89 protein-coding genes, 5 tRNA genes, 1 rRNA gene and 1 pseudogene (1 of these 96 only partly in view) are annotated in these 115,343 nt (G+C 46.3%); 53 read left to right on the top strand and 43 right to left on the bottom strand.

The annotated features are described in order from the left end of the window. On the bottom strand, window positions 1-886 hold the 5' portion of the coding sequence (locus ANPL_RS03950; RefSeq protein WP_169193443.1) for a ribose-phosphate diphosphokinase. 77 nt of this gene lie to the left of the window's left edge; 886 of the gene's 963 nt are visible here — the first part of the coding sequence; its start codon is at window positions 884-886; its stop codon lies off the left edge, out of view. A gap of 112 nt (window positions 887-998) precedes the next feature. On the opposite strand from ANPL_RS03950, the gene ANPL_RS03945 reads away from it, so the two are divergent. Continuing rightward, the gene (locus ANPL_RS03945) at window positions 999-2,024 is read left to right on the top strand and encodes an Mrp/NBP35 family ATP-binding protein (protein WP_169193442.1); all 1,026 of its coding nucleotides are present in this window, start codon (window positions 999-1,001) and stop codon (window positions 2,022-2,024) included. Window positions 2,025-2,594: 570 nt separating this feature from the next. Here the strand turns inward: ANPL_RS03945 and ANPL_RS03940 are convergent. Next, window positions 2,595-3,788 (bottom strand): TolC family protein, encoded by a 1,194-nt coding sequence (locus tag ANPL_RS03940; RefSeq protein ID WP_236822808.1) that lies wholly within the window; start codon window positions 3,786-3,788, stop codon window positions 2,595-2,597. A 327-nt stretch (window positions 3,789-4,115) separates the two neighbouring features. On the opposite strand from ANPL_RS03940, the gene rplM reads away from it, so the two are divergent. From rplM to dnaN, 7 genes are all read left to right on the top strand, one after another. Then, window positions 4,116-4,592, top strand: coding sequence for a 50S ribosomal protein L13 (gene rplM, locus ANPL_RS03935; protein WP_169193440.1), 477 nt, complete (start codon window positions 4,116-4,118; stop codon window positions 4,590-4,592). Then, window positions 4,579-5,031, top strand: coding sequence for a 30S ribosomal protein S9 (gene rpsI / locus ANPL_RS03930; protein WP_169193439.1), 453 nt, complete (start codon window positions 4,579-4,581; stop codon window positions 5,029-5,031). Before rplM ends, rpsI begins: the two co-directional genes overlap by 14 nt. Window positions 5,032-5,146: 115 nt before the next feature. Beyond that, complete coding sequence (gene ppa / locus ANPL_RS03925; RefSeq protein WP_169193438.1) at window positions 5,147-5,668, top strand: inorganic diphosphatase; 522 nt, start codon at window positions 5,147-5,149, stop codon at window positions 5,666-5,668. Window positions 5,669-6,168: 500 nt separating this feature from the next. Continuing rightward, window positions 6,169-6,813, top strand: a complete 645-nt coding sequence (locus ANPL_RS03920; protein ID WP_169193437.1) for an ECH_1013 family putative transcriptional regulator — start codon at window positions 6,169-6,171, stop codon at window positions 6,811-6,813. A gap of 307 nt (window positions 6,814-7,120) precedes the next feature. Next, complete coding sequence (locus ANPL_RS03915; RefSeq protein WP_169193436.1) at window positions 7,121-7,957, top strand: response regulator transcription factor; 837 nt, start codon at window positions 7,121-7,123, stop codon at window positions 7,955-7,957. Between the two features lie 67 nt (window positions 7,958-8,024). Continuing rightward, the gene (locus tag ANPL_RS03910; protein ID WP_169193435.1) at window positions 8,025-8,639 is read left to right on the top strand and encodes a ribonuclease D; all 615 of its coding nucleotides are present in this window, start codon (window positions 8,025-8,027) and stop codon (window positions 8,637-8,639) included. Window positions 8,640-8,758: 119 nt separating this feature from the next. Then, window positions 8,759-9,889: a DNA polymerase III subunit beta gene (gene dnaN / locus ANPL_RS03905; RefSeq protein WP_169193434.1), complete on the top strand. Its 1,131-nt coding sequence runs from the start codon at window positions 8,759-8,761 to the stop codon at window positions 9,887-9,889. Window positions 9,890-11,127: 1,238 nt separating this feature from the next. On the opposite strand, the gene yajC is transcribed toward dnaN, so the two are convergent. After that, on the bottom strand, window positions 11,128-11,520 hold the full coding sequence (yajC, locus tag ANPL_RS03900; protein ID WP_169193433.1) for a preprotein translocase subunit YajC: 393 nt from the start codon (window positions 11,518-11,520) through the stop codon (window positions 11,128-11,130). A 289-nt stretch (window positions 11,521-11,809) separates the two neighbouring features. Continuing rightward, the gene (gene purD, locus ANPL_RS03895; protein ID WP_169193432.1) at window positions 11,810-13,072 is read right to left on the bottom strand and encodes a phosphoribosylamine--glycine ligase; all 1,263 of its coding nucleotides are present in this window, start codon (window positions 13,070-13,072) and stop codon (window positions 11,810-11,812) included. A gap of 215 nt (window positions 13,073-13,287) precedes the next feature. Between purD and bamD the strand changes: the two genes are divergently transcribed. Next, entirely contained in the window at window positions 13,288-14,022 is a 735-nt protein-coding gene (gene bamD, locus ANPL_RS03890; protein ID WP_169193431.1) for an outer membrane protein assembly factor BamD, read from the top strand. 28 nt (window positions 14,023-14,050) lie between these two features. Here the strand turns inward: bamD and ANPL_RS03885 are convergent, their stop codons facing one another. The 3 genes from ANPL_RS03885 to coxB form a co-directional block, all read right to left on the bottom strand. Next, window positions 14,051-14,941, bottom strand: a complete 891-nt coding sequence (locus tag ANPL_RS03885; RefSeq protein WP_169193430.1) for a heme o synthase — start codon at window positions 14,939-14,941, stop codon at window positions 14,051-14,053. Further along, on the bottom strand, window positions 14,941-16,512 hold the full coding sequence (gene ctaD, locus ANPL_RS03880; protein ID WP_169193429.1) for a cytochrome c oxidase subunit I: 1,572 nt from the start codon (window positions 16,510-16,512) through the stop codon (window positions 14,941-14,943). Before ctaD ends, ANPL_RS03885 begins: the two co-directional genes overlap by 1 nt. Before the next feature lie 123 nt (window positions 16,513-16,635). Further along, window positions 16,636-17,430: a cytochrome c oxidase subunit II gene (gene coxB, locus ANPL_RS03875; RefSeq protein WP_169193428.1), complete on the bottom strand. Its 795-nt coding sequence runs from the start codon at window positions 17,428-17,430 to the stop codon at window positions 16,636-16,638. Window positions 17,431-17,874: 444 nt separating this feature from the next. Between coxB and metG the strand changes: the two genes are divergently transcribed. Continuing rightward, complete coding sequence (gene metG / locus ANPL_RS03870) at window positions 17,875-19,401, top strand: methionine--tRNA ligase (protein WP_169193661.1); 1,527 nt, start codon at window positions 17,875-17,877, stop codon at window positions 19,399-19,401. A 464-nt stretch (window positions 19,402-19,865) separates the two neighbouring features. Here the strand turns inward: metG and ANPL_RS03865 are convergent, their stop codons facing one another. Genes ANPL_RS03865 through hslV form a run of 3 tightly spaced genes read right to left on the bottom strand, consistent with a single transcriptional unit; the run spans window position 19,866 to window position 22,611 of the window. Then, complete coding sequence (locus tag ANPL_RS03865) at window positions 19,866-20,561, bottom strand: class I SAM-dependent methyltransferase (RefSeq protein WP_169193427.1); 696 nt, start codon at window positions 20,559-20,561, stop codon at window positions 19,866-19,868. Window positions 20,562-20,568: 7 nt separating this feature from the next. Further along, window positions 20,569-22,038 carry an ATP-dependent protease ATPase subunit HslU gene (hslU, locus tag ANPL_RS03860; RefSeq protein ID WP_169193426.1) on the bottom strand — a complete coding sequence of 490 codons (1,470 nt, stop codon included), beginning with the start codon at window positions 22,036-22,038 and terminating at the stop codon, window positions 20,569-20,571. 3 nt (window positions 22,039-22,041) lie between these two features. Beyond that, window positions 22,042-22,611 carry an ATP-dependent protease subunit HslV gene (gene hslV, locus ANPL_RS03855; RefSeq protein WP_169193425.1) on the bottom strand — a complete coding sequence of 190 codons (570 nt, stop codon included), beginning with the start codon at window positions 22,609-22,611 and terminating at the stop codon, window positions 22,042-22,044. A gap of 853 nt (window positions 22,612-23,464) precedes the next feature. On the opposite strand from hslV, the gene rho reads away from it, so the two are divergent. After that, window positions 23,465-24,796 (top strand): transcription termination factor Rho, encoded by a 1,332-nt coding sequence (rho, locus tag ANPL_RS03850; protein ID WP_236822905.1) that lies wholly within the window; start codon window positions 23,465-23,467, stop codon window positions 24,794-24,796. Between the two features lie 122 nt (window positions 24,797-24,918). Here the strand turns inward: rho and lpdA are convergent, their stop codons facing one another. Then, window positions 24,919-26,325: a dihydrolipoyl dehydrogenase gene (lpdA, locus tag ANPL_RS03845; protein ID WP_169193659.1), complete on the bottom strand. Its 1,407-nt coding sequence runs from the start codon at window positions 26,323-26,325 to the stop codon at window positions 24,919-24,921. Between the two features lie 204 nt (window positions 26,326-26,529). Here lpdA and ANPL_RS03840 point away from each other — a divergent pair, with 204 nt between their 5' ends. From ANPL_RS03840 to ANPL_RS03820, 5 genes are all read left to right on the top strand, one after another. Further along, window positions 26,530-29,154: a hypothetical protein gene (locus tag ANPL_RS03840; protein ID WP_169193424.1), complete on the top strand. Its 2,625-nt coding sequence runs from the start codon at window positions 26,530-26,532 to the stop codon at window positions 29,152-29,154. An 87-nt stretch (window positions 29,155-29,241) separates the two neighbouring features. After that, window positions 29,242-30,687 (top strand): hypothetical protein, encoded by a 1,446-nt coding sequence (locus ANPL_RS03835; RefSeq protein ID WP_169193423.1) that lies wholly within the window; start codon window positions 29,242-29,244, stop codon window positions 30,685-30,687. An 11-nt stretch (window positions 30,688-30,698) separates the two neighbouring features. Continuing rightward, window positions 30,699-31,304, top strand: a complete 606-nt coding sequence (locus ANPL_RS03830; RefSeq protein WP_169193422.1) for a hypothetical protein — start codon at window positions 30,699-30,701, stop codon at window positions 31,302-31,304. Further along, entirely contained in the window at window positions 31,301-31,798 is a 498-nt protein-coding gene (locus ANPL_RS03825) for a hypothetical protein (RefSeq protein ID WP_236822807.1), read from the top strand. The genes ANPL_RS03830 and ANPL_RS03825 overlap by 4 nt, the downstream gene beginning before the upstream one ends. A gap of 130 nt (window positions 31,799-31,928) precedes the next feature. Continuing rightward, a complete protein-coding gene (locus ANPL_RS03820; protein WP_169193421.1) occupies window positions 31,929-32,720 on the top strand; it encodes an MBL fold metallo-hydrolase in 792 nt (263 codons plus the stop codon). A 12-nt stretch (window positions 32,721-32,732) separates the two neighbouring features. Here ANPL_RS03820 and ANPL_RS03815 read toward each other — a convergent pair whose 3' ends face one another. Continuing rightward, window positions 32,733-33,545 carry a type I glutamate--ammonia ligase gene (locus tag ANPL_RS03815; protein ID WP_169193420.1) on the bottom strand — a complete coding sequence of 271 codons (813 nt, stop codon included), beginning with the start codon at window positions 33,543-33,545 and terminating at the stop codon, window positions 32,733-32,735. Beyond that, window positions 33,538-34,437, bottom strand: a pseudogene (pstC, locus tag ANPL_RS03810) (phosphate ABC transporter permease subunit PstC); the annotation flags it as partial. The pseudogene pstC and the gene ANPL_RS03815, both read right to left, overlap by 8 nt. A gap of 306 nt (window positions 34,438-34,743) precedes the next feature. Here pstC and alaS point away from each other — a divergent pair. Beyond that, entirely contained in the window at window positions 34,744-37,392 is a 2,649-nt protein-coding gene (alaS, locus tag ANPL_RS03805; protein WP_169193418.1) for an alanine--tRNA ligase, read from the top strand. Between the two features lie 927 nt (window positions 37,393-38,319). Here the strand turns inward: alaS and sucD are convergent. The 6 genes from sucD to ANPL_RS03775 all read right to left on the bottom strand — a co-directional run bounded on the left by sucD (window position 38,320) and on the right by ANPL_RS03775 (window position 43,733). After that, on the bottom strand, window positions 38,320-39,201 hold the full coding sequence (sucD, locus tag ANPL_RS03800; RefSeq protein ID WP_169193417.1) for a succinate--CoA ligase subunit alpha: 882 nt from the start codon (window positions 39,199-39,201) through the stop codon (window positions 38,320-38,322). An 8-nt stretch (window positions 39,202-39,209) separates the two neighbouring features. After that, window positions 39,210-40,376: an ADP-forming succinate--CoA ligase subunit beta gene (sucC, locus tag ANPL_RS03795; RefSeq protein WP_169193416.1), complete on the bottom strand. Its 1,167-nt coding sequence runs from the start codon at window positions 40,374-40,376 to the stop codon at window positions 39,210-39,212. A 76-nt stretch (window positions 40,377-40,452) separates the two neighbouring features. Beyond that, window positions 40,453-40,719, bottom strand: a complete 267-nt coding sequence (gene rpsU, locus ANPL_RS03790) for a 30S ribosomal protein S21 (RefSeq protein ID WP_169193657.1) — start codon at window positions 40,717-40,719, stop codon at window positions 40,453-40,455. A 115-nt stretch (window positions 40,720-40,834) separates the two neighbouring features. After that, complete coding sequence (locus ANPL_RS03785) at window positions 40,835-41,866, bottom strand: substrate-binding domain-containing protein (protein WP_169193415.1); 1,032 nt, start codon at window positions 41,864-41,866, stop codon at window positions 40,835-40,837. Between the two features lie 44 nt (window positions 41,867-41,910). Further along, window positions 41,911-42,555 carry an SCO family protein gene (locus ANPL_RS03780; RefSeq protein ID WP_169193414.1) on the bottom strand — a complete coding sequence of 215 codons (645 nt, stop codon included), beginning with the start codon at window positions 42,553-42,555 and terminating at the stop codon, window positions 41,911-41,913. Window positions 42,556-42,719: 164 nt separating this feature from the next. Next, window positions 42,720-43,733 (bottom strand): NAD(P)H-dependent flavin oxidoreductase, encoded by a 1,014-nt coding sequence (locus tag ANPL_RS03775; RefSeq protein ID WP_169193413.1) that lies wholly within the window; start codon window positions 43,731-43,733, stop codon window positions 42,720-42,722. Window positions 43,734-44,472: 739 nt separating this feature from the next. On the opposite strand from ANPL_RS03775, the gene ANPL_RS03770 reads away from it, so the two are divergent. Next, window positions 44,473-46,098 carry an ABC transporter permease gene (locus tag ANPL_RS03770; RefSeq protein ID WP_169193656.1) on the top strand — a complete coding sequence of 542 codons (1,626 nt, stop codon included), beginning with the start codon at window positions 44,473-44,475 and terminating at the stop codon, window positions 46,096-46,098. Window positions 46,099-47,312: 1,214 nt separating this feature from the next. Here ANPL_RS03770 and ANPL_RS03765 read toward each other — a convergent pair. From ANPL_RS03765 to ANPL_RS03735, 7 genes are all read right to left on the bottom strand, one after another. Continuing rightward, entirely contained in the window at window positions 47,313-48,860 is a 1,548-nt protein-coding gene (locus ANPL_RS03765; RefSeq protein WP_410518191.1) for an HlyD family type I secretion periplasmic adaptor subunit, read from the bottom strand. Between the two features lie 83 nt (window positions 48,861-48,943). Continuing rightward, a complete protein-coding gene (locus ANPL_RS03760; protein WP_169193412.1) occupies window positions 48,944-49,618 on the bottom strand; it encodes a COQ9 family protein in 675 nt (224 codons plus the stop codon). 687 nt (window positions 49,619-50,305) lie between these two features. Then, window positions 50,306-51,586, bottom strand: a complete 1,281-nt coding sequence (locus ANPL_RS03755) for a PD40 domain-containing protein (protein ID WP_169193411.1) — start codon at window positions 51,584-51,586, stop codon at window positions 50,306-50,308. Window positions 51,587-51,614: 28 nt separating this feature from the next. Beyond that, window positions 51,615-53,246 carry a ribonuclease J gene (locus ANPL_RS03750; RefSeq protein ID WP_169193410.1) on the bottom strand — a complete coding sequence of 544 codons (1,632 nt, stop codon included), beginning with the start codon at window positions 53,244-53,246 and terminating at the stop codon, window positions 51,615-51,617. Between the two features lie 432 nt (window positions 53,247-53,678). After that, on the bottom strand, window positions 53,679-54,086 hold the full coding sequence (locus ANPL_RS03745) for a TrbC/VirB2 family protein (protein ID WP_169193409.1): 408 nt from the start codon (window positions 54,084-54,086) through the stop codon (window positions 53,679-53,681). 128 nt (window positions 54,087-54,214) lie between these two features. Beyond that, window positions 54,215-54,592, bottom strand: coding sequence for a TrbC/VirB2 family protein (locus ANPL_RS03740; RefSeq protein WP_169193408.1), 378 nt, complete (start codon window positions 54,590-54,592; stop codon window positions 54,215-54,217). A gap of 308 nt (window positions 54,593-54,900) precedes the next feature. Continuing rightward, a complete protein-coding gene (locus ANPL_RS03735) occupies window positions 54,901-55,284 on the bottom strand; it encodes a TrbC/VirB2 family protein (protein WP_169193407.1) in 384 nt (127 codons plus the stop codon). Between the two features lie 649 nt (window positions 55,285-55,933). On the opposite strand from ANPL_RS03735, the gene rpsL reads away from it, so the two are divergent. The 13 genes from rpsL to rpoC all read left to right on the top strand — a co-directional run bounded on the left by rpsL (window position 55,934) and on the right by rpoC (window position 71,649). Then, window positions 55,934-56,308, top strand: coding sequence for a 30S ribosomal protein S12 (gene rpsL / locus ANPL_RS03730; RefSeq protein WP_169193406.1), 375 nt, complete (start codon window positions 55,934-55,936; stop codon window positions 56,306-56,308). Between the two features lie 17 nt (window positions 56,309-56,325). Further along, window positions 56,326-56,808 carry a 30S ribosomal protein S7 gene (gene rpsG / locus ANPL_RS03725; protein ID WP_169193405.1) on the top strand — a complete coding sequence of 161 codons (483 nt, stop codon included), beginning with the start codon at window positions 56,326-56,328 and terminating at the stop codon, window positions 56,806-56,808. A gap of 36 nt (window positions 56,809-56,844) precedes the next feature. Continuing rightward, window positions 56,845-58,917, top strand: a complete 2,073-nt coding sequence (gene fusA, locus ANPL_RS03720) for an elongation factor G (protein WP_169193404.1) — start codon at window positions 56,845-56,847, stop codon at window positions 58,915-58,917. Between the two features lie 11 nt (window positions 58,918-58,928). Continuing rightward, the gene (gene tuf / locus ANPL_RS03715; RefSeq protein ID WP_169193403.1) at window positions 58,929-60,110 is read left to right on the top strand and encodes an elongation factor Tu; all 1,182 of its coding nucleotides are present in this window, start codon (window positions 58,929-58,931) and stop codon (window positions 60,108-60,110) included. Window positions 60,111-60,191: 81 nt separating this feature from the next. Beyond that, window positions 60,192-60,265: transfer RNA gene (locus tag ANPL_RS03710), tRNA-Trp, on the top strand. Window positions 60,266-60,286: 21 nt separating this feature from the next. Further along, a complete protein-coding gene (secE, locus tag ANPL_RS03705) occupies window positions 60,287-60,487 on the top strand; it encodes a preprotein translocase subunit SecE (protein ID WP_169193402.1) in 201 nt (66 codons plus the stop codon). After that, entirely contained in the window at window positions 60,477-61,037 is a 561-nt protein-coding gene (nusG, locus tag ANPL_RS03700) for a transcription termination/antitermination protein NusG (protein WP_169193401.1), read from the top strand. Before secE ends, nusG begins: the two co-directional genes overlap by 11 nt. 3 nt (window positions 61,038-61,040) lie before the next feature. Beyond that, entirely contained in the window at window positions 61,041-61,487 is a 447-nt protein-coding gene (gene rplK, locus ANPL_RS03695) for a 50S ribosomal protein L11 (RefSeq protein WP_169193400.1), read from the top strand. Window positions 61,488-61,499: 12 nt separating this feature from the next. After that, on the top strand, window positions 61,500-62,150 hold the full coding sequence (rplA, locus tag ANPL_RS03690; RefSeq protein WP_169193399.1) for a 50S ribosomal protein L1: 651 nt from the start codon (window positions 61,500-61,502) through the stop codon (window positions 62,148-62,150). A gap of 29 nt (window positions 62,151-62,179) precedes the next feature. After that, the gene (gene rplJ / locus ANPL_RS03685; RefSeq protein ID WP_410518185.1) at window positions 62,180-62,662 is read left to right on the top strand and encodes a 50S ribosomal protein L10; all 483 of its coding nucleotides are present in this window, start codon (window positions 62,180-62,182) and stop codon (window positions 62,660-62,662) included. Between the two features lie 158 nt (window positions 62,663-62,820). Continuing rightward, window positions 62,821-63,222: a 50S ribosomal protein L7/L12 gene (gene rplL / locus ANPL_RS03680; RefSeq protein ID WP_169193398.1), complete on the top strand. Its 402-nt coding sequence runs from the start codon at window positions 62,821-62,823 to the stop codon at window positions 63,220-63,222. A gap of 40 nt (window positions 63,223-63,262) precedes the next feature. Then, complete coding sequence (gene rpoB, locus ANPL_RS03675) at window positions 63,263-67,408, top strand: DNA-directed RNA polymerase subunit beta (protein ID WP_169193397.1); 4,146 nt, start codon at window positions 63,263-63,265, stop codon at window positions 67,406-67,408. Window positions 67,409-67,419: 11 nt separating this feature from the next. Then, entirely contained in the window at window positions 67,420-71,649 is a 4,230-nt protein-coding gene (gene rpoC, locus ANPL_RS03670; protein WP_169193396.1) for a DNA-directed RNA polymerase subunit beta', read from the top strand. 608 nt (window positions 71,650-72,257) lie between these two features. Here rpoC and ANPL_RS03665 read toward each other — a convergent pair. Continuing rightward, window positions 72,258-72,998, bottom strand: a complete 741-nt coding sequence (locus ANPL_RS03665) for a ribonuclease HII (RefSeq protein WP_169193395.1) — start codon at window positions 72,996-72,998, stop codon at window positions 72,258-72,260. 85 nt (window positions 72,999-73,083) lie between these two features. Between ANPL_RS03665 and ANPL_RS03660 the strand changes: the two genes are divergently transcribed. Both ANPL_RS03660 and ANPL_RS03655 read left to right on the top strand, forming a co-directional pair. After that, on the top strand, window positions 73,084-73,236 hold the full coding sequence (locus ANPL_RS03660) for a hypothetical protein (RefSeq protein ID WP_169193394.1): 153 nt from the start codon (window positions 73,084-73,086) through the stop codon (window positions 73,234-73,236). A 43-nt stretch (window positions 73,237-73,279) separates the two neighbouring features. Further along, the gene (locus tag ANPL_RS03655; protein ID WP_169193393.1) at window positions 73,280-76,429 is read left to right on the top strand and encodes a hypothetical protein; all 3,150 of its coding nucleotides are present in this window, start codon (window positions 73,280-73,282) and stop codon (window positions 76,427-76,429) included. Window positions 76,430-76,861: 432 nt separating this feature from the next. Here ANPL_RS03655 and ANPL_RS03650 read toward each other — a convergent pair whose 3' ends face one another. Continuing rightward, window positions 76,862-77,962 carry a 5-(carboxyamino)imidazole ribonucleotide synthase gene (locus ANPL_RS03650; RefSeq protein WP_169193392.1) on the bottom strand — a complete coding sequence of 367 codons (1,101 nt, stop codon included), beginning with the start codon at window positions 77,960-77,962 and terminating at the stop codon, window positions 76,862-76,864. Window positions 77,963-78,090: 128 nt separating this feature from the next. Here ANPL_RS03650 and apaG point away from each other — a divergent pair, with 128 nt between their 5' ends. Continuing rightward, window positions 78,091-78,498, top strand: coding sequence for a Co2+/Mg2+ efflux protein ApaG (gene apaG / locus ANPL_RS03645; RefSeq protein ID WP_169193391.1), 408 nt, complete (start codon window positions 78,091-78,093; stop codon window positions 78,496-78,498). A gap of 1,518 nt (window positions 78,499-80,016) precedes the next feature. On the opposite strand, the gene ANPL_RS03640 is transcribed toward apaG, so the two are convergent. From ANPL_RS03640 to ANPL_RS03630, 3 genes are all read right to left on the bottom strand, one after another. After that, window positions 80,017-80,089, bottom strand: a tRNA-Arg gene (locus ANPL_RS03640). Between the two features lie 472 nt (window positions 80,090-80,561). Next, entirely contained in the window at window positions 80,562-81,695 is a 1,134-nt protein-coding gene (locus ANPL_RS03635; protein WP_169193390.1) for an aminotransferase class I/II-fold pyridoxal phosphate-dependent enzyme, read from the bottom strand. Window positions 81,696-81,871: 176 nt separating this feature from the next. Beyond that, entirely contained in the window at window positions 81,872-82,048 is a 177-nt protein-coding gene (locus ANPL_RS03630; RefSeq protein ID WP_169193389.1) for a hypothetical protein, read from the bottom strand. Window positions 82,049-82,129: 81 nt separating this feature from the next. Here ANPL_RS03630 and ANPL_RS03625 point away from each other — a divergent pair, with 81 nt between their 5' ends. Beyond that, on the top strand, window positions 82,130-82,657 hold the full coding sequence (locus ANPL_RS03625; protein ID WP_169193388.1) for a Na+/H+ antiporter subunit E: 528 nt from the start codon (window positions 82,130-82,132) through the stop codon (window positions 82,655-82,657). Window positions 82,658-82,870: 213 nt separating this feature from the next. On the opposite strand, the gene ANPL_RS03620 is transcribed toward ANPL_RS03625, so the two are convergent. Then, on the bottom strand, window positions 82,871-83,686 hold the full coding sequence (locus ANPL_RS03620; RefSeq protein ID WP_169193387.1) for a type III pantothenate kinase: 816 nt from the start codon (window positions 83,684-83,686) through the stop codon (window positions 82,871-82,873). Between the two features lie 9 nt (window positions 83,687-83,695). Beyond that, window positions 83,696-84,748, bottom strand: a complete 1,053-nt coding sequence (locus ANPL_RS03615; protein WP_169193386.1) for a quinone-dependent dihydroorotate dehydrogenase — start codon at window positions 84,746-84,748, stop codon at window positions 83,696-83,698. Between the two features lie 379 nt (window positions 84,749-85,127). Between ANPL_RS03615 and ANPL_RS03610 the strand changes: the two genes are divergently transcribed. From ANPL_RS03610 to pdxH, 5 genes are all read left to right on the top strand, one after another. Then, entirely contained in the window at window positions 85,128-85,712 is a 585-nt protein-coding gene (locus ANPL_RS03610) for a peptide deformylase (protein WP_236822805.1), read from the top strand. 504 nt (window positions 85,713-86,216) lie between these two features. After that, window positions 86,217-86,354 carry a hypothetical protein gene (locus ANPL_RS03605; RefSeq protein ID WP_169193384.1) on the top strand — a complete coding sequence of 46 codons (138 nt, stop codon included), beginning with the start codon at window positions 86,217-86,219 and terminating at the stop codon, window positions 86,352-86,354. A gap of 1,628 nt (window positions 86,355-87,982) precedes the next feature. Then, the gene (locus ANPL_RS03600) at window positions 87,983-88,636 is read left to right on the top strand and encodes an alpha/beta hydrolase (protein WP_169193383.1); all 654 of its coding nucleotides are present in this window, start codon (window positions 87,983-87,985) and stop codon (window positions 88,634-88,636) included. A 266-nt stretch (window positions 88,637-88,902) separates the two neighbouring features. Next, complete coding sequence (locus ANPL_RS03595; protein WP_169193382.1) at window positions 88,903-89,847, top strand: patatin-like phospholipase family protein; 945 nt, start codon at window positions 88,903-88,905, stop codon at window positions 89,845-89,847. Between the two features lie 106 nt (window positions 89,848-89,953). Beyond that, window positions 89,954-90,547, top strand: a complete 594-nt coding sequence (gene pdxH, locus ANPL_RS03590; RefSeq protein ID WP_169193381.1) for a pyridoxamine 5'-phosphate oxidase — start codon at window positions 89,954-89,956, stop codon at window positions 90,545-90,547. Window positions 90,548-93,116: 2,569 nt separating this feature from the next. On the opposite strand, the gene ANPL_RS03585 is transcribed toward pdxH, so the two are convergent. Then, on the bottom strand, window positions 93,117-93,485 hold the full coding sequence (locus ANPL_RS03585) for a BolA family protein (RefSeq protein WP_169193380.1): 369 nt from the start codon (window positions 93,483-93,485) through the stop codon (window positions 93,117-93,119). Window positions 93,486-93,691: 206 nt separating this feature from the next. Here ANPL_RS03585 and dnaE point away from each other — a divergent pair, with 206 nt between their 5' ends. The 6 genes from dnaE to ANPL_RS03555 all read left to right on the top strand — a co-directional run bounded on the left by dnaE (window position 93,692) and on the right by ANPL_RS03555 (window position 102,817). After that, entirely contained in the window at window positions 93,692-97,078 is a 3,387-nt protein-coding gene (gene dnaE, locus ANPL_RS03580) for a DNA polymerase III subunit alpha (protein WP_174764269.1), read from the top strand. 190 nt (window positions 97,079-97,268) lie between these two features. Continuing rightward, the gene (locus tag ANPL_RS03575) at window positions 97,269-98,642 is read left to right on the top strand and encodes a 3-phosphoshikimate 1-carboxyvinyltransferase (RefSeq protein ID WP_169193379.1); all 1,374 of its coding nucleotides are present in this window, start codon (window positions 97,269-97,271) and stop codon (window positions 98,640-98,642) included. Between the two features lie 232 nt (window positions 98,643-98,874). Further along, a 16S ribosomal RNA gene (locus ANPL_RS03570) occupies window positions 98,875-100,378 on the top strand. A gap of 26 nt (window positions 100,379-100,404) precedes the next feature. Further along, window positions 100,405-100,848 (top strand): succinate dehydrogenase, cytochrome b556 subunit, encoded by a 444-nt coding sequence (gene sdhC, locus ANPL_RS04875; protein WP_410518184.1) that lies wholly within the window; start codon window positions 100,405-100,407, stop codon window positions 100,846-100,848. A 12-nt stretch (window positions 100,849-100,860) separates the two neighbouring features. Then, complete coding sequence (sdhD, locus tag ANPL_RS03560; RefSeq protein WP_169193377.1) at window positions 100,861-101,187, top strand: succinate dehydrogenase, hydrophobic membrane anchor protein; 327 nt, start codon at window positions 100,861-100,863, stop codon at window positions 101,185-101,187. A gap of 283 nt (window positions 101,188-101,470) precedes the next feature. Next, window positions 101,471-102,817: a hypothetical protein gene (locus ANPL_RS03555; RefSeq protein WP_169193376.1), complete on the top strand. Its 1,347-nt coding sequence runs from the start codon at window positions 101,471-101,473 to the stop codon at window positions 102,815-102,817. A gap of 715 nt (window positions 102,818-103,532) precedes the next feature. On the opposite strand, the gene thiD is transcribed toward ANPL_RS03555, so the two are convergent. The 5 genes from thiD to rpsD form a co-directional block, all read right to left on the bottom strand. Further along, window positions 103,533-104,384 carry a bifunctional hydroxymethylpyrimidine kinase/phosphomethylpyrimidine kinase gene (gene thiD, locus ANPL_RS03550; RefSeq protein WP_236822803.1) on the bottom strand — a complete coding sequence of 284 codons (852 nt, stop codon included), beginning with the start codon at window positions 104,382-104,384 and terminating at the stop codon, window positions 103,533-103,535. Next, entirely contained in the window at window positions 104,347-105,039 is a 693-nt protein-coding gene (locus ANPL_RS03545) for a P-loop NTPase family protein (protein WP_169193375.1), read from the bottom strand. The genes thiD and ANPL_RS03545 overlap by 38 nt, the downstream gene beginning before the upstream one ends. 3 nt (window positions 105,040-105,042) lie before the next feature. Then, window positions 105,043-106,146 carry an AI-2E family transporter gene (locus tag ANPL_RS03540; RefSeq protein ID WP_169193374.1) on the bottom strand — a complete coding sequence of 368 codons (1,104 nt, stop codon included), beginning with the start codon at window positions 106,144-106,146 and terminating at the stop codon, window positions 105,043-105,045. A gap of 605 nt (window positions 106,147-106,751) precedes the next feature. Continuing rightward, window positions 106,752-106,837 (bottom strand) — tRNA-Leu (locus ANPL_RS03535). Window positions 106,838-106,846: 9 nt separating this feature from the next. Further along, window positions 106,847-107,461 carry a 30S ribosomal protein S4 gene (gene rpsD, locus ANPL_RS03530; RefSeq protein WP_169193373.1) on the bottom strand — a complete coding sequence of 205 codons (615 nt, stop codon included), beginning with the start codon at window positions 107,459-107,461 and terminating at the stop codon, window positions 106,847-106,849. Between the two features lie 462 nt (window positions 107,462-107,923). Here rpsD and iscX point away from each other — a divergent pair, with 462 nt between their 5' ends. Then, window positions 107,924-108,124, top strand: a complete 201-nt coding sequence (gene iscX / locus ANPL_RS03525) for a Fe-S cluster assembly protein IscX (protein WP_169193372.1) — start codon at window positions 107,924-107,926, stop codon at window positions 108,122-108,124. Window positions 108,125-108,152: 28 nt separating this feature from the next. Here iscX and ANPL_RS03520 read toward each other — a convergent pair whose 3' ends face one another. From ANPL_RS03520 to ANPL_RS03505, 4 genes are all read right to left on the bottom strand, one after another. After that, window positions 108,153-109,316 carry a PAS domain-containing protein gene (locus tag ANPL_RS03520; RefSeq protein WP_169193371.1) on the bottom strand — a complete coding sequence of 388 codons (1,164 nt, stop codon included), beginning with the start codon at window positions 109,314-109,316 and terminating at the stop codon, window positions 108,153-108,155. Window positions 109,317-109,363: 47 nt separating this feature from the next. Beyond that, window positions 109,364-110,098, bottom strand: a complete 735-nt coding sequence (locus tag ANPL_RS03515; protein ID WP_236822802.1) for a GNAT family N-acetyltransferase — start codon at window positions 110,096-110,098, stop codon at window positions 109,364-109,366. A gap of 90 nt (window positions 110,099-110,188) precedes the next feature. Then, a complete protein-coding gene (locus tag ANPL_RS03510) occupies window positions 110,189-110,701 on the bottom strand; it encodes a phosphatidylglycerophosphatase A family protein (RefSeq protein ID WP_169193369.1) in 513 nt (170 codons plus the stop codon). Between the two features lie 61 nt (window positions 110,702-110,762). Continuing rightward, a complete protein-coding gene (locus ANPL_RS03505; RefSeq protein ID WP_169193368.1) occupies window positions 110,763-110,942 on the bottom strand; it encodes a hypothetical protein in 180 nt (59 codons plus the stop codon). A gap of 216 nt (window positions 110,943-111,158) precedes the next feature. Here ANPL_RS03505 and ANPL_RS03500 point away from each other — a divergent pair. From ANPL_RS03500 to ANPL_RS03475, 6 genes are all read left to right on the top strand, one after another. Beyond that, window positions 111,159-111,231 (top strand) — tRNA-Lys (locus tag ANPL_RS03500). A 136-nt stretch (window positions 111,232-111,367) separates the two neighbouring features. Beyond that, a tRNA-Leu gene (locus ANPL_RS03495) sits at window positions 111,368-111,450 on the top strand. A 33-nt stretch (window positions 111,451-111,483) separates the two neighbouring features. After that, the gene (gene tig, locus ANPL_RS03490) at window positions 111,484-112,803 is read left to right on the top strand and encodes a trigger factor (RefSeq protein ID WP_169193367.1); all 1,320 of its coding nucleotides are present in this window, start codon (window positions 111,484-111,486) and stop codon (window positions 112,801-112,803) included. A gap of 57 nt (window positions 112,804-112,860) precedes the next feature. Beyond that, window positions 112,861-113,457 carry an ATP-dependent Clp endopeptidase proteolytic subunit ClpP gene (gene clpP, locus ANPL_RS03485; RefSeq protein WP_169193366.1) on the top strand — a complete coding sequence of 199 codons (597 nt, stop codon included), beginning with the start codon at window positions 112,861-112,863 and terminating at the stop codon, window positions 113,455-113,457. A 12-nt stretch (window positions 113,458-113,469) separates the two neighbouring features. Then, window positions 113,470-114,690: an ATP-dependent Clp protease ATP-binding subunit ClpX gene (gene clpX / locus ANPL_RS03480; RefSeq protein ID WP_169193365.1), complete on the top strand. Its 1,221-nt coding sequence runs from the start codon at window positions 113,470-113,472 to the stop codon at window positions 114,688-114,690. 14 nt (window positions 114,691-114,704) lie between these two features. Continuing rightward, the coding region (locus ANPL_RS03475) for an LON peptidase substrate-binding domain-containing protein (RefSeq protein WP_174764268.1) at window positions 114,705-115,343 on the top strand (639 nt) is incomplete at its 3' end.

Below are 115,343 nucleotides of genomic sequence, written 5' to 3'. Positions count from 1 at the left end.
ACTGGCTTCTCTTTTCGTCGTAGATTGTATCAGTAACGACTAACTTATCTAACTCCGAGGCCTCAACCTTATCAACAGCTTGCCCAGACAGTACGCCGTGCGTTACAAATCCTTGAACACTTAAAGCTCCTCGTGTTTTTAGCGCAGCAGCCGCGTTACACAGAGTCCCAGCGGAATCTACAAGATCATCCAGCAGTATGCAGTGCCTATCTTTTACATTTCCTACTACATGCATCACTTCCGAAACACCAGGGCGTTCCCTGTACTTGTCAATCACGGCGACTTGTATTGAGTTTATCCCATATTTTGCACTCAAGGCTCCGACAAACGCTCTTACTCTGCCCAGAGCGCCGTAATCAGGTGCAACAACTGCAAGCTTTTCTAATACGTGACTGTCGGCAACATAGTCGACGAATACACTATAGGCAGAAATGTTGGCGATCTGTGTGTCAAAGAATCCAGCAGATTGTTCGGAATGAAGATCCACAGTTACTACCTTTTCGGCACCGGAAACACTCAAGATCTTTGCTATCACTTTGGCACTTAGCGATGATATAAAAGCCCCATCTGGAGATTGCTGCGCCATTACCCTATCCTGACGGGAGTAACACAAATACGGTACTACCAAAGTCATGCTTGTGGGAGAGAAAGCGCGCCTCGCAGAATCGGCGAGCAACATGAGCTCCACCAAATTGTCGCTTGATGGCGTAGGTAGAGATTGCAAAATCACCACACGCGCACACGAATCACCGGTTTTTTTCGGCATTTCCACGCTGATCTCCCCGTCAGCGAACCTCTTAACTCTCGGTTCTACAACAGAATTATCAAGTAGGGCAGACATACTAGCAGCTAGGGCCGAGGAGGCACTTCCGGGAACTATGACCATACTACAACACCACTCCAACCGTAAGGTATGATAATTTGGTGTGTGACAAAAGTAAACATGTTTTCCCAGAACTATGGTACCATTTAAGGTGTGTCTCAACTGGTAGTGTCAGATGATCACCGAGCGTAAAGTTACAGAGGCATTGGAGGGTGTAACTGATCCCGATTCCGGTGTCAAGATTTCGGCAATTGGCACGTTATCGGTCACTATAAACAAGGGTGACGTGGGAGTCATACTACGTGTCAATGCTCACAAAGGGTCTAAGTGGGAGCAACAATTAAAGCGTGACTGCCGTGATGTAATCACGAGTAGGCTTTCAGGGATTACAAATGTAACTGTAGCCTTGATTCAGGATAAAATCCCTCGGCCTCTTGAGAAAATCAAAGTTTCAGGAGTACGAGAGGTTCTGATGGTAGCTTCTGGCAAGGGAGGGGTGGGTAAGTCCACTGTTTCAGTCCAGTTAGCACTTACTCTCGCAGGTTGTGGCTATAAAGTGGCTCTGGTCGATGCTGATATCTATGGTCCGTCAGTTCCTCAGCTTTTGGGTACGCAATTACTGGCTGCAGTCGATGATGCGGGCTTCATAGTACCACTGGAGATGCGAGGAGTGAGTAGTATATCCATTGGAAATCTTGTTCAGGATGATACCCGTGCCATAGCTTGGCGTGGTCCTATGGTTACTAAGGCCATTAACAAACTGATCACCGGGACTAGGTGGCGTGACATTGACTATATGGTGATTGATACTCCCCCTGGGACAGGGGATGTGCATATCAGTTTGACTCGCAGCTACGAGATCACCGGGGGGATCATTGTAACAACGCCGCATGAGTTATCTGTGACGCATGCAATGAAGACATGCGACATGCTGAGGAGTATGCAAGTTAGACTTCTCGGGGTAGTGGAAAACATGAGCTACGTACTTGATCAGAAATCCGGGCAAAAAATGCGCATTTTTGGTAATAGTGGCGGGCGTGTAGTAGCCGAGAAGAACTCAGTTCCTCTTTTGGGAGAGGTAGGGATTTGTCCGGGGCTAACCCTGAATATTGAACACGGGCATGCTGGGCCGCCTGATTCGGGGTTTTCTGAAATATTCAAATCTATTGCTGGTGAAATTCTCGGAGGGCGGGGGTATTAGCCGGTAATTGATTTCTTTTGCGACCCTCCGTCCATGACTTGCATACGAGACCTATAACATGTTTTGCTCGGCAAAACCTGGAGTTTTTGTGCACAGCAAAAGCTTCCTCCGTAATAGGGTTATTGCTTTGAAGTGTTGTGTCAGTTGGCATCGCATCCAGTGGTCTAGGACCGTATCTTGAAGTTTCCCCTGAGCTTAGGAAGCTACGCATAATGTATGCGCTTCCATGAAATAGGCCAAGCACGTCTATCGTGTACCGGGTTTAGTACACTATGTATCATGCATTGCGGGAGGCGGCGCCGACCAGTTAGGCGATGAACATCCACTGCCCTATTTAGCCACAACACGCATACACAGTAGTTCATACAATACCAACAGCACTGCCCATAGTACCTGTTGCGAAACCCAACGTGAACTAGAACACAATCGTCAGTGAAACGCAGCACGCTGGAGAGTGCTCAGCACGGCTCGCAGGGAATAAATTACCTGGTCGCTACAGGAGCAGCGCAGAAGATGCGCCGCACTAAACAATTACTGTATGTGCAACGCGCGCTTCAGTAGGTTGCTCCACTAACTGTCAACCGAGAAAAGGCCTATCAAAGCAAGTAGGTTGTATTTATGTACGATAACCTTGCTCTTAGCATTCACTAACTTCACTTTCGCTTTAAGTAGGTCCTGCTCGATTTTTAAAACGTCCAAAGTAGTCTTCATGTTCAGACTTGCTTCTTGAGTGATCGCGTCACACACTATCTCGTTGTATCTCACAGCTTCTCGCGCAGACTTGAGGAATGACTCCGAGGTTTGCAGTGCTTCCCACGCATTTATTACAGACTCCTCTACCTCTCTCGCAGCTTCGTGCAGGGAGTACATATAGTGCTGACGAGTTTTGTTAGCCTTGTCTATATCCATAAGTCCCAAAACACCTCTCTCGAAGATTGGCAGACTTAGCGTTAGATCGAACCTGTGAGATATGCGATCAAAACTACCTCCCGGCGAAGTTCTAGCTGATGCAGCAATGGTCAGGGATGGCAAGAACTTAGTAGCAACAGCCATAGCAGCATCACGCTTTGATGCCTGGTACACATTACGTGACAGAAGAAGAGACAGGTTACTTCTCTGCGCTATGTCTAACGCCTCTTGCAACGTGCTGGGGATCTGCAGTTTCTTATTACTTGGATATCTGAGGTCTACTGGTGGCTCCCCAATTATGCGAGTATAGTTTGCCTCAACAGTTTTCAGCCTTCCCCTTGCGCTGATAGCGTCAGTTTTAGCCTCGGCAAGTTTCGCCTCAGCTTTTGCAAGATCAGTCCTTGTTATTTCCCCGACGGCAAAACGCTTGTTGGCCGCTTCTAGCTGCTCTGTCATTACTTTCAGATTGCTCTCGTTGAGCCTGTTGACTTCGTATGCTGACATTGCTTCCATATAGACATTGATGGCCTTGAGCAGCGTCTTCTGCCTTTCGAGCGCAAATGCCAGTTCCTGTGCAGCGTACTGGTACCTCGCCTTGTCTATCCGGAACATGGTAGCACCGTTGAACAAAGTCTGTGACAAGGTTACAGCAGAACTGCTGCTTTCTTGTAGAGCACCGGAGTTATGTACCTTAAATTCGTACAATACCCGAGGTAAGACGCCCGCCATCGCGGAACTCACTACGTCGTGTTTCGATGCCAAACTCTTGTATAGACTTGCCTTGAGAGCCATGTTGTTGTCGAGAGTTTTATTTAATGCTTCATCAAGTGACGTTCCACTGGCCCCCTGTGACATATACATCACTAGCAATAGAAAAAGCAACGAGACCTTACGCATACACAACCATCGTAAATCATTTATGAACAAGCATATTACATTATTGCATTGAAAATCAAGGCCGGTTGAAGGTTTTTAAGTGGCACATATATTGGCTCGCGCAGTGGCCAAAGTACGTTCAACTTATGCTACATAAATCATGGTATTTTGGCAGTTTTTTCAGGGGGAAAGCAGGCAAAAATTATTACTTAAATTTACGAGCTTGAACCCTAGTTTGCATTGACAAGTTTAGCATTAGGTAGTAGAGTCCGCTGATGCGGTTCCGTTTTAGTGGGTTGATCGGGCATGAGGACTTTCTCAATAAAAGCTGGCGAAGTGAAGAAGCGTTGGGTACTCATTGACGCCGACGGTATGGTGGTGGGTAGGCTTGCGGCTTATATTGCTTCGTTGCTACGGGGAAAGCACAAGCCCGAGTATACGCCGCACATGGATTGTGGTGACTATGTTATAGTGATAAACGCGGACGCTGTGCGTTTTACGCGCAATAAATATAAGGATAAGGTCTACTACAGACACACTGGCTATCCGGGCGGGTTAAAAAGTAGCACTCCTAGTGACATTATGCGGGCGGGGCATCCGGAGAGGATACTCAAGCTTGCTGTCTGGCGTATGTTGGGTGACGGCCCGCTGGCCAGGAGACGTTTCAAGAATCTTAAAGTGTACGCTGGGCCTATCCATGGGCATGATGCGCAGCAGCCGGTAGTTCTAGATTTTGGCGCTATGAATGTTAAAAATAGAAGGGGAGAGGATGGTAGAAGGTGAGGTGAGCGTTGGCAGTGCAGCTGGCGGGCCCGCTAAGGCTAAGATAGATAGGTTTGGTCGCTCTTACGGCACTGGCAGTAGAAAAACTGCTGTGGCTAAGGTGTGGTTGAAGGTTGGCAGTGGTGTTGTGAACGTCAATGGAGTGGATTGCACCGATTACTTCCGCAGGGAGTCGCTGTGTAGGTGTGTACATAATCCATTCCACGTTACGTCTACAGTGGGCTGCTACGATGTTCGCGCAGTGGTACTAGGCGGTGGTGTTTCTGGTCAAGCTGGTGCCTTAGCCCACGGGATTAGCAAAGCGCTGAAAGATATTAATCCGTCTCTCCAGCCGATTCTTAGACAGGCGGGGCTTTTAACGCGGGATTCCCGGGTGGTTGAGCGCAAGAAGTACGGACAGCATAAAGCGCGTAAGAAGTGTCAGTTCTCTAAGAGATAGCGGCTTTGGTATGATGTCCTGTGGCTTCTGCTGAGGTTTTTTAGTCGCCTGTTCGGTGGCTCTGTAGACGCGCGGCGAAGGGTGCTGAGGTATTGTGTGTAAGTGTGGGGTAGGCGTGAGCGTTGGTGCTGTGAGCGGCAAAGGAGCTCCAGATGAGGTTAATGTCCTCATTGAAGTGAGCCAGAATTCGTGTCCAGTGAAGTACGAGGTGGATAAGGATACTGGTATCTTGTGTGTTGATAGGTTTTTGCCCACAGCTATGTATTATCCGTGCAACTACGGCTACGTACCGAACACAATGGCCGGGGATGGCGACCCCGTGGATGTGCTGGTGTTGAGTAGGTTTCCGGTGATTTCGGGAGCTGTTATACGCTCACGGCCCGTCGGTGTATTATCCATGCATGATGAAAAAGGAGAAGACCTGAAGGTTTTGGCTGTCCCTGCGTCGGGGGTTGATCCGTACTATGAAGATGTCAGGAACTATACAGATTTACCTAGCGTATTTTTAGATTCAATAGCGCACTTTTTCACCTACTACAAAAAACTCGAAAAAGAGAAGTTTGTTTCGGTGGGAGACTGGCAAGACGCCGCTCGAGCTAGGTCTGTGATACAAGAGTCTATTGTAACGTTGCAATAGGGATTATCGTCTTTTTCGATTCTATATCTTTGATGCAAAATGTTGCTGCGGACTGAGTGCATAGCTTCCTTTTTCATGCGGTGCTTGCTGTAATAATCTGTTTCTTCGTTTTGTTGCTGTGAATCTGTGCGGTACGCGATTCTAGGTTGTGCCGTTCAAAGCGGCAGCGCGCACCCGGAATTCTCATGTCAGTAAAAGCAACATAAAAACACTGTTTTCGTCACGCACCTACAGATGCTGTGACAGTTTTATGACTTGCTGTGGGTTATATTTCCTACGTGGCAGTGTGTTAATGTCTTGCTGTATTATACATCCTAAATTAACACTATAGTTACCAGTTATTTGTAGTAACCGTGGAATTTTTTATTATGCTATACCAGTAAATTTATTAACTTGCTGTTGTGCGATCATAATACTGTCTCGCTACAAGGACATTAATGCTTGAGTTTATGTAGTGAAAATTGTACAAGCTGTACTAATATTAACTGTAAGGCGAATTTATGGAGAAACACGGTAGTTGCAGCAGCATAGTTGCCAGAATCAGATCTCAGATGGATAAGATCGGGATCAATGCCAGGGAACTTGCGGAAAAGGCTTCTGTTGGAAAGTCGTTTGTGTACGATATTCTCAGTGGTAAGTCGAGCAATCCTACGTCCAAGAAACTTATGGCAATTGCCGAAGTGTTACAAGTGCCACTAGCGTACTTAGTAGGTAGCGACGATGGACTGTGTGAAGTCGCCTCTGGTGGCGTTGTTCCCATTACTCATCTTGAGGCTTGTGGGGACGACGGTGAGAAAAATGTAACAAAATACGACAGGTTCTATATCCCCTCCAACGCCAGATTGCCTTTTAATACGGGCTTTTTGCGTTTTTATGACGTCAAGGGTGATAGCATGTCTCCAACTCTTTTTGGTCAGGATATGGTCTTGGTGGATATATCAGACAAGGTCGCGCACCCCGCGGGGGTTTTTGCCATAAGGGATTCCATTGGGATTTTGATCCGCCGTCTTGAGTACATACGAGACAGTAGCCAAATAGTGTTACACGTTGTGTGTGACAATAAAAAGTATTCGTCTTATGAATGTGGTGTAGAAGATATAGAGATTTTAGGACGAGTAATATGGTATGCCAGGGCGCTGCGGTAGGTAGTTTCCGGTGTTTGTTGAATTTCTTAAAAAAGCGTTAATGCATATAGGGTACACATGGTGTGCCATGCGTGCGCTGTTGGATACATTAGTTGCTGTTTGTATAATGAGTCCTGCTTGTAGTGGGGATGACAGCAGGTTTCGCTGTGTTGTATGTGCAACATATGAGAAATATGTTATACACCTTCGTCAGATCGTGCTTGCTGTGTGTGGCGGTATACGTGTTAGCTTTAGAGGGTCTGGTTAAGCGTCGCCGGAAAAGGGGATCGTTGTGTGCCTGAGTTTGTTGTGTTTTTGAGGGGTGGGTATGCGCATACTGTTAATAGAGGACGATGTTGCTTGTGCCAAGGCAGTTGAAGCTTCACTGTCTTCAGAGGGGCATTTTTGCGAGACTATGGCTTCGGCGCAGGATTGTTACGGTAGCATAATTCCCAAAAACGATGATTACGATGTAGTAATTCTGGATATCCACTTTCCTGGTAAGATAGATGGATATGATATATTGGTGAAGCTGAGAGAATCGGGTATTAAGGTGCCGGTTCTGATTCTGTCGTGCATTTCTTCGGTGGCCCATAAGGTAAAGGGTCTTTACTACGGTGCAGATGATTATATCACCAAGCCCTTTCATAAGAGCGAGTTACTTGCTAGAATCAAAGCGATAGTGAGGCGCACGAGGGGCCATCCTGAGTCTATAGTCAGGGTGGGTAACATTTCGATCAACTTGGATCACAAGTGCGTTGAGTGTAATGGATCGATCATCCATCTGACAAAGAAAGAGTACGGCATGATTGAGTTATTGTCCTCCAGGTTAGGAACGGTACTCACTAAGGAGATGTTCTTGTCGCATTTGTACAGGGAGCTTGATGAGCCTTCTGACGATAAGATTATCGATGTGTTTATGTGTAAGTTGCGTAAGAAGCTGAAAGTTGCCAACAACGGTAAGAACTACATAGAGACCGTGTGGGGTAGGGGCTACGTCCTGAAGGAGCACGCAACGGATGATGGTGACGATGCCAGAGGGGCGCAACGCAACGAGGTTGCTGCCAATAAGACCGCTAAGATTGGGGGCAGGGAGCCCGACTATGCGTGGTCAGACGAGAGTCAGTGTGGTGAGCAAAACAGGGATTACGCGGAAGAAGCGTAGTTTTGGTGATTGTGTTTTTTATGGTGTGTGCTAGAGTGGTGCCCTGTAGGTGAGTGCGGGGTATTAGATGGCTGTATTCGTGCATAGTGATGACTTGCCGGATGATGTAGACCTAGGGGGTATTGTCGCTGTTGATACAGAGACTATGGGCTTGGTCTGTCGACGTGATAGGGTCTGCTTAGTACAGCTCTCTGCCGGAGATGGTGACGCTCACCTTGTAAAGTTCAGTGGTGATTACAGTGCACCTAATCTTCGCAAATTGATCTCCAATCCCGCCGTGCTGAAAATCTTTCACTTTGCTAGGTTTGATGTTGCCGCAATACGACACGGTTTTGGTATGTGGGCAGCCCCTTGCTATTGTACCAAGATAGCATCCAGGCTTGTTCGCACGTACACTAATCATCATGGTCTTAAAGACTTATGCTACGAATTGTTGGGTGTGAAGATTAATAAAGCTCAGCAATCCTCTGATTGGGGTAGAGAGGTTCTTACATCTGAACAGCTTAGCTATGCGGCATCGGATGTTGTGTATTTACACGCTATCAAAAGGAAGTTGGATATGATGCTGGAGCGAGAAGAAAAGCAGGATCTCGCGGAGGCATGCTTCAAATTTATTCCTGCAAGGGCAGAGCTGGATCTGTTGGGATGGGACGGCGTTGACATATTTAGTCATCAAACTTAGCTGTAACAATTTTGACTGCGTAATCTAAAAGTGTTCACCTCTTCGGAGGGTACAGTTTTATTGACATTATGGGGGATTGAGTCTAGAATCCCCAACTCTGGGGAGTTGCTTGGGTGCGTATGGGCTGTGAAGTATATGGCGGGCTTGAGTTCAGCATAAGCCGTGAAGAGCTTCTGCAGGCGCTGAGCTACGTTAGTAGCGTTATTGAGCGGCGCAACAGTATTGCAGTTTTGTCGTGTGTCAGGATAGAGGCAAAGGGTGCTGGGATAGAGCTCACCTCTACCGATCTGGATTTGTCCATTGAGGCTTGTGTGACCGCAAACGTGGTGACGGAAGGGGTGGCGGTAGCGTCGGCGCAGTTGCTGTACGACATTGTGCGTAAGCTTTCAGGTGACACTGACGTTAGGTTCAAGCTAGATGCGAGTAAACTGCTTTTGGAGTGCGGAAATGCGAAGTTTTTTCTGCACATTATAACTCCGGAAAAATTTCCTGCCATTGAAGGAAGTGCTCCAGATAGTGAGTTCGAGATATCTCCAGCGAATCTGTCTGAGCTATTGAATAAAACCAAGTTTTCTATGTCTGTGGAAGAGAGCAGGTATAACCTTCGGGGGGTTTACATGCACATGGACGAGGATAAGCTGCATTGTGTTGCTACTGATGGACATAGGCTTTCCTTGGCAAAGATAGATAAGCCTGAAGGGTTAGGTTCTAGGGCCGGGGTTATAATTCCAAGAAAGACTGTTAACGAGATTCTCAAAATTATAAGTCATGGTATAGGGAGTGACCCTGCGCAGAATGTTTCCGTAGGGCTATCGGATAGGAAAATATGCTTCAGGTACAGAGGGTATTTTGTGGTCTCCAAAGTTCTTGACGGGGTGTTTCCTGACTACGCATCCATAATTCCGGCAGAGAGGCGCAACAGCGTTGTTATGGATGCTACTATGCTGCAGAGTGCTGTGGACAGGGTTTCAGTTGTTGTGTTTGACAAGGTGAAGGCTATCAAGCTTTCGTTTACATCTGGAATGTTGGTTTTAAGTTCAGCGTCTTCTGACCAGGGTGATGCGCGCGAGGAGATTGCTATTGACTATACAGGTGATGATGTCACTATAGGCCTAAATGCACGGTACCTAATGGAGGTTCTCGGCAGTATAAGGGGAGCGTGTGAGCTAGTGTTTAGTGACGGCAGCTCTGCTGTTCTAATCCAAGATGGGGAGCACGGAATGCACATAATAATGCCGATGAGAATTTGATCTGATCGGATGCCAACTGCAAAGCGTGATTCTTCGCTTCTACCCAAGTTATCGCACGGGGGTCTCTGTGGGGAATTGTCTTGTAAAGTTGCTTTTGTGGTAGTGCCTCTTCAGGTCTGCTTATAGTAGCGGTACATCTGTTTTGGTGGTGTGTTCTTAGTGATTAACGGTGGCAACACATTCTGCGTTGTTTTGAACTGGTGTTACAAAAAATGCTAGGCCATTGATACTTTCATGCGTCTCCCACATAACGTAGCCTGTTTCCTGGAGACAGCAGCTGTCTGGGCCAGAATGGCTGCTAGGCACATTAGAGTGCTGGCTCCTTGAGCTATGATGAAATTTTGGTTGTGTTTAAAAGTTTATGTCTTGTCCATCATATTTTGTTCGTCTACGTTTTGAATGCATGTGTCCACATGTGTGTTCCATACAGCAAAAAGGGCAGTTTGCAAGCGCTATAAAGTTGAGCATATGGTCCTGTTTCGCGTTTAGGGACATTTGTTGCGTGCCGTTTTAGCCCATAGCAAACCAAGCCTCAGTTCCCGCCGAAGGAAAGGTGGCAACCTTTTTTGTCTCCATGATTTAACGAGAACGGTGGTGTGAAGGTAGTAGTTTGTGTTTCGTATTTCTGGTTTCATTGTACTTCTTGTTTCAGTCTCGTAACAAACTATCGGGATTTTTGCAATGCCATGTTGCTGAGTGTTTGGAGACATCGTCATATCGTTTTGGTTTGTTATCACGTAGGGGAATGGGTTTGACTCTGAGTAAAATCAACTTACGAGCAAAAAGGTAACTACCTTGCACAGACTGTGCCGTGTATATGACCAGAGCCGTAACAAAGGAAATTAAAGCACGTTTACTTCGTTAGGCGGCGCCTGGATGGGGCTTCCCTGACACGCAGCTTGCTCTCAGAATTTGTACAACGCGTAACCTACAACCTGTCTTTTGGGTTTGTCGTGGCAAGAAAAAATATTATCCGCAGCCCAGCCTATAACCGACTTTTATTAAAAATACCTGATAGCTCCCTGATGCGGCATTCTGCCACGCAAACAAGAGCAGTCGTCATCTTTCTAACACGCCTGTTGCTTGTGCGTGTCCTTAGGCAACCAGGAAAGATACTCTCTGACTACACAGAGAAAACCGCACTTCCTGTGTCGGAGCCCAACAAGCACCCTGTTTAGCTATTTTTTGCTCTATGTCCACGGCGCTTCTTTCTGCAACCAAAGCCGTGTTCTTAATAACTAACCAGTTGTTTTATCTTTTTTTGCCCCACTGGCGTCAGCATTGTTTTTTTCATGTTTTTTGTTCAAGACTTCGGTCACAGACGTTTTTAGCGCTTTTATTTGTACACCACTAGCAACTTCCAAGAACAAATAGCCGTTGTCACTGTCTACTTTTTCAACTGTGCCGAAGAGCCCACCAGCAGCAACAACTTTGTCACCCCTTTTCAGGCTATTAACCAGCTCTTTGTGTTCACGTATTTTTTTCTGTTGCGGTCTTATCACCAGAAAGTAAAACACACCAAAGATAAGGACAAGAGGCACGAATCCAGCCAGAGAAGCTCCAACGCCAGCTGCCGACGCAGCTGTAGTTGTCTCAGCAGAAGCAAGCGCGTCGCTAAAAAACGAAAACATTCAATTGACCACAAAATACACAGCTTTACTCTATCAAAGCTGCGACTAACTGTCAAGGAGACTACAGTTGCGCACCTCTCTCCCATCTATTCTGCAAGCTGCCTGGCTTTCCTCGCACCAGATAACGGACTACACAAACTCACCAAAGCCTGCGTAGCTCAGCGCACCACGACACACACCTGCTTCAACAGGTACCACAAGTGACTCGTAGCTCTTTTGCAACGCAAGAAACAAGCAGCCTAACACACGTTACAGTCCATTTCTGATTACCATCCTTGTGTTTCTGCGTTTACTCACACGCACCGATATCATATCTATACATTCCCCCAGGCCAGTCCAACAAGTCAAGCGCAGCGTACACCTGGTGCTTTGCTGTTGCCAGATCATTAGCAGAAGCCACCACGTTTAGTACACGTCCGCCATCAGACACCCAGTTGTTACCAACTCTTCTAGTTCCCGCATGAAATACCTGTATATTGGGACACTTCGCCATCTCATCAAGCCCATTTATCACAGACCCAGTCTCAAACTGGTGGGGGTACCCCTTGCTTGCGACTACAACACAAACAGCTGATTTATCGTTCAACTCTACAACTTCACTGCCCAGCCTTCCCTTGGCAGTCAGCGACATAAGACGAAGTAAATCCGAATTGAGTCTCGGCAATATCGCCTGTGTTTCGGGATCACCGAACCGCACATTGTATTCCAACAAATGTGGCTCATTCTTCTTTATCATTATGCCGGCAAAAAGGAGCCCCCTAAACCTTATTCCCATGTTAAACATGGCCTTGATGGTGGGATAGACTATTTTCTGCACAATCAGATGTTCCATTTCGGAGCTCATTAACGTCGGTGCGGAATACGACCCCATGCCGCCGGTGTTGGGTCCCTTGTTATTATCGCCCACGGGCTTGTAATCTTGTACGGCACCGAGAATGACCGGATTTGTTCCGTCTATCAGCGTAAGGAAGCTCACCTCCTTCCCTTCCAGAAACTCCTCAACTACTACTGCTTCCCCAGCTTTTCCGTACTTGCCATGGACCAACATATCATCAAGAGCCTCGTACGCCTCATCTAGTGTACGACAAACCACAACTCCCTTCCCTTGCGCAGGCCCGTCAGCCTTCACAACAAGAGGCAACTTGCTGCGCTTTACATACTGCCTCGCAGAGCCAATATCCATAAAGTAGCCATATTTGGCTGTCGGTATGTTGTACCTCGCGCACAGTTCCTTGGTGAAGCCCTTAGAAGCCTCCAGACGCGATGCGGCTCTTGATGGACCAAAAACGAAAATCCCTTCGTCAGTAAGAGCATCTGCAAGACCGCTGATCAGTGGTAACTCAGGTCCCACTACAACTAAATCTATTTTTTCTTGCTTGCAAAGTTGGACCACCTCAACGAAGTCGAACACGTCCACATCGACTACTGTTGCTAGATCTGCCATGGCCTCGCGACCAGGAGCAACATAAAGGCGCTCCAGCATGGGCGAGGTACTCAAGCAGCTCAGCAACGCATGTTCCCTGCCCCCTGAGCCTACAACAAGAACATTCATAGTGCCTCCTGTACTAGAGACTATACCAGTTACTCTACAGCGTACGCTATCACAAATGAAGAGCTTGTCAACTGCTTTGGGTAACGCACATAAGAACGCACGTAAGCATGGAGTTTTAAGGCTTGCTCTTGGCAATGCTTTGTGTTTATATTCTGGGAGGCGATTGTGCTTCCTTTTTTGTGAGATTGCTGGTGCGTTTCAGGGCTTTTTTGTTTATGGTCGTGGTTTTAGTTGCGGCGACGCCGAGTATGGGCTACACGCAGGAAAGTCACCTTGCGGGTGTGCAGGCCCTGTATGACGAAGCACTTGCCTTGTTCAATAAGAAGAAATACAAAGCGGCAATTGAGGCTTTTGACAGGTTGGAATCTTTATATCCATTCTCTCAGGCTGCTATAGACGGTAGTCTGATGTCAGCCGCTGCGAACTATGAGATCAAAAATTACAACGAAGCAGCTGCGCTTGCGGAGGGCTATGTTGGTGTTTTTCCTAACAGTGATGTTGTTGACTACGCCTATTATGTTAGCTTGATCTCTAAATACATGTTGATTCCTGACTTGGGGCTCGATGTGACCGAGGCGAACGCTGTCCTTAAGCTGGCACGCGATTTTGAGAGCATGTTTCCTGATTCTAAGTACTTGGGGGAAGTGCGGGAGAAACTTGCCGCTGTTCGACACCATCTTGCTGCGAGGGAGTTCTCGATCGGGAAGTTTTACCTCAGAAGAGGAAGGTACATAGCATCCATAAAGAGATTCTCGGGCTTACTTGACGAATACTCGGACACCGTCTTTGCTACTGAAAGTGTACGAAGACTTGCTGAGGCTTACAAAGCAATCGGGGATGTTGAAACAGCTGCTCTCTATACAGAAAGGCTTCATCGACAAGGTGGCGCCGATAAACTCGCAGATGCTGAGCCAGTCCCCGCAGTGGATGACGATAAAGCAAGATCATAGCAAGTACCGCCACAAATGGAGTTAGTGACTAGTTGCATAGGACCACGGCCGAGAAAATCAGGAACAAGTAGTAAATGGAATAGCTAAAGAGATCCATGCAGTGATCATGCGAAGGTTCACACTTTTCAGCGAATAGAGATGATGCACGCACGATGAATACAGATCCCAAACTGATGGCGTTAATCGCATAGAGTGCCACTTCTGAAACAAAGAAACATGGCAATAGCGTAGAAAGAAAAAGTGCTATGCTGTACCCCAGAACATGAGTCCTGGTCGAGCTGATGGATATTACAGGCAACATGGGAATGCCAGCGTTTCTGTAGTCCTCTCTGTTTAAAAGTGAAAGTGCCCAAAAGTGGGGTGGGGTCCACAAGAATATTATGAGGAAAAGTACCATGCTCTCCCCAGCAAGTGATCCTGAAACAGAGGCCCAGCCAATTACTGGAGGAAATGCCCCCGCGATGCCACCTATTACTATATTCTGTGGCGTTCGCCTTTTTAGCAGAATAGTGTAAATCACTGCATAGAAGAAAATGCTTCCTGCAAGTAATGCTGCTGACAAATAGTTCACAACTATTGCCATAATTAGCACTGCAATTATAGAAAGTGCTAAGCCGCATTCCAGCGCATTGACTTTCGATATGCGTCCAGAAGGCACGGGGCGGCTAGACGTCCTGGTCATTAGAGCATCGATATCGCTATCATACCACATGTTCAGCGCCCCTGCTGCGCCAGAGCCCAGCGCTACACATAACGTTGCTACCAGTCCAATAAGGGGGTGAACAACCCCTGGCGCAACCATAATGCCTGCAGAAGCCGTAAATACCACCAAGTACATGATCCTTGGCTTTACTAGTTTCCAGTAATCCTTAGCAGATGCTCTCACAAGTGGACTGTCGCTACTTTTATCCCCTGACATTAATGTGTCTCATGTTTCGTCAGGTCTGGGATCTCCTCAAAAGTGTGGAATGGCGCAGGTGATGGAAGCGTCCATTCCAAAGTATCTCCACCCCAGGGATTGGCGGGAGCTTTTTCACCCCGTATCAGGGTGTACACGACGAGTGCTATAAAAAATATTACAGAGATAAAAGAAAGCAACGCTCCAACCGACGAAATGTAATTCCACGGGATAAAAGCGTCTGGATAGTCAGGTATCCGGCGTGGCATTCCAGCTAGTCCTAAAAAGTGCTGCGGGAAGAAAGTTATGTTTGTTGAGATAAAAGTGAACCAGAAATGAACCTTCCCCATAGTCTCTGGATACTGTTTCCCAGAGATCTTGCTGATCCAATAATAGAACCCGGCATAGGCTGCAAACAGCGCGGCAATAGACATCACGTAGTGGAAGTGAGCCACCACATAGTAGGTGTCGTGTAAGACTCTATCAATGCCGCCGTGTGATACTATGATGCCGGTTAGGCCCCCAACCGTGAAGACGAATATAAATCCTATGGCGAACAACATTGGTGTCTTAAACTCTATTTGACCACCCCACATAGTGGCAATCCAACTGAAGACTTTCACCCCAGTCAAAACTCCAATAAGCATGGTTGTCACGCTGTAGTATGTGACTAATTCTGCGCTGATGCCTGTAGTAAACATATGGTGCGCCCAGACTACCAGCCCCACGGTAGCAATTCCTACTAGCGCAAAAACCATGCCTAGATATCCAAAAACTGCTTTGTGAGAGAAGGTTGAGACTATTTGACTTACTATACCAAAGGCTGGGAAAATAATAACGTAAACCTCAGGGTGTCCGAAAAACCAAAACAGGTGCTGGAACAGAACAGGATCCCCTCCCCCAGAGGGGTTAAAGAAACTCGTGCCGAAGTTCCTGTCGGTCAGCAGCATAGTGATGGCTCCCGCCAATACAGGGAGTGATACTATAAGCATGAACGATGTTAGCAATATCGTCCAAACAAACAACGGCATCTTCATCAGGGACATGCCTGGCGCGCGCATGTTGAAAATGGTCACTATGAAATTTATAGATCCTACGAGCGATGAGATGCCGGCAACGTGCAGTGCTAGTATTGCCATATCGACTGCTGCGTCCGGATGTGAGTTCAGATAGGAAAGAGGTGGGTAAAGTGTCCAACCCGTACCAGGACCGTCACCTATTAGTACGGAACACAGCAAGAGAGCCAGCGAAGAAACTAGCATCCAAAAACTTAGATTATTCAGCCTGGGGAAAGCCATATCGGGCGCTCCAATAAGCAAGGGGACAAACCAGTTGCCAAATCCCCCGGTCAGTGCAGGCATTATCATGAAGAAAACCATTATGAGGGCATGCCCAGTCACCATGACGTTATAGAGCTGATAATTTCCACTGAGCACATCAATGTGAGCAAGCTGGGCCCGCAGAATCAGCGACAGAACTCCCCCTACAACACCGCCGATTATAGAGAAAATTATATACATCGTACCGATATCTTTATGGTTAGTTGAGAACAACCAACGCCGAAACCCTGTAGGTGTATGTTCTGAATCCATAAACTATCCCCATCCATACTGCAGGGGAGAACGAATCAAAATTTAAGACGCCCTTCCCAGATTTACGTAATTATCCAACAAAACCTTGAAAAATGACAACAACAACCAAAGTCACCCATATCATCACTCCGCAGCCTTTTTACTTTTCACCCACTCATCAAACTGCTCTTGAGATACTGCCTCTATGGCTATGGGCATGAACCCATGCAGTCTTCCGCACAACTCAGAACATTGCCCGTAGTAGACTCCCGGCTTTTTGACGGAAAACCATGCTTCATTAAGCCTACCGGGTACCGAGTCTATTTTAACTCCAAGTGCTGGCACAGCCCAGCTGTGTATCACGTCAGCGCTAGTAGTTTGCAGAAGTATTGTCTTTCCTACAGGCACCACCATCTTGTTGTCTACTTCTAGCAAGCGGAGCTCACCGTCACGGAGCTCATTTTCAGGTTTCATATAGCTATCGAAGGTTATTTCGTTCTCTGGGTACGAATACACCCAGTACCACTGATAGCCAATTGCTTTGACGACAAGATCTGCCTTTGGGATCTGTTGCTCATATCTTATCAGCTTCACATTGCTGAAGGTAAGGAACCCGACTATCAACAGCGGCACAAGTGTCCACAACACCTCAAGCAGCACATGGTGCGAATGCTTCCTATTAAAGACCACTGGCTCGCCGTCTCTCTTTCTAAACCTGATGAGTACGTAGGTTAACAATATGAAGACTACAAGCACCACTAGCGACATCACGATCATGACAAAGCTATGGGACTTGATAATTGCCTCCATGACGTCAGTTACGGGCTCTTGAAAACCCATCTGCCACGGGGAAGGAGAAGCAGCACTCGAGGGATCACCCCACACAAACAACGTAGTAAAGCACGCAAACAAAACTCCCACGATGAACGCTTGAAGCATGAGAAAAAATCCCTAGTGTTGAAAAAAATCTACAGCGTGCATGATACATCCAGGTTGTGTCATGGCGCAAGGGTTTTATTGGCTTTTGAAGGCTGCAATGACGAGTGTTAAACACAGAACAGTAGGTAAAAATTTATTTATGTATTGCAGTCTGAGATCATAGCGCGGGTAAGTATTTTCCATGTGGTTGTAGGCGAAAATGCCTTTCAAGATTGCAGCTGTTTTCATGGGTATACCCGTAATGTCCGATAGAAAGCGAACTATGCCTCAAACTGTGCTATGTCTATGCGCTTCCTATTTCTACATTAGGATATGGCGAACGAAATACCTGATTATCACTAGGCATTCCTGGGAAGAGGCGTTATTGCTTGAGGGTAAGTGTAAATTTATATAAAATGCTGGCACCTTCCGGGGCTACTTGTCGATCATGGTTACACGATGCAAATGCGGCGCTTCTACATAACTACTCCCACATATTATGTTAATGCGCCGCCTCATATAGGACACTTTTACTCAACCTTGATAGCGGATGTTATGGCGAGGTTTAAGGCCATTGATGGGTTTGATGTGAAATTTTCTACTGGGACAGATGAACACGGACAAAAAGTTGAAGAGACGGCACGTAAAAGTGGCATAGGCGTTGAGAAATATGTAGATACGGTAAGTGAAACCTTTAAGGAGCTGGTACGAAAGTCCGGTTTTTGTTGTAGTGATTTTATACGTACTACAGAGACCCGCCATAAAAACGCGGTGTCGGCACTGTGGAATGTGCTCTACAGCAAAGGGCAGATTTACCTGGGTCATTATTCTGGGTTCTATTCTGTTAGGGATGAGACGTTCTACCAAGAGCGTGAGTTAGTGGATGGTAAAGCGCCTACTGGTGCTGAGGTAGAGTGGTTGGAAGAGCCAGGATATTTCTTTAAGTTGTCGGAATGGCAGGACGACTTGCTGAGGTTTTACAAGGAAAACCCCGATTTTGTAGTTCCTGTGGGCCGTATGAACGAAGTTGTGCGTTTTGTGGAATCAGGGTTACGCGATCTTTCGGTATCTAGATCGAAAAAACACATTTCCTGGGGGATAGACGTTCCAGGAGATAAGGATCACCTGGTGTACGTGTGGGTTGATGCACTATCAAATTATCTGGCGCTCACGGGGTTCCCCGACATACATTCTGAGGAATATAAAAACTTCTGGGATGGAAAAACTGTTACTCACATTGTTGGCAAAGATATCCTGAGATTTCATGCCGTTTACTGGCCGGCGCTGTTGATGGCAGCAGGACTCCCACTTCCCAAGCAAGTAGTTGCCCATGGTTGGTGGTTGAATGAAGGGCAAAAAATCTCTAAGTCGCTTGGAAATATAATAGATCCTATTGCCGCTATGGAGGAGTATGGCCTGGAGAATTTCCGGTATTTTCTGTTGAGTGAAACCTCTTTTGGTAATGATGCAAGTTTTAGCCGTGAGGGCCTAAAAGAGCGCGTAAATTGCGATCTATCCAATAACTTTGGTAACCTGGTTCAAAGGACGGTTTCTCTGTTGCACCGAGAATGTGGTGGCAAAATCCCTGAAGTGCCTGTGGACAAGTTGCAGGGCGAAGAGGATCTTCCGGCATACGGTGAAATTTTTGCGAGATATAGGGCATATGTTGAGGAGTATAGGTTTTTTGAGGCCTTGAAATTCATACTTAGCCTGTCAGCGATAGCAAACGAGTATATAGCACGTAAAGCTCCTTGGAAGCTATTTAAAGAGGATAAAGAGCATGCCAATGCTGTTATTTTCAAGCTACTGGAATATATAAGGTGTTTGGCAATAATGTTGCAGCCGTTTTTGCCTGATGCTGCAGCGCGCGTATTAGATCAAATTGCGGTTCCTGAAGAGAAAAGGTCCTTCAAGTACTTTGCTGAGCTCAACACTTCGAGCGTAGTGCTACCTGCTCCTGTGCCGGTGTTCTCAAAGTTTGATCGCCTGTAAAGGTGCGCCATTGGTTTTAGGAGCAGAGTGATTACTGCTTTTCATTGGTGTATCTGGTTTGCATATTACTAAGATCCTGGGTGCCGCCGCTGTGCGTCTAAATTGCCCTTTTATATTTCCTGCCTAAGGCATAACTGCGCGCAGTTATGCAGCGGATTCTCTGTAAATATCCGCGATCTCACTATGAACTTCCCGAATGTCCTGGTGGTTTCGGAATAGGTATCCGCATGGTACCTGCGTACGTTTTTAGTTGATGTAGAGAATTCTACTGCACTTAATGTTTGTATTGCTTTTTTTCAGGGAAGTTTGCGCTGTAGCGGATAAGGTTTAATACGGTACTATAATTTTGTAATTTTGTTTTTCACAATGCTACCAAGCGCGCATGAACAGTCTTTTGTATATGCAGGATTACACACATTTTCCCGAATGCCGGTCTGGCATTTTTTGCACTATGGGCTACGAAGTTAATGTTTAAATGCACTGTACAAAGTTGCCACCCCTCCGCAGAGATCTTTGTGCGTAACCATAGAGAACTTGGCAGTGCGGATCTCGCCGGTAAAGCCCTCCTGTGAGGGAAAATTTCTAATACTGTCAACCAAGTAATAGTACGCCGCCTCGTCTTTCGCGATCAACTGCCCAATTTTGGGAATTACTGCGAAAGAGTAGAGGTCGTATGCAGCCTTGAAGGGCCCTTCCTTCAATATGGGGGAAAACTCTAGGCACAGAAACTGTCCACAGGGTTTTAGCACCCTATAAGCCTCGCTAAGAGCGGCTTCACGGTTTGGTATGTTTCGTATTCCAAACGCTATGGTGTAATAGTCGAAACAATCGCTTGAAAAGGGTAAGCGTTCACCACTTGCGCAAACCCACTTTACAGAAATTCGGTTACAATCAATAGCCTTTTTTCTGCCGAAATCCAACATGTCTGTATTTATATCGCAAACAGTTACATCAAGCCCATGGTGTTTCGTAAGTGCCTGTAGCGCAACATCTCCAGTGCCTCCCGCCACGTCCAACAATGCACCCGAGCCCTTGGTGATCCTACTGCATAGCTCGCGCTTCCAAAGCCTGTGCAGCCCAAAGCTCATGATATCATTCATGACGTCATAGCGAGATGCAACTGAGGAAAAGATCCCGTTGATCGCGGCCTGGGTAACCATTTTTTGCCTATAGTATAAACTTCGACAGGTCCAGCTGCTTGGAGATATCCTCTAATTTTTCTTTTACATGTGTGCTATCTATAATGAAGGTTTTGCCTTTATTTTCTGTGGCGTTGTAGCTTATATCCTCCATGAGCTTTTCCATTATGGTGTGGAGTCGTCTAGCCCCGATATTTTCAACCTCTCTGTTAACTATCGAGGCGATTTCAGCTATGGCTGATATTCCGTCTTCCGTGAATTCAACTGTCACACCTTCGGTTTCCAACAGTGCGCGGTACTGCTTGAGTAAGTTTGCTTCAGGCTCCGTAAGAATTCTCACTAGGTCATCCTTGCTCAGTGGCGCGAGCTCAACGCGAATAGGTAACCGCCCCTGAAGTTCTGGTAGAAGATCAGAAGGCTTTGCCAAATGAAAAGCTCCGGACGCTATGAACAAGACATGATCTGTGGTTACGGTACCGTATTTTGTGCTAACGCTGGTGCCCTCTAGTAACGGGAGTAAGTCGCGCTGCACCCCTTCCCGGTTTACCTCTCCACGCACCTCATTCCTCGCTGCTATTTTGTCTATTTCGTCCAAGAACACTATGCCCTCATTGCTTGCCGTGTCCAGGGCTTCTCTGATTACTTTATCCTCATCGATGAGCTTTTCGGTCTCCTCGTCTAACAAAATTTTTCGTGCTTCTTTAACGGTGGTCTGCAGCATTCTGGTCTGCTTGTGCCCACCCAATACCTTTTGAACAATTTCATTGATGTTCATTACGCCTACTTGTCCTCCAGGCATGCCCGGGACATCAAAAGATGAAGCCAGGTTTTTTCGATTGTCCTTAACGTTTATGGATATCTCAGTGTTCTCAAATTCGCCACCCTGCAACTTAATCCTAAATGCAGCCTTAGTTTCTTCGCTGGCTCCTTCCCCTACCAAGCAATTGAGTATTACTTCCTCAGCAGCTTTGCTAGCCTGCTTATTCACCATTTTCCTATGTTTCTCTTTTACCAGCAGCACAGCGCGATCTACCAGGTCACGCATGATCGAATCAACGTCACGTCCTACGTATCCGATTTCCGTAAACTTTGTCGCCTCCACCTTGATAAAAGGCGCCTGGGCCAGCTTTGCTAAACGCCGAGCTATCTCAGTTTTCCCAACACCTGTATGCCCAATCATGAGTATATTTTTAGGAATGATCTCGTCTCTTAGCGGCTGGGGAACCATACTGCGGCGCCAGCGGCTGCGTAATGCATTTGACACTGCACGCTTTGCTTCGGTTTGTCCGACAATGAACCTGTCTAATTCTCTAGTAATTTGTTTAGGAGACAGATTTAGAATCTCCCCGCCATCACCTTCAGCTGATTCTTCGCTACCACTACCACACTCGTCATCAAGGACCAACTTTTTGTCTTCACTTTTTGTGTTATGAGACGTTTGGTTTTTATTTTCACCGGGCAAATTGCAAGCAACTTCCCCAAACTCACGCGAGTACATACATCAACCCTCTATTTTTTCCATGACAACGTTGTTATTAGTGTATACACAGATTTCTGCAGCTATCGCCATGGATTTCGCTACTATATACTCCAAAGTCATATCGTGTGCAAATTCGTCACGCACGGCACACAATGCTCTTGCAGCGGAAAGTGCAAAATTTCCTCCCGACCCTATGGCAGCGATGCCGTTTTCCGGTTCAAGAACGTCTCCACCTCCCGAAATTATTAGGGATACTGACCTGTCTGCCACTATCATCATTGCCTCAAGTCTTCTCAAATACTTGTCTTGGCGCCAGTCCTTTGCCAACTCCACACAAGCGCGCATTAGCTGGCCAGGATGTTTATCAAGCTTACCTTCTAGACGCTCAAAAAGGGTAAACGCGTCCGCGGTTGCTCCTGCAAACCCCGTTATTACCGAGTCTCCCGCCAGCCGTTTTATTTTTTTTGCGGTAGTCTTCATTATCGAAGATCCTAATGTTACCTGACCGTCGCCAGCAATTATTACTTTGTTCCCCTGCCTTATTGACAGAATGGTAGTGCCGTACATTTTACTGTTGTCTGTGTGATGCATTCCAAATCTCCTTCCAATATTTACTACGGTTGTTACCCAGCAAGCGCGAGAGCATAACTACCACAAGCTGATAAACATTTCACTTCATTAAAAACAGTTACGTGTTCCTAAGTATGTAGTTTGCGTTAGAAGTTAGTGTAAGTTTGCCGCGAGTGCTGCCAAGAGAAGCTACACTAAAGGGTCGTTACTATTCGGGAAATTTGCTGAAAATACGAAATGTCCCACGATATTATCCACTAGGGGAAGAATAAAATCTTTATTGTTGTGGTAAAAATACGTTACAATGTTAACGTTGCTTAGATAACATTTCACATGTAGCTGTGTGGCAGAGAAACGTCTTTGCTGATAGTCAGGCTTTAGCTGTGGGTTATATCCCAGCCGAGGTGCTTTGATGTCCTATGGGCTGCGTGAGATTGCTTATCCCGTGAGCTAATGGTTATCCAGGGCTCATTAAGAGTTTTAGCGCGGGGCGGATCCCTCAAGCAGTGTGTCCCTAACGCTTGTGCTATTTGACACAAAAATGTACTTGTGCGCTGATGAGTTATGGTATAGATTCCGCGTACTCGGAGTTCGTCCGGGGTTTTCCCTTGTGGGGTTGTTTTTTCCTTGTGTTGGTGTTGTTTACTTATCAAGGTGAGTTTTGTGGTACGAGCTGCTCTTGCGCGAAGTGTTAGATGCGTAGATCTTCAGTAAAGTGGTGATGGTATTCTCAGCGGGTCGTGGCATGGGTGCTCTGTAGCCCGTTGTTGTTACCTTGTCCCGTTTCGTGGCCGTCGTGTTTTCGTCCCTGCTGTGTTGTGTTTGATTGTGCTTGTTGGGTTTAGTGAAGAGAGTTTTTATGTCAGAAGGTGTCATGGAAAAGGAAGAGTCTGTAGTGAAGAGAGGGGCGACAGAAAATGGCAGTGAGGAAGTAAGGATACTGAACCTATGTGAACTAAAGAAGAAAAGCACTGGTGAGCTGTTATCAATAGCGGAAGAGCTAGGTGTAGTAAGCAACGGGCGGATGCTGAAGCAGGAGATAATCTTCCAGCTGATGAAGCGAGTGATCAGCGACGGAGGGGTAGCAATCGGTGGTGGAGTAGTGGAAACACTCCCTGATGGCTTTGGCTTTTTAAGATCAGCAGAAGCAAACTACGCAGCAAGTAGTGATGACATCTATATATCAGCAGGGCAGATAAAGAAGTTCAATCTGCGAACAGGTGACATAGTAAGTGGTGAGATAAGGGCACCTGGGGAAAAGGAAAGGTACTTTACGCTGGTAAAGGCGTATAGCATAAATTACACAGAAATCGGCAAGCTACAAAGGTACGTACATTTTGACGACCTGATACCGTTGTATCCAGAAGACAGAATCTTGCTGGAGTGCAAGAGCAGTGCCGGTGCCGATAAGAAAGATATTAGTATGCGGGCGATAGATATAATAGCGCCGCTCGGAAAAGGGCAGCGGGCATTGATCGTGGCGCCGCCGCGTGTGGGTAAGACGGTGATTTTACAGCAGATTGCACATTCAATAGCGATGAATCATCCGAACATGGAACTAATAGTATTGCTGATAGGCGAAAGGCCAGAGGAAGTAACCGACATGTTAAGGTCGGTGAAGGGAGAAGTGGTGAGTTCGACGTTTGATGAGCCAGCGTACCGTCATGTGCAGCTTGCGGAAATAGTAATAGAAAGAGCAAAGCGGATGGTGGAGCACAAGAAGGAAGTGGTGATCCTGCTGGATTCTATTACGCGACTAGCAAGGGCGTACAATGAGGTAATGCCGTCTTCGGGTAAGGTTCTGACAGGTGGGGTGGACTCAAATGCGTTGCAGCGACCAAAGAGGTTTTTCGGAGCTGCTAGGAACATAGAAAACGGTGGTTCGTTGACAATAATAGCGACAGCATTGATAGAGACAGGCTCGAAAATGGATGAAGTGATTTTCGAGGAGTTTAAGGGAACAGGCAACTGCGAAATAATCCTAGATAGGAAGATAGCAGATAAGAGGATTTACCCAGCTATAGACATATCGAAGTCAGGCACGAGAAAGGAAGATATGTTGATAGAGGGAGCGTTGTTGAAGAAGGTATGGTTGCTGCGTCGTTTACTGTCAGCTATGGGGCCTGTAGAGGCGATGGAGTTTCTCAGGGACAAGCTAAGTATGGCCAAGGACAACAACGACTTTTTCGAGATGATGAACAGCTAATAGTTGTTGAGTAGCGTTGCTGTATACGTTTGCGTTTTTAAGATGTGACGTTGCGGCCGGGCACTTAAACGTGGCTATGCGTGTTGTGTGGGTAGTTTCAAGCTTTTAGCTAACAAATAACTCTAGCAATCAAGCGGCTGGTCCCAAGCACTTAGTATTGCCGAGTGCATCATTTCTGAGACAGTGGGGTGCGGGAAGATGGTATGTGCAAAGTCGACGTCCGTAGCTTCAAGTTGTCTGCCAACAATAAAGCCATTAATCATCTCGGTGACTTCATCGCCTAGCATGTGTGCGCCTAATAACTCTCCGGTGGCAGGAGAAATTATAACTTTCACAAAGCCATTGTCAGAGCCAGAAACTATGGCTTTGCCGTTGCTATAAGCACGGGATATACCCACCTGGTAATCCAAACCTTGTTCCTTGGCTTGTAGTTCGGTGAATCCGATACTAGCCACCTGCGGTATCGAATAAATGCAGCTGGGAATATTGATCTTATTAAGTTTAGCCACGTGTCCGCTGAATTTACCTTCACGTGCTGCAATGCTTTCAACGCAGATTATTGCCTCATGACTAGCTTTATGTGCCAAACAAGGTGGCCCTGCCACGTCGCCGATGGCATATAGACCAGGCTCCGCTGTAGCGCAGTGCTCGTCGGTAATAATAAACCCACGACTGTCAAGCTGTGCCTTGGTATTATTTAAACCAAGGTCTGCCGAATTAGGCACGACGCCAATGGCGCAGATTACCTTGTCACACACAACGTCGCCAGTAGAGCCGTTAACTTCTGCGACTATGCCCGAAGAATGTTTCCGCAGTTTTTTAACGGAACTGTTGAGCATAATATCCACGCCGTGAGCTCTGAGAGTCTTGCACATTGCATCGGAGATATCGTGGTCTTCAAGTGGCAAAATACGGTCCCGCATTTCGACAATGGTCACCTTACTGCCAAGAGTCGAATAAAAACTAGCAAATTCGATGCCGATAGCGCCACTTCCGACGATTAGTAGTGACTTAGGTAGTTCTTGGGGAACCATAGCGTCTTTAGCTGTCCAGACCAGGTTAGCATCGAGTTCAGGAAGCAGTCTAGGTTTACTGCCGGTGGCTAGGATAATATGTTGTGCAGCTATGGTGGTTACGACATTCCTGGTGCCAGCGACTTGAATTTTGCTGGTGCCCATTAGTGTAGCAGTCCCGGTTATTACGGTAATGCCATACTTCTTCATCAAAGATGCCACGCCGTAGTTCAGCTTTTTAACAGCAGCCCTGGAATGCGCCACCACTTTTTCTAGATCTACCTGTATTTTACCAGCAGTGATTATGCCAAACTGGTCAGCGGTTTGTAGTTTCTTATACAGCTCAGCTGATTTTAGCAGTGACTTAGTAGGTATGCAGCCCCAGTTAAGGCATACACCGCCGAGATTTGCTTCGCGTTCTACTATTGCTACTGTGTGGCCGTGTTGGGCGGCACGAATCGCCGCAACATAGCCGCCTGGCCCACTACCAATCACCACAAAATCAAACTCATCCATAAGAGAACACGAAATACGAAAAATTTCTGCATGATATTGAAAATCACTAATGTTGGCAATGTAATTTTGCTTCACGTTGGCGGTGTTTGACCTCACGTGATCAACTGCTGAGGTTTTGCAACTCATCCACGCGCAAACAGTTTTTTAAGGTTGCTTTTTGATTAAAAAATTAATACTTTCGCCTAAAATATTGGGTGCTGTGCAATGTGGAAATCAAAAATTGGCGATGTGGGCAAGAATATTCGTGCGCTTGCAGGCTATATAGGGCTTAAAGTTACTGAAAGCGAGTCTGAAAACACGGAACCAAACGAAGTGTTTGGAAAGTTAGAAAGTGATACTGCTTGGACTGATAATGTACGCGAAAATGAGGATAAGGAAGGCTGGAAAGAGGAGGGGAAAAAGCTCTATCATATTGCTGCATCATTAGCAGAAGAACGCGGGCGCGGCATTAGAGCAACAGGCAAGTCTGTTGGTTCGGGTTTGAGTATAAAGGGGAGAAGTGCTGCTAATACCTTGGGGAAAAGCAAAAGTGTGCAGCCTGGATGCCTTCAGGGGATAAATGCACGGTTTTGGGTGGCGCAAGGAAAGGGATTTTGCACTTACTATCAGCAAGACGATCCTGACAGCGGGTATTACCTTTTTCTGTGGAGTTCGGCGTTAAACGAGCGTCCAGCAATAAGAGTTAATACTGTACCTTTCTCAGAGGAGCAGATTCGATATCATGCGCCAGTGTTTACCAGCACTGATAATGGCTCGACACATTTGATTGCTTTTGCGTTTATCGAGCCTGACATGGGCATCAGAATGGCATTAAGGGGAGGCTCAGTCCTGGAGATTAAGGAATATGCTGTAGAACTAACCGGGCACAATTCCAACGCCGCTATTAGCGAGCGTAACTTTAGAATGAAAAGTGCTGTCGACATTAAGTATCAGGGTCCTTTGGGCATCATCAGAGACGAATCTGGGGACATTATAGTTGTTGGAAAGGCTAAAGGCGATAGGCGCGTTCAAGTTCTTAATCAGGGGTACTTCGCCTGGAAATTTTCAAATGAAACCCTCGACCTTATTATGCCTAGGAGCATCAAGAGAGATGATAGTGGATATTTGTTTTGTAGGTGGGGTGGAAGCCAACCTACGCGGCCTGAGCACTTAGTAGTGTGGGATATAGGGGATGACGCTTTGTCTCTCACTTACATAGGTAATTACCTAGTATTTGCGCAAGAAGGATACGCAGATATATACAAAGCCCATAGCGCAAGTATTGGCTCTTTTAGATCCCTTTATAATACCACTGCAATTTTTGGAACCGAAAGATGTCTTGTAGACACTAGGATGTGCAATATAGATTCCACTGCCGCGATATTATCAAAAGATTCAGTTGTCGAGAAAGTCAACAACGTTATCCTAGGGGAGCTACACTGTATGTTTTATATTGCACGCGCCGGTAGAAGAAACAGGAGTGTCCTGGGGGTAGTTACCTTTGACCGCGGCACGTATTGTGTCATCGAAAACATAGCGGTGATCGATTTTCCCGCTTTGTCGCTCAATGTTAGGAGCATTGGTTCAGGTAGAGCCGAGGTTGCGGTCACTGAGAGGGGGAAATCAAATATTCACTTGTACACAGTTAATGTCGGAGACCTGAGCAAGCTTGGTACATGGGATCGGAGGACGCTGTCGGTCGTTGCTCGCAACTATTCGGGCGTTGATGAGACAGAATTTATCGAGGCTGTTTATGGAGAGAATATAGAATCTATAACTGATCGGCAAAAATCTTCGAGAACGAGAAAAGAAACCATGATTCTCTGTGGGCAGCTACGAGGCATTCCTGTTTCCTCCAGAAAGGGCATCACTGTTGAGACCATTAGCAGTGATATTGCGATAGAAGAGACGGGTGATGAAGTAAGCCTGGATAAGGTGCGAAGTGATGAGATGAAATCTGACGTGAAGGCAGTGACGGAAAACAGCCTGGCAAGAGCGACGGAGCACGATATCGTAATTAGATCCACTAGTAGAGAAGTTGCCAAGGAGCAAAATGTTATGCGTCACACGCCTGGTTATGGCCAGGCAGATGCTGCAATGTATAGGCGTACGACAAACAAGCCTTATGCTTCAGGTGGAAAAAAGCATACACCTGAGAAAAGACAACCTGGCATTCACGCAGGTGTTAGCAACGCAGCAGGCGTGGATGAGAAAAGAGCCGGGCAGCAGCAACTAGCTGGCGGATATAGGGCGCAAATTGAAGATTCCGTTGGGGATGCAGGGCTTTTGAATGGGCTAAATGCAGGGGCCGAAGACTTATATTCGCCAGTGAGCAAAAAGGGTGCACCTCGACTGGAGGAACTGAGATTATGTAACTCTAAGGACTGTGCGAGCAGCAACCATGAGTCTAGCGGGTTCAATACCGTGAATATAAATGTGAGTTCATTTCACAACGAATCTTGGGTAAACGGCAGCAAAATTATGGAGCACCCAGGCAATTCTACGAATGGGAGCACGGTACCGCAAATAACGGATGAACTGGAGCCAACGGAGGGATTTTTAGATGCCGTGCCACCGGTGTTGGCGTGCGCAGGGTTGGTTTTTTTCGCAATAGCCATAGCGTTGGTATCGTGCACATTTTTATATATCAAGTGGAAGACTGGCAGTTTCATACTTACTAGAGACTATTATGATAACATGCATGACGATACAGGAAGACACAGAAACGAAGAATCGCATGAATTAGTTACTCCAAGGGGCAGGTCTACTCGCGCTGTTCCCAGTGTTGCCCTCGATGAAATAGATACATCGTCTCCTCGTGTGGGGCGCACGTATACAAGTGGACTATGAGTTTTAGCTAACGTTAAGGTTTTTTACATACACTCTCGCCACCCGGTCTAGTTCTGTCTTGTTGGGTAGATGTGGTGGTGATAGTAGATGGGTTTTTTTGGCTTGGGCTATAGCAGCGCCATAGTCGCATTGGTGGGGGATAATGGCGCCGTCATAATCAATGTTGATAACGGCGCTGTTGCAGGAAAGCACTTTGTGAGCTCCGCGCAAGGTAAGGAGTGGGAGCGAGTAAAGGAGTTTGTAGCAAGCAACAAAAAGGCAAGGTTTTACGTAGTTCTTGACCACTCTAGCCAGACGTACAATCAGTTGGCTGTGCCCAGGGCAGAAGGTTTCTTTTCTCGTCTTTTTGTAATCAAAAAATCTGCAAACCTTGTTGATAGGAAGGGGTTTAGCTGTACATTGGCAGTTTCTGGCTTTTTTGAGGGCGGAGATGCGCGCTTGAATTGCATATCAGTGGAGAGCCACATCGAGGACGGTCTGTTTTGGAGTCTTATAAACCTCGTCATGGAGAAGGCGCCCAACAGCTTTCGGGGTGTTCTTTTACTTCCTCTGCAATTGTTGCATGTTGCACAGTGTTTAGAAGACAGAGATGGCGCTAAGCATCAGTGGATAGTACTTATAGTATACACAAAGGCTGGAGATTTAAGGCAAATCGTGCTCAGGGAAGGAAAGTTGTTTTCCTCAGAATCTACAGCAATTCTGCAGTCTGAACGAGACCTTCCCTACATAATAGCTGGTAAAGTTTATCACGGCGTGCAAGACACCATAAGGGAAATCGCCGTTTCCCACGGAGAAGTTGATAACGCTGACTTTGGATTGTACATGGTGGTGCCAGGGAGCGTGAAGTCGAGTTTGCTTTCCTTTGATTTAAAAAAAGAAAACATCAACGTCTTTACGCCGTACGAATTGGGGAAAGTATTAAAGGTGAAGGACTGTGTCAGCGTCAGCAGTGAATACTGCGACACTGCGGTTTTGTGTTCAATAATGCGTCAGCGTGAGTTCAAACAGGTATTGCATACGGAAAAAGTGCTGGCGATAGAGAAGGTGGCAAGATTCAAAAAATTTGCGGTCGTTCCCACCTTAGCATCAATAGCATTAGTGGCGTCTCTGTACATCTATAACACCGTTGGCATTTTTAAGAGTAACATTGCTGCTGACAAGCTAAGCATGGAGGCAACCAGGCTTTCTATGGAGCTTGTAGGTATACGAAACGACCAAGAGTTTTCAAGAATTAACGAGATGTATGATGTAGTAGATCTTTACAGGTCTCTCTCTAACGTTAGCACAGACCCTATAGATCTTCTGGCAAGATTGGGCAAGCTTGCTGGAGATACTTTTACATTGACTGGCTTTTGGTGGAACATTACCGATGACTTTAGAGTGAAGGTAGAGCTTGGTGTGCACGTAAAGCCTGGGCAGAACGCTAGCATTCATAAAAAATTGCGGGAAATCCTCGGGGATGATCAGGTGAAAAACTTTTCGGCTCCGCTGAAACAAGCGGGGAGTTTTACGGTGAGTTTTGAATATGAATAAAGGGGAGGAAAGTGCATAAGTACTATCTGGTGCAGCTTGGTGCATTGCTCATATTTTTTTGTTTGGGGGCCCTGTCGCACGATACTTATCTTTTTCGTATCAAACATGAAGAACAGGTGCGCTCCATGCGCAAATATGTAGAAAAGCTGCGGAGCGAAATAGTTAGTGCCCACAAGAATGAGGTAAAGCTTAACAATAGTCTTTCTGTCTTGCAGGAGTTTAACAGGCGTGTTCGCCCAGATAATCATAGGGGGGAATCAGTAAGCCTTGATTCAATGATTAGGCAGCTGTGTGCTTTGCATAGAGTAGTGGCGGAAGATATAAAAATTTCAAATCCGATAGACGTAAGTGAGCATTATGATAAGCGTTATATCAAAGTTTCCACAAGCAATGTGCGCATAAAGTTTGCCGCGTTGACTGATAAACATGCAGTACTGTTGATGCAGGCAATAAAGTATGACGTGCCGGGTTTTATCGCCATGAAACTTTTTGAGGTTCACAAAGATGGGGAAATAACCCCGGAAGTTATATCGGCACATAGACAAGGAGAACTCAAGACGACCGTAAGCGGGACAATAGTATTTGATCTGTACGATATATCGGGGAAATACGTATGAGAGGTGTAGGCTACGCATTTTTATTGTTAGTCGCAGTGTTGGTGCAGGATGCTAGAGGAGAGGAATGTGTAGGGCTACTGTACGCAATGATGGACTGTTCCGCTTACCGGTGTGTGGCAAAATTTTCCGGTGATAAGGTGGTATATGAGGTATTAGGCTCCAGCAGCAAAGGCTGCAAGTATTCTGAAAGCGACAAATCGGGGTTTTCTCTATGCCATGTATCACGTGAAAACTTCAGTGTAGTTTCGAACTATATCGTGCAGCTCTTTACCAAAAGTAGCAATGTGCGTCCTGCTGATGTGGCTCGCCTCAAAGCGAAGACTTGCAATTTCTATAGGGTGTTTGGAAATAGCTTTGTCAAAAAAGAAGTGGAGCTTGGAGAAGATGCAGTGAGGGAGATTTCTGTGGCTGTAAGTAAAAGAATGCGTAAAGAAGAGATAGAAGGCATCAAGAGCATCTTCTTTTCGGAGGAAGACTTGAAGAAATTAGGCTAACCAGCAGCTGAACGAGAGAGTACTTCACAAAATGTGCATGTTTCCTGAGTGTAATAGCAAACGCTTGCTGGGTATAAGGGTTGGTGTTACTATTCGCCAATGCCTCTGAGGGTGCGCGTTAGTACAGTGTATGAAAATTACCGTTCTTGGATGCGGGTCTTCCGTAGGTGTTCCTTCTGTAGGGTGTGATTGTCGGGTTTGCTGCTCAAGTGATAGCCGCAACAAGAGGACCAGAACTTCTGCTCTTATTGAAAAAGGGCAAACACGTATTCTAATCGATGCATCACCTGATTTGCGGCAGCAAGCTTTGCAACAGGACTTTTGCGCTATGGATGCGGTTTTGTTTACTCACTGCCATGCAGATCATTCGTCTGGTATTTCCGAGCTGCAGGCATTTGTCCCCAAAAGTGGTCACGTGATTCCTGTGTACAGTGACTTTGGCACTATGGCTCTCCTCGTATCAGGCCACGCCTATCTTTTCATCCCTAGTAAGCCAGGGGCGCCGTGGAAGAAGTGCCACTATCTTATTGCTAATCCAGTACGTCATAATGTTGAGTTCAGAATCGGTGAGTTTGGGATTGTTGCCATAAAGCAATGTCATGGAGAAATAAATAGTAATGGGTTTATCTTCGATGATGCCGTGGCGTACTGCACGGATGTTAAAGGGTTTCCCAGCGAATCGTGGGAAATGCTCAGTAAAAAGAAAGTGCTGATTTTGGGATGTCTTCGATACCAAGAAGTGGGCGCCCACGCGCATGTGGACCTATGTGTGGAATGGATTAAAGAGCTGCGGCCGGAGATTGCTGTGTTAACTCACATGAGTCATGACATAGACTACCAAGAGATTACAGAGTACCTACGTGGGAAGTTGCCAAATCAGAAGACTGTGGTTGCTTATGACGGGTTGGAGCTTAGTTTGTAGACAATGCTACTTTTAAAAACTTAGTCTGAGAGGAGCAGCAAGCTCCCGTGCTTCTTCCAGCGATAATGGCAGTTTTTCAAGGTGATACTGAGGATCTGAGGCGATACCGAATACCTTTTCTGGAGGGCTGATCCGCTGTTCAAGGCCACGAAGTATACCGAAAAGGATTGCCGAGATTGCAGCTTTAGGGTTACAGTCTGCTCCGGAAACTCGGTGTTCTATGCGACACTTTTCTGGTGCAAGTGTTGTATCAGGTAAGCGCAGTGCAGCGCTTCTGTTGTTGCTTCCCCAGCTTACAGTAGACGGTGTGTGAATATCGGGAATGGCATATCTCAAGTATGACTCCTCGCGTGGAGCAAAGTATAACATATGCTTCTTCATGAAGGCGCACAATCCTCCTATGCAATGGAGCAATGTAGGACAGACATTTCCCTCGCTATCCCTGGAAAATAGGTTCTGCATGTCTTTGTCAGCTAGGTTGACATGTGCGTGAAAGGCGCTTCCAGCACTTGTTTTATAGGGCTTTGCTGAAAAATCGACAGCACAATTGAAAAGCCTAGCAGTTTTCTGCATAAGCTTTTTTGCAGCTTCTAGATTAACTAGTAACTGAGTAATCTTTTCGGTGTGGTATGTCTGTAGCTCGTATTGATGCTCCCCATATTCGCTGTTGATAGTAAAGCGCAGTGCCCCCAGTTGCTGAGCAAGCTGTTTCAGTAGCAAATCAAAGTCAGAACTCTTACCACGAAGGTAAAATTCCAGCTCTACTCCTATTATCGGATGTATGCCCAATTTGCCGTACAAATACGTGATAATTTTATCAAGCATTTCTCAAAGATGTCCGAGCATGCCTAGTTATGTATGCGGCCATCAAGTTCAATATCCATGTAATGATGAACAAAGTGAGGCCAAGGGCATAAGCAGAGGATGTGTGGATGCTCTGGAAGTTCTGGTCACCGGTAAGTATTGTAGCAATTTGCACTGTGATAGTGGTCACGGAATACAGTGGGTTGAAAGTCAAGCTTGCGGACACTCCAGCGGCCATCAGCACTATCATGGTTTCACCAATAACCCGGGAAATAGCCAGAATAACAGAGCTGCAAATGTCTGGCAAGGCGTACGGCACCACAATGTTCCAAGTGGTTTCGGCGCGGGTTGCTCCCAATGCCATCGAGCCGTAACGTAGTATTTTAGGCACTGACCGCAGGGCGTTTTCTATAAGCAGGGTCAAGAATGGTAGTATCATAATGCCAATGGCTAACCCCGCAACCAGGGCGTTTTCCGATTGTGAATTGTGGCCGAAAAACTTCGCAAAACTGCGGATATTGGGTGATAAAAACACAACAGCAAAATATCCGTACACGACAGTCGGTATGCCACAGAGAATTTCCAGTAATGTGTTAAACGTGCTACGAACCCTCTTGCTCGAGTATTCACTGACGTATATTGCAGAAAGCAAACCCAGTGGTAAGGCAACCGTAATAGCTACTATCACTATAAGCAGCGTTCCGCTCAACAGGGGTAATATGCCAAATGATCCCGCAATCTTTCCGTTTACCACTTTGTCGTCAGGATTCCAGGTAGTGCCCAGTACAAAATCCGAAAGCGGGACCTCCGCAAAGAAGAGCTTAGACTTGTATGCCAAGCAAACCGCTATGCAGATCACAGTGATGAATGACAACGCAGTGGACAACATCATTGCCGCTTTCAGCACCTTGAATTTCCTGTCCAAATGCAGAGTAGTGAACAACAACGATGCCATCGATGCGGCTGCTATTCCCGGCATCAGTCCGTATCCATAGGCATTGAGAGTTACTCCTGACATGATAGCAACACCGATACCCACCGTTGCTATAGGTACTGTGAATTCTCTAAAAGATAGCCATCTCCAAAGGAAATAACTCCCAGAAGTTATTGTTAGCACAATGGCCAGAGGGAGCAACATAGCAGAGCTAATTCTTGTTAGTCAACCTGAGTCTAGTATGCTAATAATGTGGTCATTTGTACATCACTTTAAGTCTTTTGTATGGGTAGTTGCTCGGTAAGTAGTATCAGGAAGTTGTTCCTAGATTTTTTTGTGAAGAATGGACATACGCACTTTCAGTCGGCCCCGCTGGTTGCCGAAGGAGATACTTCCTTGTTGTTTACGAACGCTGGCATGGTGCCATTCAAGCAGCGATTTATTTCGGGCAGCGATGATGTGAAAACCGCAGTTTCCAGCCAGAAATGTCTCAGAGCTGGTGGAAAACACAATGATCTGGAAAATGTGGGATATACCAATCGGCACCACACATTTTTTGAGATGCTGGGGAACTTTAGTTTTGGTGGATATTTCAAGGATGTCGCAATTGAGCACGCATGGAAATTTGTTACCAAAGAATTGGGACTCAGCAAAGACAGGCTATGGATTACGGTATATGTAGAAGACCAAGAGGCGTTTGACCTCTGGAAGAAGATTACCGGATTTCCGGATGAGAGAATAATCAAAATTTCGACTCATGATAATTTCTGGAGCATGGGTGATATCGGCCCTTGTGGCCCATGCTCAGAGATCTTTTATGATTATGGGGAAGGAGTTCCTGGAGGGCTTCCCGGCTCCGATGATGGCGATGGTGCAAGATATACTGAAATATGGAATTTGGTTTTCATGCAGTATAACAGGTTGGAGGACGGAACTTTGAATCCCTTGCCCCATAAATGCATAGATACAGGGATGGGGCTCGAGAGAATTGCCGCGGTAGTGCAGGGAGTCTGTGATAACTATGACACAGACCTTTTCAAAGCCATTATCGCAAAGTCACAAGAAGTATTTGGCAATAACCGACATGCGGTGGGACATCGTGTAATAGCCGACCACGTTAGAGCAGCCGCGTTTCTTATTTCAGAAGGCTTGGTTCCCGGTAACGAGGGGCGTGGATATGTTTTACGTCGAATCATCAGAAGGGCGGTGAGATATGCTTGTCAAATGACTGGTGACGGAACATCGGGTGCGATTCATGGTGTCGTGATGGCGCTCACCCGTGAGGGGTCTGGCGCCTACATGGGGGATGCATATCCGGAGATAGTGAGGGCCGAGAAAGCCATAATATCCACTCTCCAACTAGAGGAGGAAGGTTTTGTTGACACGCTGCGGAAGGGGACGGCGCTTCTTGATAAGGAAATTGCCGCTCTCAAGGCTGGAGACGTGCTACGTGGTGATGTTGCGTTTAAGTTATACGACACATATGGATTCCCGCTGGATATTACACTAGATATTGCAAAGGAGAGGGGTCTAAAGTTCGATCAGCAGGGATTTGACCAGAGTATGTTGGTACAAAAAACTCAATCTCGGAAAAACTGGGTTGGCTCAGGGGAGAGCATTTTACATAACTTGTGGGAGCGCGTTCTGCAGGAGCACAAGGCCACAGTTTTTGTGGGATATCATAATGCCAGGGCGAAGGCTGCTGTTATCGCCATAGTACAAGGCAATGAGTTTGTTTCTGAGGCTAAACAAGGTGAATCAGCGTTTGTGTTATTGGATGTTACACCATTTTATGCTGAGTCCGGTGGCCAGGAAGGTGATCGGGGTACGTTGACTGTGATAGCCCCGGGTAGTACTTCCGGGGAGAGCTGTGTTGTGGACGTGCTTTATACTCGTAAGGTGATAAACAAGTTGCACGTTCATGAGTGTTGTGTCAGAACGGGGATTTTGCGTACCGGAGACTTGATAGAGGCTTCCATAGATGAGATGCGTCGGGCTGACTTAAGGGCTAACCACTCAGCTACACACGTTTTGCACAGTGTTCTCAGGGAGTACATTGCAGAAGATATTCAGCAAAAAGGTTCACTAGTTGCCGCGGAAAAGTTACGGTTTGACTATAGTCATACGCACCCTATGACCAAGGAGCAAATTCTTATTATAGAAAGAGAGGTCAACAATCGTATCATGTCAAACATCCCGGTTTTTATCGACAATTGTAGCCTAGCTCAGGCCATTGATAGAGGTGCTTTGGCGCTATTTGGTGAGAAGTACAGCGAACATAGCGTGAGGGTGGTTAGCATTGCTTCGTCGAAGGAATTGTGCTGTGGTACGCACGTCAAAAGCACCGGGGAAATAGGTGCTTTTAAGATTATATCAGAATCTAGCATTGCTTTGGGAATACGGCGCATTGAGGCTATCACCGGTCGTGAAGTTGTTAGCAGCTTCCGACGCGATAATGATTTGTTGCTCCAGGTGTCTGAATGCCTAGGTGTTCCAGTGGTTCAGGTTTTAGATCGGCTTAAGAAGCTATTTCAAGAAAAGAAGGAGCTCAACAAGCAGTTGCTGGGGGTATGGAGTGAGCTCATCAGGAGTAGGGCAGTGCCCAAGGAAATTGGTTCTGGTGTTACGTTGCGAGTAGGGAAGTTTATTAGTATTCCGGTTGATGCAATGGTGGACTTTATTAGAGAGGAAAAAGCACAGAGTGCAGTAACTATTCTTTCGGCTATTACGCCTCCTAGAGCCGTTATGGTTATAGGTGTTTCCAAAGAAGCCGGTAAGAAGCTGGATGCAATGCAGCTGGTAAAATTGCTGGGATCCATACAGGGAAAAGGCGGCGGAAACGCAAATCTCGCGCGCGCCAGCCTACCGGTTGAAGCGGTGGAAGAAGCAGAGAGCATGATAAGAGAAAAAGTACGCTCTGTTTTTCAGGAATAGTTTGAAGAGTGTTGATAGTCCTAAAAACTAGAAGCAACACGGTGCCGTACAAAAATATCAAAAGTTCCGTTATTAGCTTCAACATTTTGTGTTTGTTTCCCTTGCCAGATGTTGGGGTAGAGTTGCATTTTGTGAGAATGTTTAGTGTGCTGCAACGGATGCTAGCGACCAAAATAAAAAAGATAGCTCTCAAGCGCCCTTTGACATTAAAAGTGGGTACAACTCCCGTGCGCTAACGTGCCACTTGTACGGAGAAATGAGGATCCTGTGAGATGTAGATATGAGCTTATGACGGCTGCAAAATTGTTCAAACTCTAAGATCGGTGATCCAAACTTCCACTTATATACGGATTTTGTAGCCAATGGGTTATCGCCTGCCAGGCGTGTGCTTTATCAGTCAGTTTTGCCCTCAGCAACCAATCAGGGTTTAGGATTTTAGAATAAAGCCCTTGGTGTTTTTTGATCCACTGTGGTTAACAGTGTGCGGTTGCAAAGGCTGCTAGGGGTTCATGGGCGCTCTGACATCCAATCTCCCTAGCCAGCTCAGTGCCTATTTATTCGCCAAGTTTTTTATTTTTAGGTGTCATAAGCAGTCAATCTTCCGTGGACAAGTGTTAACGGTAACGCTGAAATCTGTGTTCTGAATCGTGAGCAGGTACGATTATTACATATTTTCGCTGCGAACCGTGCGGTCGAGCGTGAGCGTTTTCAGGAGACCCCTTAAGGAGGTGCGTACTGATAATGCGCGCCATACCCTGAATCGATTCATACATGTCAGGCCGCAGGTAGAAACGACATAATACTCTGCACTATGCTGGAGTGACGCGTAGCACCCCATCGCACGCGCCGTTAGCCACAACATATCAACACAGTATCAACGTGACGACTTTGTGTACATGGGTCCAACAGATGTGTAATGCAGTGCTTTTAGCTACGCGGTCCCATAACTTTCAACACAGCCTCTCCTATAGCAGCAGGAGTTTCAGCTATGACGACCCCAGCCCTCTTCATGGCGTCGATTTTACCCTGCGCAGTACCAGAGCTTCCCGATGTTATGGCGCCAGCGTGTCCCATACGACGCCCCGGAGGTGCAGTCTGACCGGCTATGAAACCAATTACAGGCTTCTTATTACCGCTTTCCATTAGGAACTTGACAGCATTCTCCTCCTCGGAACCGCCAATTTCACCGATCATGACAATACAATCCGTATCGTCATCATTCATGAGCAATTCAACGCAGTCGGTGAATGTCATTCCGTGCACTGGATCACCACCTATGCCGATGCAAGTCGACTGCCCCAACCCCACTGCCGAAGTTTGCGCAACAGCTTCATAAGTAAGGGTTCCTGAGCGAGAAACAACTCCAACACTACCGGGAACGTGTATATAACCCGGCATGATTCCTATCTTACATTCGTTTGGCGTTATGATTCCCGGACAGTTTGGTCCTATCAGTCTGCTCTTGCTACCTTTCAGAGCTCGCTTCACCTTGACCATATCCAGCACCGGTATGCCCTCTGTGATACATACTATCAGTTCTATCTCAGCCTCTATTGCTTCTAATACCGCATCCGCAGCAAACGGCGCTGGTACATAAATAACAGTTGCGTTCGCTCCAGTAGCCTCACGTGCCTGCTTAACAGTATCAAATACCGGCAGTCCTAGATGTGTTGTACCACCTTTACCAGGTGTCACCCCACCAACCATACACGTACCATACGCGATTGCCTGCTCGGAATGGAAGGTTCCTTGTGCCCCCGTAAAACCCTGACACAACACCTTTGTCTCCCTGTTGACCAGTACAGCCATAAAAGCTCCTATCCTTCTTTCTTCACCAAATCCACAATAAAACGAGCAGCTTCGTCCAGATCACTAGCGGTCACTATGCTCAGCCCCGACGTATCAAGCATCTCTCGTCCCTTCTCGTAATTGGTTCCAGACAACCGCACTACCAGCGGCACGCCGACCCCTATAGTTTTTGTTGCCTCAATTATTCCCGAGGCGATGACATCACAGCGCATAATGCCGCCGAAGATGTTAACAAGTATTCCCTTTACTCCACTACCAAGTATTATTTCAAACGCAGCCTTTACCGTGTCCTGGCTTGCTCCCCCGCCAACGTCCAAGAAGTTAGCAGGCTCGCCACCGTAGTATTTAACTATGTCCATGGTAGCCATAGCAAGGCCGGCTCCATTTACCATGCAGCCTATATTTCCGTCCATCTTTATGTAACTTAAACCGTGTTTCGCAGCCTCCAACTCATCACTGTTACTCTCATAAGGGTCGCACAACTTTACGATCTCCGGCTGGCGATAGAGACCATTATCATCAAATGTCATTTTGGCATCTAACGCAACAAACTGCCCATCGTCCGTCTCCACGAGGGGATTGATCTCAATTTGATTAGCATCAGTAGCTAGCAGTGCCTTGCACAACGCGCCAGCGATAGATGAAATTTTTGACACCTTATCTTTTTGGAGTCCGCATCTATAGCACAGCTCACGGCCATGAAAATCCCGGAATCCATACAGAGGATCTATGTTAACCACCGTAACCTTATCAGGCATAGAATGTGCAACCTCTTCTATGTCCACTCCGCCTTCACCGGAAAAAATCACGCTCACTGTGCCAACTTCACGATCCACCACAGCACTCAAGTAGTACTCTTTGCGGATGTCTACACCCTCCGTCAAATAGACAGCTCGCACCTCCTGCCCACTGGACATGGTTTGTTTTGTTACCAAAACCGATCCCAACATTGCATCTACCAAACCACGGACATCTTCCTTGGTTTTCGCAATCTTCACCCCACCTGCCTTTCCCCTTCCTCCAGCATGGATCTGCGCCTTTACCACAACCACACCAGGAGCCAATTCGCTCAAGGCAGCGGAAACTTCATCTACCGACCTGACAACCACACCCCGCTGTGTTGGCACACCATACCCAGCAAGAATCTCCTTCGCTTGAAATTCATGAACATTCACGATACCGCTCCTTCAAACCACCAACACCCTGCACTTTCCCAGACAAGTACGCGCTACACATATACCAATACACGCACTAACTCTCCGTTTCGGGCATCGGCGTTCTCTGAATTTTGAAATGTCTGGCACTTACCTGAAACCTACCTAATTGAGGCTCCGAAGATGCTCCATGCAACTTTTTGCGACGTCTCTCGCAATCATCACGTTTTCTTACCCGTTTTTCTGAAGGTTTTTCATGGTGCACTATCTTCATCTGCCTGGGCTTCCCTTCCCGCTGCAGCTTCTTCTTCAGAGTACGTATCCCCTGCTCAATGTCGCCATGGTACACAACAACTTCAACCAAACCAGACCTCAAAAGAATAAAAACATACAACGCGAGATGATAGCACAACAAGCCACCCGGTCAAACCTTTTCTCCCTGGCTTTCCACTGGCTAAACAACCGGAACGCGCGTGGTCTTAGTGTTCTGCCGACAGCTGTCTCTCTACTCTTGCTCTCACTTGCGCAAGCTTTTCATTTGCCAGCGGAATGAACCCCAGATTGACCAGGTAGCCATCTAAGCCTACTGACTCTGGGCGCAGAAGCTCTCCAACGAACTCCTTCAGCCCTTGGGTATGGCCCAAATTTTCCTTTTTGACATATACATATATGGGGCGTGAGAGCACGTATTCTCCGGAAGCTATGGTTTCATAGCTGGGAGCCACACCCGCCACCTTGTTTCCCTGGATCTCGTTTTGGTTTTTGACTAAAAAGCTGAAACTCAAAATACCGAACGCATTACTGTTTTTCGCGATTTTTTGTATAATAACATTCTCGCTGGTTGCGACTTCTATGTATTTACCATCATTTCTTATGTTGCCGCAGATACTCTTCCTCTCCTCTACATCCGGGTATGCATCTACGAAGTTCTTTGCGCTGGTACATATTCCCCGCACGACGTAGTCCATAAGTATGTCATATGTTCCAGCGTTTTTGTGAGGACCATAAACCTCAATCTCATGTTGAGGAAGACCGCTTCGTATTTCAGACCACCTACTTGTCGTGTTAGTAGGAATTTCGCCGTATTCCCCATCCAAGCCGTACTTGCTCAGTGCACTAAACAGGTCTTTAAGTAGGAAATTGACTTGCTCTTTTTGTTTGGAACTTGCAATAACTATTCCATCGTATCCTAGTTCTATTTCTATTACTCCATCAACGCCATTAGATCTACAAAGCTCGATTTCTGCATCTTTTATGCGTCTTGATGACATTGCAATGTCAGGTGTGTTCTTTTTGGTGCCAGAACAGAACATGTTGAAGCCCATGCCACTGCCTACTGCTTCTATTACCGGGGTCCTATAAGAAGAAAATCTTCCAAACTCTTCGGCAATAGAAGAGATAAAGGGAAAGACAGAAGAAGAGCCTACAACTCTTATATTTTTTCCGACTGTCCCTGTGGAAAGCACCACGAGGACTAAAACAAAAAGACAGCGAAACACATCAGCCCTCATGACTTCACCTAGGCCAGCAAGGAACTATACTACCATATCACTAACTAAGACTTAAAATGCCGATTTACCATATCCAAAAGCCCGGAAATGCTGCCATAATCTTGAGGAGTAAAGTGCTCGACATATCGTCCGTCCTCATTTATCAGATACATATGAGCGGAATGATCTATTTCCTCTGAGGAACCGGGAGCTCCCTTTTCAGCATACACCCTGTAGTTTCGGAGTACTTCTCTTATGTTCTCTTCATCTCCAGTAAGCATCTGTATTCTACTATCAAAAGCGCTGTGATAGGCTTTAAGCCTTTGAACAGTGTCAGTAGTTGGATCCACAGTTATAAAGACTACCTGAAGTTTATTGGCATCATCTCCAAGCTGATGTAAGAGCTGCGATGCCATGCTAAGCTCAGCAGGGCAGATGTGCCTACATGAGGTGAAACCGAACATCACCAGCATGTGTTTTCCCATAAAATCTTTGCTGCTGATAGTCTTACCGTCTTGATTAGTTAGATTCTCGAAAAACGTGCGAATGACTTCTTCCCCCTCTGGCATATCATCAATCAACGTTCTATCTGGCGAACGGATTGGAGCGTGCATCTCACTGAACATTCCCTTCTTCTTCACATATGAATACCCAAGAAACAAAGCGGCTATGAGTAGGAGAAGGTTAGAAATTATCTTGAATGTTTTCATACACTAAGCTCCACTAATGTTCTTAGGCTTCCTAAAATACCAGGGAAGCGTCAAGCGCGATCGTAGCATCTCCATGTTGGCGGGTCAAGGAATCACGCCCTATAGCTACTCTATACTTTACTACCCTGCTGAGCCTTATCAAATAAAAAGGTACGTTTCATAATTTATGGATTAGAAGCGAGATATGTTTCGGCCTCAGCCACAAGATCAGCAATGATTTGTTCGGCGCCTTCGATGTCGTTTACGAATCCTACGCTTTGTCCTGCCATCAATGATCCGGCTTCCACATCTCCATCAACCACAGCTCTTCTCAGGGAACCTACCCAAAACTTTTCAAGCTCCAACTGGCCGTCTTCTTTAGAAATCTTTCCAGCACTGTGCATCTCTATCACACTGCGCTGTAGATCAAGAAAACGTCTGCTTGCTGTATTGTTTATTGCTCTGACTTGCAGTACAGGAAAGTCTTCGCTTAGTTGGACTGAAGGCACCGCATCTCTGGAGGATGACCTTATAAACACCTCCTTGAAATTGGGATGAGCCCGCGATTCACTGGCGCACACGAACAGTGTACCTATTTGGCAGCCGCTAGCGCCCATTTTCAAGTAACTGCCTATCATGTCACCTGTACCAATGCCCCCGGCGACAAAAATGGGCTTATCGCACAACTTCGCATTTTTCCTAAAGAATGGCAGTATTTCCTGCGCCAATACGGAGGTGCTGACTGGGCCTATATGTCCACCAGCTTCCATTCCCTCTATTATTAGAGCATCTACCCCCATTCTATCCAGCCTCCTAGCCACCGACAAGGAAGGGGCAAAGCAAATACTCTTACTCCCCGCCTCTTTTATGGCAGATATAAGTTTGCTGGTCGGTAGACCCCCAGCGAGTACTATGTGCGTAACGCCGGCTTCTAGGCACGTTGCAGCGAGGTCATCAAGCCCGGGATGAATGACGACAATATTCACCCCGAACGGACGATCAGTTAATTTTTTTGTTTGTTCAATTGAGTTTCGCAGCTCCTCAGTTGACATTGCTCCGCAGGCCAAAACACCAAAGCCTCCCGCATTCGAAATGGCTGATACGAGATATGGTTCGGAGACCCAGCTCATGGCTCCACCCATAATCGCGTACTTACTACCTAAAAAATCTACACCCTTCTTCCACAAATCGGCTAGCACACTAAAATCCCTAAAACAATTTTCTAAAAAACCACCAACTCAGTTACAGCAAAACACATACAAAGCGACCCATGCAAGGCGGTACAACAACCCACGCAAGCCTGGCACGGTTAAAGCCCCTCTGTCCCACCATGCTGCTCTGGTACCAACTACACAACAACAGCCGCATACTAAACGCGTTCGACAAGAACTGAACACGTATCGCAACCGCTCGGCAACTACAGAATGAAACGATCACGAGAGACCGCGTCATATGCAGTACACCCCCAGCGTCGAGAGTCTATCGCACTGCCCCGGTAAGCAGGACAACCCAACGCTGAAAGCTCAGGGAAGCGCCTGCAAGATAACAACACACGCGCCCCGCCAAGACATAACGACTAACTGTTCCAGCTACGCAATGCTGTAAACCAACGCGACGCAAAACCACCAGACTATCAGGAAAATACGAGCCAGCCGGCGCGCACTTATATCACAATGTTACATATAGTAACAACAAAAATATGCCATGTTGTTACGTAAGCGCTAACTCATGGAGAGTGCTTAGCTACGAGTTGTGCAACCCAAGAGCTGCATTTCACGATCTCTTGCGAGAAAATTAAAATCTAGAAGTAACTATGCCAGTTGTGGTGTATAGAAAAGCGCGGGGGTTGGGGCGAAAACCCCCTATATATGTAATTTTTGAGTGATAACTATACGGATCCTAACTATAATTTATGGACAGTACAGCGGATACGGAATAATGGGGTTGCAGAGATTTTCAAGGTATCTGTTTTTCATAGTGTTGGCGGCTCTATTTGCCTTACCAATATTCTCCCTAATCATGGTGTTTTTTACTGACAGCAAGGGAGGTTATGGCCTTCTGTCAACGCTACTCCCAGAGTATACTCTCAACACGATAGTGCTGATGATAGGGGCAGGAATAGTGGTCCTGTTCATTGGAGTGATAAGTGCTTGGTTTATCACGTACTACTCCTTTCCAGGGCGCAGAATATTTGAAGTGGCCCTATTTTTGCCGTTGTCCATTCCTGGGTACATTGTTGCGTATGTGTACGTGAACATGTTCGAATATGCTGGTCCAGTGCAGACTGCGCTTCGAGATTTTTTCGGATGGGGGAAGGGCGACTACTACTTTCCTAATGTGAAATCACTGTTTTTTTGCACGTTGATTGTTGGCTTTAACTTGTACCCATATGTATACATGTTGGCTAGAACAGCTTTTATGGCTGTTAGAAATAGTGTTGCAGTGGCTACCACGCTGGGCTGCTCACGATACAAAATACTTTCATCAGTAGTTATCCCAGCTGTTTGGCCATCAGTAGTTGCGGGAGTTTCGTTGGTGCTTATGGAAGTGGTTTCCGATTTTGGTACCCCGCAATTCCTGGCCATCAATACTTTTACCACAGGTATATACCGACACTGGTTCCTGCTGCATGATAAATATTCTGCATGCATTCTGGCGGTTATAGGCATTTCATTTGTGTTTATGCTGACGGTGTTGGAGAAGTGTATGCGCCGTGAGGACGCTTCTTACTACTCGATAAAGATGAATACTAACTACTGCCACCGATGGCATTTTAACAGCAAGTGGGTAATCGCACTGATATATTCCATATGTTCCCTCGCGGTTTTAATGGGGTTCATTCTTCCCGTTGCGCCGCTAATTTATTGGACCTGGGAGAGGGTGTTCACACTGGATTTTAGTGAGTTTTTTATAGTAGTGCTCAATAGTCTCAGTATCTCTTTGGCGGCTTCTGCCATAGTCGTGACCATTTCGATAATCATGGTATGTCTTACTAGAGGGAAAGGTGGCCTTACCTACGCTGTGAGATTTATCTCCATGGGCTACGCAATACCTAGCACTATCACCGCGGTAGGTATAGTCATCCTGCTGGGCAAAGTATCGCAATTTGTTAGCGATCACTTCTTCAATCTTGCTTTGATAGGGACCGGGCTGGGACTTTTGTATTCCTACACATTCCGTTTTCTTGCCGCTGCAATTGGGCCAGTTGAGGCGGGATTAAATAAAATTCCTATTGAGGTGGATTGGGCTTCCAGGTTAATGGGGCATGGTGCTGTTCATACCTGTGTTAATGTTCACATGCCAATGCTGAAGAAAAGCATACTTGTGGGTTTCCTGTTGGTATTTATCGATTCAATAAAGGAGCTTGCCGCTACACTTATCATCCGTCCATTTAATTTTGAGACTATGGCCATCCGCATGTATGAGCTTGTAGGGGATGAAAGGCAGATGGATGCCGCACCCTATGCAATGGGAATAGTTCTTATTGGCTTCATGGCGGTGATCATATTGTTTCAAATATTTCAACATGACAAGGTCAAGGAGAACAGGATAAACGAATATTAGAGCCACACAAACATGGTAATTATGGGCGGGGTGGAGGCACTCGAGCGACGCTGTGCTCAGCACTTTGATCAGAGAGAGGTAGATTGCGTGCATGATGCTTTCTTTTAATCTTGGACAACTCATAGTTTATGTATGTACCGTGCGTAGGTGCTGTCTTGTAAAAACCGCTTAATGTCTTTAGTGCAGGAACTTGCGTCTTGGTGGTCGGTGATCTGATCATTTACATATAACCGCTGTTTTGTGGTGCTGATTCTACGGTATTACATGTCGCACCGTGATGATTGTTTGTAGTATTGCTGTGTCAGGGAGTAATAAACATGCCCCCGGGGACGCAGTAGCGCATCGCGTGGGTGGACAAAGTTATCGAGGCATTGTTACAAATTAATGCCTGGAAAAAGGTACGGGTTTTTGTCGTTTAAGGATCAATACTCGATTTCCAGAAAAGATTACTGATATAGTTTCACTAGTAGTCTCGAAGAGCAATAGTATGCTAAAAAGCATTGCTTGATCGGCTCTGTCCTAGAAGGATTGTTACGGGTGTTTGCTTTAAAGCCTTGTGAATTAAGAAGTAACATCAAAAGCGTGTGGGAGGGCGCATCTGCGAGGGTATTTAGTGGTGCAATTAGTGGTGCAATGGCGAAAACGCACCATTTATCACTAAAAGTGTGGCCATATGGTGTGTGGAATATAGCAACAAAAAGGTACGCATTTTACAGTGCATTTTTGTAGCTGGCGGAGCTTGTTTCAGGTTATTTGTGCACGTAAACAGTCAAGCGCACCGATCTTGCTAAGAGAAGGTGTAAGGTGCCACTGCGGCTTTTTACATGTGGGCGTTTTGGTGCAAGAGAAATGGTGATACAGTGCGGAACAGGATAGCAACAGTCAAGCGGCTTTGATAACGTTGAGTTAGTTGCTTGGTGCTTTCAGACGTCATATGTCTAAGGGTTTGAGTGCTTGAAGAACGGCAATATCATTAGGCAGACTGTGGCAGTATATCTACAAGTTTGCGCCAAGATGAGGCGAGTATTTTGATTCTTAGATTACGACTTTATTTTTTGTACAAGTTGCTGGTTGTTTTTTGGATATTACAGTGCGTATAAGCGCGCACAAAAGTAGCTTTAAATATACGAAGCATGGACCATACGGAAACATACCAGCAATATCACCTGTACAACTTCCCGTTTGTTTAATGCGCATTAACAAATATGATGAAATCACCTTTCGTTGAATGCCCTTTCAAAAGTGCTAGTTATAGGCGTTAATAAATATTCCAGCAGCGTTCTTGATCTGGTAACCACGTAGACTTCAGCCGGCATTCCATGATAAAGCTTGAGGTTCTTAAATCTGCCTGAGTGAGATGACTTGGGAATGACAACTCGCAGCGCATAGTAGCGCATACCGTTTACGGGATCTGTAAGAGCGTCAGCAGACACTTGCGTTACCACTCCGTTTACCAGTCCGAACTTTCTTATGTTAAATGCGCTCAACCTCACCTTAGCCTTCAGGCCTACGTATTCACCGCTGGTAATGAGATTATCCTCCACAGTTTGTGCAGAAAGTATTTCTTCTATATTCCTTGTGGGAATCTTAGCGTCTATTATCAGATCATCATCAACGGGAACGATTTCCATTATAATGCCTCCTGAAGGGATAACTCCGCCTTCAGTGTGATATTTTAACCCTGTGACAATTCCATTTTGCGGTGATCGAATCACAGTGCGTCGTAATACGTCTTCTGATGCCCGCAAGCGTTCCTTTAGGTCTGTAATAGCCGCGGTTGTTTCTTTCAGCTCAGCATTAGCTCTGTCTAGCACAGAGTTGGTTATGTTTATGATTTCAAGCTTATTTTCACCTATCTTCTGTTCTGTGCTGGCAATGGTGGCACGTATGTGGCCTAATTTGCCCTCAGTATCCGCATGAGAGCGCTCCAGATTTAGCAAGTATGGCTTACTTATGTAACCTCCAGCTAGGAGACTCCTTTTTGCCTCTAGCTCCTCGCTGATCAACTTGTATTGTCTCTGTTCAGATTCAAGCTGGGCTCCCAAGCCAGTTAACTCCTGCTTCAGTTGCTTAATGCGCTGCTTGAGTATCTGAATTTGCCCGCTTATGCTGTTATTTTGTGAGTAAAATAGCTCGCGTTGATTTTCTAATACCTTTTCTACGGCGTCGTGACTGGACAACTCATATATGTTTTCAGGAAATGTTATAAAATGAGAACGATTCTTTATTGTAAGCAAACGTGCTTCGGTAGCCAAGAGAACTAACAGCTTTTCTTTTATAATTCCCAGATTTGCCTGTGCTGCAGTGTTGTTGAGATATACCAGGGGTTGCCCTTTAGTTACTGTTTCCCCCTCCTTCACAAGAATTTTTTTGACTATACCCCCTTCCAGGTGCTGGACTACCTGTCTATTTAGAGATGATACCACTTCTCCCGAAGCAACTACTGCGCCGTCAAGTGGCGCAAAGGTTGCCCAGATTCCAAAACCCCCGAAAAAGATTGCAACCACTAAGAGTCCAATAAACAGTGGTCCCCAAGAAGCTTTTAACGCCTCGTTACCGTGCTTTTTTTTCAGTTTAAACAGATAGGAGACCATTCTATCTATGAAAGATAACGACCCGTCCAATACTTTGGACTGTTTTTTAGATTCATAATCCTTCTGTTTGTTTAAGGAATCATGTCCAAGAAGTTTCGGAAGCGAAAGGTCTACTTTTAGGAAGGATAGTGCTTTGGAAAGCTTGTTGTTCATAAGAGCGTTGAGCATGTATCCCACAGACAAAACCTAATAGCATGAAAAGATCGTCTCAGATATTTATTTTTGTATTTACAACAGCCGCAACTATTGAATTACAGGTCAAATTTCACATCAAATAACTTGAGCCCCTTTTTCGCAGCAGCTCCCATTTTGTTTTTGATTTTGTGAAAAGATATAACATTATCAACCCGCCTCTCTATAAAACTAAACGTGTCTACAAAGTTTTCGGAATAGTCCTTAGACATGTGTAGCAGTGTAAGCGCATATATAGTCGAAAGAGTTGTCCTTTTTGTATAGTAGCTGAAAGTAGTAGAGGTGTCATTGATCAGGTGCCACATTGTGTCGGCGACTTCAAAAGCCCTAAAGGCGGAAAAACGCATATTTGCTGGCTGTAGGTTATAGCGAGTTACTGCTTTCAACAACTGCTGTGGAGCTGGTTGGGCAGCATGGTAACGCACACACATTTTTAGGAGCCAAGAGATCTTGTCGCGTATTCGAGGCACTTTGCAGGTATCTAGGTTCTCATAGGATGCGGTAAGATAGCTAAGGAGGTCTTTGTGCATGAACTCCAGTACATTTCTTATCCCATCAGGAAATTTGTAGAGGTAACCGTCCATGTTTAGGCGACTACATGCTTCTAACAGCGCTTTATCAGTGACTCCATATTGGGGGATTAGCCCAATAGTCTCTACGCTAATTATCTTGACGTCTTGCTCACAAGCCAAATGGTTAGTAGTGAGTACATGTTTCAAGTTTTTACTGTCCATCCTCTTCCCAATGGGGATAGTATATTTAGGAGCTGAAAGTTAGGCAATTTTGAACTGCTAAATCACGATACAAGGTGCAAGTGTTGTGGATTGCGGTGCTATCTGTTGCGTAATATTTCAATGTTGAGAAAGGCTATTTGTTGTTTTTTGTCCCGCGTCCCAGCGTAGCGTTTTGGTTTTTCCTGTAAGTTTCTTCGGTGGAAAATAGATAGACAAAACCGTGGCAGGAATTGCTGTAGTGGGTTCTTTCATACGACCCGACCTGGATAAGGTACACTAGCTTTGAGTGCAAGAAATTTGCATTCGCAACGAACAGCGGCAAATGGATTTGACACCGGACAAATGGCATTTTGCATGGGCTATTTCTATGATAATAGAGTCTCTTTTTTAGGGTATAGTGTTCGTGTGTTGTGATGTAGTAAACTCTTATTAGAGAGGGCAGGGCGTCTATACTGGTTTATTAAAGTGTCCGCCATCTGCCATCACAGGCTCCCATGCTGTTGTGAACAGGAGGATTTTGCGATGAAGATGAGGTGGTTTTTGTGTGCCATACGTTCTCGTTCTGAAGGGGTTAATGCATTGTCGATCTGCTTATTTCATTTAATCGGTGCAGCGTAATTAACTTTGTTTGTTTACAAACGATATACGCACAAGACCCTATGGTCATGATGTTATGTGAGCCATGAGCTATTCGCCAAGCAGAGAGGACCAGTGAATACCACGCACCACTCCTTGTACTTCCATGGTATTTCTCTGAGTTCCCGCCAGATCAACAGTCACCAACTCAGTCATGTCATTCTTCTGGTCACTCTTAGTTCTTCTAGTGAACATTAGCATTCTCCCATTTGGTGACCATGTCGGATTATCAAGTACATCACCTGCTGCCACAATCTTTTCCCTGCTGCCGTCGGGGCGCATCACCCCAATGTAACTGCTTTTCCCTCTCACCTTGGCAAAAGCGATCAAATCTCCTCTTGGAGACCACGTTGGCGATCTATAGCCACCGGAGCCTGAGCTTATCTTTTTCACACCTGTGCCATCGCTGTGCATGGTGTAAAGATGCATCGCCCCGCTCTTGTCGGAAGCGAAGATCACATTTTTGCCATCCTGAGAAAAAGAGGCAGAGGTGTTGTTGTGTGAATTGTCTGTGAGACGTGTAATTTCCTGTGAATCAATGTTACAAGAATAAATATCTACCCGGCCATCTTGGGCGCAAGCTAATAACAGTGTCTTACCATCCGGGGTAAAACTAAGTGCTGAACCATTCCCCTCAAACTCCATTAGCATTGCGGAAGAATCTTCATCCAAGGCTTGCAACATAACTTTTCCACGAGCCGAAGGTGTATTCTGAATGTATGCGACATGTTTTGCATCAGGGGTAAACTGCACCGCTCTAATGCTGCTACCAGCTTTTTCAACATCCATATAATCTTTATTAGCGCCACCATGCCCTACAACCGCGATCTTCTGATCCCTTGCCCACTCTGCTAAGTACACGATCTTTGAGTTAAAAAGCCCCTTCTCGCCAGTGAGTCTACTGAACACGTGGTCGGAGATGGTATGCGCAGCTGATTGCCAGTTTCCCATATCAAAATTAAAAGACTTACCGTCCAACTCCTTCCCAGACGCAATGTCCCAAATGAAGAGATGAACCTTCATGCGTCCGCTAGCAAGCGCTTGAACGCTTCCAGTAAGGAGGATGTCAAGATTGAATTGTCTCCAAGCGTCTGACCCCGGCACACCCGCTGCATCAATACTCAGGTCCGTATTCACCATTTGAACATTAAAGTTCCCAGTGCTAGCAAGGTTGCGCAATATAACCGCCGTGCAATTGGCGGCTATGTTATGTTCAAGATTCGAGGAAGTATTCATAGGTGCAAACGCCACTCCGGTGCTCTGCGTATTCCCCCGGGTTATATCAAGTCGTAGCGACGCCGCCTCTGCATTGTAGAAGACGAACAAAAACAAGCAGAAAACTAGATGCGACCGCCAAGTTCTACCACACATACTCCAGCTGCACTTCCACCAACGGTTTACCCTTTAAAACGTCTTTGAAGAACCCAAAGACCAGATTTCGTATAAATCCCCTAATGTTACTAGGACGCCGCGTAGCTATACCTTCCTCGATTCTACGGGAAATCTCCATCAATATCGACCGATCTGCCGAGCTACCAAGCGCGCCGGGTGCAATGACCATGGGTTTTCGTATAAGTTTGTGCTCCTTATTTAGCAATAATGTGACAACAACCACTCCCGCATCGCGCATTTTCCGGCGGGCGTTTAACACATCACCAGACGGGTGGCGTAAAAAGTCCCCATCTATACCCAGCACACCACTTTCCACAGTATCCACTTTTTCACCGCGCACCAAGTCTATAACATCCCCTGGTGCTGCGATTATACATCTCTCTATACCGCAAGCCTCCGCCAACTTTTTGTGCTCATACATATGCATGTACTCCCCATGTACTGGCAGACACATTTTGGGCCTAGTAAGCGAATACAATGTACGTACCTCCTCCCGTGAAGGATGCCCCGATACATGTACACGCTCGGTAAACTCGGTTATCACCTCAACTCCCATTCGAACAAAGTTGTTAAAAACCCGGAATATGCGTTTTTCGTTTCCCGGAATGATCTTTGAGGAAAAAATCACTGTGTCTCCGGATTCCATTATGGCAAAAGGATGCGACTTACTGGCGAGTCTAGCCGTAGCAGCCAATGGCTCACCCTGGCACCCGGTGCACAGGTACAGCACCTTATCCTTGGGAAGCCCCGCAGCGTCGCGCACATCCACGAATTCCACAGAGTCATCAAGATAACCACAATCTTTCGCGGCGCTGATAGCCCTGAACAACGACCTTCCCAGAACGGCCACGTGCCTTCCCGAAGACTTTGCGATTTTACCCAGGGTGTAAATCCTAGCTATATTGGAAGCAAACAGCGATATTGCCACTCTCTGATCACTGTTTTGCACAATGCTTAGGATATTCTCATACAGACTTCCCTCCGAACCGGAGCTGCCCTCAGTGAATATGTTGGTGGAGTCGGAGATTACTGCAAGTAGCCCATCATCCCCCAGGCGCTTCAGCTTTTCCGTGTCGGAAACGGACCCAATGACAGGATTGCTATCTAGCTTCCAGTCGCCAGTGTGCAGCACACTACCGAGATCGGTGCGCACCGCAATGGCGTGCATCTCAGGAATAGAGTGTGTCATGCTCACAAACTCGAGGGTAAAGGGTCCTAGCTCAAGGGGAACATCGGGATCAATCGTTACAATAGGTACATCCATGGAAAACTGCGCGAGCTTAGACTGTAAGAACAACGCAGTGAACTTCGTCGCGTAAACTGGGCAACGCAAATCCTCCCATAAGTGAGGAATAGCGCCTATATGGTCCTCATGAGCATGCGTTAATACAATGCCAAGCAGATCTTCTCGCCGCTCCCTAATGAAGCTAACGTCCGCTACTATCATATCGATGCCTGGCATAATATCGCCGTCGGCAAAGCCAGCTCCCAGGTCAACAATGATCCACTTGCCATGTACATGATACAACGTGACATTCATACCAATCTTACCCACTCCGCCGAGGGGCAAAAACAAAAACCCACTTCTATCCAAACTCATTTTACACGCACAAATGCCACAGAATGCCTCATTAGTAGCATAAATGCTCTTCTTTTTAAAGAAAAAACATAAACAGGCTCTGCAGTGAGCTATAAGGCGTGTGCAGCGTCAGCGAAGGTGTTAGCGGCGTCCGTGGGCGGGTCCTCGGGGTTGAGGCAAGCCCAATAAGTGACAATGTCTTCTGGGGCATAACACATACGCCGCAAAACCGTACGCACACGCTCCCTCGGTGCCTAAAACATAGTAAGGTGACCGGTCGATTCTGTCTACACCCTACCAGTGGTCCGCAACAAGCATGCATGGGATTGTCCGATACTCCAGCGCCCAAAACGCTACGACGTGATCGACCTGAACTTTTCATAGTGGCCGTACAGCCGTTCAAACTAAAGCATGCCACGACAGTCTTACCAGCGCAACATAGGCTCCCTAAGCTCAGCGTGTCAATACTGCCGGCATTGCGGTCTTTCCCTCACCCTGGCACTTGAAAGTTTTGGCATCACCAAACTCGCTATTTAAACCTGCAGCAAACTTCTGCATGAGCTTTCCAGCTCCGAAGAATATCGCCGTGAATACAACCAGCACCACAATCGAAGCCCAAGCCATTTTGCCAAATATGGCCATGATGCTAGCACCCAAAATGACCCCGGTCATTATCGGCAGCCCTAATCTTTGAACGAAGACGACCACGTTACATATTACCTTTGCAGCAACGTCGTCACTGCCAGTTTGTGTACCAGCAGCACCGCTCTGCGCGGTAGCCTTGACACTCTGCATACTTAACAAACACAGGAACACCAAAAATGCCCCAGCACGCACTGGTGACTTAAAAAATTTCAACATGCCCCCCCCGCACACATATGTCTTTAAATCACAACTGACAGCTGATTAATAAAGTTAAGCATGCACCGTTCCCCTGGCCGTAGAACTTATAACAGCGGATGTAGAGAACTAGCGCCAACATAACTCGCTCATGCAGCGGCCGCAGAACTTGATGGAATCACAGTTCCACCACTTTTGCATTCAAACTGGTTAGCCCCTGAGAATTCCCCGTTCAACCCTGCTGCAAACTTCTGCATCAACTTTCCAGCGCCAAAAAATATTGCAGTAAATACCACAAGTACCACAATAGAAGCCCAAGCCATCTTACCGAAGATTGCCATAATGCTGGCTCCCAGAATGACCCCAGTCATGATTGGCAAGCCCAAACGTTGCACGAACACGACCACATTACAAATCACAGTAGCTGCTACGTCCTTATTGTTGTTTTCAGCGCTACTCTGAGCTGAAGCACCAATTAGCAGGAAAAACAAAGAACACAGCCCAAAGAATCTTGCTACACTCCACACTGCTATTCCCCCCCCCCCTCGTTTTCAAAACTAAAAACACGTGCACATTGGTGATATACGTACTTTACTACACGCAATACGTGCACACACCACCGGAGTACAACACAGAATTGCTAAAGTTGTGTTAATAACGCTCTTGCGTTGCGTTTTAGACGTAAGCTCATAACCAGAGAAAAAGAGCAGGACGCGGCTGCGTCGTCCGCGCCGGCAAAAACTTACTCTCACACTATAAACACAGAATGAGCGCGGTTCGGCACGCGAGCCTCGCTCACATTACACAACGCGTGCGATACACAATTTATCTACTACTATGAATTGGAGGAGGGCATTGAGGTATTCCCACCACCCTTGCACTCGAAAGTTTCGGCCTTACCAAACTCGTTATTTAACCCCGCAGCAAATTTCTGCATGAGCTTACCAGCTCCGAAGAATATTGCAGTGAATACCACAAGCACCACGATAGAAGCCCAAGCCATTTTACCAAATATTGCCATTATGCTAGCTCCCAAAATGACCCCCGTCATTATGGGTAGACCTAAACGTTGGACAAATACCACAACGTTGCATATTACCTTCGCAGCAACATCATCACTAGCGGGGCCAGCTGACGCTGCAGAACCAGCACTCGCCATTCCAGCAATGCCCGTCACGAAAACGAACGCCACTACAACAAACTTTATGAACTTCAACATCTTCCCCCCCCCCCTCGTTATTCACTTTCCGTGCGCGTTTTCCCTCCAAGTCGCTGTCTGTAGGCACACGCGGCACACACGCACATCGGGACAGTACAACACGCAATTGTTAAAGTTGCGTAAATTGCAACTTTGGGACGCGAGAGTTTACAAGTATAATAGCTGCAGCTTAGCAATAGGATTGAATCGTAGCTGACCATGTGTCATGTTGTATGGTGATGCCTTCCAGTGGGGCTGTAGCTGTGTGCACGTGACAATACCAATTAACAAGTTGGTGCAATTGTTAGTAAGTTCCGCGGGCTTTGTAGTGTTGTTATTTATGTTCTGTGAAGTTTGTAGTCACGTACTCACATAATTAATGTGTGTAATTTTCGGTTGTGCGCTCAGGAAATTGTACAGATCTTCGCCCGGGTAGCTTGCAGGATTACGAATCTGTGCGGATAGACACTGGCGTGGAACTGCCCACAGTTCGGCCTATGTTCCGGTGGTTTTTCGGCGCACGGGAGCGGCATGCCGAGTGCATGAATCGGCGATGGGAAAAAAATCAAAATTGTATTGACTGGTGCGTGCTATTCCCTTATAAGTGGAGCTGCTTTCGCTATCTCCGGGTGCGTGGGTAGCGCTTTTCATAGTGATTTTAGGTTTATACATGCCCACGATCAATCAGCTGGTGCGTCGTCCCAGAAAGCCTCGCGGGTCGGCTAATAAGGCTCCGGCTCTGCAGCATAATCCTCAGAAGAGGGCGGTGTGCGTGAAGGTTTACACTACTACACCGAAGAAGCCAAACTCAGCACTGCGTAAAGTTGCAAGGGTGAGGATCGCGGGGTATGGAAGTGAGGTCATAGCCTATATCCCTGGCGAGGGGCATAATCTGCAGGAACACTCGGTAGTTCTAATCAGAGGTGGGCGGGTGAAAGACTTGCCTGGGGTTCGTTATCACATTGTGAGAGGTGCGTTGGATACTAAGGGTGTTCAAGGCAGAAAGAAGGCGCGCTCCAAGTATGGGGTCAAGCGTGGGGGCTAGTTTTAGTTTGGTAATGTATGTCTCGTCGTAGAAGAGTTGGAAGGAGAGCTGTAGTTGCTGATGGGTATTCTGGAAGCGTACTTTTGGCTCGCTTGATTAACGTTGTTATGCGTCAAGGTAAGAAGGCCTTGGCAGAGAAGATTGTCCACGGTGCGCTGAAAATGGCGGAGTCACGTTTTGCTGGTGAGAGTGGTGTGGCTATCTTCAATACTGCTATCTCTAATGTTATGCCTAAAATGGAGGTGCGTTCCAGAAGGGTCGGTGGTGTGACTTATCAGATTCCCGTGGAGGTGAGAGAGGATAGATCGACTTCGCTTGCGCTTCGCTGGATCGTAAAGGCTGCGCGCGCGAGCAGGAAGAAGACGAACAAGACGTATATGAGCTGCTTGTGCCATGAGCTGATGGAGGCGTATAACAAGCGCGGTGGTGCTTGTAAGATAAAGGAAGAGAAATATAGAATGGCTGAGGCAAACAAGGCTTTCTCTCATTTTAGATTTTAGTTTGATTTAAGGGTTCTTAGAGAAGGAGTGCGGGGGGTGAGTAGTAAGGGTGATCTGTCTAGGTGTAGAAATATAGGGATAATGGCGCACATAGACGCTGGGAAGACCACCACAACAGAGCGCATACTTTTTTACACAGGAAAACAGAATAGAATAGGGGAGGTGCACGAGGGTGCCGCATCCATGGACTGGATGGAACAGGAAAAGGAACGTGGTATTACGATAACATCCGCTGCTACTACGTGTTTTTGGGATGGATGTAGAATTAATATTATCGATACCCCTGGGCACGTGGACTTCACTATAGAGGTGGAGCGATCGTTGAGGGTCCTGGATGGCGCAATTGCAGTGTTCGATGGTGTTGCTGGGGTTGAGCCGCAATCTGAAACCGTTTGGCGCCAGGCCGACAGATACAATGTGCCTCGGATCTGCTTTGTCAACAAATTAGATAGGGTTGGTGCGGATTTTTACGCTTGTGTCGACATGATAGTGGACAGGCTGGGCGCGGTGCCATTAGTGCTGCAGTTGCCTATAGGTGTTGATAAGGGTTTTGTGGGGGTTGTGGACCTCCTGGAGATGAGATCGATAATATGGGAAGAAGACTCTCTCGGGGCTAAGTTTGCCTATGGTGAAGTCCCGGCTGGGATGCTGGCGGAAGCCAATAAATACCGAGCTGCGCTGTTGGAAACCGCCGTCGAGGTGGACGACGAAGTTATGGGTATGTACCTAGAGGGTCAGGAGATATCTAGTGCGGTGATTAAGCGCTGTATTAGAACGGGGGTCATACAGTCAAAGTTTGTGCCAGTTCTTTGTGGTTCTGCGTTCAAGAATAAGGGTGTGCAGCCGCTATTGGATGCGGTGGTTGATTACTTGCCTGCGCCTAGTGATATACCGGCTATCGAGGGGGTTAGTGCCAAGAACCCAGAAGAGATTGTAAAGATACCTACTTCGGAGAAGGGTAAATTCGTTGCTTTGGCGTTTAAGGTAATGGTTGATAGGTTTGTCGGTAGCCTTACCTTTGTGCGAGTTTATTCCGGAAGGCTGACTAGTAAGACCGTGATCTCGAATACTACGAAGGGTGATGTTGAGTCTGTCGGTAGGATATTGCTGATGCACGCTAATAACAGAGAGGACATCACTGAGATAAAGGCGGGTGACATTGCGGCTTTAGCTGGTCTCAAGAAAACGACGACTGGTGACACGCTATGCGATCAGGACTTTCCGGTAATCCTGGAGAAGATGGATTTTCCAGAATCGGTGATGGAAATAGCTATTGAGCCTATGTCTACTGCGGATCAGGAGAAGATGGGTACTGCATTGAGTAGGTTGGTAGCGGAAGACCCATCGCTCAAGGTGTTTGTGAATCCTGAAAGTGGTCAGACTATCCTCAAGGGGATGGGGGAGCTACATCTAGAGATTATAGTAGACAGAATGAAGCGGGAGTTCGGTGTCGGGGCGTCGGTGGGTGCCCCTCAGGTTGCTTATCGTGAAACTATAACCAAGGCTGTTGAGATTGAGTATGTGCACAAGAAACAGACCGGCGGTGCTGGGCAGTTTGCGAAGGTGAATATACTGTTTGAGCCTCTTCCGCCAGGTTCTGGGTTTGAGTTTGAGAACAAGATTACCTGCGGGGCGATACCTAGGGAATACATTCCTGGGGTGCAGAGCGGCTTGGAGTTGATCAAGGAGACGGGCATTATATCTGGGTATCCGGTAATAGACTTCAAGGCGACGTTGTTCGATGGAGCGTTCCATGAGGTGGACTCTAGCCCGTTGGCTTTTGAATTGGCGGCTAAAGGTGCATTTAGGGAGTTGGTAAATAAGGCGGGTCCTGTGATGCTGGAGCCAATAATGCGCGTTGAGATCATAACTCCTGAGGATTACATGGGAGATGTAATCGGGGATGTGAATAGTAGAAGAGGCAAGGTTTCAGAGATGCAGGATCGTCACAATGCGAAATTGATAACGGCCTTCATACCTTTAGGAAGCATGTTCGGGTACGTGAAGGATTTGCGTTCTATGTCTCAGGGGCGTGCTCAGTATAGCATGTTCTTTGCGCGCTATGAGAAAGTGCCTGAGAATGTTGTTATTGGTGATGTGAAGAAGTAGGGTGTGTTGTTATGGCAGAAGAAAGGAAGCCGCATATAAATGTGGGGACAATAGGGCACGTAGACCATGGTAAGACAACGCTGACGGCTGCGCTAACAACGGTGTTGGCAAGGAAGCTAAGCGGGGCGAACAAGGTTGTAAAGTACGATGAAATAGACAAGGCGCCGGAGGAGAAGGCAAGGGGAATAACAATATCAACAGCGCATGTTGAGTACGAAACAGAAGGAAGGCACTATGCGCATGTTGACTGCCCGGGACACGCAGACTACATCAAGAACATGATTACAGGAGCAGCGCAGATGGATGTGGCGATACTGGTAGTATCGGCAACAGATGGTGCGATGCCGCAAACAAGGGAACACATATTGCTGGCAAAGCAAGTTGGGGTGAAGGACATCGTGGTATGGATCAATAAATGCGATGTTGTAGAAGATGAAGAAATGTTGTCGCTAGTAGACATGGAAATCAGAGAGCTACTAAGCAACTATGGGTATGACGGAGATAGTGTATCTGCGGTGCGTGGATCGGCAGTGAAAGCATTGGAAGAGGATGCTGATGGGCCATGGAGCGAAAAGATCATGGAGCTGGTCGGGGCGCTAGAGAAGATAGATCTGCCGACAAGGGAAAAGGACAAGCCGTTCTTGATGTCAGTGGAGGATGTATTCTCAATACCTGGGCGGGGTACTGTAGTAACGGGAAGGATAGAAAGAGGAGTAATCAGAGTAGGCGACAAAGTAGATATAGTTGGTCTACGTGAGTTGCAAAGCACAGTATGCACAGGAGTGGAAATGTTCCACAAGGCATTGGAAGCGGGGGAAGCTGGTGACAATGCGGGGATACTGCTGAGGGGAATAAAGAAGGAAGACGTTGAGAGAGGGCAGGTGCTGACGGCACCAGGTTCGATGAAGGCGTACAGGAAATTCAAGGCAGAGGTGTACGTACTGAAGAAAGAAGAAGGAGGAAGGCATACGCCATTCTTTGCGAATTATCAGCCGCAGTTTTATGTAAGAACAACTGATGTAACGGGAAGTATAGGATTGCCATCAGGGGTTGAGATGGTGATGCCAGGGGATAATTTGAATATCGAGGTTTCGCTGGACAAGGCAGTAGCTGTAGATAAGGGGCTAAGGTTTGCGGTGAGAGAAGGTGGAAGGACTGTTGGTTCGGGTATTATCACTGAGATTTTGGAGTAGTTGGTAAGGTGGAAGGACTGTTGGTTCGGGTATTATCACTGAGATTTTGGAGTAGTTGGTGACTCCTGGGCTTTATAAGATAGGAGTGTAGCTCAATGGTAGAGCGTCAGTCTCCAAAACTGAGGATACGGGTTCGATTCCTGTCACTCCTGCCATGATTTCGTAGGTTGTTTGCTATGATAGGCGGTTTTGCTAAGTTTTTGCTTGAAGTTAAACAGGAAGTTTTGCAGGTTTCTTGGGCTTCTAGAAAGGAGGTGTTTGTATTCCTTTGGGTGGTTGTGCTTACTGTTGTGGCGTCGTCCTTTTTGTTTAGTTGTGTGGATTTTGTATTCTTGAGGCTTGTAAAGATAATGCTTGGGGTAATTTATGAAGCATGAAGATAATGGGCACGAGTGGTACATAATTCAGGTATCTTCTGGTAATGAGGAGAGGGTCTCTCAGGTGATACTTGAAAGAGCTCAACAGTTGGGTATGTCTGATATCTTCCGCGAAGTGTTCATTCCCTATGAGGAGGTCACCAAGATCAAATATAACAAAAAGGTGCAGGTTAAGAAGAAGTTGTCACCTGGTTATGTCTTTTTATATATGAAGTTGTGTGATGACTCAGTAAATTTTGTAAGAAAGATTCCGAAGGTTTCGAATTTCCTTTTGGATGAATTAGGTATGCCCAAGGTCATCCCGGCTGCAGAGATGGATGCTATGCGAAGTAGGATGTGCCAAGGCGTTGATGACGATGCCGGGAATGATGTTTGCAGCTTCGAGGTGGGTGATGAAGTTGTTATAAATGACGGCTTGTTCCAAGATTTCAATGGCAGGATTGAATACGTGAACGAGGACAAGAAGGTCGCTGGGATAAGTGTTATGATATTTGGCAGGCTTACCAAGATTGAGTTTAAGTTTGGTAGTATACGGAAGGTCGAGGAGTAGTTTATGAGTAGTGCTGCATTACTTTCGAAGATTAATCTTGTCATGGAGGCAGGAAAGGCTTCGCCAGGACCTAAGGTGGCTTCTGTGCTTGGTCCTCGTGGAATTCCAATGCCGCAGTTTTGTAAGGAGTTTAATGAGGTTACTGGCTCTAAGGATGCTCCATATGAGATAGGGGATTTGGTAACCGCTCGTATATCTGTTTATACCGATAAGACGTATTCGTTTTCCATAAGCGATTCGCCGGTGTCATTTTTAATAAGGAAGGCTGCGGGTTTGGCTAAGGGGTCTTCAAATCCTGGTAAAGAGACAGCAGGTTGTATCGGCATGGAAGATATTAAGAAGATTGCGGAGCGAAAAATGGCAGACATGAACGCTGATTGTTTGGAAGCAGCAGTAAAGATGGTTGTTGGAACTGCTAAATCCATGGGTATTGCTGTCGAAGAAAAGTAGGAGGTTGCGTTTATGTTAAGTGATAGTGTCTCTTATAGCGTAGAGGAGGGCATGGCGAGACTTCTGGAGTCCGCCAAAGCGCGCTTTAAGGAATCAGTTGATGTTGTGATGAGGTTAACTACGGGAGATTCGAAATCCGGCGAGTCGATCCGTGGTGTTGCGGTTTTGCCTAAAGGGCTTGGTAGAGAAGTTAGGGTTGCAGTTCTTGCTAAGGGGGAATATGCAAAGCAGGCAAGGGACGCTGGGGCTGACGTTGTAGGCGATGAAGACTTAATTGAAGAGATAAAGAAGGGAAGGAAGCTTGATTTCGATTGGTGTGTCGCTACCCCGGATTTTATGTCGCAAGTTTCGGCTGTGGCTAAAATATTGGGACCCAAGGGGCTGATGCCTAACCCTAAGTTCGGTACGGTGACTTTTGATGTGGCCAAGATAGTGAGTATCGTGAAGTCTGGTCAGGTGAGGTTTAAGACTGATAGGTATGGCATCGTGCATGTGAAGATAGGTGATGTGGGTTTTTCTCGGGAAGATTTGCTGGAGAACTTTCACGCTGTGGTTACTGCTGTGCAGAATTTGAAGCCGGCTTCGGTCAAAGGGGCTCTTTTTAGGTCGGTGTTCCTGAATTCTACGATGGGCAAGTCCTTTAAAATATCAGGTTTGGTGTAGTTTGTGCGCGATGTGGAAGTTAGAGGTTTGTGGTGAAGCGGGTTAATAAGGAAAGGCATTTAGGAAATGTTAGCAAGCTGTTTGCGGAGTTTGGGAGTTTGGTTCTTGCGAACTTCGATTCTATGACAGCTCGTGACTTTGCTGCCCTGAGGAAAGAGTTGAAGGGGGCAGGGTGTGGTGTATCCGTGGTTAAGAACAGTATAGCGTGTCTTGCATTGGAAGGCTCTGACAAGGGGGAGCTGCGTGAAAAGTTTAAGGGAGCTGTGTTTGTTGGTTACTCCGACAATATGGTGACGCTTTCTAAAACTTTGCACGCGTTTATGAAGTCCAGGGCGGATAAAGTGTCTTTGATCTGTGCTTACGATGGTGGGCAGTTGTTGTCTGCTGAGCAGGTGGTTTTCTTTGCTACTTTGCCATCTTTGGAAGAGCTGCGTATGCGTATTGTGGCTTTGGTAGCCTATGGTATTCCAATGAGGTTGGCTAACTGTTTAAAGGCCATTGGCAGCAAATAGTGGGGTTGGTTGTTGAGTTATAGACGGTGTTTGTGTTGGAGTGATTTTGAGCTCTATTTTGCTACTGGGCAGAGAAGGCGGTTGGCCGATGGTGCTACCAGTGACACACGGTCTTCCTGTAGGGAGTTATTTAAGGGGTAGGATTTTAGGAGTTTGTTATGAGTAGTGTTGATTTAGATGCTTTAGTAGAAAAGATTTGTGAGCTCGATTTGTGCAGTGCTGCTGCGTTAGTGGAAAAGATAGAAGACAAGCTAGGATTCCCCAAGGGTGGTTTGATGGCTTCTGTGTCTGCGGCTGGAAGCGCTGCTCAAGGTGGTGGAGTTGCTGAAGCGGAGAAGACCGAGTTTATGGTTATGTTTGATGGCTACGCTGCTGACAAGAAAATTGCAGTCATTAAGGCTGTAAGAGAGTGCACTAGCCTGGGACTAAAAGAAGCTAAGGACTTTGTGGAGCAAGAAGGTTCTCGCGAGTTGGTTGAAGGTAAGAAGTACAAGAAAGCTGAAGCTGAAGAAGTGAAGAAGAAGTTGGAAGATGCGGGGGCTCAAGTGAGTCTCAAGTAGGCTTGGGTGTTTTTTTGTGTAGTGGTTTTTGAGGGAATTGATGTCTTCTGCGGGTGGTTCTGGTCCCGGGTATGTGCTGAATGATTTTGATGCTGTTCCTAGGCTTTCTTACGCGAGGTCAATCGACATTCGCGATGCTTTAAGTGATTTGATAAGGATCCAGAGAGATTCTTACGACGCTTTTATCGGAATGGATAAAAACAGTACTGGGGGTATTCAAAGCATATTTCAGTCCATGTTCCCTATTCGCGATCCTCTGGGAAGGGCTGTTCTTGAGTTCGTCGATTACAACATTGGTGAGCCGCAGTACAACGAGTATGAGTGCATAAAAAGGGGGATAACATTTTCCGTTCCTATGCGCATAACGCTGCGTTTTGTGGTATGGAAGGTGCAAGAGGTTTCATTCAAGGAAGTTAAGTATGTAGTAGACGAGAGTACCTTGGAGAAGAGCGTCAAGTATGTTAAGGAGCAGGAGGTATCCATCGGCGATCTACCGATGATGACATCATACGGTACGTTCATAATCAACGGGATAGAGCGGGTTATAGTATCCCAGATGCATAGATCTCCTGGTGTTTTCTTCGATAGCGACAAGGGAAAAACCTATAGCTCTGGTAAGCTTATCTACTCCGCACGCATAATACCATATCGCGGATCATGGCTCGATTTCGAATTTGATATCAAGGACACCATATACTTCCGCATCGACAAGAAACGCAAACTCCCCGTTTCATACTTGCTCAAAGCCCTTGGTATGTCCAACAACGATATACTAGACGCATTTTATGACAAAGTTCTTTACGTTCGATGTGAAAAAGGATGGAAAGTCCCGTTTGTGATCGATAGATTCAAGGGGGTGAGGTTGCCCTATGACCTGATGGATGTCGAGGGAAACGTCCTAGTCAAAGCCAACACGCGTATCACTCTCAGGGTGGCAAAGAAGCTGTATGAAGACGGGCTTAGAGAGTATCTGGTGCCGTTCTCCGGTATAGCTGGGATGTTTGTTGCTACCGATCTGGTGGATCCAGCTAGCGGGGCTGTTGTTATCTCTGCTGGTGAGACTGTCGCTTCTGAGCACATCGTCAAGCTCGAGCTGTTTGATATCAGCGAAATAGCGTTTTTGAATATTGATTTCCTCACTGTTGGACCTTACGTCCTCAATACTCTGTTCTTGGATAGGCATATGACGCAGGAGGATGCGTTGTTTGAGATATACAGGGTATTGCGTTCTGGGGAGTCTCCGAATCTTGAGGCAGTGCGTTCGTTTTTCAATGGGCTGTTCTTCGAGCCGGAGAGATATGATTTGTCTGTAGTTGGGAGAATTAAGTTAAATAGCCACCTGCGACTTGATGTTGATGAGAGCATGACCGTCTTGACCAGGGATGATATTGTGCATGTCATCAAGAAGTTGGTGCTGCTTCGCGATGGTGAAGGGGTTGTTGATGATATAGATCACCTGGGTAATCGTAGGGTGCGCTCGGTCGGGGAATTCATAGAGAATCAGTTTAGGATTGGGATACTGAGGCTTGAACGCATGATCATGGATTACATGTCATCGGTCAATTTTGACAATGCGATGCCTTGTGACTTTGTAAATCCTAAAGTTTTGGCAACAGTGCTCAAAGACTTTTTCAGCTCATCACAGTTGTCGCAGTTTATGGATCAGACTAACCCGTTGTCTGAAGTAACTCACAAAAGGCGGTTGTCAGCGTTGGGCCCTGGTGGTTTGACTAGAGAAAGAGCGGGCTTTGAAGTGCGTGATGTGCACCCGACTCACTACGGAAGAATATGCCCTATTGAGACTCCTGAAGGGCAGAATATTGGCCTTATCAGTAGTTTGGCTATATATGCAAAAATCAATAAGTATGGGTTTATCGAGAGTCCGTACAGGAAGGTAGTAGACGGTGTGGTGACAGATACGGTGACGTATCTGTTGGCAACGCAAGAGGGTGATTACTATATAGCTGACGCTGGTGCCGCGCTCGATGAAAACAACAGATTCGTTGATGATATGCTTTATTGTAGGCATGGTGGCAACTTTGTTATGGTGAAGAGCGAGGATGTTGACTATGTGGACGTCTCACCTAAACAGATAGTGTCTGTTGCGGCTTCACTTATACCTTTCTTGGAAAATAATGATGCAAACCGGGCGTTGATGGGTTCAAACATGCAACGGCAGGCGGTGCCTTTATTGAAGGCGGAAGCACCGTTGGTTGGTACGGGTATGGAGTCGGTAGTTGCTTCGGGGTCAGGGGCTGTGGTTCTGGCAAAACGCGATGGTATAGTTCACAGAGTTGATGGTTCCTATGTAGTTGTTAGGGCCTTCGACAAAAACAAAGATGAGTATCTTGGTGTTGATATATACAGGCTGCGCAAGTTCCAGCGTTCTAACCATAACACATGCATTAACCAGAGGCCGATAGTTAAGATCGGTGATTACGTGAAGGAGAATGATGTTATAGCAGATGGCGCGGCTATAGATCGAGGCGAGCTTGCTTTGGGTAAGAACGTGTTAGTGGCGTTCATGTCTTGGCAGGGCTATAACTTTGAGGACTCCATAGTGATGTCTAGTGATGTCGTGAAGAGGGATGTCTTCACTTCGATTCACATAGAAGAATTTGAGTGTGTGGTGCGTGACACTCCTCTTGGTCCCGAAAAGATTATGAGGTCGGTTCCTGATGTTAACGAGGAAAATCTAAGTCATCTTGATGATGTTGGGATTGTTAATATTGGGGCGGAAGTGTCCGCGAGCAGTGTTTTGGTGGGGAAGGTAACACCGCGTCCTCCAGTGTCATTGCCGCCTGAAACCAAGCTTTTGGTAACCATCTTCGGTGAGAAGGTGTTCGACTGTGTGGATTCATCGCTGTATTTGCCTCCTGATGTTGAGGGCACGGTTATCGATGTGCACGTTTTTGTTCGAAGGGGGGTAGAGGAAAACGATCGGTCTCTGCTGATCAAGCAAAGTGAGATCAATAACTTCATGAAGGAGCGTGACTACGAGATAGACGTTGTCAGCGAGTATTTTCACGATGAGTTGAAGAAGCTGCTGCGCAATGCTGAAATACCTCTAAAGGGGCATAGGGATCTAGACAGTTTGTTCGAAGCCACTCCTAATGAGCAGTTGTGGGAAATGGGTCTGGTATCTGACAAGGTTTCTGCGAAAGTTTCAGAAATGAAAGGCAAGTTTGACGAGATAGTCAGTGAAGCTCATAGCAAGTTTGAGCAGAAGATAGACAAGTTGAACTATGGTTATGACTTGCCGCAAGGCGTGCTCACGATTGTGAAGGTCTTTGTGGCGGTGAAGCACAATTTGCAGCCGGGTGACAAGATGGCTGGGCGTCACGGGAATAAGGGTGTTATTTCACGCATAGTGCCTGTGGAAGACATGCCTCACCTTGAGGATGGAACCCCTGTTGATATAATCCTGAATTCCTTGGGCGTACCTTCGCGGATGAACATAGGTCAGATCCTGGAGACGCATTTAGGTTGGGCTTCTGTAAACCTAGGTAAGAAGATCGGTAGGATGCTCGATCAAGGTGGCGAAACCATGGTGAGCGATCTCAGGAACTTCTTGGTTGAGGTATATGAAGGCCAGAAGTTGGGTAAAGACGTGGCTTCTATGTCGGACGAGGCTCTACTGAAGTTTGCTAATAGGCTCCGCAACGGCGTTCCTATGGCTGCTCCAGTGTTTGAAGGTCCTAAGGATTCGCAAATCTCGCGTCTTTTGGAGTTGGCAGAAGTTGATCCATCAGGGCAGGTTGATCTTTATGATGGTCGTTTAGGTAAGAAATTTGATCGCAAGGTAACGGTAGGATACATATACATGCTGAAGCTACATCACCTTGTGGATGACAAGATACATGCGAGGTCTGTTGGGCCTTACGGGCTGGTTACTCAGCAACCTCTTGGTGGTAAGTCTCACTTTGGTGGACAAAGGTTCGGTGAAATGGAATGTTGGGCGCTGCAGGCTTATGGCGCTGCGTACACCTTGCAAGAGATGCTCACGGTCAAGTCTGATGACATTGTAGGTAGGGTGAGGATATACGAATCCATAATCAAGGGGGATAGCAACTTTGAGTGTGGTATTCCTGAATCGTTCAATGTGATGGTTAAAGAACTTCGGTCGTTGTGTCTGAATGTTGTACTCAAGCAAGATAAAGAGTTTACTAATAGCGAAGTGGAGTAGGGATTTACAATATGAAGATGTTGGATTTGTATGGCTATACTAGCATAGCTCAGTCGTTCGATAAAATTTGCATATCCATAGCCAGCGCGGAAAGCATCAGGGCTATGTCCTATGGTGAGATAAAGGACATCTCTACCACCAACTATCGTACTTTTAAAGTGGAAAAAGGGGGGCTCTTTTGTCCTAAGATTTTTGGTCCCGTGAATGATGATGAGTGCCTTTGTGGTAAGTACAGGAAGAAGCGCTATAGGGGCATAGTTTGCGAAAAATGTGGCGTTGAGGTCACTTCTTCTAAGGTGAGAAGAGAACGTATGGGACACATTGAGTTGGTGTCTCCTGTTGCGCATGTGTGGTTCTTGAAGTCGCTGCCGTCCAGGATTGGCGCCCTGTTGGATATGCCCCTAAAGTCCATTGAGAGCATCCTATACAGTGGTGATTTTGTAGTTATTGATCCTGTTGCTACTCCTTTTTCTAAGGGGGAAGTTATTAGTGAAGGTGTTTATAACCAGGCAAGGGATGCCTATGGAGAGGAAGGCTTCTTCGCATTAACGGGAGCCGAAGCAATAAGGGAGTTGCTCTCCCGTCTCGATCTAGAGGCAATACGGGCGAGTTTGAGAAGTGAGCTGGAGTCTACGACTTCGGAAATGAAGCGCAAAAAAGTAGTGAAGAGGTTGCGTCTTATAGAGAATTTCATCAGGTCTGGTAATAGGCCTGAGTGGATGATATTAACGGTTATCCCGGTGCTTCCGCCAGATCTAAGACCACTGGTTTCGTTGGAGAATGGTCGCCCTGCGGTATCCGATCTAAATCACCACTACCGTACCATCATAAATCGTAATAACAGGTTGGAGAAGCTGCTTAAGTTGAATCCTCCTGCGATCATGATCAGGAATGAGAAAAGAATGCTGCAAGAGGCAGTGGATGCGCTTTTCGATAGCAGTCGGCGTAGCTATGTCTCGAGCAGGGCTGGCAGTATGGGGTATAAAAAATCCCTAAGTGACATGCTGAAGGGTAAGCAGGGGCGGTTTAGGCAAAATCTGCTCGGAAAGCGGGTTGACTATTCTGGAAGGTCGGTCATTGTTGTAGGTCCGAGTTTGAAGTTGCACCAGTGTGGGCTGCCTAAGAAGATGGCCCTCGAGCTATTCAAACCGTTTATATGCTCCAAGCTCAAGATGTACGGCATAGCGCCGACGGTGAAGTTGGCGAATAAGATGATTCAGAGCGAGAAGTCAGATGTGTGGGACGTTCTCGATGAGGTTATAAAAGAGCATCCTATCTTGCTGAATAGGGCACCTACTTTGCACCGTTTGGGTCTACAGGCGTTTGATCCGGTGCTGATCGAGGGTAAGGCGATTCAGCTTCACCCGCTGGTTTGTAGTGCGTTTAATGCGGACTTCGACGGGGATCAGATGGCGGTACACGTTCCGTTGTCGCTGGAGGCTCAGCTTGAAGCTCGAGTGTTGATGATGTCCACAAATAACATCTTAAGCCCGTCGAACGGAAGGCCGATTATCGTTCCGTCTAAGGATATAGTCTTGGGTATCTATTACTTGACTCTACAGGAGGGTAATCCTGATGAGAAGGACGTGCAGACTTTTGCGGAATTTAGTCATGTGGAGTATGCATTACACGAAGGGATTGTCCACACGTGTTCCAAGATAAAGTATCGGATGCAGAAGGTCACTGAGACCGGTTCTGTGGTGAGTGAAATGGTCGAAACTACGCCAGGAAGGCTGATTCTTTGGCAGATTTTCCCTCAGCATAAAGAGCTAACCTTTGATCTGATAAACCAAGTGCTTACCGTCAAGGAGATTACGTCTATTGTGGATCTTGTATACCGTAGTTGTGGGCAGAAGGAGACAGTTGAATTTTCCGATAAGCTCATGTACCTCGGATTTAAGTACGCGTCGCAGTCCGGGATTTCATTTGGCTGTAAGGATATGATTATTCCTGATACTAAGGCGGCGCATGTTGAAGATGCTAGTGAGAAAATCAGGGAGTTTTCAATACAGTATCAGGATGGTCTGATAACCAAGAGTGAGCGCTATAACAAAGTTGTAGACGAATGGTCTAAGTGTACCGATCTGATAGCTCGGGACATGATGAAGGCGATATCGCTCAGCGACAAGGAAGGGAAGCTGAATTCTATATACATGATGGCAAACTCCGGGGCCAGAGGTTCTGCATCACAGATGAAGCAGCTCGCGGGGATGCGTGGTTTGATGGCGAAGCCCTCAGGTGAGATTATAGAAACGCCGATTATTTCGAACTTTAGGGAAGGTTTGAGCGTATTTGAGTATTTCAATTCGACTCACGGAGCGCGTAAGGGTCTGGCTGACACCGCATTGAAGACGGCAAACTCTGGGTATTTGACGCGTAGGTTGGTTGACGTAGCGCAAGATTGTACTGTCGTTGAACATGACTGCGGCACTAGTGGCGGCATTGTTGCTCGCGCTGTAATAGAAGGCGGTGTTGTAGTGTCGACGCTAGATGGGGTTGTGCTTGGCAGGGTAGCCGCTGTTGATACCTACAATCCTGTTACGGGGGAGTTGCTATTTAGCGCTGGTGAGTTAATTGATGAGAGTAAGGTTGATAGGGTAAGGGTTGCTGGGCTAGATGCAGTGAGGGTTCGCTCTCCGCTAACTTGTGAGTCCAAGAAAGGGATATGTGCTCTGTGTTATGGTAGGGACCTTGCTATGGGTGATTTGGTATCCATAGGTGAAGCGGTTGGGGTTATAGCAGCGCAGTCGGTTGGGGAGCCTGGTACTCAGTTGACCATGAGAACGTTCCACGTAGGTGGTACCGCGATGAGAGGGGTAGAGGTTTCGAATCTTATAGCCCTGATGGACGCGAACGTTAAGTTGCTTAACAGTAACGTGGTGACTGATAGGTACGGCAATCAGATAGTAATGAGTCGGTCGTGCGAAGTTGTCCTACTGGATAGTGTAGGCAATGAGAAAATGCGACACAGTGTTCCCTATGGCGCTAAATTGTACGTAACTGACGGTCAGTCGGTGAACATGATGGAGAAAATCGCCGAGTGGGACCCTTACACTATGCCTATAATAACTGAGAGAACGGGAACCATAAAGTACGTTGACCTCATATATGGGGTATCTATCAATGAGGTGCTTGACGAATCTACGGGGATTTCGAACAGGGTCGTAGTTGACTGGAAGATGCACCTGCAGGGTGCGAATTTGCGGCCTCGTCTCGTGCTGCTGGATGATGATGGCTCAGTTGTGACTTTGTCCAACGATCTAGAGGCAAGCTATTTTGTTCCTATCGGGGCGGTGTTGAATGTCCAAGATGGGCAAAAAGTGCATGCTGGTGATGTGATTACTAGGATACCTAGGGGCTCGATCAAGACTAGGGATATTACGGGTGGTCTTCCAAGAGTTATTGAGCTCTTCGAGGCTCGTAGGCCTAAGGAGCACGCTATTGTGAGTGATGTTGATGGTTATGTTGAGTTTGGTAAGGATTATTACCGGTCGAAAAGGCGTATCTTTATCAGGCCTGTCGATAGTAGCCTGCCAGCTGTCGAGTATCTGGTGCCCAAGGGTAAGCACACTATAGTAAATGAGGGTGACTTCGTCCATAAGGGTGATCTGCTGATGGATGGTGATCCTGATCAGCACGACATATTGAGAGTATTGGGTACTGAGGCTCTTGCCGGGTACATGATAGCTGAGATCCAGCAGGTATACAGATTGCAGGGTGTGAAAATTGACAACAAGCACATAGAGGTTATTCTTCGGCAAATGCTGCAGAAGGTGGAAATTACCGAGCCGGGAGATACTATGTACCTTGTTGGTGAGCATGTTTCCCGTGAAGAGGTTATGCGACTCAACAGGAAGCTTGAAGAAGCTGGCAAGAAGAAGGTCACATATGTGCCTATCTTGCAAGGGATTACCAAGGCGAGTCTTGATACCAACTCTTTTATCTCCGCTGCGTCCTTCCAGGAAACTACTAAAGTACTCACAGAGGCTGCATTTTCGGGGAAGGAGGATTCTCTCTATGGCCTGAAGGAGAATGTGATCGTAGGTAGGTTGATTCCTGCGGGGACAGGGTTCATCATGAACAAGATCAAAAAGCTTTCTATGCTTGATCAGAGCGATTACGCAACTTACTACAACAGTGAGTTGCGCGAGATCATGGGGGATTTAGGAGATTCCTTGATAGAGAGTGGCTGTTTGCCTGGTGGAGATGTGGACGTAGGTGGATCAGTTATAGACTACTAGGTTGTTATGGCGGTTGCGTGCTGCTGTAGTTTGTGCATTCTGGTACTTAGCGTGTGGCCCCAGTGCAAAATGGGGGCTAGCTGCACTGAGTTGTACCTCGTCTAAGAGGATTGTCGCTGATTGCTTGTTTTTTTCCAGATGTGGCTACTCGCATGAGGGGTGTTTATGTGATTAACTCAGAGTGTCTAGGTTGTTGTAGGTGCTTTACCCCTGATAGACGCTAGTGTGGTTCTTGTGTTGCGTAATGGGTATAATTGGCGAATCAGGTGGTTTTTTGTAGTCACCCACGATATGGTTATAGAGAAACTATAACACTGTTCGTTGTTTAGTGTAATTAAATGTGAGCAGATTCTTCCTGTTTTGTAAGTAGTTGTTTACTCACAACCCGAAAACGTTTTTAGTCTGCTTGTGGTACTGTGCTGCAAAATCCCGGTAAGCTGTTGATTGCTTAGCAGCTCATAGACTGCTGTGTGTTCTATGTAGTCAGGTGTTGAGAGAACCAGTGTACGAAGATCGGCTAACTGCGGCTCTTAAATCATTTGCTGTTGCTTTAAAGTTGCGCCCATTTTACGGAAGTTTCTTTGACTGCGGATCTGTCTTTTGCGTATCTACGAGGTTACAAGTTTTTGCACTGGTGCAAAGGTACGCCGATGATGTGGAGTAATTCCATGAAGTATGGTGGCATCTATATGTGCCTTGGTTCCGTACCCATGGTTTTTATTCCATGCATATTCGGGATGATGTTGGTGTAATTCCTTCATTAGCCGGTCACGCGATACTTTTGCTATGATAGATGCTGCTGCTATAGATGTACACAAACTGTCTCCCTTGGTTATAGTTTGAGATGGCCAAGACAGGTCTACGTTTCTAATTCCATCTATAAGTACTAGGTCAACATGTGGAAGCGTGAGCCCAGCTAGAGCCCTTTTCATAGCCATATGGGAGGCAACCAATATGTTGTGTTGCTCTATCTCACTAACGCTTGCGTGGCCTATGTTAAAAACAGAATACTCAGCTAGCAGATCGAAGAGCTCTTCGCGTTTCTTTATAGAAAGCGCTTTTGAGTCTTTAATATCCGTCATAAGTTCTCTGGTGGCGTGTGGGATGTACACGGCAGCCGCAAAAACTGGTCCTGCTAAGGCACCATAGCCCACTTCATCAACCCCAACCACCACTGCATTGTCAGTTTTGCAATGGGCATCTTCTAAGAAAAAACTGGTCCTCACTATCCATCCTGGTTTCTCTATGAGATGATGGCGCAGTAGTAACTCAGATGCAAACTTTAATCTACGAATGTTATGTGGGCATTGTAATAGCGGCAGCAGTATAGGATTTATGAAAAGTGGCATGTTTCCCGACAAATGTGTATGCTTCAGGGTGTGTTTTCTACTCTGATTTGGGCTACATGAGAGACGAGGAAAATAGCGGTCACCTGTGTTGCAATCCTATTTATTAGATGAAAAGGGAATTGAAGTTTTTGCCGAGGCTGTTGGCCATCAGGCTACGGAGATTGATAAGAGGGTTTGTGGGGAGAAGAAAGTGAATGGCACAAACGACGGCGACACGGAGACGACCGCTGATTTTTAACATAAGCGCTGTAGTGTGCATTGAGAATGCATCTGTTTGTTGTATGTCTGGTTTGTCACGCACGGTTTTCGGAGTTACAGACTTCCTTTTTGTCATATTTTGCGTGGTTATATGTTACTGTGCTACGTCGTCTACAACTTCCGTCGGGAATCAGGTCGATGATAATAGCTTCTGTCGCACTTTGTATCAAAGTTTGTCGGATGAGCCCATGCGGGAGGCTTTGGATCCTGAGGCAGTGGAGGTAGGTAGGCTTAAGATATGTGGAGCTTCTCCTAGCTGTAATTCATGTGTAGAAATGCGTCCGGGTGACTGCGGGTACGTGTTTCCCAGTAACGTATTGGTATATCCCAGCAAGAAAAAAGGCTATGAGGAAATTTGTGCCTGCACAGTTTTTGCTTGCAGTCTCCCGTGGGACCCTGTGGGATGGAGCAAAAAATGTATGGAGGAATTGGGATGTTATCAAAAGCCGCTTTTTCGCGGCATAGGCGAATTTCCTGCTGCGCTATGTAGTGGAGATTCTGGTGATTACGTAAAATTCCTGCCGATGGCGTTTTCGCTTCAAAGCTACTTTTCTCCTGGGGTAGTGGCTCGCCTATATGATAAAAGGCACGGGCTTAAAAAAGAGCAGTATGTGTGGCCAAAACATATCAGCGACGAGTACTTGGGAATAGCTTACGAACATCAAGGGAGGCAGTACGGCGGGCAGCCACTAGTGACATCCAGCAGTGTTAGCAACAGTGATCACGCTCAACATTGGAATCCAAAAGATATTGATAAGGGAAAAAATGAATTAAATTTAGATAACGGGGTCACTTTTTACTATTTTGCTTACCGACGTCCCGATTTGTTATGCATTAGGAATTATGGTAAAAACAAAAAACTTCAAGGAGAAAAATTTGTGGAAAGTTGTTTGCCCGTTCCTGGTCTAGATTTGCCTATATGGTACGGGGTTCCACCTGATAATAACGCTATGACGGAAACGTATCTTCTTCGGAACCTGTATAGTACCACAGCATACAGAGAAGCCCTCGACAGAAGCCGAAACGAACGATCACCCGCTGACACCAGCGAGGCAGCGAAACAACAACGCGAAATCGATAGTGCAACCATTAACGCGTTCAATGATAATATGAAACAATCACGAGGCAGAGCGTTAATGGTTGGGCTGAGTATGGATTACAGCTACAGCGGGCGTGGCTTAGACAACAAGGCATACGTAAAACGCGCATGCATAGCGCCGTGTCATGTGGAGTATAAGACAGTTGCTGCTGAAAGTGGGCGTAAGAATCAGGTGTACTTCGAACTTTTTGAGAATCCTGACAAAAGCAAGGTGCTACCTGGCATTTATCCCTCCGTTTCCGGCATAAGGGCTTTCAGGGGTTTTCCCGCACGTGGTGTGAGAAGTGACAAATGGACCATGAAGGTAAAATTTGCTGATTTCAGAGAGGGATGCAGATTGGTTGGCAGCTATCCTTTAGTGGGTAATGTGGAAGGCGGGGATGTAGCTCAATCTGGTGAGCAGAATAGGTGTCTGAGAGTTTTCAATGAGTGGGGTCAAAGTAAGAGCCATTATGCGGGATATGTTGCGTGTGTTGAGAAAAGTGTAATTGCTAGTGATAGGGAATTTGAAGTTTTGCAGCGAACTCAGTGTGAGGCACATGACGGAGACGTGACAGAAAATCTTTGTACGGAAGTGGTGAGGGTGAGAAAGAAACCTAAGATGTTACGTAGGTATATCCTTATTAATAGTGGAGGAGTTGAGAAACGTGTTCGATGTGACGACAGGTATGATATAGATATCCGTACACTTGGGCAGAATGTTTTGAACAAGGCAGAAATCGTCGGCAATATGTTCAAATTTTCCCGTGAATATCTTGGAGTACACAACGCAAACAGTGATCCCTGTGCAAGTTCCGAGTACGACGTGGTATATTTTTACGAAGACGGAGGTTTTTTGACTGATGTTGATTTGCAAAAATGCGGCACTCCTGTAGAGGAATTTTATGCTCCAGGGAAGAGTGTTACCGGTTGCGAGTATAGCTACGTTAGGACTGATGACTACCGTCCTTATCTTGCAAGTGTTCCTAAACGCGGCAGTAACGCGTCTATTACGCCGTTGAGTAGGTATGAGCAGGGGTTATGCGTTGATAATTTTAGCAGTACTTGGTTCGTGCCGTCATACAAGAGTGGAGAGACAGGGGGAGATGCGACTAGTAAAGCCACTACGGGGCTAAATCAGTTCTGTAAGTGGGATGAGTGCAAAATTGGCCCGTATACTGAGGTGCGAAAAGTATACAGATATCCCATTGTTGAGTTCGAGGGCGCTGCGAGTAAGGGAAGGGATGCGAGAGAAATAGATTTTCTGTTCGGAAATGGTGGTTTGGGATGTTCGCTCTACAAAGTGGAAATGTGGGGTGGAGGGCAAGCTGCAGTTTTGGATGAAAAAAGCAACAAAAAAAGATCGGGAAGACCAGGACAGTATGCAATGCTTGTTCTTGATTTTAAAGGGTTGCAAAGCAATTCCAGTACCTACTCTCAACTCAGTGATGTGCAGCTTGAATCCGCGCTAGGTTTGGAGTCGCATAGCGCAATCGTGCATTCATTGGTTATGAGCATAGGAGAAGGGGGGATTGAGGGAAAGGGTGAAGACACGATTTTGTATCTTTGTAGCAGGGGAATAGGTCATCAAAATTCCTCAAGCTTTGGAGAAAAGTGTTATGAAATTGCACGGGCTGTAGGGGGAGGTAGTGACAAAGACAAGCATCGACGCCCACCGCGAGGTAATGCTTTTGTCGCATACTATCGCACTATTATAGGGGATGTTTTGGAAGATGATGTTGGGGCTATTTCCCTTATGGAGAACCACAGCGCGATGTTTACCAAGTTTTCTCTGACGATGAATCTCGAACTTCCCTCAAGAGTGGTACAAGAGAAGCATGGACAGCAGGAAAGAATAAAAAAGATACTGGAAAATAGGCACTACTTCGATGGGCGTAGCCTGCCAGGACAATTTTGTGAGTATAAGGAAAAACGCTCTTCTCCTGTGAAGATATTTGTTCCGGGAATGGGGGGATGTTGGTCAGAGTCCGGTGACCATAGTAAAGCAAAACCCGGGGTAGGAGAAAATGGTGCGGTAATGATAACCTGCGAGCGTTGGGGTGTGTCACAAGCAGAGCATACTAGTGTACGGTAGCAGGTTGTTGGGGCAGAGAAACATGAGATCTTTGTTCCGGCTGTATAGTTGGGTAAACAAGCGCAGAGTTGTTACCCATCGCCTTCTGTTCCAGTAGAGGGAACGATTCTTGCTGTTTTCGTGGACTTTATTGCGGTCAATTTGTAAGAGGTGCTAGAAACTGTAGTACACGGAGTTTCGTTGGTCTGGGGTGCGGTAAAAAATTAAATTGCCAGCATCATACCACGTTGACAAGATTAGCGTTGTTATGTTGTGCATGGAAGCTTGCGCTTCACTACGAACGAGAGAGTAAGTCACGTTTTGCCTCTAGGCAGCTTCTTTGTACCTTTTTATTTTCTTGGTCATGCCTGCGCTTTTATGTATAAGGTTGGGAGCACGCCAAATCTGTATTCGCCTTCCAAAGCGGTCATGGACATTGTTTAGCTCCATGTATCAGTATTTTAAAGAGTTTATGTGCCCCATTTTGCGTTTTGTTCTGGGTTTTTTTCCGTACAACGAGATGCTGTTACGCGCGTCGCCATAGACGTTTTTGCCTAGTTCGTTATTTCCTAGGATATTGGTCATAATGCAGGGAGTCAGCAGATGTACCTCTCGTAGAGGTAATCCACATGCGATTCGCACTAGCTGCTCGAATTGGCTCACATTACAGCAATCTATGCTCCAGTGGCAAGAGTTGTGAGGTCTAGGAGCGATCTCATTCACCATCAATGCGCCTTTGCGCGTTATAAAGAACTCAACTGCCAGTATGCCCAACGTGTCCAAGGACTTTGCTATGGTCAGGGCGATATCCTCAGCCTGCAAAAGTATTTCCTCGGAAATCACAGCTGGCACTTCCGACTTGTGTAGTATTCCTGCTACGTGCAAATTTTGGGCAACCGGAAAAAAAATATGTTCACCATTGCAAGACAGCGCTATAACAACTGAAATTTCCTTTTCTATGGCAACTAGCTTTTCCAACACATATCCTTTGTTCCAACTTATATGCAGCAAGCCTTCAATATCAGCCGCGTTCTGCAGCATGTACTGTCCCCTTCCATCGTATCCAGACTCTGCTGTCTTTAGTATTGCTGGCAAGCCAACCCTCGACGCGGCCTCCTTTAGCTCGACAAAATTGTTTACTACTGCAAACTCTGCAAGTTCTACACCCAGGGCCTTAATATGCTCCTTTTCTCTTATCCTGTTTTGCGCAACATAGAGTGCTTTAGCTCCAGGACAAACAGTAACGGTTTGTTGCAGGAAGTTTACTGAGCTCATGGGTATGTTTTCGAATTCGACAATGACAACGTCAACCATTGCAGCGAACTGTTGGAGTTTTTCTTCATCTACAAAGCTGCCTACTACGGAGTTGTTGGTAACAAACACTGCAGGATCGTCATGATGCTCTGCAAACACACTTGTTCTGAATCCTAGTTTTGCTGCAGCCATTGACAGCATTTTTCCTAGCTGACCTCCACCAAGGACTCCTACTACAACACTGTCATTACTGTCATTGGCTTTGTTCGAACTCGTTACATTGGTGCGCGAAGTGTGCATGTTTATAGAATTGATGTAGAGACGAAAAGTAACTATAATGGATTATAGGGCTAGAGGAAGGGTCCTGCAATTGGGAACTGCCAAGCGTGGTGCCAATTTTGCCCCTTGTGAGTTGGAAGGGAGGTGCTATGACAGTGCTAGATTGTGACGGCGTTACCGGGCTCGTAGATGTTGAGGTGACTCCCAGTTATCTCGAGGAGCACTCGAGGCCGCATGAGAACTGTTACATCTGGCTGTATAGCGTCAGAATAAACAATAAAAGCGGTTCTACCATTCAGCTTTTAAAGCGCAACTGGAAAATCATAGATTCGAAGGGCATAGTAAATGAAGTGAGCGGGTCTGGTGTTGCGGGCCGGCAACCCGTGCTTAAGCCCGGAGCCTTTTTTGAGTATACGAGTGGTACATGCTTGAGCGCGCCATCGGGGGTGATGAATGGGTGGTATCAGTTTGTCGATGAAGACCGTGCACAGGTTTTCTATGTTGATGTGCCTGCTTTTTCTCTGGACAGTCCATACGACAGTTTACGACTTCACTAGATGGAGCCGTGAATTGTGGTGCCTTTTTGGGCACGTGAGTCGCGGGTTTGCCGTCATGTTGCGGCGAAGCACTAGCGCTTGTTCGGAAGGGGGTGTTCAATTCGGAGTGGGACCATTGGCGTTGCAAAGGTCGTACTGCCTTGATAGTAGTTTTCTTGTTTTTGCTGTCGCTGCACAATCCGAGTTTTGTTACTTTGTCGTGTGCAGAAACCGGCTCGGTTATGGTTTTGTTGTGTGTGCAGCGGTACTGGTAAGTCCTATCGTTGTGGGCATTTGCTCTTTGTGCAGGCCTTATACATTAAGCTACCGCCTCCGATGTTTTACTGCTATCCATTCTTCTGTGCTTATAAAATCAGTTATGTATCTAGAGCCATTGTTAGAGGAAAAGGGAAGTCGCAGCTTTTGCACGGTCTATTGGCCATCAGGCTAAGGATGTTGATGGAAAGGTTTGTGCTGATGGAAGGAGAATTGGGGCGCAGACAACGGCGGTGCCGAGGCAACTTCAGATAGTGATTCAGGACGTTGGAGCTGTGTAGATTACGGTAACAGGGAACGGCACAAGGGGTACCGCAAGAAGCCGAACGCGGACAGAGGATTTGTGTAGCGGTTTGGTGATATCAACAAGCATGAGCAAAAACCGTCTGAGACTAACGCCGGGCACAACGAAGAAAACGTAACGGCACGTGGCTGTCTGGGGAACCGCGTCCGGTGATAACACTGCGAACACGGTAGCTCGGGAGCTTTTTTTAAAGCTGGACCGGAGTGAGAAGAACAAGGTAGTTGGCCTACTGTCGAAGACCATTTTCGGGGCTGAAGTGGTGGATTTCAGAGTATTACATCAATTTGTGCCTGTTTTTCTTTTTTGGCCAGCTTTTGTCACTAAGCCTTATTGTTTAATTGTTGTGTTTTTCTCACAGTAGGCATTTTAAATGGTGCATTCTTGGTTGTAGAGTGTGATGTTTAGAACCACAGTGCTTCTGTTTTAGAAGCTATGTCTACAAAGCTACGTGATCGTGGAGGAGCGCGTTATTTTCGGGTTACGGTGCTAGGTAAAAATGCAATCATGTGTTATTAGATGATATACGAGGTACCCTGCATATGAGATGAATGTGGAACAGAAAGCCCAAACTGCTCCCACACGGAAAAAGCCGCAAACCACGTTTATTAAGGCGCCTACTATGTGGACCCACGAAAATGCACAGGCTGTCAGCAAGAGAGAGAGACATATATAATTGTGCGTTTTTTGTGGGATCAGATTCTGGTGATAGCCTACCCTGGCCAGGTAGATTAGCTTCCCGAAAAACCAGTTTACGACCCCACCGAAAGCAGCGCCAAGAGAGCTAATAGCTATAGAAATGTTAGCTTCATACCCCCCAAAGCAACACATCACATTGAACACAGTCAGCCTGCTTATCGGTAACACAACAGATGCCACAAAGCTGTCCACAAACAGCAGTAAGTACACTTCTACAACATGAGACACGTGCACGATTCGCTCCTCGAAAATAAAGGGAAGAGTGGGACCGGTGCGATTCGAACGCACGACCCTCAGATTAGGAATCTAATGCTCTATCCTCTGAGCTACGGTCCCAAAAACGCAAACCCCTTCCGTGCTTACACTCTACACAATCTTCCAATATTGGACAACTAACATTTTATGTCATCCCACAGCGTCATTACGTTCCGTTCCTAGGGTGTGCGGTATCACTGTGACAGGTGCATATGACGCAGGAGCCATATGGTGATATGTGCATGATTGCATGCCACAACTCTGATCAAATATTTCAATACGTTGCCATATGATCACACTGGTTCAGAGTATGCGAATTTTGCAACAGTATAAAGATTATGCGTAACTTGGAAGTGAGTAATGGTTTAAAGCTGCAGAGCTAAACCTGAGGTTGCGGTTACATGTGTCGTAAGTTCAGCTAACGGCAACGCTTGCTTTTTTTGGCAAGCTCCCCAAGCTTAAATGGCGCCAGCTTTTTGTACGTAAGCCAACTCAAAGTAAACAACCATGCGGGCCGTACACAGCCTTGGTTAAATAAGCAATAAATGTCCAGTTAAGCAGGCTGAGCGCTGCCGTCTAACACCCCACAGCTTTTTAGTATGTTGCATAGCCTGTGGATATCTATCAGCTTGTGAGCAGCGGTAAATATGAACTTAAGCCTGGGGGTGGGGACCGAAGGCGGACATATCGCTGTTACCAGAATTCCGTTGTCTGCAAGTGTTTTTTCGGCATTTATGGCACTGCGCGAGTCTCGCATAATTAAAGGAACAATGTGACTCTTTGGTGGGGGAAGCTCAAGCATTTGGCAGAACTCTTTGGCCAGTCTCAGAGGCACTCCCGCATAAGACGTATATATATCCAGGGCGGCGTTAGCAGCTGCAATTAACGCAGGGGGGAGGGCAGTCGTGTATATGAAGCTTCTCGCCTTGTTCAATAGATATTCTATAGTTGTTCTTGGGGCGCAAATGTACCCCCCTAGTGCTCCAGCGGCTTTTGACAGGGTACCCATGTATAGATCCGGTTTGGATGTGCCAAGAATGCCGAACCCATGAGCAGTATCAATGGCTATCCAGGTGTCATGTTCTCTTGCCAATTTTACCAGATCGTCAACTGGGGCCAAGTCTCCGTCCAAGCTGCACACATTTTCTGTTAATATCAAACAGTGCTTGTACTTATGCCGGTGTTCTTTCAACAGTACTTTGCAGTCTTCTATATCATTGTGAGCAAATACGTGAAGCTTGGCTCCAGACAGTTTCACTCCATCTACAGCTGCGGCATGAATGAGCTGATCTGCCAACACCATGCAACTTTCATCTACTAGTGCGGATATGCTGCCAATATTTGCTAAATATCCACTGCTGAAGACAAGAGCTGCCTCTGTTTGGTAAATTTTTGCAATTTTTGTCTCAAGTTCTTCGTAGATAGGGTGATTACCTGTTGCGAGCCTAGATGCCCGTGCTCCGACTCCATATGCATTTATAGCGTCAATTGCTGCCTGTTTTACAGTTTCATGCGCTGCCAATCCGATATAGTCACTGCAAGAGAAAGAAGTTAACTCTTCTCCAGTATCTGTTTGTATCTTGCGACCTTCAGGAGAAGATGTATTCAGTATGCTTTTCTTGAGCTTCTTGAGCAGACCCTCACTTTCCAGAAGGTTCAGCTTGCCCTTCAGTACGCTCTCTAACACGAAGACACCATGTACGACTCAAACACCAGATGCTAAACGAGATCAGTATTATACAAGTTATGACACGTTATGCCAGTTATGAGAACGACACTTTGTGTCGTTTCTTTTTGCAGCGGTGCGAAGTACATGAAACGGTACACGGTATTTCTGTAACAAACAGCGCCAACATGGCGGGTTTAGACGTCAGTTTTCGTAGTTAGATAGCTATCTGTACTGTTAGTTTCTGAGCTCGGACTCACGTTGGTAATTTCCACGATAGCTACCTTGTCTTCATGGCGGAAAGTTTCGAGCAAAAAGACTCTTGCTATAATGCCTGCTAGTGCCACGCCCACTATCAAAATGTATCCGTGCATATGTTACTGTTGATTAGAAACTACCCAACAAAATAGTACATTGTGTGGTAAATGCTAGAATTATTAGCGCACTGTTGTATCATGAGCTGGGCTTATATTGGTATTTATATGGGCAAACTCTGGATATGTGCTGTGCATATGCTGTTTTGGGTGGCCCTTTCTGGGCGTTTTGACCAGTTTTTCCTATCTTCCGGGGCCGTTTGTTCAGTGCTGGTGGTGGTTTTGCGCAACAGATTAGATGCTGCAGTTCCAAAGGATAACTACAGCGCGCATCCGTGCTTTCAGAGTAGTCGCCCACTGGTGGTGGCCAAGAAACTGTTGCAGTATTGTTGTTGGCTGGGGTGGCAAATTATCCTGTCTGCTTGGTTTGTAACAAAGGCGGGTTTCCGGTCCAAAACACTGTGTTCGCCGGTTATAACCACAATGTCTGTCCCTCATAACAATGGGTTGGAATTATTTATGCTTACTAACTCAGTGACAGCAACGCCCGGGACTGTGGGAATGACGTCGATGCCAGATGGTAGGGTCAGGGTTCTGGCGCTCGATAGAAGTTTACTCGGTGGAGTGCTGGAGATCAGTGGCAAGATTCGTAGAATTTTTCACTCTTAAGCTCAACCAAGTGACAGCAGCCTCTTGTTGGCATCATCTTATGCGTGTTTGAGAATGCGGATTTTGTGTGCGTATAATACCCTTTGTGTCAAAAGGGCTGTTTTGCTTGCAATGCGGAAAACCATTGTTCTTATTTACAACAGATTCGCTGGAGAGATGCAGAATTTCTGCTGTTTGCTGGAAAGCGTTAAATCTATGACTGCTGTTGCACAGCTACGACTCTACTGGCGTGGTTTTCTTGTTGTTGGTAGCATAGCGCGCGGCATGTTTTGTGGTTCTTAGGTAAATTTGCAGAATTCCCTTCATGGTTAGCGATCTATCGACAGCGTGAACCTGTTCCATTCCCTGGAGCAAATGAGAGCTCCCTCCTGTGGCAACTACATGCAGTGGTTTATTTTCTTCTTCCAGGATTTTTTTTATCAGGCCCTCAACCATTGACACATAACCCCAATATATTCCAGATTCTACGGAGGGCACTGTAGAATTGCAGACCACGCCGGTAAGCTTGCGTGCGCACACCTGCGGCAGTAAGGCAGCGGTAAAGCTTTTAGTGATGCACGACATTCCGGGAGCTATAACCTGCCCATGGACTGCCCCGTCGCTGCGCATAAGGTTGAACACAGTCGCTGTACCCATGTCTATAACCAACAAGTCTTTATTGGGCCACAACATACGTGCGGCGACGAGATCAGAAATACGGTCAGCTCCTATAATCTCCTGTGCAAGGCAGATGCGAATCCCAAATAAGCCTGCAGAGGTAGAAGAAATAAACACTGGTTCTATTGAAAAAAAATCCTCAAAAAGCTCTCGCACTTTTTGATCAATTATGGGTACCACGCTAGATATTGCGGCACCTGTCAGGCTACTTATATCGATGCCAGATTTGTGAGCTAAAGTGGCTATAATGGCATAAAGCTCCGAAGCTGTGCGTGAAGTACAAGAAGAAATCGCCCAACTCGATAAAAACCGTTCCTGACGGTAAATCGCGAACTTTATATTGGTATTTCCGATATCAACTATGGCTATCATTTCATTAATTTATTGGACATCCACCCCCACAGCCTGCTCAACCTTGGTGAACCCATCGCGAGTCAAAAGTTCGGCTAGCTCTGTGTTTATTCGGTCAACTACGCCAAATCCTTCATAGACCAAAGCGGTGTATAGCTGTACTAGAGAGGCCCCAGCCCTGATTTTTTCCAGCGCTTGAGCTCCGCTGCTTACTCCTCCACAGCCTATTAGCACTACTTTTCCTCTGGTAAGAGAGTATACGTCGGCGAGTACTCTGGTAGATAAGCTAAACAGTGGCTGCCCGCTCAGTCCTCCACTTTTGGCGGGGGCCGCAGTTTTTAGAAGCTTGAAGTTTGTTGTGGTATTACTAACTATAATGCCATTTATCCTGTGCTTGAGCACTTCGTCTACGATGTCTTGTAACATTTCATCCGGAAGATCCGGGTCCATCTTTAAGAGCACTGGGACAGACTCTGCCTGATCTACAGCGCGCCTTGCGCTGGCAACCGAAGACAGAATTTCGCATAACGACTCTCTCCGTTGTAGAACGCGCAGTCCCGCGGTATTTGGCGACGACAGGTTAATTGTTATGTAGCTCGACAGCCCATAAACATCTCTAACCATGCCTGCGTATTCGGCAGCGGGGTCGGTGCAATCCTTATTCATGCCGACATTTATACCAAATACCAGGTTATTCAGGTCCTTGGAATCTATCTTCTTCAGTAGGTGCTTCAAGCCCTTGTTGTTAAAGCCAAGGCGGTTCACGATCGCTTTTTGTGCAGGTATGCGAAAAATACGAGAGCCACTGTTACCCGTTTGCGGCTTTCTTGTCACAGTTCCAACTTCTGAGAAACCGAATCCCAAAGACATGACTGACTTTATGACTTCGGCATTTTTATCAAATCCCGCGGCAAGGCCCACTGGAGTTCTTACCCTAAAGTTTAGTGGCTGAGTGCACAAACACTCTGGCATCTTCCGCCTGCTGGAGGAATAAATACCTTGCTTTAAAACGAAAATAGCCAGCCTATGAGCTATTTCAGGTGGTATGAGAAACGACGGATTGCTAAATACTGAAAACGACATCAATTTTCCCTAACCGGACTCCAAGGAATATAGCATACCTCTCACTAAAATACCAAAACCGCGCTGCCACGCTGCACGAATATTATTGTCACACGGTAACAATTGAAAGTATTTCTCATCATGAATGATAAAACCAGGACGAGCCTTCCCACCGCACTTTGCGGTAGCGTGATAAGTGCTATACTATCGACATAGTTGCAACAACTATTAATACATTCCAGAGAGCATTATGGTATACTGCAGGCTGTGCGGTGTGCTCAGCCTTCTATAGGCGCAAGCTGCTGTTCATCAATAATTGGGTGTGACTGTTTCAGCGGTGAAAGCGTCTTCTGGATACTTTTGTTTATATACTTAAGAGGGTTACATGCGGGTTCTGTCTGTGGAAAATAAACAGGAGTTGGATGTATTAAAAACAGTGTCAAAGCCTGTAGTAGTGGTGGATGATACCACAAAAGGGATTGCGAAGAACTTGGTGCGTGTTGCTGCTAGTGGAAAGACTGTTGGCTTATCAGCTATCCAGCTCGGGTATCCAATAAGGGTGTTTGTGATAAACATGTTCAGTGGCCTTTTTGATGCGGATAAAGACCTTAAGACCATTTCCGGGAGTGACCACATAGACGGCAGAAGCTTGGTATGCATTAATCCTGAGATCATAAGCTTTTCAGGTGAAACTGTGACCCTTTTCGAGGGCTGTCTGTCTGCAGAGACATACGGGATGATAGGCATAAGTAGACCAGGGCACGTTGATCTAAAGTATACTAATCTTGCAGGTGGGGAATGTGTAGTTCGCACGTACGGCTGGCTCGCTAGATGTGTACAGCATGAAATGGACCATCTGAACGGGGTTCTCCTAGCCAACGTTGTCGATAATATTAAAAACCATCTGGAGCATAGCGTTTCTGAAGAAGACTATAGCTCTGTTCATATACTTTTGCTGGACAATAAACGGATGGACTCCAACTAGCACTTGGCATCCATGAAACACGCTTTACCAGTTGTCGTTGGTGCTAGTTGGGGATCGCTAGAAGGTGTTGGAGGTATGTGTTTCTTCTTGTGGCTAACGCAGGTTGGAAAGTCATTACGGTGCTTAATGCTGTGCATCTATCAAATTCAGCACTGAACCTTCCTCAGAAGCACAACGCTTATGTAGCCTGGAGTGATGTTTTTGTAATGTGCGCTTGTGTTCTGTTTTCCCTTTGTGAAATTTAGAGCGCTATGAGGAAATTCTGCATCTTGGCTACGGTGTTGCTAATTGGGAACAAATTTGGACATGCGCCCATTATTAGAACCACACGGTGCTACATGTGTTTTATTGCCTAGTTGTAAGTAAGTTTCTACGGCGCGTCAGGCAATCTACCACATATTGTTTAAAGGCAGATCGTGACGTATACCGTTGTGGTAGAAGCTTTGCTATGTGTGCAATATAGTAACGCATTGTTATTGCAGGGAATTGAACAAATAAGTATCCATGAGTGGTCAAGCATCACCATCTGTCGCTAACTTTGTGCTTGTAATCCTTATTGTAGCAGATGGTTCTGTAGCGAAAGGCAGGGTGCTATTTGTTGAGAAAAAATCTTTAGATAGGCTTCAGGAGTATGGTAGGTAGGCTTTTTACGTTCAGGAAACATTGGTGCATGCAGCATAATACGATAAAGTAAGCATGAGGGGTGAGACATCGTGTACCGTGGCGATCTTGCATTCATAAATCTTGTCGCATAGCCAAGAAAATTGTTCTAGTAAATGTGGTTGCGGGCGTCAATAAAGATCCTGGCGCTATGGTGCTGTCCATGGCGATGTGCAGTGCTTGGCAAGTATGAAGTCTTAAAAACAGCTTAGAGAGTTAGAAAAGCCCTTGAAGCTATGATGAGCTCTGGTACTCGAAGTGGCATCGATATTTCTCCTCCGTTTGATACGAGCATGTGATATTTGTGAGGCCCAATTACATAGGGTTCTTTTCATGAAGTTTCCGTTCCTGTTTTAAAGTCAAAAGTAAGCACTATGTGTTGAAGCGTGTATTGCCATCTTTGCAATAGGGGCATGCGCTAGCTGTTTGGTAACGCTGATTTTGTTTTGAGTCAAAATTTGTCAGCGTTTGAACTACTTGCAACCGATGTATCTATTTAGCTCCTTTAAATGTGAATAAAGGCTCAAGGAACATGGGTAGAACAATAATCATTTCCTCTATGATCATTATTTCCGAAAGATGCTGAAAGCAGGTTATCTGCGACGCTTCCCTTTTTATGCAATGGGGCTAACATTCATCCAATTTAGCCTGGTTGTGAACAGGACGCGCTGTTTTCAGACAGTTCCGCAGACCAAGGCCATTTTTTATTCGAGGGGGAATTTTAGTTTTGTTACGGCTACCAGAAGGTCGCTTGAGTTTATGTGTACGTTTCAGTGGCAAGGCCTGTGCTTAGTACCTGGCGGCTATAACGTGTTTGTGCGGAAACATACCCCGTCAAAACTTTGAGAATCTCCATATATTCTATGTGCTTCAAAGCATGAGCCCAAGAAACTGGGTAAACTATTTGCCAGAGTGGATTTATGTGTTAATGCTTCTGTGTTTTGACTATTTTCACGTTTGAGCTCTCGCTTGTGTAGCAGTGTACAGTTATAGAAATTTCTACAGAGACTGCGTTCTGTTGGAATGATGTCACGTATATAACCTCGCTGCCCAGCAGCGAGGCAGGATGAGTAGGCAATGAGCCTACGTGTGGAACTGTACACTGGATAAGTTAGGTTTTCTAGTGCCTCGAACCTATCATCCAAGAACTTGTTATTAGCTCTGGTCAGAATTTTACAGCCCAGTGGTTTGCTGCATGTACTCAATGATCAGCAATATTCTTTCCACCTACAACATTAGAGGAGGACGTATGGAGCCGAATGAAAGAACTCTGCGCGCGTAGGTGCTCACCGCGTTTGAGGGGTGCGACCCTACTCTTCTTGTGTTTTAGCCTGAGAAGTTACGTTGTGCATGTTTGAAATTCTAGAATAAAACACAGGGTTTACCTTAGTGCAACATGAAGATACACAGTTATATCGCTCAGCTACGAACTAGTTTTTCCGTATACTCAGGGGAGTGCCTACAGCATGACAAGAGCGCTCTGTTGCTCGCAATGATACGAGAAATTGTGTGGTCGAACCACGCGTTTTATTGCCTTTCTCTCCTGGAATTACTGGTATGGTGTAGTAGTTATTGCTATAATCAGGTTTCTAGTTTTAGGCATTGACTGTATGACGACAATACTGAATGGCCCTTGCTATTCCTCTGGTTCCGCGGTAGATAGCCTTGTGGTACTTTTGCACGGCAGAGGCGCTAGTGGGGACAACCTTATCTCGATTGCTCCGTATATGTCGAGGCAGGGTCTGGGCAACACGAAATTTGTTGCGCCACATGCTCCAATGCCTTACGGTCCTGCGGGATACACGTGGTTTACTGATAGCCTAAGAGATATGGATGAGAAGACGGCTTTCACCGAGATTATGGAGGCTGTGCAAAAGGTAAATAGGTTTGTGGATTCTCAGCTTGCGATGTTGGACATCAGTGATGATAAGTTGGCGTTTGTGGGCTTTTCACAGGGTGCCATGTTGTCAATGTATTTGGGTTTGAACAGAGAGAAGGAATGTGCTGCGGTTGTAGCTTATTCTGGTGCTGTGCCTTTTCCTGCAGCATTGGAACCCATGATTCGCTCAAGGCCGCCAGTTTGTGTGGTCCATGGCGAGGACGACGATGTTATCCCATTTGAGTATTTTGGGCACACCACTGGCTTTCTTGAGCGCAATAATGTGCGTGTTGATGCTCATGGTCTGAAGGACCTTGATCACAGCATCAGCAATGAAGGTCTGGAAATAGGATTGAAATTTATTAAGGATCGCATAACAAAGTAGTCCGCTATCAGGCGTGTTAGGGTGGTATTTGTAAAAAGCTAACCTAGTGCTGTAAGTCTTTGTGCGTGTGTTGTGTTGAGACATGTGCAAGTGGCCTGGTGGTGTTTTGGCTACATCTGTGTTTGAAATGAAGGTTGCATATTTTGCTGTGTCAACCGCGGCAGGTGCTGTGCGTTTACCTGCAGTAGGGGTCGTCACATGGGCCAGCATGCGTGGATATTGTTTCTGTAGGCACACAGGATATTTTCTAGGCAATGGTTACAAGGATGACTAAGTTTGTAGTTTCAATTGATGGTGGCGGCATCAGAGGGATAGTAGCCACAAAGGTTCTGTGTGAAGTTGAGAAGAGGATACGCAAACCTGTAGGGGAGGTTTTTGACCTTTTTGTTGGTAGTTCTATTGGTGCAATAATTGCAGCCGCGTTAGCTTTAAGGACATCAAAGGGCAAGACTACATATTGCGTAGAAGAAGTTTTGGGGTTTTTCTTCAAGTATGGTCCCTCTATATTTCACAAGTCTCTCATACGCAATATAATCTCTGTTATTTCAGGCTCTAGATTTTCTGCGAGCAATTTCGAGAAGGCGTTAAGGCACATTTTCAAGGATATTACTATGGGGGAGATATCACAGCATTTCTTGGTGCCCAGCTACGATGTAAGAGCACAGAACACAATAATGTTTCGCAACTGGGTTGATGGGCATAAGAGGTTGAAGTTGGTAGATATATTGCGCGCAGCTTCGGCGGCTCCCACAATTTTCACACCCAAGCGCATGACGATAGATGGATCGCGTTGTCTCATGATAGATAGTGCCATTATTGCTAACAATCCGTCGGTTTGTGGGTATGCAGCGATAGACTATTTGTACCCTGGTGAAGAGGTGTATTTTCTGTCTCTAGGGGTAGGTAGCGCGCGTCACGTAGTACGTGAGGTCAAAGATAGTCTGGCCTTTTGGGCTATCAATGCTGCTCCAATTTTTATGGACGCTGGCATGGAGGCTGTGGATTACCAAATGACAAGAATACTGGGAAGTGATAAGTACATACGAGTCACGGGGCCACTGCAGGATGCGAGCTATGACTTTACTGATGCGTCTGAGAGAAATATGCATGCTTTGCAGCTTGACGCTGACAGAATAATAGAGCATGAGTCTGACAAGATAGATAAATTCGTTCAAGCATATCAGAGGGCTAGTGCTGCGGGTTCAAAGTAGCTAGCATTCGCTGGTTTATGTGGCGTTGTCCGAGCAAGAGAAGTGGTGCTGCCTTCAAGATAAGGAGGTGTCATGCCTAAGGTTGTTACTATCATAAAGGTGCGCGATGGAAAAGTCCGGTGATGACCCCATTGAAATATTCAGCTCGTGGTATTCCGATGTGCTGAATTCTGGTGGTGTTAGAGAACCTTCAGCCATGGTTCTTGCCACATGTGACTTGGAAAATCGTCCATCTGCCAGGATAGTCTTGCTCAAGAAGCATAGTCAGCAAGGTTTTGAATTTTACACAAATCTTTGTAGCAGGAAAGGGCGTGAAATTGCGGTAAATCGGCAAGTGGCACTGGTTTTTGATTGGCAAGTTGTCCATAAGCAGGTGCGTGTTGAAGGTGTTGCCGAATTTATGGATGGGAAAGAGTCAGATGCTTATCATGCATCGCGATCACGTGAGAGCCAACTTAGTGGATTGTGTTCCAGGCAATCTGCAATTTTACTCGACAAGGGGGAACTGTTGAAAGAAATAGAGCTCGCAAGTCAGAAATTTGCCGGCAAAGAAATTCCTAGACCCGAATACTGGGGCGGAATACGAGTTGTGCCTCAGACTATAGAACTGTGGTCGGAAGGGTTGCATAGATTACATAACAGAAAGCAGTACAAAAGAAATCCCAGCGGCCAATGGGAATGTGTTGAACTGTATCCGTAGTGTAAGTGCTTTGCACGACAACTTAATGCGCATGTGAAATTAGCTCTGCCATAGGAATTTAGGAATGCAAGTGGTACTGCAGGAATAATGGGGTGCAACGCCATGTTTGGTCGAGCACGCGTTACTAGTTTTCACTATTGGACTGCAAAGCATTTAAGGAATGAGATCGGCAGGCATTTACGGCCTCGGAATGTGTTGAACTGTATCTATAGTGCCCAACAGCTGCTATCCAATAGTGGGGTGTTTATGTGAGATTAGTTATTCCATTTAGGGTTAGGTTGCATTGCAGTGATAATGTAGTGAAATTATCACATTTGGCCGGGTGCGTGCGACTTTGTTTTCATTTTTGTGCTACGAAACATTTATGTCATTTACATATTACGATTAACGTGGGGTCTTTGGTCATAGGGAATTCGTTGAACTGCATTTGCGGCACTAGCGCTTTGCACAATAACGGAATGCACATGTGAAATTAGTTGTACTACAGGAATGCAAGTGGTATCGCGGAAATAATGCAGTGAAAGTGCCACGTTTGGTAGCGCGCTCGTTACTTGATTTTCACTTTTGTGCTGCGAAACACTTGTGTCGTTTTCATATTGCGGTTGGCTGCTGTTTTCCGATCATCAGAGGTGTGCAGGCTAATGCAATAGCGCGAATTTTTACCGCAGGGAATTACACGATATCGTTATATTTATGTTGTGAGATGAAGAGTGTTTAACGATCATGCGCCAGCATTAGTTACGATCGGAGATATTGCAACACATTGTGTTGCTGGCAACAGTGTACTTTATAACTAGTTTGGGGGACTACGGGCATTAGTCGAGTGCTCGTGCGGCGTTGCAGCACTGGTGTTATTTCGGGAGAACTATAGACAGTTTACAATGCAATACTCCTGGCCAGTGAGGTACATTGCCGGCATTTTACCTACTTAAGGGCATTGCTCCTGAGCGTGTGTTAGGGTCCATTTGTCAGGTATCAGCAAAATACAGGTTACTTGATAGAGCATGGGAGGATTCCGTACCACAGCGAATATTTTTACAGTGCGCATAGCTGTTTTTTTTATTCACGCTCACATAGCAAGATACCAGGTGACATTGCTGAGCATAGGGCATGGAAACGTTAGCGAGTCATGCGTATAGAAGAGCGCAGATAAGTGAGGATTTATTTAACGCCACATGCAATTTTATAAGATGTGGCTACAACACAACAAATCGGTACGTTATGAGCCGTAAGTTAGGTAACTGTATCGTCGAAAACAGTACAAACTGAGGTGGATTTTAGAGGGTAGTGCGTATAGTAGGGCAGGCCAGTGGGAATTTGTACGTTGTGGTGATCGTATGTAATTGATACGATGCAGTTTCAGCGCAGACCGGGATGGCATGAGCCATTCATTGGGTGGTCGTCTTGTCGCAGGCAGCACAAATACTTGTAGTGCAGAAATTTTGAGATTTGTGGGTTACCTACAGCATTTTTTCTGTGAAGAACAGGCACTAATGAGATCCAGCTAGTGCTAGTTTCTGTTGATGAGAAGGGGCGCCGCATTACATTTACATATGGATGAGAAAACCAGCATAGCCACCGTCAACAGAAACGCCATTCCCTGCGGGGTTCTTCCGCCCCAGTCTACTGCACTGGTATATTAATTACATTTTTATTGTGCTGAGCCATCGTTTGTTGGTCGCAAAGAAAGCATACGTTGCATTGAAGAGAGCTGCAGAGCAGTGCTAAGTCTGGTTTATATGGCGCTAGAGGCTCTCAATGCGAACGTCGCAATATGTGATTACGTTCTGGTGATTATCAATGGTCCTGCTGTACCGCAAACAGTTTTATGTTTATTGACAGAAAACATATGTTGCATTTTATGGGTCCAAAAAGTGGCATCAAATGTGATTTACATAGTGCTAGTGGCTATCAGTGTTAACAGCGCACTACGAGTTTCTTCCGTTCCAGAGGTTATTAGCGGTCCTGTTGTGTGTTGATAGCAAAGAAAACGTAGGTTGGTTCTATATTATGGGGCTGAAGGGTGGCACTAAATGTAGTTGCATAGTGGCCAATATCTATTACGGGGAACGCAGCATTATGTATTGGTGGATTATAGTGTCATTTTGTTACGAACTGTTGTTTATCGTGGGAAAACGCCGGTTGTGTTCTATAGAGCCGCATTGCTGCCTCAGCAAATGTGACAGTTGTTGAAGGGGATGACACGGGATTTTTTTCCTGTACTGGTGGATCAATTACGTTTCCGTCTGAGCTATCGTGTTGATCGTAAAGAAACACAGATTGTATTTTATTGGTTGAAGAGTCGCTATGACTTGTTTGAGAGCACTGCACTGCGCTTTGTTTCCAAGGTTTGAGGACACTAATGTGATGCGCAGTTTTTGCAAGGTGAGGCTGTGCTGCTATAGCGTGAAGGCAATTCCCGGATGCGTGGCAGCATGTTGCACTATTAACATTCTTTCGCACATATCCGTGCTCTCCGGCGTGCAGAGCCTTTTTAGGCACCATACCCAAAGGCACAAACCCTATTGTGACTATGCGTAAGGCGCGGTCATTGCTGGTATGTTTAAGTCTAGGAAAGTGTCTCTGCTGGCGTGAGTAATGAAAGGGCTATGGAGTGTACTGTATTGAATTCTTCTTCTAAAATTTTGTTCAGCAGCTTATGCCGGTTCAGTCTGCTCATTCCGTCAAAGTGGCTAGATACCACGGTAACCTTAAGATGGGACACTAGATAATTTGCGCTTGCCAGGTGTGTGGCGTGGTGTGCGGATTCATTAGAAATTTTTATATTAGCTTCTCCAAGATGTGAAATGACCTTTTCCTCTATAACGGCTGCAAGCCGCGTGTAGGTAACATGTTTCTTATCAGCGAGATCTGGAGCTGAAGTATGGGCAGAGTTGTTATTGGTGATCGCGAATTTTGATCTTTCATCCGAGTGCATGGTTATATTTGCAAAAGTTCCACATAGATTCTATTCCCATAAGCATATAGTGTCCACTCCTGGGGAATTTTTGCGCAGTGATCGGTGAGTGAGTCTCTGCAGTTTTCTTGGGATTGGGTGTGGATGTTGAGTAACCTTGTGGATGATTGCTCCAGTGATTCGAGTCTGTATAATGTCAGGGGGAAACTGTATTTGGGCCGTGCAAGGTGGATGAAATTTTTATTCATCTGAGAACACATAGCGACTACTCCCTTCTGGAAGGGATGATCAAGATCGAATCGTTGGTGTCAATGTGTGTTGAGCAAAAGATGCCCGCTATTGCCCTTACGGATTCGGGTAATCTGTTTGGTTCATTGGAGTTTGCCGACCGTGCCGCATCTGCTGGTGTGCAGCCTATTATAGGATGTAATGTCATGGTTGAGAATGAAGGAGAAAATCTAGGCGACATAGGTCTGTTAGTCAGGAACCAAGAGGGTTTTGTAAATCTTACGGCGCTCATCAGTGACGGGTTCAGAGACAATCAGATCGAGAAGACCAACAGGGTCAACATTAATAGGTTACTTGAGCTACGCGAAGGACTGATCATCATTACTGGGGGTCATGATGATATTCTGGCAAGAATTCTGCTAAATAAAGCCGGAAATCCTGCAGTGTTGAATTCTATAATCCAGGCTTTTCGCAACAACATCTTTGTGGAAATACAGCGACATGGGTTGGGTGCGCAAAAGGAAGTAGAGGGTCTTCTGCTTAGATTTGCGTATTCCAATGATCTTCCGCTTTTGGCTACCAACGACGTTTTTTTCGCCAATAAGAGTGATTTCCAGGCGCATGATGTGTTGTCATGCATCTCTAGCGGATCATACGTGGTGCAGGAGGACAGGCACAGACTTACTCCCGAGCATTATTTTAAGACAGCCCGCGAGATGTATGAACTGTTCGCTGATATCCCCGAAGCGGTGCGCAACACTGTTATATTGGCCCAGAGGTGTTCGTTTATTCAAGAAGTAAAAAAGCCTCAGCTGCCGCACTATCCATGCTCAGAAGGAAGAACTGAGGCTGAAGAGCTTACGGAGCTTGCTTTCCAGGGCCTTGAAGAAAGGTTGCAGGCGAAAGGGCTTGCGGGGAATAGCGAACAGAAAGTGACTTATACCGACAGACTGCAATACGAGTTGGGAGTTGTTATATCTATGGACTACTCGGGATACTTCCTGATAGTTGCAGACTTCATTAGGTGGAGTAAAAAGAACAACATCATGGTTGGTCCAGGGCGTGGTTCGGGTGCTGGATCATTAATATCCTGGACTCTGGGCATCACAGATCTTGATCCGATAGAATTTGGCCTAATATTCGAAAGGTTTTTGAATCCTGCTCGGGTCTCAATGCCAGACTTTGACATAGACTTTTGCCAGGAAAAAAGAGACAAGGTTATAGAATATGTTCAAGCGAAATATGGGTATGTTGCTCATATAATCACGTTTGGTAAATTGCAAGCGCGTGCGGTTTTACGTGATGTTGGACGGGTAATGCAGATTCCGTATGCCCACATCGACAAGATATGTAAGATGATCCCGCATGACCCCATCAGCCCGGTTACGCTCTCAGAAGCAATAGAAATGGATCAAAACCTCAGGGCGGAGCAGGAGAACGACGAAGCAGTAGCAAAGTTGATAGAAATCGCGCTGAAGCTGGAAGGCCTCTATCGGCATGCCTCAGTTCATGCTGCAGGTATAGTAATCTGTGATAAGCCGCTGGAGAATTTTGTCCCACTGTACTATGAAAAGTCGTGTGCCCTTCCCATCACCCAGTATAACATGAAATATGTGGAGAGGGCCGGGCTGGTGAAGTTTGACTTCCTAGGTCTGCGTACGCTAACAGTTATCGACCAGATTTGTGCCCTGATAAAACAACGCGGTGGCCAAATAGAGCTTTCAAGCGTGCCTCTGGACGATAGAAAGACGTATGAGATGCTATCTGCGGGTGATTCAGTGGGTGTCTTCCAGCTGGAAAGTGCGGGAATGCGGGAGGCCATTTGTAAGCTGAGGCCTGACAGCATTCAGGATATTATTGCGCTTATATCTTTGTATCGCCCTGGTCCCATGAACAATATTGCCGTGTACATAGCGAGAAAGCATGGGCTCGAGGAGCCGGATTATATCCATCCCATGTTGGAGTGTGTTCTCAAGGAGACTTTTGGTGTTGTTATATACCAAGAGCAGGTTATGGAAATAGCCAGGATTCTTGCTGGTTACAGCTTGGGAGCCGCAGATCTCCTAAGAAGGGCTATGGGAAAAAAAATCAAGGAGGAAATGGACAGGCAGCGACAAGACTTCGTCGATGGTGCCGTCAATAATGGCATTGAAAAAAGCAAGGCAAGCCACATTTTTGATCTGGTGGCCAAGTTTGCTGGATACGGTTTTAACAAGTCGCACGCGGCGGCATATGCGTTGATCAGCTTTCAAACCGCTTACTTGAGGGCAAACTTTACCAAAGAATTTTTCACAGCCTCGATGAACCTTGATATCGATGATAAAGACAAATTAGGACTGCTTTGCATGCAGGCAAAGTTATGTGGGATAGAGGTGGTTCCGCCAGATATTAACTTGTCGTCTGCTGAGTTTACGATTGTTGGCGACACTATCAGGTTTGGGCTTGGAGCACTGAAGAACGTTGGGCTCGCTACAGCTCAGGAGATTATTCCGGAAAATGGTGAGAGGTACAGTGATATATGGGAGTTCATCAGCAAGATCAGGGTGAAGTCTCCGATGAAAAGGACAATGGAAAGCCTTATAAGATCAGGGGCGCTTGACAGTATACACCCTAACAGGAGGCAGCTTCTGGTTTCGGTAAACACAATACTGAATATGCTGGAAAATAAGAAGATCAGTAATGATGCAAACCAGTACAGCTTATTTGGAGAGACTGAGGAAAGTAAACTTGAAGAAGTTGAGGACTGGAACGAAGATGAAAAAGTAGAGAATGAATTTTCTGTTTTAGGGTTCTACCTCAAGTACCATCCCATGAGCAAGTACCAAAAACTTCTCAGTAAGTTAGGTGTCAAGTTTGTGAGTCACAGTCAGGAGAGCCAAACCTCGGGAGTTACTAAGTGCGCGGGAGTCATTTTCAATGTGAAGATGCGCTCGGTCAATCGTGAGAGATTTGCCATAGTTAGGGTGTCAGACCCCAATGGCATGAATGACGTGGCATTTTACAATAGCAAAACCATAGAGGATAACAGGGATCTCTTCTTCAGCGGCTCTTTTGTACTAATAGATATGGATTATAACGTCAATAAGTCTCGACTGATCGGCAGGGGGATATGCAATTTTAACGAGGGGTTGGCAGCAATGGTACGGAGGGTAAAGAGCATTGCTATCCATCTGGGACGCAACGAGCCTGTTGTTCCAGCATTACAGGAGATACTAATCCAGAAATCAAGGGGTGGTACTGAGGTTTATTTGGAGCTGATATCTGCTGGAAAACTCGTCCTAATTAGGCTTCCAGGGGTATTTTTGATGACTCCAGAGGTGTTAGCGAAGATTTTTAACATTGAGGGGGTTGTGGATGTCACTATAAATCACCGTGGATATGTATAGTGCCATTGTAACGAGTGTATACACTGTGTATTGGTAAGGTTGGAGGATGATCGGTTTGCGTTTGTTTTATAGTGGGGTGAGTTTGCCGTAGTTCGCTTCTGTAGGATTATTGAGGTACAGGGCGTTTATTTGTGAATTGGTTGCATGTTCTTGAGAGTAGTTAAAAGTTTGCATTGGTCAGGGTATTTTGGTGAAGTGCTATACCTGTAGATTTGTGGCTGCGGACGAAGAAAGTAGCGGCTATTTACTGAGTGGCAAGGCGAGTCTGCCGGGGTGTGTCCACGCCACGTGTGTTGCAATGGTAATAGCTGCGCAGTCTGTGGGTACGTCTTACATATACGGTGCGCCGCAAAACTCCGATGTTTATGGGGCCATGTCGGCATTGAGGTCACTAGGAATTAAAATTAACGATACCGGTGAAAGCATAACAATAGAAGGAGTGGGTGTTGGGGGGTTTACTGCGGCCAAGAATGAGGTATGTGTGGGAAATTCCACATATGTGTCGTGTGTGATATTGGGTACCCTGGTTACGCACTCATTTACTTCATTCATTTTTAATAAGGAAAATGAATGCAACGAAGTTCGAGGCCCAAGCCTTTTGGAGGCTGACATAAATGAACTAATAGAAATATTCGCCCCAGTTGGGGCAAAATTTTTGCACAACAACCTCTTTCCATTGGTGGTAACTGGCGTTGAAGACATTGCTCCCCTTGCTGAGCGCAGGGTAATTTCTTCACATTTTGTCAAATCTTCACTGCTTCTGGCCTGTATGAATATTGCTGGGCAGAGTCGTATCAATGCCCACGGAGCATTGCCCGCTTATACAGAATGGCTACTGAAGCATTATGGGGCTGATGTGCAGGTAAGCCTACAGTGTGAGGTGGATGAGATTGCCATTTGCGGTCAGAAAGAGCTGTTTGCCACAGATGTGCGAATATTTCCATCTCGTACGCACGTACTGGCTGTTGTGACCGCAGCATTGCTGTCTCGTGGTGCATCAGTGGTTATTCCAAGAGTGTTAGTCGACAAGGGGATGAGGGTAGTTCTGGATATATTAGTCAGAATGGGAGGAGATATATCCGTTTCAGAGAGTTTGGACGGATTACATAGATTAGAAGTTGCTGCTAGCGAGATGTTTGGAGTGGAAATTACCAGTGTCGAACTGCGATTTGTACTTGAAGCATTGCCTGTTCTGTGTATTATCTGTGCATATTCCGAAGGGATCACAAGGATTTTTGGTGCGTCCGAATTGCCTGCAGGTCTTAGGAAGAGTCTGGAAATAGTGGTCCGTGGCCTAACGCAATGTGGCATAGCAGCGACGATGTCTTCCGATTTATTGGAAATACGAGGGTGTGGCGGTGAAATGCTGGGGGGTATTGAGGTAGATGCATCCAATGACGAGCGTGCTACCGACGCATTTCTCCTACTATGCCTCATTTCTAGCGCTCCGATATATATTCAAGGACTTGACTACAAAGCAGCTGTATGTTTTGCGCAGATTCTGAACAGTCTTAATAAGGGAAGAGGTAACTTTGTGCTGGAGAGCATTCGGGGTTCATTTTAGGACGTGTTAAAAAATAAGAGAAAAACTATTGACACAGTGGGCGCTTTGGGGAATACTCCTAGCCATAGGGTCTGGTTGGCCCTGATGTTTGATAAGTTCGGTGATGAGAATTTAGAGTAGAAATAAAGGCGGCGGTGCATAAGGCTAATTATTTTTTAGTGCACTAAAGCTTAGATTTTGTTTTTGGTTTTTGCATGAGTCCAGATCATATTAAGCTTTTGTGATTTTAATCAAACTTGAGAGTTTGATCCTGGCTCAGAACGAACGCTGGCGGCAAGCTTAACACATGCAAGTCGAACGGATTTTTGTCGTAGCTTGCTATGATAAAAATTAGTGGCAGACGGGTGAGTAATGCATAGGAATCTACCTAGTAGTATGGGATAGCCACTAGAAATGGTGGGTAATACTGTATAATCCCTGCGGGGGAAAGATTTATCGCTATTAGATGAGCCTATGTTAGATTAGCTAGTTGGTAGGGTAAAGGCCTACCAAGGCAGTGATCTATAGCTGGTCTGAGAGGATGATCAGCCACACTGGAACTGAGATACGGTCCAGACTCCTACGGGAGGCAGCAGTGGGGAATATTGGACAATGGGCGCAAGCCTGATCCAGCTATGCCGCGTGAGTGAGGAAGGCCTTAGGGTTGTAAAACTCTTTCAGTGGGGAAGATAATGACGGTACCCACAGAAGAAGTCCCGGCAAACTCCGTGCCAGCAGCCGCGGTAATACGGAGGGGGCAAGCGTTGTTCGGAATTATTGGGCGTAAAGGGCATGTAGGCGGTTCGGTAAGTTAAAGGTGAAATGCCAGGGCTTAACCCTGGAGCTGCTTTTAATACTGCCAGACTCGAGTCCGGGAGAGGATAGCGGAATTCCTAGTGTAGAGGTGAAATTCGTAGATATTAGGAGGAACACCAGTGGCGAAGGCGGCTATCTGGTCCGGTACTGACGCTGAGGTGCGAAAGCGTGGGGAGCAAACAGGATTAGATACCCTGGTAGTCCACGCTGTAAACGATGAGTGCTGAATGTGGGGACGTTTTGTCTCTGTGTTGTAGCTAACGCGTTAAGCACTCCGCCTGGGGACTACGGTCGCAAGACTAAAACTCAAAGGAATTGACGGGGACCCGCACAAGCGGTGGAGCATGTGGTTTAATTCGATGCAACGCGAAGAACCTTACCACTTCTTGACATGGAGATTAGATCCTTCTTAACGGAAGGGCGCAGTTCGGCTGGATCTCGCACAGGTGCTGCATGGCTGTCGTCAGCTCGTGTCGTGAGATGTTGGGTTAAGTCCCGCAACGAGCGTAACCCTCATCCTTAGTTGCCAGCGGGTTAAGCCGGGCACTTTAAGGAGACTGCCAGTGGTAAACTGGAGGAAGGTGGGGATGATGTCAAGTCAGCACGGCCCTTATGGGGTGGGCTACACACGTGCTACAATGGTGACTACAATAGGTTGCAATGTCGCAAGGCTGAGCTAATCCGTAAAAGTCATCTCAGTTCGGATTGTCCTCTGCAACTCGAGGGCATGAAGTCGGAATCGCTAGTAATCGTGGATCAGCATGCCACGGTGAATACGTTCTCGGGTCTTGTACACACTGCCCGTCACGCCATGGGAATTGGCTTAACTCGAAGCTGGTGCGCCAACCGCAAGGAGGCAGCCATTTAAGGTTGGGTCAGTGACTAGGGTGAAGTCGTAACAAGGTAGCTGTAGGTGAACCTGCGGCTGGATTACCTCCTTTAGGCTTTTTGTCTATCGTCCTATCTTATGGTAGGGTGTGGGCAAATGTGCCGCCGTCTTTGTTTCTGTTGTAAATTCGTTGGAGGCTGTGTCGTGTCTAGGCTTAGGCCTATGTCTCCGCATCTTGGGGTCTATAGGTTACCTTTCACTGCGTGGCTCTCCATAATGCATCGGATGGCCGGGTTTGTACTGTACCTTGGCTTGTGCTTTTACTCATGGCTATTGGTGTTGCAGTATTTTAAGCCCGGGTGGGTAAGTACCGTGCTGCGGTTGTGGCCGTGTGCACTTCTCGTGCGCGGGGTGCTTTTTGGTTGGTTTGCTGCGCTCTGCTATCACTATTGTAATGGAATACGGCATTTCATCTGGGACATGGGTATCGGCTTTTCTAAGAAGACGGCGACGTTGAGCGGCTGCATTGTATTGGGGCTTGCGCTTTTAATGGCAGCGGGTCTGTTTTTCGTTTGGTTGTAGGGAGTTAATCCTATGGCGGGGAAAAGCATCGTACATTGGTGGATGCAGCGGCTGACAGCTGTTGTAATGTTGCCTATGCCGTTTATATGTATGCTGTTGTTGCTGTCGCCGAGTCTTGAGCAAGGTCTTGTCGATGTTACCTCGGGATGGCGTGGCGTCTCGTGTCTCCTGTTCCTTTTCCCTGCGTATTATCACGGGTTCTTGGGGCTACAAATCATAATAGAAGATTATGTTCACGATATAACCAGGCGGGCCTTTCTTATCACGTTCTGCAAGATGTTTACGCTAGTGACTGCTGGTGCGCTGTTCATGGTAGTGTTATTGCGCGCTGTTGACTAACTTGTTCAAGTCATTATTTATGGAAGTCGGCTGTAGCAACGTGGCAATTGGAGGCGCGTTTTTAGTCCTTTTCTCGTTTACTGAAAGCGGCTTTGTCTGTTTGTCGAGGGCGGTACTTTTTGTTGCTAGTGAGAAGAAAAAGGTCAGGTCAGTCGGGCTGTTGCACTTGTGCGCTTGTGTAGTACCGAGATTACTGCTACCATACGCCAACTTTGTTAAAAAGTTAGTACTTTTCTGATAAAATACCCCCACAGAAGTCTTATATTGATAAATGGTGCAGCCAATGTTAGGTAATGAACTTAAAGAATCGGCTAAAACGGGGGCAGCGCGCCTTAAGGAGACTGTACGCGATGCCGACTATGGGTCATTGCTGTCTAGGATGAAGTTGGCGTTTGGCTTTTTATCAAGGCATATAAAGAATATAGCGTTGCTAGACCCATTGGGTTTTGGAGCGCAGGAAAAGGTAAAGGTGCCGTTTCTGATGACCCAGGTCATCGACCGCAATCAGCCTTGCGAGTTTCTACCGGATACTGGGAAAGCTTTGTGTCAGTATGAAGGGCAGCTTATAGTAAACGGGAGAGCGCTTCCAATGGTGCGTCTTCAGGGTGAGGACGGTCATGCTGTTGACATGGGCCATAGACACTTGTATGCGATAAACACTAACCAACAACCGGAGGCTTTCAAGCTCTTGGGCTTGGATCCAAGGAAGTACAAGAATATTCGGTTAATTGTCGCTTGCAGCGGAAGCATTGTATTACCGCCACCTGAAGGCAAAGACCTGCGCCTGATGCGGGTTGTGCGGAATGCGGAACTCTCACCGGAGACTAGGAGAATTAAGAGAGAAGACACTGGCCAAACACTGTGGATTCCCACGCTGCTGGTAGCAGTACCTTTCAACATTTGTGCCGGTTTGATTAATGTTGCGCTGATGGCGCCTCACGCCCTATTTCATGGTGTAAAACGTTTGGCAGGTGCGGCTGCGAAAAGAGTTGAGAGGAAAGTGGAACACATAAAGGTTGCGCAGGAAAGAGGGACGGTTAGTGATCTGGGAACGCATAGGCATTGGCTATTACTAGGGGCTATGTGCAGGGCTGTTGATAGAACCTTTGCACTGGCCTCTTGTGCTCTGGGGACCATTAGGATATGGACGACGTGCCTACTGAAATCGGTTCCCTTGTTGGCTAACGCTTTGTGTAACTGGAGTTCGGCGCAGCTTACTATAGCTAAATGTTATATGAACGACACTGCAGCACGTGTTGATGAGATGTGGGCAGAGTTTCAGGAAGAGAATCGGTCTGTGGCTCAATTTTATATGGGCACCGAGGCTAAGAAGAGCCCAAGGGATAGTGCATCAAAGGACGGGAACGCGCCGCACCATGGGAGGGTCAGCTCTGCGAGTGTGCAACTACAAGAGAGGTTTGGAGAGGAGCTGTCACCGATTTTACGAGAAAAGCTAAGGGATGGGGCTTCTAATAAAAGGCTGTGGTATGAAGCCAGAGGTTGTGGGCGAGACTTATTTGACTTCGGGGTTTGTATAAGCTATGGAACCGCAAAGCAGGGAATAGAAGAATTTGCCGATACTGTGAAGCGCCAGAGAGAAGACAAAAGTGGTTTTGTTGGTAGAGTGTAGCCTACTACAAAGCCAAATGATTTGTTAGACGTGCCGGTTATGAAAAGGGACCGGATGTGCTTTTTGTGTAGAGAAGAAGGTTTGCTGGTTCTTTATACACAACTATTGGTGTATAAAGTGCCTCAAGAGCCAGGATTTACTCTGTAGTGTTTATTTATTCTGAAATCTCCAATTGGATTGCCCTGCATTGGTTGTTGGAGAATGCACTCTATGGTGGACAAAGCGCAAAAACATAACTTTGGTTTTAAAAATTTCTTATAGCTCTAAGAGACGAAAAAATGTGCGCTAACAATACGAGGGCTTCCTGGGCACACTTCATAGAACGGAAGCGTGTAAGCTTATCTGGTACTTGCAAGGCTTTTAGTTGGAATTAGTCCCACAAATGCGAATTTTGATACAGGTGGACTGGGCATATTGTGAATTTCGACGTCATAACTTATTGCAGTAGGTTGTGACCGACTACTAGCTTTACCGAGGGCCAGCACCTGATGGTAGTAGGTCGTAAACAATATGTGGCATCAGACGCATGCGCCGACGGTGCTAAGTGCCTATCGCGTACCAGTACTGACCTGTTTTTCGCAAGCATGCCGATGTGCGTCACTAAACAGAATGTACTTGTACTGCACAACATGCCGTTCCGCACATCCTGGTGCAAAAAGGCTCCTGTCTCACTATTTGGCAGCAGGGGACAAAGGTACTTTAGATTGTGTATTGTTTAAGTAAGGGGTTTAAAGGAGGCGGGGGTACTGTCTCGAAGATGTTCTGCTGGTTCATGCAGATGTGTTCCAATGATGTTATAGTTGTGGAATACAGGGTTATAGCCAGATCCCACCTGCGGTATTGCTACCACTGTCTGTGAGATATAGTGCATTGCAGCCTTAACGCTTTTTTCAAGTGACAATCCTTGCGCAAGAAAACTGGCAATAGCTGCGCTTAGTGTACATCCGGTGCCATGTAGTGTTTGGTCAATCTTCATATTGGTGAAACTGTGTACACCAGTGTCTGAAAACAGTATATTTTCTATAAGCCCCTGCTGCTCTAACGCGCTGCCCTTCAACAACACATTTGTTCCTGTGGATTCTGCCAACTGTGTTCCCACCCTTAACATATCTTCTCTGGATAGTATGTGTTCTCCTGACAGTATCTCAGCTTCTTCTATGTTGGGGGTCAGAAGGAGGGTTTTGACGAGAAGCTTTTCCAGATGAGACAAGAAGCTTTCCTGTCTTACTAGCTCATGTCCAGAAGTAGAAACCATAACAGGATCGAGAACCACTGGTACTTCTTCCGGAATCGCCTTGTGTACGACTTCTACTAAATGGGGTGGCAGCATGCCAATTTTGATGGCATCCATCTCGATGTCTTCAAACACGTGACTTAGCTGTTTCTCCAAAACTTCAGGCGCCACATCCCAAACGCCAAACACTCCAGTGGTGTTTTGTGCCGTGAGTGAGGTTATACAACATGCAGCGTAGCATCCAAGCAAAGATATCGTTTTCACGTCAGCCTGAATGCCCGCGCCCCCGCTGGGATCAGATCCCGCAATGCTGAGCACCTTCCCCCTGTACAAGATTAACCTTTCTGATGACAGACCTTACGAACGGGATTGTAACACTGCCGGAACACCCTTGCAATTCAGTATCAATTAAGCTGACTATGTCACGCAATTTTACGAAAGACCTCTCCACGTTGTTTAAGATGAAGTTTATAGTTTTTATATCGGTATGAAGTTGTCGGTCTGTGAACAGTTTTACCAGCATGATCCTTAACAGTTCCTCATTGGGTTCTGCCAATTTAGCTGACAAGGTTGCAAGAAGGCGTGACTGTAGGTCTTTCAGCTTTAGTGGCAGGAGTTTTGGTGGCATAGAAGATGTCATCAGTAGCGGCCTTGCTTTTTCTAAAGCGAAATTGTAACAGTGCAGAAGCCACGACTCGTTATTGATTTTATCAATGTCCTCAACGATTACGGCACTGCTTCCCTTAATGGTTTCTATCGAGGTGTCAACGTTATTGGGCAACAAGAAATCTGCACTCCGAAGTTTCTTCCACACATGCGCCAGGTGTGTTTTTCCTGATCCCAGTGGACCATACAAAATAAAACTCTGCCAGATGTCGTTATTCATCAGCAGATTATATGTGTGGCGGTTGTTTTCCAGCACGACATAGTCTGAGCATTGGTATGAATGCATCTCCTGAATATCAAACAACTTGAGTTGCTGTTCCATAGCTTAAGGTTCCTTGTAGAAGCTGCTCTGCGTGTATTTTTTAAATAGCAGCTGTGCCAGTACACCAATAGTGGCGGTAATGGGTACGGACATCAACGTTCCCAAGAATCCAAGATGCGAGCTAAGCACCACCATTCCTATGATCAGCCATGCAGGGCTCAATGAAAGTTTCCTTCCCACTATCAGGGGAGTGATAAAGTTTGATTCGGCAACGTGTCCCACTAAAAGCATAACGCCAATCAAAGACACCTTGGCCATGCCTAGACTTTGTGACACTGCAACACAGATTACCAATACTGCACAAAGAAGAGGGCCTACGTAGGGTACAAACGCTGCCAATCCGGACATAACTCCCAAGACCAGCGAGTAATCTAAATCCACAATGAAGAAGCACAGACAGTAGTAGCAGGATAATACAAGGCAAACCAATATCATTCCGTGCAGATACGCGGAAATCACCTCGTCTACTCTAGTCATGCAGTCGGAGAAGTCTGAAAGGTAATGACGAGGCACTAAGTCAGTCACGCACCTAGTTATAACGGGCCACTTTCCCAGCATGTAGAACGAAAGAAGTAGGGTCACAAATACTTTTACAACTGATACGCCGAAGCCCATTCCTGAATTAGCAAGACCCACTACTGCCTTGCCAAAATACCCAGATAAGCTATGGAAAAGCTTTAAAAATTCTGCGTTTCCCCCGCGGAACAACTCCCCGCTAAAAAGACTCCATGGTTTTTCAGCACTGTCGACAATTTCCTTGTAAGAGGAAAGACTACTATCATTTAGGAGACTTTTTAGCCCTTCTAGCCTCACGAATGGCACTGTCTCTACAAGTACCTTTATAATTTCCAGCGTTTGAGTATAAAGGATTGGAATTAGTAACAAGAGTAAAGATCCCAGTATTCCTGTTCCAGATATGATTATCGCAAAGGACGAAAACATGCGTGGACAGCCAAGCACTTCCAACCTGTTTACCACGGGATTCAAGAGATACGCTACAACAATCGCTACACAGCACGCAGGGAGCACAGGACGCGCCACCACGGCGAGCACAACAAAGGCAAGAGCGATTAGCGAAAAGTTTACGTACTTCACCCTACTTTCCAACCAAACTTTTCAGGTAGACAACAACTCCGCCTGAATTCTACAGCAAGTTGGGGCATCAGTTAAACGATTTGTAATAACAAATCAATGTTTGTGCTCAGTGTTTAAGTTTTTAACAGTGCGTTCAAGACAATTCTGTACTTAATAGGATATTCTTTGTGTTTTTGTTTGGTAACCTCATGCACGAAGATAGGGGTGTGGAGCAGAAAACAGAAGAGAGAAAACCAGCACGGACAGGTTGTTTGTATTATGAGTAAATGCAATTTTTGCGTTTTTACTTGGCATTTTACGTAGGAAGACTGGTTTCTCCTGCGTTTTCTTTTTTGTCCGGTATGCAAGGTCAAATTCAATTTGGCGTGTTTTCGGCACGCCCCCAGAAAAGAACTGGCATGAACCAATTCACGAGTGAGTGAAGCCTACTCACTACTTTTCGACGTAATTACAGCAACAGGCTGCTCCACCATCACCAGGTGTTCGGGATAGCGAGTGCGCGCGCTTTGCATAGCGTAGAATCTCAAACGTTGGCAGGAATAACAACTGATAGCAAGTATGGCCACGCGCCTGTTGCGATTCTTAACGCGACACTAGGAAACGCCATGGAGAAATCATGGTGCCCATGGGGAGACTTGAACTCCCACGGCCCGGAGGCCAGCGGATTTTAAGTCCGCAGCGTCTACCATTCCGCCACATGGACAGAAGAATACTACCCAGAGAAAAACTCAACCACCAGGTTGACTTCCATATTTGCCGGATAAGGGACCTCTGAACACTTCGGTACCCTTAGGCACTTTATGGAGCGACCTTCCGTGTTTACTTCAAGATGGTCAGGAACTCTTCGCTCCTGTGATCCAATAGCCGCCAAGACCATTGGCAGTTGCACAGCTCTCTCACGGATCTCGACTACATCTCCAGGTTTGACCTGAAAGCTCGGTATATTGACGACTCTGCCATTCACAGTCACATGTTTATGGGAAACCAACTGCCTTGCGGAGAATATGGTAGGTACTAGGCCTGCGCTATAAACGACCGCAGAAAGCCGGCACTCAAGCGCTCCGACCAAATTATCGCCCGTATCGCCCTTTTTGTTATAGGCTTTTAGGAACAAGTTTCTGAGCTGCCTACTCGAGAGTGCATAGTAACATTTAAACTTCTGATGCGCTACAAACTGCCTACCAAAGCTTGAAAGCTTTTTGTATCCCATGGCACCGTGTTGCCCAGGCGGATAGTTTCTCGTATTGAAAGGATCCTTAGAACGACCCCACAAGTTCACCCCCAGTCTACGACTGGCCCTGTATTTCCTATTTACAACCGATACCATATCACCTACACAAAAAACCCAACACAACCCGGTAGAGGCACTCAAATTGAAGACGCCCAATGCGGCGCTGAACCCACGCCCCGGTGCGAGAGTATGATCATTTTAAGGAAACATGTCAATCAATTTTGTCACGTGCTATATAAGCACTGGGCGCTGGTGTATTGGCACAGAGTACATAAATTAGCTACAGCACCGCAGCCAGGATATATCCCCTGGGCAAGGGGGCAAGTCTCCTTTGATAAGTCTACCAGGTTTGTTACGGTTGACGACCGTAAGTGGGTCTAGAATTTTCATTTAGGGGTCTTGTGGCAATAAGTTGAGCGGTGCGAATTGCCGTATTGAGGCTATTGTTGTGACTGAAATTTTCCTTGGGGTAACGGTTCACTGGATTACTAGAGGGTTTTGATAGATGGGGTGGCAAATTTGTTGTAACATGCACCTAAGCGTACAGGAGGTAGTGTTGTGAAGTGGGATGATGCAGAAGAGGTGGCTATTTTGCTTGAGGAAACCTATCCTGACCAAGATATCTTTGCTCTGCGTTTTACAGAACTCCGCGACTTGGTTAGGTTGCTGCCTGGGTTCACAGATGACGAGGGTAGCTGTAATGAGGGGGTGCTCGAAGCAATACAAATGGCGTGGCATGAAGAGAGGGAGAGTAGGTAAACATGCCAGCGTGCGGTTTTCCACACCATTAAGTCGCGCGTATATTGTTGTGGTTATACAGAAATAACAGCTCCTGTCTGTGGTTGGGTACCACTGACATCTCTAGTGTTCCACTCTTGAGTGGCAGTGTGTCGTGGTACGGCTCTGACAGCTTTCCAAAAAACTCGTACTGTTGCTTCTTTAGCAGCTCGAAAGCGTCTTTGTCGATGAATTTCTTACTCTCGTATATCTTGCGGATTATTTCAGAATATGTAGTGCCCCGGACATTGCACGGTTGTTCAAGTTGCCAAAACTTTCCGAAGTGGCTGTTATAGAATAGCAATTTCCCATCGCTACCATACATGGCTGCAGCGCAAGGCAAATTGCTAAGCAGGTTTCGCTGCATGAGCGAATACCCGCGAATTTCCTCCATAAGCTGCCAACTCTGTGTTATGTCCTGTCCATGACCAACCAAATCTCCCTGTGTTGTTGGTTCCTCAGATAGGGAATATAGACGCCTTTCGTTGTCTACTATTACAAAGACCTTGTCGTTGAGAGCGTTTGAACCCTTATCCTTGAACTCGCTCTTTCGTTTCTTGGAGAAAACATCCCCGCTCTTGTTATCTTTTACCAGCTTTGTGAAAAATGGGTTGTGGAACTCTATTTCGTTATTGCTGTCCCGCCTCCACACAGGGTAAGGTAGCGAGTCCACCATGTCCCTGTAAGCACAGAGCTCATGCCTGAGTTTGGCATTTTCCCGTTTCAGGTTGGAAATCAGCGACCTCCCCCCGGTAACATTCTGAATCCAAAGCAGCACCCCCACTATCTTATCGTGGTCGTCCACTATACTCTGTCCATGGCAAAAGCAGTAGATATCGCTATCACGCCCCTTCAAATCTATGGTGAAAGACTTGTTTATTTTCCGGGCATCAGCGAAGTTCTTGCGCAGCTGATCGGATTCTTCAAAAAAGTTAGCAAGCTCGTTGAAAGAGCAAAATATGCTGTTAAGTAGCATGTGCAAATTTGGCGAAAAGCGCTCCACGCGTTTTTTTTCGTCCCACAGATAGAACCCGTCTCCCAAGGATAGTATCAAGCTGGTGAGCAAGTTATTGTTGTGTTTGAAATCGTTTATGCTTAGACTAGCATAGAAAGAAAATACCGTGAAAACTGCCAGGACGAAGATCAAAATGTAAGGGGCAACATAAGTAAACATGCACTAACTTTTCTTCATATTTTCTCCATATCACCCTCCGAGCGCCTCTACTGTGCCGCAAGGGAAGGATAAAGGAACAGGTTTCCGGTAACTCTGAAACCCAACTTCTCATACAAGCTCACTGACTGAGTTACGCACTGGGCAACGGCATACCTACATCCAAAGAGGCTACTAGCAATCTCTAGCCTTCTCAAAACCATCTCGCTTGCGATACCCATGTTCCTATACTCTGGCAAAACCCCGTCGCTGTACAAGCCAACAACATCGCCCTGCACATACATGCCGCATATACCAACAACTGTATCCGATAATTTGGCAATGAAAAACTTAAGACGTGACTGTTCTCTCTTTACCACTCCCCTCAACAGTATTATTAGATCATTAGTGTTGCAATAGAAAATTTTAACTGCTAGCTCATCGAGCACGGTCAGAGATAAGTCATCTGTGACTCTTTCCAGTACCAAATCTGGGCGCCTTTTGCTCAAAGTGCGGACTTTTTGTATTGGTGCGTATACCTTTTTCATTACTGTAGGACTGTTTAGACCCATTTTATCCACCAAGTTCTTCCACAATTTCATTTGTGAATCAACTACCCAAGTTGCGTCTGTTTTCGCATCTTGCAGATACTTCCAGGCGGCCAGTGCGGCTTTTGCCGACTCATCCGCGCTGCCATTGTTACAGAATACGTAGTTAAAGAGAGAGTCCTGACGTCCGTTTATTGTAAGCAATAGATTGCCAATGCGTTTCGTAGTCCACGAGGACATTTCCACGGCGTACGTCATGTACCCACATAAATTTTCTGTTGCTAAGGAAGAGGGGTGCATTTTTTGAAATCTCCGTGAATCATGGATATGCAGTAATACTATTCGAGTTTAGTACCACACACTAGCGTTCACCGCTGCAAGGGTCAATATAGAAGCCGCTATGGCGGCAAATATGTCGTCCAGCATAACGCCAAGCGCTCCCTTCATTTTCCTGTCCACCAGACAAATCGGCCAGGGTTTCACTATGTCGAAAAGCCTAAATGATAGAAACCCTGAGACCAGGAACACCCACAACACTCCAAAACCGTAAGTTGTATACAGGTCCAAGCAGCAGACTCTGCCCGCAACCGAAGGCAATACCAAGGTTAGCAGTTGACCGCAAACTTCATCTATCACCACTTCTTTGGGATCTGATTTTTCCGGGCACCGCCTCATGTAACTACTCACCGCAAACATGCCCAGCGAAAACACTGCTGTGACCACAGCCAACCCAACAGCATAATGCGCTGTCACCAACGGGAACAGCAACAGCGCCGCTGCACTACCCGCGGTTCCTGGAGCTCTAGATACTCTTCCGGTTCCAAACCAGGTCGAAGCCACCTCACAATATGAAAACTTCACGAGACCTCCCCACCGTCTCCCACAGGCGAAATAGGCGCTGTATGCTGCATGCGCAACAAACCTACTTATTCAGCCACCAATCATTCACGGAATGGCGCTCACATTTTTCGGTGTATCCGCTGCTGGCCCTAACACAAGGGCTTTTTATCCTTCTATCCCCCTTGGAGAACACTGTAATACATCCACTCAAGCAGAACAACGTGAGAGCGGAAAAGAAGAAAAGAGCACAAGAAAACTTCATAAAACCTGCTCCATAAAGCTTTGCAAAAGCGACAAAATTAGGGCCCCAACGTAACTAACAGCTGAGGCAAACCGGAGTGCATTATTAGGCAAACAGCTATAACAGTCAAGCTCGGGCTAGTGGAGATCTTGTTATTGACATGTTTTCGGTATGGTAGTATCAAGAACGGTTGAAGCGGCGCTGCGCCAGCGAGTTGTTGGTGTGCGCTAGTAGGGTGGTTCTGTAGCTCAGTTGGTAGAGCAGCTGACTCTTAATCAGTGGGTCGCGCGTTCGAGCCGCGCCGGAACCACTTTCGCGCTTTGGTTAATCTGCTTGTGGCAGCTGTGGTTTTTCGTGTGCTCCATCCGCCGCCGCGGTGCTTTTGTGAGGATCGGGCCAGTGCGGTTTTGTACGCTTCGTTCGAGACAGTTGCCTGTGTTGTCTGTGCGGATATGGCGGAATTGGTAGACGCGCTAGGTTTAGGTCCTAGTGGGCATTGCCTGTGGGGGTTCAAGTCCCTCTATCCGCACTCCTGTGTGCTTTCGTGTGAAGGAGTGTTTTTATGCAGCAGTTCTATGTCGTCAAAGAAGTTCTTAATGAAAAGCTCAAGCGTGGTTATGAGTTCACTATAAAGAATGAGTACATAGAGGATAAGGTAACAGAGAAGCTGAGGGAGGTGGCAGCGCATGCACGCATAGACGGGTTCCGCAAGGGAAAGGTCTCCCCCGAGTTTGTCAGGAGGACTTACGGGGCTGGTGTGACCAGTGAAGTGGTTTCTCAGGTGGTTGACGAGGCGTCATCTGCGTTTTTAAAAGAGAATAATCTAGAAAGCATTGTGGACTCAGGCTTGAAGATAATCTCGCCGCCAAAAGCGGCTTCCGAGTCTGGTAAGGGTGGAGATTTAATTTATGAGCTGAAGTTTGAGGTCATGCCGGAGGTTCCCTCCGTAGACATAGAGGCGGTAACACTGAAGGAAATCGAAGTTAAGGTGACTTCGGAGGATGTGGATAGCTTCCTTGAAGATCTGAAGGCCAACTATCCAAGTTTTGTCTCGGTAGGAGATGAATCAAGATGTGTGGAAGAGGGTGACCACGTTACCGTTAGTTATAACAGCTCTTTCAAGGGTAAGGCGCTCAAGGGTGGTAGCGTAAAGGGGTTTTCCTTCATTCTGGGTAAGGATAAGTTGCTTCCGGGATTTGAGGAGCAGGTTACCGGCATGAAGAAGGGGGAAACCAAAGAGTTTAAGCTGCAGTTCCCCGATGATTATTCCGCGACCCGTTTTGCCGGAAAAGAAGTAGATATGTGTGTCGAGCTTATGGAAATTAAGGTCAAAGACGATATAAAGGATAGGAAAGCTTTAGCCACAAAGTGTGGCTTCAAGAGCGTAAAGGAGTTAGTGAAATTTGCGACAGATGGGTTGCAGGAGAGGTTTTCCAATATGAGCGAAACCCTTGTGCGTAAGGAGCTGTTTGATCATTTGGATGAAAAGTACAATTTCGATGTGCCAGAGTTTATAGTATCCCGTGAAGTTAGCGGAATAATGCGCGGGGCCGAAGGGAAGGACGCTAGGGCATCTGAGGATATTACTAAGGAGGCGGTTAGGCGGGTGAAGCTCGGTATGCTGCTGATGAAGGTGGCTAATGACACTGGTGTGGCTATTGAGCCTGATGATGTTTTGTCCTTCATTGGCTCCAACTACCATAATTATGAGAAAAGTTTTGATGCCGCTCTCAAGCTGTTTAGATCGAGTAGAGACTTTAGAGATCACGTCAGGGGAAAAGTCCTTGAAGATAAGGTAGTCAGATATATAATTGCCAAGACTAAGAAGGAAAAGCAAAGTATGTCTGCTAAAGAGCTTAAATCTCTTTTTGGGAATTTATGACATTGGGAGGAGTTTTACGCTTGTAGCTAGGTTTTGTGTGGGTTTGAGGTGAAGGTTATGAACTTGGTTCCAATGGTTGTGGAGCAGACCAGTCGGGGGGAGCGCGCTTACGATATATATTCTAGACTGCTGAAGGAGAGGATAGTATTTGTTACAGGGGCAATCGACGACAATATGGCTAGCCTTATTGTGGCGCAGTTGGTGTTTCTAGAAGCTGAAAATCCCGAGAAGGATATTTCCATGTACATAAATTCTCCAGGAGGGGTGGTAACTGCAGGGCTCTCCATCTACGATACTATGCAGTATATCAAGCCCAAGGTTTCCACGTTATGTCTGGGGCAGGCTGCGTCTATGGGGTCTTTGCTGCTTTGTGCTGGTGCACCGGACATGAGGTATGCTCTGCCGAATTCCAGGATCATGATCCATCAGCCGTCCGGGGGATTTCGTGGGCAGGCTACCGATGTGGAAATTCACGCAAGAGAAATTTTGGAAATAAAGAAAAGACTGAATGAGATTTTCGTAAAGCATACAGGTAAGTCTCTGGAAGAAATAGAAAACAGCATGGAGCGGGATAATTTCATGGTTGCAGCAAAAGCCAAGGACTTCGGCATAATCGACAGAGTAATAGAGAAGCGTGGGGAGCACAACAAGTAGTAGGAAGTATAGATGTCTGAAGCGAAGAAGGGGGCTTACAGCTGCTCATTCTGTGGGAAGTTGCACAGTGAAGTAAAGAAGCTAATAGCTGGTCCGGATGTGTATATCTGCAACGAATGTGTGGAGTTGTGTGGTGGCATATTGCAGGAGGAGGGGCTTCCCGCGAAGCAAGTCAGGTTTGACCTGAAGCCTCGTGAAATAAAAGAAGTCTTGGATGAGTACGTTATAGGGCAGGAACATTCCAAGAAGGTGTTATCTGTTGCAGTTTATAACCATTATAAGCGCTTGAAGAACTCGGGTGTTATCAGCGAGGTGGAGATATCAAAGTCTAACGTGCTGCTAATAGGGCCGACTGGTTCAGGAAAGACCCTTTTGGCAAGGACGTTAGCACGAGTGTTGCAGGTTCCGTTCGCTATGGCAGACGCTACTACGCTAACCGAAGCTGGATACGTTGGTGAAGATGTAGAAAACATATTGTTAAAACTCCTACAAGCCGCGAATTTTAATGTAGAAGCGGCGCAGCGTGGGATTATTTACATAGACGAAGTTGATAAGATATCGAGGAAGTCTGAAAACGCTTCAATTACCAGGGATGTCTCTGGTGAAGGTGTGCAGCAGGCATTACTCAAGGTTATAGAGGGCACTGTATCCTCAGTCCCGCCCCAGGGTGGGAGAAAGCACCCGCATCAAGAGTTTATACAGATCAGCACTGACAACATATTGTTTATTTTTGGTGGTGCCTTTGATGGGTTAGACAAGATCATAGAGGCAAGAAATCGCGGGAGCTGTATGGGGTTTGAGGCTAACGTGCAGCACGTTAGCGATCAGAAGAGGGACGTTTTGTGTTATACTGAACCCGAAGACTTGGTGAAGTTCGGATTAATTCCGGAGTTTATAGGAAGGATTCCGGTGATTACTTCTTTGGGTAAGTTAGACGAAGAGACGCTGGTTAGGGTGCTTGTTGAGCCCAAGAACTCCTTGGTAAAGCAGTATACCAAATTGTTTGAGATGGATAATTTGGAGCTTGAGTTTGGTGCCGGTTCCTTATTGGCTATAGCTAAGAAAGCCGTTGAGCGCAACACTGGCGCTAGGGGTCTCCGTGCGATTATGGAGACGTTGTTGTTGGATTACATGTTTGATCCGCAGCATAGCGCTGACGGAGGCAAAGTCCTGATCACGGAGGGTATGGTTAATGGCCTGGTTTTTGGGAAGAACTGTTTTGAAAATTGCTAGGAAGGGGATTCTTTATGGAAGAAAATAAAGTTGTGTTGCTTCCTGTTTTGATGTTACGTGACACGGTTGTGTTCCCTCAGGTGGTTATGCCCCTTTCGGTGGGGCGTGGAAAGTCGGTTAATGCCCTAGAGTATGCCACCAGGAACGAGGGGTGCAAGGTGCTGTTGCTTACGCAGATAGACGGCTCTGTAGATAACCCGGCCAACGATGATTTATACAAAGTCGGTGCAGTGGCAGACGTGGTTCAGCTTCTTAGACTACCTGATGGCGTGCTTAAAGTGTTGATCAAAGGTGAGAGTAGGGCCAAGGTCATTGATTTTGTAGAGGGAGAAGATTTTCTCAGCGCCAATGTCAGCATAGTAGAAGGTGATGAGACTATTGAGGTGGACAACAAAGTTGAGGCCCTGCGTAGGTCCGTGCTCCGTGAGTTTGATGTATGGAATAAGTTAAGTAAGAAAATACAGGCGGAAGTCGTTGCATCTACCTATGAGATAAAGAAGCTTGGCCACTTGTCTGATGTAGTTGCTTCGCATCTCTCTATCAGCGTGGAAGACAGGCAAAAAGTGCTTGAGGAATTTTGCGTTATCAAGAGATTGGATATGGTCTTCAGCATGATAAAGCTGGAGATAGGAGTGCTGAATGCACAGAAGAAG

The organism is Anaplasma platys (genome assembly GCF_012790675.1).
Lineage (GTDB): Bacteria > Pseudomonadota > Alphaproteobacteria > Rickettsiales > Anaplasmataceae > Anaplasma > Anaplasma platys.
This window is presented reverse-complemented; position numbering and strand designations above follow the sequence as displayed.

What these genes read in the sequence shown, in the direction of transcription:
- ANPL_RS03945 (WP_169193442.1), top strand. Translation starts at nt 999, where the DNA reads ATGATCACCGAGCGTAAAGTTACAGAGGCATTGGAGGGTGTAACTGAT.
- ANPL_RS03940 (WP_236822808.1), bottom strand. Translation starts at nt 3,788, where the DNA reads ATGTCACAGGGGGCCAGTGGAACGTCACTTGATGAAGCATTAAATAAA.
- rplM (WP_169193440.1), top strand. Translation starts at nt 4,116, where the DNA reads ATGAGGACTTTCTCAATAAAAGCTGGCGAAGTGAAGAAGCGTTGGGTA.
- rpsI (WP_169193439.1), top strand. Translation starts at nt 4,579, where the DNA reads ATGGTAGAAGGTGAGGTGAGCGTTGGCAGTGCAGCTGGCGGGCCCGCT.
- ANPL_RS03920 (WP_169193437.1), top strand. Translation starts at nt 6,169, where the DNA reads ATGGAGAAACACGGTAGTTGCAGCAGCATAGTTGCCAGAATCAGATCT.
- ANPL_RS03915 (WP_169193436.1), top strand. Translation starts at nt 7,121, where the DNA reads ATGCGCATACTGTTAATAGAGGACGATGTTGCTTGTGCCAAGGCAGTT.
- ANPL_RS03910 (WP_169193435.1), top strand. Translation starts at nt 8,025, where the DNA reads ATGGCTGTATTCGTGCATAGTGATGACTTGCCGGATGATGTAGACCTA.
- dnaN (WP_169193434.1), top strand. Translation starts at nt 8,759, where the DNA reads ATGGGCTGTGAAGTATATGGCGGGCTTGAGTTCAGCATAAGCCGTGAA.
- yajC (WP_169193433.1), bottom strand. Translation starts at nt 11,520, where the DNA reads ATGTTTTCGTTTTTTAGCGACGCGCTTGCTTCTGCTGAGACAACTACA.
- purD (WP_169193432.1), bottom strand. Translation starts at nt 13,072, where the DNA reads ATGAATGTTCTTGTTGTAGGCTCAGGGGGCAGGGAACATGCGTTGCTG.
- bamD (WP_169193431.1), top strand. Translation starts at nt 13,288, where the DNA reads ATGGTCGTGGTTTTAGTTGCGGCGACGCCGAGTATGGGCTACACGCAG.
- ANPL_RS03885 (WP_169193430.1), bottom strand. Translation starts at nt 14,941, where the DNA reads ATGTCAGGGGATAAAAGTAGCGACAGTCCACTTGTGAGAGCATCTGCT.
- ctaD (WP_169193429.1), bottom strand. Translation starts at nt 16,512, where the DNA reads ATGGATTCAGAACATACACCTACAGGGTTTCGGCGTTGGTTGTTCTCA.
- coxB (WP_169193428.1), bottom strand. Translation starts at nt 17,430, where the DNA reads ATGCTTCAAGCGTTCATCGTGGGAGTTTTGTTTGCGTGCTTTACTACG.
- metG (WP_169193661.1), top strand. Translation starts at nt 17,875, where the DNA reads ATGCGGCGCTTCTACATAACTACTCCCACATATTATGTTAATGCGCCG.
- ANPL_RS03865 (WP_169193427.1), bottom strand. Translation starts at nt 20,561, where the DNA reads ATGGTTACCCAGGCCGCGATCAACGGGATCTTTTCCTCAGTTGCATCT.
- hslU (WP_169193426.1), bottom strand. Translation starts at nt 22,038, where the DNA reads ATGTACTCGCGTGAGTTTGGGGAAGTTGCTTGCAATTTGCCCGGTGAA.
- hslV (WP_169193425.1), bottom strand. Translation starts at nt 22,611, where the DNA reads ATGCATCACACAGACAACAGTAAAATGTACGGCACTACCATTCTGTCA.
- rho (WP_236822905.1), top strand. Translation starts at nt 23,465, where the DNA reads ATGGAAAAGGAAGAGTCTGTAGTGAAGAGAGGGGCGACAGAAAATGGC.
- lpdA (WP_169193659.1), bottom strand. Translation starts at nt 26,325, where the DNA reads ATGGATGAGTTTGATTTTGTGGTGATTGGTAGTGGGCCAGGCGGCTAT.
- ANPL_RS03840 (WP_169193424.1), top strand. Translation starts at nt 26,530, where the DNA reads ATGTGGAAATCAAAAATTGGCGATGTGGGCAAGAATATTCGTGCGCTT.
- ANPL_RS03835 (WP_169193423.1), top strand. Translation starts at nt 29,242, where the DNA reads ATGGGTTTTTTTGGCTTGGGCTATAGCAGCGCCATAGTCGCATTGGTG.
- ANPL_RS03825 (WP_236822807.1), top strand. Translation starts at nt 31,301, where the DNA reads ATGAGAGGTGTAGGCTACGCATTTTTATTGTTAGTCGCAGTGTTGGTG.
- ANPL_RS03820 (WP_169193421.1), top strand. Translation starts at nt 31,929, where the DNA reads ATGAAAATTACCGTTCTTGGATGCGGGTCTTCCGTAGGTGTTCCTTCT.
- ANPL_RS03815 (WP_169193420.1), bottom strand. Translation starts at nt 33,545, where the DNA reads ATGCTTGATAAAATTATCACGTATTTGTACGGCAAATTGGGCATACAT.
- alaS (WP_169193418.1), top strand. Translation starts at nt 34,744, where the DNA reads ATGGGTAGTTGCTCGGTAAGTAGTATCAGGAAGTTGTTCCTAGATTTT.
- sucD (WP_169193417.1), bottom strand. Translation starts at nt 39,201, where the DNA reads ATGGCTGTACTGGTCAACAGGGAGACAAAGGTGTTGTGTCAGGGTTTT.
- ANPL_RS03785 (WP_169193415.1), bottom strand. Translation starts at nt 41,866, where the DNA reads ATGAGGGCTGATGTGTTTCGCTGTCTTTTTGTTTTAGTCCTCGTGGTG.
- ANPL_RS03780 (WP_169193414.1), bottom strand. Translation starts at nt 42,555, where the DNA reads ATGAAAACATTCAAGATAATTTCTAACCTTCTCCTACTCATAGCCGCT.
- ANPL_RS03770 (WP_169193656.1), top strand. Translation starts at nt 44,473, where the DNA reads ATGGGGTTGCAGAGATTTTCAAGGTATCTGTTTTTCATAGTGTTGGCG.
- ANPL_RS03765 (WP_410518191.1), bottom strand. Translation starts at nt 48,860, where the DNA reads ATGCTCAACGCTCTTATGAACAACAAGCTTTCCAAAGCACTATCCTTC.
- ANPL_RS03760 (WP_169193412.1), bottom strand. Translation starts at nt 49,618, where the DNA reads ATGGACAGTAAAAACTTGAAACATGTACTCACTACTAACCATTTGGCT.
- ANPL_RS03750 (WP_169193410.1), bottom strand. Translation starts at nt 53,246, where the DNA reads ATGAGTTTGGATAGAAGTGGGTTTTTGTTTTTGCCCCTCGGCGGAGTG.
- ANPL_RS03745 (WP_169193409.1), bottom strand. Translation starts at nt 54,086, where the DNA reads ATGTTGAAATTTTTTAAGTCACCAGTGCGTGCTGGGGCATTTTTGGTG.
- ANPL_RS03735 (WP_169193407.1), bottom strand. Translation starts at nt 55,284, where the DNA reads ATGTTGAAGTTCATAAAGTTTGTTGTAGTGGCGTTCGTTTTCGTGACG.
- rpsL (WP_169193406.1), top strand. Translation starts at nt 55,934, where the DNA reads ATGCCCACGATCAATCAGCTGGTGCGTCGTCCCAGAAAGCCTCGCGGG.
- rpsG (WP_169193405.1), top strand. Translation starts at nt 56,326, where the DNA reads ATGTCTCGTCGTAGAAGAGTTGGAAGGAGAGCTGTAGTTGCTGATGGG.
- tuf (WP_169193403.1), top strand. Translation starts at nt 58,929, where the DNA reads ATGGCAGAAGAAAGGAAGCCGCATATAAATGTGGGGACAATAGGGCAC.
- secE (WP_169193402.1), top strand. Translation starts at nt 60,287, where the DNA reads ATGATAGGCGGTTTTGCTAAGTTTTTGCTTGAAGTTAAACAGGAAGTT.
- nusG (WP_169193401.1), top strand. Translation starts at nt 60,477, where the DNA reads ATGAAGCATGAAGATAATGGGCACGAGTGGTACATAATTCAGGTATCT.
- rplK (WP_169193400.1), top strand. Translation starts at nt 61,041, where the DNA reads ATGAGTAGTGCTGCATTACTTTCGAAGATTAATCTTGTCATGGAGGCA.
- rplA (WP_169193399.1), top strand. Translation starts at nt 61,500, where the DNA reads ATGTTAAGTGATAGTGTCTCTTATAGCGTAGAGGAGGGCATGGCGAGA.
- rplL (WP_169193398.1), top strand. Translation starts at nt 62,821, where the DNA reads ATGAGTAGTGTTGATTTAGATGCTTTAGTAGAAAAGATTTGTGAGCTC.
- rpoB (WP_169193397.1), top strand. Translation starts at nt 63,263, where the DNA reads ATGTCTTCTGCGGGTGGTTCTGGTCCCGGGTATGTGCTGAATGATTTT.
- rpoC (WP_169193396.1), top strand. Translation starts at nt 67,420, where the DNA reads ATGAAGATGTTGGATTTGTATGGCTATACTAGCATAGCTCAGTCGTTC.
- ANPL_RS03665 (WP_169193395.1), bottom strand. Translation starts at nt 72,998, where the DNA reads ATGCCACTTTTCATAAATCCTATACTGCTGCCGCTATTACAATGCCCA.
- ANPL_RS03655 (WP_169193393.1), top strand. Translation starts at nt 73,280, where the DNA reads ATGTCTGGTTTGTCACGCACGGTTTTCGGAGTTACAGACTTCCTTTTT.
- ANPL_RS03650 (WP_169193392.1), bottom strand. Translation starts at nt 77,962, where the DNA reads ATGCACACTTCGCGCACCAATGTAACGAGTTCGAACAAAGCCAATGAC.
- apaG (WP_169193391.1), top strand. Translation starts at nt 78,091, where the DNA reads ATGACAGTGCTAGATTGTGACGGCGTTACCGGGCTCGTAGATGTTGAG.
- ANPL_RS03630 (WP_169193389.1), bottom strand. Translation starts at nt 82,048, where the DNA reads ATGCACGGATACATTTTGATAGTGGGCGTGGCACTAGCAGGCATTATA.
- ANPL_RS03625 (WP_169193388.1), top strand. Translation starts at nt 82,130, where the DNA reads ATGAGCTGGGCTTATATTGGTATTTATATGGGCAAACTCTGGATATGT.
- ANPL_RS03620 (WP_169193387.1), bottom strand. Translation starts at nt 83,686, where the DNA reads ATGATAGCCATAGTTGATATCGGAAATACCAATATAAAGTTCGCGATT.
- ANPL_RS03615 (WP_169193386.1), bottom strand. Translation starts at nt 84,748, where the DNA reads ATGTCGTTTTCAGTATTTAGCAATCCGTCGTTTCTCATACCACCTGAA.
- ANPL_RS03605 (WP_169193384.1), top strand. Translation starts at nt 86,217, where the DNA reads ATGAGTGGTCAAGCATCACCATCTGTCGCTAACTTTGTGCTTGTAATC.
- ANPL_RS03600 (WP_169193383.1), top strand. Translation starts at nt 87,983, where the DNA reads ATGACGACAATACTGAATGGCCCTTGCTATTCCTCTGGTTCCGCGGTA.
- ANPL_RS03595 (WP_169193382.1), top strand. Translation starts at nt 88,903, where the DNA reads ATGACTAAGTTTGTAGTTTCAATTGATGGTGGCGGCATCAGAGGGATA.
- pdxH (WP_169193381.1), top strand. Translation starts at nt 89,954, where the DNA reads ATGGAAAAGTCCGGTGATGACCCCATTGAAATATTCAGCTCGTGGTAT.
- ANPL_RS03585 (WP_169193380.1), bottom strand. Translation starts at nt 93,485, where the DNA reads ATGCACTCGGATGAAAGATCAAAATTCGCGATCACCAATAACAACTCT.
- sdhC (WP_410518184.1), top strand. Translation starts at nt 100,405, where the DNA reads ATGGTAGGGTGTGGGCAAATGTGCCGCCGTCTTTGTTTCTGTTGTAAA.
- sdhD (WP_169193377.1), top strand. Translation starts at nt 100,861, where the DNA reads ATGGCGGGGAAAAGCATCGTACATTGGTGGATGCAGCGGCTGACAGCT.
- ANPL_RS03555 (WP_169193376.1), top strand. Translation starts at nt 101,471, where the DNA reads ATGTTAGGTAATGAACTTAAAGAATCGGCTAAAACGGGGGCAGCGCGC.
- ANPL_RS03545 (WP_169193375.1), bottom strand. Translation starts at nt 105,039, where the DNA reads ATGGAACAGCAACTCAAGTTGTTTGATATTCAGGAGATGCATTCATAC.
- rpsD (WP_169193373.1), bottom strand. Translation starts at nt 107,461, where the DNA reads ATGGTATCGGTTGTAAATAGGAAATACAGGGCCAGTCGTAGACTGGGG.
- ANPL_RS03520 (WP_169193371.1), bottom strand. Translation starts at nt 109,316, where the DNA reads ATGTTTACTTATGTTGCCCCTTACATTTTGATCTTCGTCCTGGCAGTT.
- ANPL_RS03515 (WP_236822802.1), bottom strand. Translation starts at nt 110,098, where the DNA reads ATGACGTACGCCGTGGAAATGTCCTCGTGGACTACGAAACGCATTGGC.
- ANPL_RS03505 (WP_169193368.1), bottom strand. Translation starts at nt 110,942, where the DNA reads ATGAAGTTTTCTTGTGCTCTTTTCTTCTTTTCCGCTCTCACGTTGTTC.
- tig (WP_169193367.1), top strand. Translation starts at nt 111,484, where the DNA reads ATGCAGCAGTTCTATGTCGTCAAAGAAGTTCTTAATGAAAAGCTCAAG.
- clpP (WP_169193366.1), top strand. Translation starts at nt 112,861, where the DNA reads ATGAACTTGGTTCCAATGGTTGTGGAGCAGACCAGTCGGGGGGAGCGC.
- clpX (WP_169193365.1), top strand. Translation starts at nt 113,470, where the DNA reads ATGTCTGAAGCGAAGAAGGGGGCTTACAGCTGCTCATTCTGTGGGAAG.